The following is an 83460-nucleotide window of genomic DNA, read 5'->3' as shown; positions in this document are numbered from 1 at the left end:
CGGATCAGGGCTCGCAGCTGTTTGAGCGAAGCGAGTTCTGCGAGACCCCGCGAAACGCGAGCACCGCAGGTTGCCCGCAGCGAAGCGGAGGGTCGCAGACAGTGGGGTCGCCTTTCTTTTGCCTACTTTTCTTTGGCGAAGCAAAGAAAAGTAGGTCGCCTGCCGGGGCGAGTCCCGGCCTCGGAAAACAAGCGCCCAGGAGCACAAGCAACATGCTGAGCCCAGGCACCCCCCGCCCCTTAGGCGCAACCCCGTCACAGCAAGGCGTCAACTTCGCAATCGCAGCGCCAACAGCAAGCAAAGTAGAACTCTGCCTCTTCGACAGCACAGGCCAGAACGAACAACAGCGCCTACCGCTCCCAGAGTGCACCGACGGGATCTGGCACGGCCTGCTTCCCAACGCAAGAGCCGGCCTGATCTACGGCTACCGAGTCCACGGCCTGTGGGCACCCCATGAGGGGAAACGCTTCAACCCCGCCAAGCTCCTCCTCGACCCCTACGCCCGAGAAATCCTCGGCCACTACAACGGCAGCGACCTCTTCCTGGGCCACGCCCCCACAGACCCCACCCAACGCGACCACAGAGACAACGGCTCGATCGCCCTCAAGGCCCGCGTCACAGCACCCACCAATACCCCAAGAACAACAGGCCAAGCCCACACCCCCCCCACAGACCGCGTCCTCTACGAACTCCACATCCGCAGCCTCACCCACCAGCACCCAGGCGTTCCCGAACCGCTCAGAGGCACCTACGCAGGCCTCGCAGAACCCGCCCTCCTCGACCACCTGCAACGCCTGGGCATCACCACCCTCAGCCTCATGCCCGTGCAGCACCGTGCCGACGAACAGCGCCTGCTCGCCAAAGGCCTGACCAACCACTGGGGCTACAACACCATCGGCTGGTTCGCCCCCGAGGTGCGCTTCTGGAGCGGCCGCCCCGGCACCACACCCGCCAGCGAGTTCCGCGCCATGGCCGATGCGGTGCATGCGCGCGGCATGGAGCTGGTGATCGACGTGGTCTACAACCACAGCGCCGAAAGCGACGAGCTCGGCCCCACGCTCTCGCTGCGCGGCATCGACAACGCCCTGTACTACCACCTGCGCCCCGACGACCGCGCCCTGTACGAGAACTGGGCCGGCACCGGCAACTGCCTGAACCTCGGCGAGCCACGCGTGCTGCAGCTGGTGATGGACAGCCTGCGCTTCTGGGCCTGCGAGATGGGCGTCGACGGCTTCCGCTTCGACCTCGCCCCGGTGCTGGGCCGCGACGCGCAGCGCGGCTTCGAGGCGCGCGCGCCCTTCTTCGCGGCGATGGCGCAAGACCCGGTGCTGTCGCGCACGCTGCGCATCGCCGAGCCCTGGGACCTCGGCCCCGGCGGCTACCGGCTCGGCGAGTTCCCGCCCGGCTGGCTCGAATGGAACGACCGCTTCCGCGACACGCAACGCGGCTTCTGGCTGCGCCAGGGGCGCGAGGGCGCCGCCGGCCTGGGCGACTTCGCGCACCGCTTCACGGCCTCCAGCGCGAGCTTCGCGCACGATGGCCGCGCACCGACCGCGAGCGTCAACTTCATCACCGCGCACGACGGCTTCACGCTGCGCGACCTCGTGAGCTACGAGTCGCGCCACAACCTCGCCAACGGCGAAGACAACCGCGACGGCCATGCCCACAACCTGAGCACCCACTGCGGCGTCGAAGGCCCGAGCGACGACCCCGCCGTGCGCACGATGCGCGCGCGCCTGCAGCGCACGCTGCTCGCCACGCTGCTGCTGTCCCAGGGCACGCCGATGCTGCTGGCCGGCGACGAGCTCGGCCACAGCCAGGGCGGCAACAACAACGCCTACTGCCAGGACAACGAGACCACCTGGCTCGGCTGGATCGGCCTGTCTGATCCGTCCAGCGAACGCGCCCGGCTGACTGCGTTCGTCGCGCGGCTCACCGCCCTGCGGCGCGAAGCGCCGGCGCTGCGCAGCGCGCGCTGGTGGCCGGCCGAACCTCCTGTCGACGCCCTACCGGGCCTGCGCTGGCTGCGCCCCGACGGCCAGCCGATGGCACCGGCCGACTGGCACGCAGGCACGGCCCTTGCGATCCTGTTCGGAGATGCCGAAGGCGCCTGGCTGGTGCTGGTGAATGCGGGCCCGGGCCCCGTCGCCTTCACGCTGCCGAATGGCGACTGGCGCTGCTGCCTTGCGACCGATGCCGAAGACCCCGACGCCCTGCGCGCCGCGCCCCGCCTGCTGGGCCGCGCGGTGGAGGTGCCGGTTTCGAGCCTCTGGCTTGCAAGAACGTAGGAGCCAAGCCCACGGCGCAGTGCCAGACTCGGTGCGGACACTCTGACGACGACGAACTCAACAAGCGAACGAACGAACGGAGACACAGATGGACAAGCTCAACACCCAGGGCGCACAAGCCCCGCAGGCGCCCCTGCAGGCCCATCAACTGGTCCGCCGCACCATCGCGCTGGTGCTGGCCGGCGGCCGGGGCTCCCGCCTCAAGCAGCTCACCGACCGGCGCGCCAAGCCGGCCGTGTACTTCGGCGGCAAGTTCCGCATCATCGACTTCGCGCTGTCCAACTGCCTGAACTCCGGCATCCGGCGCATGGCGGTGGTCACGCAGTACAAGTCGCACTCGCTCATGCGCCACCTGCAGCGCGGCTGGAGCTTCTTGCGCGCCGAGCTCAACGAGATGGTCGACGTGCTGCCCGCGCAGCAGCGCATGGGCGACGAGCACTGGTACCGCGGCACGGCCGACGCGGTGTTCCAGAACCTGGACATCATCAGCACCCGCTCCACGCCGCACGACTACGTGGTGGTGCTGGCCGGCGACCACATCTACAAGATGGACTACTCCATCATGCTCAAGGACCACGCCGAGCGCGGCCTGGGCTGCACGGTCGGCTGCATCGAGGTGCCGCGCCACGAGGCCACGGCCTTCGGCGTGATGGCAGTGGACGACGGCCGCCAGATCACCAGCTTCCTCGAGAAGCCCGCCGACCCGCCCGCCATGCCCGGCCACCCCGACCTGGCGCTGGCCAGCATGGGCATCTACATCTTCGACTCGGCCTACCTGTACCGGTTGCTCGAGGAAGACAACGCCAACCCCGACTCGAGCCACGACTTCGGCAAGGACATCATCCCGCGCGCCGTGGCCGAGGGCCGCGCGCTGGCGCATCCGTTCAGCATGTCCTGCGTCACGCGCGCCTCGCGCGGGCCCGACGCCAAGGCCTACTGGCGCGACGTGGGCACGATTGATGCATTCTGGGCTGCCAACCTCGACCTGGCCTCGATCACCCCGGAGCTCGACATCTATGACACGGACTGGCCCATCTGGACCTACCAGCGGCAGCTGCCGCCGGCCAAGTTCGTGCTCGACCGCGAGGGCAAGCACGGCATGACGGTCAACACCATCGTCTCGGGCGGCTGCATCGTTTCGGGCTCGAAGATCAGCAGCGCGGTGCTGTTCTCGGGCGTGCGCATCCACTCCTTCTGCGAGATCAACGAAGCTGTGCTGCTGCCCGACGTGGAAGTGGGCCGCGGCTGCCGGCTGAACCGCGTGGTGATCGACCGCGGCTGCGTGATCCCCGACGACACGGTCATCGGCGAAGACGCCGAAGCCGATGCCGCGCGCTTCGAGCGCACGGAAACGGGCGTGGTGCTGGTCACGCGCGAAATGCTGCGCCGGCTGGCGCCCGACCCTGTTCCCACGGCCGCTTCCTGATCCACACCATGCGCATCCTCCAGGTCAGCGCCGAGCTGTTTCCCCTCCTGAAGACCGGCGGCCTGGCGGACATCGCCGGCGCCCTGCCCTTGGCGCTCATGGCCGCGGGGCAGGAGGCGCGCGCACTGCTGCCGGGCTTTCCCGCCATCGTGGCCGGCGTGCGCGACCTGGTGCCGGTGGCCGAGTTCACCGCGCCCTGGGGCGAGCGCTTCGGCTTGCGCGCCGGGCACGTCACCATCGCCGGCGCGCCGCCGATTCCCACCTACGTGATCGACGCGCCCGCGCTGTACGACCGGCCCGGCAACCCCTACGAAGACACCACGCGCCAGCCCTACGGCGACAACCACCGGCGCTTCGCGCTGCTGGGCTGGGCGGCTGCGCAGCTCGCGCAGGGGCTCGACCCCGGCTGGCGGCCCGACATCGTGCACGCGCACGACTGGCACGCGGCGCTCGCGCCCGCCTACCTGGCCTTCGCGCGGCGCGCGGGCGGCCCGCGCACGGGCAGCGTGTTCACGGTGCACAACCTGGCCTACCAGGGCGTGTTCGCGCCCTGGCACTTCGCCGAGCTCGGCCTGCCGGCGCCGGCCTTCCACATGAACGGGCTGGAGTACCACGGCCAGATCTCCTTCATGAAGGGTGGCCTCTACTTCGCCGACCAGCTCACCACCGTGAGCCCCACCTACGCCCTCGAGATCCAGACGCCCGAGCAGGGCTGCGGCCTCGACGGCCTGCTGCGCCAGCGCAGCAACGTGCTCAGCGGCATCCTCAACGCGGTCGACGACCAGGTCTGGAACCCGTCCACCGACGCCGCGCTGGCGCAGGGCTACCAGGCGCCCGAGGGCCGCCACATGGCCGGCAAGGCGCGTTGCAAGTCGGTGCTGCAGCGCCAGCTGGGGCTGGCCGAGCGCCCCGACGCGCCGCTGTTCATCGTGGTGAGCCGGCTCACCGAGCAGAAGGGCCTGCACCTCGTGCTCGGCGGCCTCGACACGCTGCTCGCGCAGGGCGGCCAGCTCGCGCTGCTGGGCAGCGGCGAAGGCTGGCTCGAAGAAGCCTTCCGCCAGCGCGCGGCGGCGGCGCCCGCCTCGGTAAGCGTCACCATCGGCTACGACGAGACACTGGCGCACCAGCTCTTCGGCGCGGGCGACGTGACGATCGTGCCCTCGCTGTTCGAGCCCTGCGGCCTCACGCAGATGTACGGCCTGAAGTACGGCAGCCTGCCGTTGGTGCGCCGCGTGGGCGGGCTGGCCGACACCGTCGTCGACTGCACGCTGGAAGACATGGCCAGCGGCGCCGCCACCGGCTTCGTGTTCGAGCGCTTCGAGGACGCCGACTACGACCGCGCCTTGCGCCGCGCCTTCGCGCTGTACGAGCGCGCCCCCGACTGGCGCCGCGTGCGCGGCAACGCCATGCGGCGCCCGGCCGACTGGGGCACGGCGGCGGCGCAGTACATCGATGTGTACCAACGGGCGCTGGCCTGAAGCCCCCGCCCCACACCCCACCACCCACTCCGGGAACGCCCCCCATGACGATCAAGGACTTCGCCTACGACCACCCCGACCGCGACGTTGCCGCCTTCAAGCGCGCGGTGGCCAACAAGCTGATCTACGCCGTCGGCAAGGACCCCGTGGCCGCCAGCCCCGATGACTGGCTGCACGCCACCGCGCTGGCCGTGCGCGACCAGCTCGTCGAGCGCTGGATGACGACCACGCGCGCCAACTACGCGCAGGACCTCAAGCGCGTGTACTACCTCTCGATGGAGTTCCTCATCGGGCGCACCTTCACCAACGCGCTGCTCGCCGTCGACCTGTACGGCACCGTGCGCGAGGCGCTGGCCGACTTCGGTGTCGACATGGCGGCGCTGGCCGAGCGCGAGCCCGATGCGGCGCTCGGCAACGGCGGCCTGGGCCGGCTCGCGGCCTGCTTTCTCGATTCGATGGCCACGCTCGGCGTGCCCGGCATGGGCTACGGCATCCGCTACGAGTACGGCATGTTCCGCCAGCGCATCGTCGACGGCCAGCAGGTCGAAACGCCCGACTACTGGCTCACGCGCGGCAACCCGTGGGAGTTCCAGCGGCCCGAGGTGAACTACCGCGTGCGCTTCGGCGGCCATGTGCAAAAGCGCGAAGGCAAGAACGCGCCCTACGGCGCGGCCGACTGGGTCGACACGCACGACGTGCTGGCCGTGGCCTACGACACCATCATTCCCGGCTACGGCACGCAGGCCACCAACACCTTGCGGCTGTGGTCGGCGCGCGCCACCGAGGAGATCGACCTGTCGGCCTTCAACCGCGGCAACTACATGGCGGCGGTGGAGAGCAAGAACCACTCCGAGAACGTCTCGCGCGTGCTCTACCCCGACGACTCCACGCCCTCGGGCCGCGAGCTGCGGCTGCACCAGGAGTACTTCTTCTGCAGCGCCAGCGTGCAGGACCTGCTGCGCCGCTACCTGCGCAACCACACGAGCTTCGAGCAGCTGTCCGAAAAAGTCAGCATCCACCTGAACGACACGCACCCGGTGCTGGCCGTGCCCGAGCTCATGCGCCTGCTGCTCGACGAGCACGGCCTGGCGTGGGACGCGGCCTGGGCGCACACGCAGAAGGTGTTCAGCTACAGCAACCACACGCTGATGCACGAGGCCCTGGAAACCTGGCCGGTCGAGATGCTGGGCCGCATCCTGCCGCGCCACCTGCAGATCCTGTACGACATCAACGCGAAGTTCCTGGCCGCCGTGACGCAGACGCACGGCCAGGACGTCGAGCTGGTGCGCCGCCTCTCGCTGATCGACGAGACCGGCGAGCGCCGCGTGCGCATGGCCTACGTGGCGGTGCTCGCGAGCCATTCGGTGAACGGCGTGTCGGGGCTGCACTCGGAGCTGATGAAGCAGTCGATCTTTGCCGACTTTGCGAAGATCTTTCCCGAGCGCTTCAACAACAAGACCAACGGCGTCACGCCGCGCCGCTGGCTCGCACAGGCCAACCCGCCGCTGGCCGCGCTGCTCGACCAGCGCATCGGCAAAGGCTGGCGGCGCGACCTGTCGCAGCTCGAAGCATTGCGCCCGATGGTCGCGCAGCCCGCCTTCGTGCGCGCCTTTCGCCATGCCAAGCGCGAGAACAAGCTGCGACTGGCCAACTGGGTCGGCGAGCACCTGAAGCTCGACCTGGACACCGACGCGATGTTCGACGTGCAGGTCAAGCGCATCCACGAGTACAAGCGGCAGCTGCTCAACGTGCTGCACGTCGTCGCGCGGTATCACCGCATCCTCGATGCGCAGGCCAGCGGCGCGCCGGTCGACATCGTGCCGCGCGTGGTCGTGTTCGCGGGCAAGGCGGCGTCGGCCTATGCGATGGCCAAGCAGGTGATCCGGCTCATCAACGACGTGGCGGCCACCGTGAACGCCGACGCGCGCGTGGGCAAGCTGCTGAAGGTGGTGTTCCTGCCGAACTACAGCGTGAGCCTGGCCGAGATCATCATGCCGGCGGCGGACCTGTCGGAGCAGATCTCCACCGCGGGCACGGAAGCTTCAGGCACCGGCAACATGAAGTTCGCGCTCAACGGCGCGCTCACCATCGGCACGCTCGACGGCGCCAATGTCGAGATGCGCGAGAACGTCGGCCCCGAGAACATCTTCATCTTCGGCCACACCACGCCCGAGGTGGCCGACATCCGCGCCCGCGGCTACCAGCCGCGCGAGATCTACGAGGAGAACGCCGAACTCAAGCGCGTGCTCGATGCCATTCGCGACGGCGCGTTCTCGCCGGGCGAGCCGGCGCGCTACCAGGGCATCTACGACGCGCTCGTGAACTGGGGCGACCACTACCTGCTGCTGGCCGACTACGCGAGCTACGTGGCCAAGCAGGCCGAGGTCGATGCGCTGTACCGCGACGCGGAGGCGTGGACGCGCATGGCGATCCTCAACGTGGCGGGAATGGGGGCGTTCTCGTCAGACCGGACGATCGCGGAGTACGCGCATGAAATCTGGCACACGAAGCCGGTTGTGCTGAGCTGAGCCGGACTTTCGATACTTCTCCCTCCCCTTCCGGGGGAGGGTTGGGGTGGGGGCACGACAGCGGTCGATGAACGGCTGCTGTGAATCGGATGCCGCTGTGCCCCCATCCCAACCTTCCCCCAAAGGGGGAAGGAGCAAAACCACTCAGCGCGGTTTTGCGGGCGCCGCTTCGGCCTCGGTCACGAACCCGATCCGACTCAACCCCGCCTTGTTCGCGATGCCCATGAGCGCCACCACCTTGCCGTAGGGCACGGTCTGGTCGGCGCGCAATTGCACCTCGGTGTCCTTGCTGTCGGCGGCGGCCTTTTCGAGCTGGGCGGTCAGCTCTTCATCGGTCACGGGCTTGTCGTTCAGGAAGACCTTGCCCGACGCATCGACCGACAGGCTCACGAACTTCGGCGTGTCGTTGGGCTGACCCGCGTCGGTCTGCGGCAGGTCGAGCTTGATCGAGCTCGCCATCAGCGGCGCGGTGATGATGAAGATCACCAGCAGCACCAGCATCACGTCGACCAGCGGCGTGACGTTGATGTCGGACAGCGGACGTTGCCCGCCCGCGCCCATGGCCCGCCCGCCGCCTGCGGCGCTGCTGCCCAGTGAGGTGCGTCCGAAGGCCATGGTGTGCGTGGCGCTTTAAACGGGCATCGGCCGCGCGGGCGGCGGTGCGGCGGGTGCTGGCGCTTCGCCGAAGCTGCCGAGCAGGTCGTGCGCGAAGCCTTCGAGCTCGGCCTCGACGCGGCCCACGACACGACCGAACACGTTGTAGGCCAGCACGGCCGGAATGGCGACCGCGAGGCCGAAGGCCGTCATGACGAGCGCCTCGCCGACCGGCCCGGCCACCTTGTCGATGGTGAAGCCGCCGGTCTGGCCCGCGATGCCCGCGAGGGCGCCATAGATGCCCCAGACGGTGCCGAGCAGGCCGACAAAGGGCGCGGTGGCGCCCACGGTGGCCAGCAGGATCTGCCCGGCCTGCAGGCGCCGCAGCGCGCCGTGCAGCGCACCGCGCAGCACGCGCGTGAGGCGCTGGTTGCGGTCGACCGTGGCGCCCAATGTGCCGCCAGGGGCCTCGGTGGCGGCCTGGCGCAATGCGGCCACGGCGGGGCGCACGAGTTCGGCGCGGTCGAAGGCCTGCAGCTTCTGCTCGGCCTCGACCAGGGTGGCCGACTGCCAGAAGGCCGCGATGCTGCGCAGCACGTCGCGCGTGCCGCCGCGCAGCAGCCAGGCTTTCCAGAGGATCACGACCCAGCTGGCGATCGACATCGCGAGCAGCAGCGCGGCCACCGAACGGCTGACGCCGTCACCGTGGGTCAGCAGTTCGAGCACGCTCATTCGCGTCCTTGGTTGTGGTCCGCGTGCTTAGCGCAGACCCAGCACGTCGAACATGTCGAACAGGCCGCTGCGCTGGCCGCTCAGGAAGCGCACCGCACGCAGCGCGCCCTGCGCGTAGGTCACGCGGCTGGACGACTTGTGGGAGATCTCGATGCGCTCGCCGATGCCCGCGAACAGCACGGTGTGGTCGCCCACGATGTCGCCGCCGCGGATGGTGGCGAAGCCGATGGTCGACGGGTCGCGCTCGCCCGTGATGCCTTCGCGGCCGTAGACGGCGCAGTCCTTGAGGTCGCGGCCCAGCGCGTCGGCGATCACTTCGCCCATCTTGAGCGCGGTGCCCGAGGGCGCGTCGACCTTGAAGCGGTGGTGGGCCTCGACGATCTCGATGTCGTAGCCGGTGGCCATCGCGCGGGCGGCCATGTCGAGCAGCTTGAGCGTGACGTTGACGCCCACGCTCATGTTGGGCGCCATCATGATGGCGATGTCTTTCGCGATCTCGGCGATCTCGGCCTTCTGCGCATCGCTGAAGCCGGTGGTGCCGATCACGGCCTGCACGCCCAGCTCGCGGCACACGGCCAGGTGCGCCATCGTGCCTTCGGGGCGGGTGAAGTCGATCATCACCTGGGCGTCCTGCAGGCCGGTGCGCAGGTCGGCCACGATGGGCACGCCGCTGGTGAAGCCCAGGAAGGCCGCGGCATCGGCGCCGAGTGCGGCGCTGCCTGCAATGTCGAGCGCGCCGGCCAGGCGGCAGTCGGGCGCGTTGCGCACGGCTTCGATGAGCATGTGGCCCATGCGGCCCGAGGCGCCGGCGATCGCCACCCGGCGCAGCGCGGGAGCGGAGGAAGAAGAATCGGAGGTGGGGGTGGTGGTCGGTTCAGTCACGGGGATTCGGTCGTTGAAAAGTCCCTACGGGAGCCATGGACACCGACGAAAGCCACCCCACCGGTCCGGCGGGCACCGCCCGCAGGAGGGGTGGCCGCCGCCGGAGCCCGTGCCGCGCACGCTCAGCGCGCGGCTTCGAGCGGGGGGTAGGCGGCCGGCAGCGCGGGCATGGGGGCTGCCGGGGTGCCGGTGGTGTCGGCTTTCTTGTCGGCCTTGGGCGCGAATTTCTTGAGCTCGTCTTCGGTGGCCTCGAGCTGCGGCACCTTGCCGCTCTTGCGGCGGGTGTCGAGCGTGGCGACGAATTCTTCTTCGCTGGGCATTTCGTCGCCCTCGAAGCGGTCCATGAGTTCGCCGTTGAAGAACACGGTCAGGCGGCGCTCCTGCGGATCGACGCCCTGGCGGCGGATCGTGAAGACGTAGTCCCAGCGGTTGGCGTGGAAGACGTCGTTCAGCAGCGAGGTGCCGAGGATCTCGCGCACCTGTTGGCGCGACATGCCGGGCTTGAGTGCCGCGACCTGTTCCTTCGACACGAAATTGCCCTGCACCACTTCGACTTTGTAGGGGGTGACGGCAGACAGCGCGCCACGCGTGCGTTCGCTGAAACCGCTGCAGGCACCGAGGGCGAGCGTCGCCGCAATGGCAGCAACCAGCAACCAGGGCCGGCGTTGGAGGATGGCAGGCATGGGAGAAGAGGGGGTAGCGATATGATCGAACATTGTAGCGGTCGAGCCTGAAGGCCCGGCCTCAGCCCAGGGCGCAGGAACCATCATGGCCAACATCGACGAACTCAAGAACACCGGCCTCAAGGCCACCTTGCCGCGGCTGAAGATCCTCGAGATCTTCCAGACCGGCAGCCAGCGGCACATGACCGCGGAAGACGTCTTCCGCGTGCTGCTCAACGAACACTCCGACATCGGCCTGGCCACCGTGTACCGCGTGCTGACGCAGTTCGAGCAGGCCGGCATCCTGGAGCGCAGCCACTTCGAAAGCGGCAAGGCGGTCTACGAACTGAACGAAGGCACGCACCACGACCACCTGATCTGCACCTCGTGCGGCAAGGTCGAGGAGTTCTACGACGCCGAGATCGAGCGGCGCCAGCAGATGATCGCCAAGGACAAGGGCTGGATCCTGCAGGACCACGCCATGTCGCTGTACGGCCTGTGCGGCGATTGCGTCAAGAAGCGCTGACGCTGAAGACCTGCTGAAGCAGAAAGCGGCCCTTCACTTCGAAGGGCTTTTTTCTTTGCTCAGTCCGGGTCGCGCCCGCTCTCCATCGCCTTGTGGTGGCGCGCCACGAAATCGGCATAGGTGTCGATGCCGCGCAGCTGCAGGATCGAATTGCGCACCGCGGCTTCCACCAGCACGGCGATGTTGCGCCCGGCCACCACCTGGATGATGACCTTGCGCACCGGGATGCCCAGCACGTCCTGCGTGAGCGGCGCCGAGGGCATGCGCTCGTAGTCGCGCTCGAAGCTGTCGCGCCGCACGAGGTGCACGATGAGCTTCAGCCGCATCTTCCGGCGCACGGCCGTCTCGCCGAAGATCGCGCGGATGTCCAGCAGGCCGATGCCGCGCACCTCCAACAGGTTCAGCAGCAGGTCGGGGCAGCGGCCCTCGATGGTGTTCTGGTTGATGCGGTACAGGTCGACCGCGTCGTCGGCCACGAGGCCGTTGCCGCGCGAGATCAGCTCCAGGCCCAGCTCGCTCTTGCCCAGGCCCGATTCGCCCGTGATCATCACGCCCATGCCCAGGATGTCCATGAACACGCCGTGCATCGAAGTGCGCTCGGCGAAGTGCTTGGACAGGTAGGCGCGCAGCAGGTCGATCACGAAGGCCGACGATTCGCGCGTGGCAAAGAGCGGCAGCTGGGCGCGCTCGCAGATCGACAGCAGCTCGTCGGGCGCGGCCTGGCCGTCGGCCAGCACCAGCATCGGCGGCTCCAGCGTGACGATGCGGCCGATGCGGCGCACGCAGTCTTCCTTGCTGCCGCGCGTGAGGTAGGCCACCTCTCGCGCGCCGAGGATCTGCACGCGGTACGGGTGGATGTAGTTCAGGTACCCGACCAGGTCGGCGGCCGACTGTGCACGGCTGATGACATCGGGGTCGAACTGGCGCTCCGAGGCGCCCAGCCCCGCGAGCCATTCCCAGCGGAGCGACCCGCGGAACTCCTCGAACATGGCATCGGCGCTGATGACGGTCGGCTTCATGCGTGCGGCGGCCGGCGCGGGACGCCGGCATTCTGGTCAGGATGGAGGGAGAGAAAAGCGTCGCCGCAGCTTATCAGCAGCGGCCCGCCCGGCGCGTGCGCTCAGGCGACCTGGGTCGATTGCCAGCCGGCGATGAGGCCGTGCAGTGCGGCGGCATCGGTGCTGGACTTGATCTGCTCGCGCAGGCCGGCGTCGCTCAGCAGCTCGGCAATTTCAGACAGGATTTCGAGGTGCTTCTGCGTGGCCGCTTCGGGCACCAGCAGGAAGATCAGCAGCGCCACGGGCTGCTCGTCGGGAGCGTCGAAGCCGATGGGGTTCGCCAGCTGGAACACCGCGGCCATCGGCGCCTTGAGGCCCTTGATGCGGCCATGCGGAATGGCCACCCCGTGGCCCAGACCGGTGGAGCCGAGGCGCTCGCGCGCGAACAGGCTGTCGGTGATGAGGGCACGGCCCAGGCCGTGAAGGCTCTCGAACAGCAAGCCGGCTTCTTCGAAAGCACGTTTCTTGCTGGTGGCGTCAACGCTCACGAGCACTTGAGCGGGCGGCAGGATGGACGCGAGGCGATTCATGGTGGGGTCAGAGCGGGGGCGATTATGCACCTCATCGGTAAAAACCCCCAGTCCCTCTAATTACTTTCGTCTACATGTGTTGCCGAGAGGCGTCGCTTCCTCTGGGGGGCCTTGCAAAGCCCCACCAATGTGGTCGGACAAACAAAAGGCCGCCCGAAGGCGGCCTGAGATGCGGGGCGCGGGGCCCGGCGTTTACATCACGCGCTTGGGCGCCACGTGATGGTGGTCCTGCAGGCGATCCTTGTGGCGGACCACCTGGCGGTCGAGCTTGTCGACCAGCTCATCGACCGCGGCGTACAGATCAGCGTGGCTCGATTCCGCGAACATGTCATTGCCCTTGACGTGAATGTTGCACTCCGCCCTTTGGCGGCGTTCCTTTTCCTTCTGCTTTTCCACCGTGAGGATCACCTTGACATCGACCACCTGGTCGAAATGTCGCGTGATCCGGTCCAGCTTGCTCGTGACGTAGGTGCGCAAGGCAGGTGTGACGTCGAGGTGATGACCGCTGATCGTCAAATTCATGAATGACCTCCTGAGAATTGACGGTTGGGGAAATGACCGCGCTCCGGGATGAAGCGTGGCCGGCGAAACAGGTTTGGGGGAGAACGGGAGAAGAGGAAGAGAGAGGTGAGAAAGGGGGCGGTCGGATTCACTATGCCCAAGCTGTCACGGTATTGCAATACCGGGGCTTGCCCGAGTGACGGGCCGGTGTATTGCATGCCCTAATCCGCTATTGATTCCATAGCTGCCCCCGTGCAGTGGCATGCCCTTGCGGCACATTGGAAGCAAGTGTTTCCACGCGCCGCGCGCAGTGACCCTCCCGCCCGCAGGGCCGGCCCATTCAGCGCCAGGCGGCGCGCATGCGGTTGCGCAGGTCGATCACCGCGGCCGGCGGCGGCACCGCGGGCGGCAGCACCGGCGGCGGTGGCCAGGTCTGCAGCTCGAAGCCCGCGAGGTCGGACTCCGTGATGAAGCGGGTGCGGTTGGCGTACAGGTGCCGGTCGCCGCGCGCCGCCTGCTGCGTGATGTGGAAGCGCTGCGGCATCACCAGGTGCAGGTGGTCGCGGGCCCGCGTCATCGCCACGTAGAGCAGGCGCCGCTCTTCTTCCAGTTCGTGCGCGCCCTGCGCCACATCGGCCGGCATGCAGCCGTCGACCACGTTGATGACGTGCACCGAATTCCACTCCTGGCCCTTGGCCGAATGGATGGTCGACAGGATCAGGTAGTCCTCGTCGAGCGACGGCGGACCGGGCCGGTCGCTGGTGGCTTCAGGCGGATCGAGCGTGAGCTCGGTGAGAAAGCGCTCGCGCGAGCCATAGCCGGCCGCCAGCCGCGCCAGCTGTTCGACATCGGCACGGCGCACGCCCGAGGTGTCTTCGTACAGCCGCTCCAGGTGCGGCTGGTACCACTGCATGGCCACCTCCACGTCGGCCGGCCACTGCAGCGACGGCGCGCGCAAGGCGGCGTAGGCCTGGGCAAAGTCGGCCCACTGTTCGCGCGCGGCCGACGGCGGCACGAAGTCCCTCACCGCAGCGGCCGGGTCGGCCGCCTGGTCCATCGCGTCGAGCAGGCGCGTGCCGGTGGCCGGGCCCACGCCCGGAATGATCTGCGTGACCCGGAAGCCCGCCATGCGCCCGCGCGGGTTCTGCGCGAAGCGCAGCACCGCGAGCAGGTCCTTCACATGCGAGGCCTCGAGGAACTTGAGCCCGCCGAACTTCACGAACGGGATGTTGCGCCGCGCCAGCTCCAGCTCGAGCGCCGCGCTGTGCGACGAGGTGCGAAACAGCACCGCCTGCGACTTCAGCGCCAGCCCGCCCTCGCGGTGCGCCAGGATCTTGTCGGCCACCCAGCACGCCTGCCCGGCCTCGTCGGGCACGAGCACCAGCACCGGCTTGCCGGCCGAGGGCTTGTCGGTCCACAGCGTCTTGGCATGCCGCTCGGCGGCCTGCGCGATGACGCGGTTCGACACGTCGAGGATCGGCTGCGTCGAGCGGTAGTTGCGCTCCAGCGTGACGACGCGCGCCTCTTGCGAAAACTGCGAGGGAAAGTCGAGGATGTTGCGCACCGTGGCGCCGCGGAACGAATAGATCGACTGCGCGTCGTCGCCCACCACCGTCACGCCGCGCCCGTCGGGCTTCATCGCGCGCAGGATCTCGGCCTGCAGCAGGTTGGTGTCCTGGTACTCGTCGACCAGCACGTGGTCGAAGCGCGCGCCGACGTGCGCGGCCAGCGCGGGCTCGGCGACCATCTCGGCCCAGTAGAGCAAGAGGTCGTCGTAGTCGAGCACGTTCTGCTGCTGCTTGGCCTCGACGTAGGCGCCGAAGAGCGCCTTGAGCTGCGCCTCCCACTCGGCGCACCAGGGAAAGCTGTCTTTCAGCACGGTGGCCAGCGGCGCGCGCGTGTTCACGCAGCGCGAGTAGATCGACAGGCAGGTGCCCTTGCGCGGAAAGCGGTTGACCGTGGACGACAGGCCCAGTTCGTGCCGCACCAGCCCCATGAGGTCTTCGGCGTCGCCGCGGTCGTGGATGGTGAAGTTCTCGTCCAGCCCGATCTGCGCGGCGTACTCGCGCAGCAGCCGCGCGCCGATGCCGTGGAAGGTGCCGGCCCACGGCAACGCCGGCGGGCGCTCCGACTTCAGGCCCAGCACGCGCGCCAGCACCTGGCCCGCGCGGCGCTCCATTTCCTGCGCGGCGCGGCGCGAGAAGGTGAGCAGCAGCAGGCGCTGCGGATCGACGCCACCCGCGATCAGGTGCGCCACGCGGTGCGCCAGCGTGCTGGTCTTGCCCGAGCCCGCGCCGGCGATCACGAGCAGCGGCCGGTGGTCGGCGCCGACCGCCGCGCCCACGCCGTGCTCGACCGCTGCGCGCTGGTCGTCGTTGAGCGCGGCGAGCGCCGCGGCCAGGCGCTCGGCTTGCGTCTTCGGGGGGGTGGAAAGAACGGGGGACGCAGGGGTCTGCATGGGCACGACTTTACTGTATGTCCGTCCAGTCCACGCGCCTTGCGCCCCTGTGGCCGGTGACATAATCGCGCCTCGCTGCAACCGGAGACTCCCCATGGAAACCGCCCCGTCTCGGCAGCTTTCAACTCCCATCCGACGCCGCGCATGATGTACTGACGCCGGGTCCGCGGGAATTGAAAGCGCCCCTCCCTCGCCCATCGTTCAGTCATCCCCGGGAGTGAGCCCATGCTCAACATCTTTACGCTCGCCAACGGCCGCCTCGTCCAGGAAGAGATCGAGTCGCTCGAAGAGCTCTCCAAGTTCCAGCCGATCTGGGTCGACCTCGAGTCGCCCACGCTCGAGGAAAAGCGCTGGATCAAGCAGTACTACGGCCTCTCGATTCCCGAAGACGCGATGGACGAGGACATCGAGGAATCGGCCCGCTTCTACGAGGAAGACAACGGCGAGCTGCACATCCGTTCCGACTTCCTGATCGACGACGACGAAGACCCGCGCACGGTGCGCGTCGCCTTCATCCTGAACCAGCACAACACCGACCTGCGCAGCCGCGGCGTGCTGTTCTCGATCCACGACGAAGACGTGCCCGTGTTCCGCCTGCTGCGCATGCGCGCACGCCGCGCGCCGGGGCTGATCGAAGACGCAAAAGAAGTGATGCTCAAGCTCTTCGACGCCGACGCCGAATACTCGGCCGACACGCTGGAGAACATCTACGACGAGCTCGAGGTGGCGGGCAAGAAGGTGCTCTCGGGCAACGTCAGCGACGAGCTGGCCGGCGAGGTGCTCGGCGCCATCGCGCGGCAGGAAGACTTGAACGGCCGCATCCGCCGCAACGTGATGGACACGCGCCGCGCCGTGAGCTTCATGATGCGCAGCAAGATGCTCAACGCCGAGCAGTTCGAAGAGGCGCGGCAGATCCTGCGCGACATCGAATCGCTGGACAACCACACGGCCTTCCTGTTCGACAAGATCAACTTCCTGATGGATGCGACCGTTGGTTTCATCAACATCAACCAGAACAAGACCATCAAGATCTTCTCGGTGGCCAGCGTCGCGCTGCTGCCGCCCACGCTGATCGCGAGCATCTACGGCATGAACTTCAAGTTCATGCCCGAGCTCGACTGGGCCATGGGCTACCCCTACGCCATCGCGCTGATGGCGGCCAGCGCGCTGGTGCCGATGTGGTACTTCCGTCGGCGCGGCTGGCTCAAGTAACGCCGCGCATCGGGTGCTAGAGTGGCTGCCGACAGGCAGCTGACCTGGAGGGCCCCGTGCGCAGACTTCGTTTCCTCACCAACCGCCACCGCGCGCCGTCGACGAACACCGCGCTCGGACTGCTGCTGGCCTTCAACGCCGGTGCCATCAATGCGGGCGGCTTCCTCGTGCTGCACATGTACACCTCGCACATGACCGGCTTCGCCTCGCAGCTGGCGGACGGCATGGTGCTGGGCAACCTCACGCTGCTGCTGAACGCGCTGGGCGCCATCCTCGCGTTCGTGAGCGGCGCCGCGGTCTGCGCGGTGCTGGTGAACTGGGCGCGGCAGCACCGGCTGCATGGCGTGTACGCGCTGCCGCTGCTGCTGGAGGCCGCGCTGATGTTCCCGTTCGGGCTCGCCGGCGCCATCACGCTGACCTGGGCCACGCCGTTCGCGGTGCCGCTCACGGTGCTGCTGCTGTCGTTCATCATGGGGCTGCAGAACGCCGTGGCGTCGAAGACCTCGGGCGGCAGCACGCGCACCACCCACATGACCGGCAACATCACCGACGTGGGGATCGAGCTGGGCAAGATGCTGTACTGGAACCGGCGCGCGCCGTCCACGCCGCTGCCGGTGCGCCACGACCGCAGCCGGCTGCGCCGCTGCGGCGGGCTGGTCGCCATGTTCGTGCTCGGCGGCGCCGTGGGCGCGCTGGGCTTCAAGCACGTGGGCTTCATCTGCGTCGTGCCGCTGGCCGCGCTGCTGCTGGCGCTGTCGATCCCGCCGCTGCTGCGCGACCTGCCGCAGCTGCGCCGGCTCGCGCCGTAGGCGGGTTCTTCAGGCCGCGTCGCGCGGCAGGGAGGCGAGCCAGGCGTCGACGAGCGCCAGGCTGTAGCGGCTCGCCACCTCCGCCACGAAGCGCGTGAAGTCGCCGTGCGCGGCATCGTCGGCGCGGTCCGAGATGGTCCGCAGCGCCGCGAAGGGCACGCCGTAGTCGTGGCAGGCCTGCGCCATCGCAGCGCCTTCCATCTCGACGGCGAGTGCGTCGGGCAGCGAACGCTGCAGGGCGCCACACTCCGCGGTGGTCGACACGAAGCGGTCGCCGCTGATCAGCAGGCCGCGATGCACCTTCGGCGACCACAGACGGAACTCGTCGACCGCCTTCTGCCCCACCAGGCTCACCGGATCGCGCAGCGTGCTTTCGGCCACCGCCGCCAGCGCATCGCCGATGGCCGCATCGGCCGCGAAACGCGAACGCCCCATCAGCGGCACCTCGTACTTCGGAAAGATCGGCGAGGCGTCCATGTCGTGCTGCAGCAGCTCGGTCGCCACGACCACGTCGCCGACGTTCACGCCCGGCGCCAGTCCGCCCGCCACGCCCGTGAACACGATCGCCCGCACGCCGAAGCGCTCGAGCAGCACCGTGGCCGTGACCGCCGCCGCGACCTTGCCGATGCGCGACAGCACCGCGACCACGGGCTGGCCCTGCAGGTGGCCGACCCAGAAGTCGCGGCCGGCCACGCGCACGCGCTGCTCGTCGGGCATGCGCGCGAGGAGCGCGCTCAGCTCCTCGTGCATGGCCGCGACGATGGCGATGGGCGTGGACAACACAACAGAACTCAAAACAAGACTTTCTCTATTCCAGGAACACCGCGGAACCGGCTTTGCCGGGCCGCAGGTGTTGCCCCCTGCAAGGGGGTTGGCGTAGCGACACGAAGTGCGCGAAGCCTGGGGGTTTACTTGATATCCACGCCGTAGAAGGTATGGCGGCCGAAAGGACTGAGCTTGAAGTCGACCACTTCCTTGCGCACCGGCTTCAGCTGCACCGCGTGCGCGATGGTGAACCACGGCGCCTGCTCCTTGAAGATGACCTGCGCCTTCTTGTAGAGCGCATCGCGCTCCGATTGCTTGGTCGCGCTCTTGGCCTTCACCACGAGGTCTTCATACGGCTGGTAGCAGAACTTCGAGATGTTGCTGCCGCTGGCCGACTTGGCCGAGGCGCAGCCCAGCAGGGTGTACATGAAGTTGTCCGGGTCGCCGTTGTCGCCGGTCCAGCCCAGCATGCCCATCTGGTGCTCGCCGGCCTGCAGGCGCTTGCGGTACTCGCCCCACTCGAAGCTCTTGATCTCGGCCTTGACGTTGATCTTGGCCAGGTCGGCCTGCATCAGCTCTGCGATGCGCTTGGCGTTCGGGTTGTAGGGGCGCTGCACCGGCATGGCCCACAGGTCGGTGCTGAAGCCGTCGGGGAAACCGGCCTGCGCCAGCAGCTTCTTGGCGGCTTCGGGATCGTACGGGTCGTCCTTCACGGCATCGTTGTAGGACCACAGGGTCGGCGGAATCGGGTTCTTCGCCGCCACGCCGGTCGTGAGGTACACGCCGTCGATGATGGCCTTCTTGTTGATCGCCATGTTGATGGCCTTGCGCACGCGCACGTCGTCGAAGGGCTTCTTCGTCGTGTTGTACGAGAGGTAGCCCACGTTCAGGCCGGGCTGCTCCAGCACCTGCACGTTCGGGTCCTTGCGGATCGCGTCGAGGTCGGCCGGGTTCGGGTACGGCATGACATGGCACTCGCCCTTTTGCAGCTTGGCCCAGCGCACCGAGGCATCGGGCGTGATCGCGAACACGAGGTCGTCGATCTTGGCCTTGCCGCCCCAGTACTGCGGGAAGGCCTTGAAGCGGATGATCGCGTCCTTCTGGTACTGCACGAGGTAGAACGGGCCGGTGCCGACCGGGTCCTGGTCGACCTTCTCGGGCGTGCCGGCCTTCAGCATCGCGATGGCGTATTCCTTCGACTGGATGCCCGCGTACTGCATCGCCAGGTTGGCCAGGAACGGCGCCTCGGCCTGGTTGAGCGTGATCTTCACCGTGTGGTCGTCGATGCGGTCCACGGACTTCAGCAGCTTGGGCATGCCCATGTCGTTGAAGTAGGAGTGGTTCTGGCTCGTGACCTTGAAGAAGGGGTCGCTCTCCTTCCACTGGCGCTCGAGCATGAAGATGAAGTCGTCGGCGTTGAAGTCGCGCGTGGGCTTGAAGCTCTTGCTCGTGGTGTGCCACTTCACGCCCTTGCGCAGGTGGAAGGTGTACACGGTGCCGTCGGCCGAGATGTCCCATTTTTCGGCCAGGCCCGGCATGACCTTGGTGCCGCCGCGCTCGAACTCGACGATGGTGTTGTAGACCTGCGTGGTCACGTCGAACGATGTGCCGGTGGTGTTCATGCCCGGATAGAAGTTTTCCGGGCTTCCTTCGGAGCAGTACACCAACGTCTTGGCTGACACGGCGCCGCAGGCCAGGGTAAGGGCCGTGAGCGCTGCCGGTGCCAGAAGCGCCAGCTTTTGTGAGCGGCGCGAAACGGAGGGCTGGGTCTTCATGGGGACTCCTCGAGACAGGGTTGAAAAAATCGCCACTCCACTCTTCAGGACGCGGCGAGCACGGGACCATCGGCGCGCACGGGCGGCGCGCCATCGAGAAACTGCTCGGCGTAGTGGCAGGCCACCAGCCGTTCGTCGAGCGCGCGCAGCGCGGGGCGCTCCTCGCGGCAGCGCGGCTGCACATGCGGGCAACGCGTGCTGAAGACGCAGCCCGAAGGCGGGTCCAGCGGCGACGGCAGCTCGCCCTTGAGCACGATGCGCTGGCTGCTCAGGCCCGGCGTCGAAGCCAGCAGCGCCTGCGTGTAGGGATGCAGCGGCCGCGCGAAGATGCGCGACTTGGGGCCCTGCTCCACCGCGTGGCCCAGGTACATCACGAGCACATCGTGCGCGATGTGGCGCACCACGCCCAGGTCGTGCGAGATGAAGAGGTAGGCCAGGCCCAACTCGGCCTGCAGGTCGGCCAGCAGGTTCAGCACCTGCGCCTGGATCGACACGTCGAGCGCCGACACCGGCTCGTCGGCCACCAGCAGGCGCGGCGACAGCATGAGCGCGCGCGCGATGGCGATGCGCTGGCGCTGGCCGCCGGAGAACATGTGCGGGTAGCGGTTGGCGTACTCGGGACGCAGGCCGACGCGGGCCAGCATCTCGCGCGCTTTCTCGGCACGCTCCGGCTTGCTCAGCGTGGTGTTGATGGCCAGCGGGTCTTCGAGCACCGCCGAAATTTTCTTGCGCGGGTTGAGCGAGCCGTACGGGTTCTGGAACACCAGCTGCACGGCCTGGCGCAGCTCGCGCCTGCGTTCATGCGGCGGGCTCACCGCATCGGCGCCGATCAGCGTCAGCTGTCCGGCCGTGGGTTTCTCGATCAGCGCGACCATGCGCGCAAGCGTCGACTTGCCGCAGCCCGATTCGCCCACCACCGCGAGCGTGCGCCCGCGTTCGAGGCGGAACGAGATGTCGCCCACGGCGCGCAGCTGCGCCGGCGCGCGGAACAGCCCGCGCCGCACGGCGTAGGTGCGCTGCAGGTTGCGCGCCTCGGCGACGATCTCCGGGGGCGATGCGTCGCTCATGGCAGCACCTCCGCAATCGCGGCGCGCGGTGGGTCTTGCGCAATGGCGTCTGCGCGCCCCGGCTCGCCGAGCGGAAAGTGGCAACGCACCTCGGCGCCCTGCCACGCACGCAGCGCCGGTCGCACCTGGCAGGCGCGCTCGGTGACGTAGCCGCAGCGCGGCGCGAACAGGCAGCCCGCGGGCCGGTCGTGCACGCCGGGCACCACGCCGCTGATGGTCGCGAGCCGGCCTTCGGGCGCGGCGCGCTCGGGCAGCGCCGCGAGCAGCGCCTCGGTGTAGGGATGCTGCGGCGATGCGAACAAACGATCGACGCGCTGGTGCTCCATCACCTGCCCCGCGTACATCACGGCGATGCGCTGCGCCATCTCGCTGACCACGCCCATGTTGTGCGTGATGAGCACGAGCGCCATGCCGCGCTCCTTCTGCAGGTCGCGCAGCAGGTCGAGGATCTGCGCCTGGATGGTCACGTCGAGCGCGGTGGTCGGCTCGTCGGCGATCAACAGGCGCGGGTTGCAGGCGATGGCCATGGCGATCATCACGCGCTGGTTCATGCCGCCCGAGAGCTGGTGCGGGTAGCTGCCCAGGCGCGACGACGCGGCGGGAATGCCGACCTGTTCGAGCAGCTCGGTGGCGCGCTTCTTCGCTTCGCGCTTGTCGAGCTTCAGGTGCAGGCGCAGCGTTTCCATCAGCTGGAAGCCGATGGTGAAGCAGGGATTGAGGCTGGTGGTCGGCTCCTGGAAGATCATCGCGACCTCCTTGCCGACCAGCGCGCGGCGGGCCTTGTCGGAAATGCCGAGCAAGTCCTTGCCCGCAAAACGCATGTGGTCGGCGCGCACACGGCCCGGAAAGCCGACGAGGCCCATGAGCGCCATCATCGTGACGCTCTTGCCCGAGCCCGATTCGCCGACGATGCCGAGCACTTCGCCTTCTTCGAGCGTGAGGCTCACGCCGTCAACCGCATGCAGCACGCCACCCTGTGTAGGGAATTCGACGTGCAAGTCCTTGATGTCAAGCAAAGGCATCTGTTCTTTCCTTTGCGTCAGCGCTTGAGCTTCGGGTCGAGCGCATCGCGCAGCCCGTCGCCCAGCAGGTTGAAGGCCAGCACGGCCGCAAGGATGGCGAGCCCCGGGAAGGTCACGACCCACCACGCGCGCAGCACGAACTCGCGCGCATCGGCCAGCATCGTGCCCCACTCGGGCGACGGCGGCTGTGCACCCAGGCCCAGGAAACCGAGCGCGGCGGCGTCGAGGATGGCGGTCGAGATGCCCAGCGAAGCTTGCACGATCAGCGGCGCGGCGCAGTTGGGCAGCACCTCGCGGAACATGAGGCGCAAGGTGCCGGCGCCGCTCACGCGCGCGGCGGTCACGTAGTCGCGCGAGACCTCGGCGATGACGGCGGCGCGCGTGATGCGCACGTAGTGCGGCAGCACCACGATGGCCACCGCGAGCATCGCGTTGACCAGCCCCGGCCCGAGGATGGCCACGATCACGATGGCGAGCAGCAGGCTCGGCAGCGTGAGCACGATGTCCATCAGCCGCATGATCGCGATCTCGAGCGCGCCGCGGAAAAAACCCGCAATCAGCCCGAGCACCACGCCCACCACCACCGACAGCGCCACCACCGCGACGCCGATCGACAGCGACAGCCGCGCGCCGTGCATGAGGCGCGACAGGATGTCGCGTCCGATGGCGTCGGTGCCGAGCAGGTAGCTGAACGAACCGCCCTCCTGCCAGGCCGGCGGCTTGAGGAAGGCGGCGCTGTTGGTCTCGTTCGGCGCGTGCGGTGCGATCCACGGCGCGAACAGCGCGACGAGCAGCAGCACGACGATGGTGACAAGGCCGATGACAGCGCCTCGGTTGGCCGAGAAAGCGGTCCAGAACTCGCGCCAGGGACCGGGTGGGGCCGCGGCCTTGGCGCCTGCGGGCACGGTGTGTGTCGTTGCCATGGGGTCAGCGCCGGATGCGCGGGTTGATGACGCCGTACGCCACGTCGACCAGCAGGTTCACCAGCATCACGATGCCGCCCAGCAGCAGCATGCCGCCCTGCAGCACCGGGTAGTCGCGCCGGCCGATGGCCTCGATGAGCCACTTGCCGACGCCGGGCCAGGAGAAGATGGTCTCGGTCAGGATCGCGCCGGTGAAGAGCACGCCGACCTGCAGGCCGATCACCGTGACGACCGGGATCAGCGCGTTGCGCAGCGCATGCAGGCCCACCACGCGAAAACGCGACAGGCCCTTGGCGCGCGCGGTGCGGATGTAGTCCTCTCCCAGCACCTCGAGCATGGCCGAGCGCGTCATGCGCGCGATCACGGCCAGCGGCACGGTGCCCAGCACGATGGCCGGAAGAATGAGGTGGTGCAGCGCCGACCAGAAGGCCTCGGTCTCGCCGGCACGCAGCGCGTCGATCAGCAAAAAGCCGGTCTGCGGCTCGACGAAGTACTGCACCGAGATGCGGCCCGACACCGGCGTCCAGCCCAGCTGCACCGAAAAGAACAGGATCAGCAGCAGGCCCCACCAGAAGATCGGCATCGAGTAGCCGGTGAGCGACGTGGCCATCACGCCATGGTCGAAGATGGAGTTGCGCCGCACCGCCGCGAGGATGCCGGCCGGCAGCCCGAGCAGCAGCGCGAAGAGAATCGCGCACACGCCGAGCTCGACGGTGGCCGGAAAGAGCGCTAGGAACTCGCTCATCACCGTGTCCTGCGTGATGAGCGACTTGCCCAGGTCGCCGTGCAGCACGCGGCCGATGTAGATGCCGTATTGCACGAGCAGGGGCTTGTCCAGGCCCATGGCGGTGCGCAGCTCGGCGTGGCGCGCGGGGTCGATCCCGCGCTCGCCGGCCATCGTCTCGATGGGATCACCCGGCACCAGCCGGATGAGAAAGAAGGCCAGCAGCGTCATGCCGATGAAAGTCGGCACGAGCAAACCTAAACGAACGTAAATGAATCTGAGCATCGACCCGCGAATATGCAAGATCGATGCCCCGGCCCCACCCGGGCGGAACCCTTACTACTTCTTGCTATCCCGCAGTTCGCGCCGCAGGATCTTGCCCACCGGGGTCTTGGGCATGTCGGTGCGGAACTCGATCACGCGCGGCTGCTTGTAGCCCGTGAGGTTGGCGCGGCAGTACTCGCGCACCTGCGCTTCGGTGAGTGCCGGGTCCTTCTTGACGATGACGAGCTTCACGGCCTCGCCGGTCTTCTCGTCGGGCACGCCCACCGCGGCGCATTCGAGCACGCCGGGCAGCATCGCCACCACGTCCTCGATCTCGTTCGGGTACACGTTGAAGCCCGACACCAGGATCATGTCCTTCTTGCGGTCGACCACCTTGAAGTAGCCGCGCTCGTCGACCACGCCGATGTCGCCGCTCTTGAAGTAGCCGTCGGGCGTCATGACCTTGGCGGTCTCGTCGGGGCGCTGCCAGTAGCCGGCCATGACCTGCGGACCCTTGATGGCGATCTCGCCGCGCTCGCCGGTGGGCACTTCGTTGCCGTCGTCGTCGAGCAGCTTGAGCCAGGTGCTCGGCAGCGGCAGGCCGATGGTGCCGGTGTAGGCCGTGCTGTTGGTCGGGTTGCAGGTGGTCGAGGGCGAGGTTTCCGAGAGGCCGTAGCCCTCGCAGATGGGGCAGCCGGTTTTCTCGAGCCAGAGCTTGGCCACCGCGGCCTGCACCGCCATGCCGCCGCCGACCGAGACCTTGAGGTTCTTCCAGTTGACGGTGTTGAAGTCGGGGTGGTTCGCCAGCCCGTTGAACAGCGTGTTGACGGCCGGGAAGCTGTGGATGGTGTGCTTCGACAGTTCCTTGAGCACGCCCGGAATGTCGCGCGGGTTCGGGATCAGGATCAGCTTGCCGCCCGTGCGCATGCTCAGCATCATGCCGACCGTGAACGCGAAGATGTGATACAGCGGCAGCGCGCACACGCTGGTGGGCTGCTCGTTGGCCGGCACCTTGGCCATGACGGGCTCGTTCCAGGCTTCGGACTGCAGCACGTTGGCGATCACGTTGCGATGCAGCAGCACCGCGCCCTTGGACACGCCGGTGGTGCCGCCGGTGTACTGCAGCACGGCCACGTCGTCGGGACCGGTGGCCACGGGCTTGAGCTTGCCGCTTGCGCCCTTGTCGAGCGCGTCGTTGAAGCGCACGGCGCCCGGCAGGCTGAAGTGCGGCACCAGCTTCTTGACGTTGCGCACCACGTAGTTGACCAGCGCGCCCTTCAGGAAGCCGAGCCGGTCGCCCATGGAGGCCAGCACGATGTGCTTGATCGGCGTGGCCGCGATGCACTGCTGCAGCGTGGTGCCGAAATTCTCCATGATGATGATCGCCTTGGCGCCCGAGTCCTTGAGCTGGTGCTCGAGTTCGCGCGGCGTGTACAGCGGGTTCACGTTCACCAGGATCAGGCCCGCGCGCAGGATGGCCGCCACCGCGATCGGGTACTGCGGGCAGTTGGGCATCATCGCGGCGACACGGTCGCCCTTCACGAGGCCCAGGCCCTGCAGGTAGGCCGCGAAGGCCTTGCTGAGCTTGTCGGTCTCGCCGTAGCTCACGTCCTTGCCCATGAAGCTGTAGGCCGTGCGGTCGGCGTACTTGGTGAAGCTCTCCTCCATGAGCGCCACCAGCGACGGGTACTGCGAAGCGTCGATGTCGGCGGGCACGCCTTGCGGGTAGCTGCTGAGCCAGGGGCGTTCGGTCATGGATGTGTCTCCTCGGAGTCGGATGAGTTTTTAAAACGAAAACGGCGCACGTGAGGCGCCGCGACGATCAGGCCCGCATCGCGGGCACGGACCTTCGGCCTATTCGATGGCCTTGCCCATATCTTCCACTACTTTTTTCGCATCGCCAAAGACCATCATGGTCTTGTCCATGTAGAAGAGCTCGTTGTCCAGGCCGGCATAACCCGCGGCCATGGAGCGCTTGTTCACGATGACGGTCTTGGCCTTGTAGGCTTCCAGGATCGGCATGCCATAGATCGGCGTGCCCTTGGTGAGCGCGGCCGGGTTCACCACGTCGTTGGCACCCAGGATGATCGCCACGTCGGCCTGCGCGAACTCGCCATTGATGTCTTCCATCTCGAACACCTGGTCGTAGGGCACCTCGGCCTCGGCCAGCAGCACGTTCATGTGGCCCGGCATGCGGCCGGCCACGGGGTGAATGGCGTACTTCACCTTGACGCCCTTGTGCGTGAGCTTCTCGGCCAGTTCGTTCACGGCGTGCTGGGCGCGCGCCACCGCCAGGCCGTAGCCCGGCACGATGATCACCGTCTCGGCGTTGGACAGCATGTAGGCCGCGTCGTCGGCGCTGCCGCTCTTCACGGGGCGCTGTTCCTTCGCGCCGTCGGTGGCCGTGGCCGCCTCGCCGCCGAAGCCGCCCAGGATCACGTTGAAGAACGAGCGGTTCATGGCCTTGCACATGATGTAGCTCAGGATCGCACCCGAAGAGCCCACCAGCGAACCGGCCACGATCAGCATTGCGTTGTTCAGGCTGAAGCCGATGCCGGCCGCCGCCCAGCCCGAGTAGCTGTTGAGCATCGACACCACCACCGGCATGTCGGCGCCGCCGATCGGGATGATGATGAGCACGCCCATCACGAAGGCCAGCGCCAGCATCGCGAAGAACGCCGGCCAGCTTTCGGTGGCCACGAACACCAGGCCCAGTGCGATGGTCGCCAGGCCCAGCACCAGGTTCAGCATGTGCTGGCCCGAGAACTGCACCGGCGCGCCCTGGAACAGGCGGAACTTGTACTTGCCCGAGAGCTTGCCGAAGGCGATGACCGAGCCGCTGAAGGTGATGGCGCCGATGGCCGCACCCAGGAACAGCTCAAGCCGGTTGCCGTAAGGAATGGCGTAACGCACGAAGCCCTCGAAGAGCACCGCGCCGTCGGGCGTGCGCGCACCGACGACCGCCGCCACGGGCGCGGCGGTGATGCCGAAGGCCCAGGGCTCGGCCACCGCGGCCACGCCGATGAACACCGCGGCCAGGCCGATCATGCTGTGCATGAAGGCGACCAGCTCGGGCATCTTGGTCATCTCGACCTTGTTGGCCATGAAGGCGCCCAGGCCGCCACCGACCACGACGGCGGCCAGCACCCAGGCGATGCCGGTGGTGAAGTCGACGTTGAGGGCGCGCGCCTGCGCGTGGACCAGCGCGATGGTGGTCAGCACGGCGATCGCCATGCCGGTCATGCCGAAGACGTTGCCGCGGATCGAGGTGGTGGGATGCGAGAGGCCCTTCAGGGCCTGGATGAAGCAGACGCTGGCAACGAGGTACAGCAGCGTGACGAGGTTCATGCTCACTTGGCGGCTCCCTCTGCAGCCTTGGGGGCAGCCTTCTTGTCCTTCTTCTTGAACATCTCGAGCATCCGGCGCGTGACCAGGAAGCCGCCGAAGACGTTCACTGCAGCCAGCGCCACGGCGAGCACGCCCATGGTCTTGCCCAGCGGGGTGGTGGTGAGCGCGGCGGCCAGCATGGCGCCCACGATCACGATGGCCGAGATGGCGTTGGTCACGGCCATGAGCGGCGTGTGCAGCGCGGGCGTGACGGTCCAGACCACGTGGTAGCCGACGTAGATGGCCAGCACGAAGATGGTCAGGTTGATGACGGTGTGCGAAACGATTTCCATGGTGTTGTGTTCTCCTCGTTCGGTCTTGCGTGCTCTGTCAGAGCTTCTTGACTTCGTTGATGCGGTTGGCATCGCCAAGCAGCACCACCTTCGGCTTGTAGTCGGCGGCTTCGGCCTCGGTCATGGGGGCGTAGGTGCAGATGATGAGCAGGTCGCCCACATGCGCCTTGCGCGCCGCCGCGCCGTTGAGCGAGATGGCGCCCGAACCGCGCGCCGCCTTGATGATGTAGGTCGAGAAGCGCTCGCCGTTGTTGACGTTGTACAGCTCGATCTTTTCGTACTCGCGCATGTCGGCCGCGTCGAGCAGGTCTTCGTCGATGCCGCACGAGCCTTCGTAGTGCAGGTCGGCTTCGGTCACGGTGGCGCGATGCAGCTTCGCGCGGAGCATGGTGCGATTCATGGAAGGCAACCTGCTCTTCTTACTTGCGCGTGACCTGGCCGTCCTGCGTGACGCGGCAGGCGGCGACGATGTCGTCCTCGAGGTCGATCTTCAGCGCGCCTTCCTTCGTCACGACGAGCTTGAGGAAGTCGAGCACGTTGCGCGCATACAGCGCCGACGCGTCGGCCGCCACCAGCGCCGCGAGGTTGGTTTCGCCGACGATGGTCACGCCATGCTTGACCACGGTCTTGTCGGCCTCCGACAGCGGGCAGTTGCCGCCGATGCCGTCGGCGCCCTTGCCGGCCGCGATGTCGACGATCACCGAGCCCGGCTTCATCGACTTGACCATGTCCTCGGGGATGAGGGTGGGCGCGGCGCGGCCCGGAATGAGCGCGGTGCTGATGACCACGTCGGCCAGCGCCACGCGCTTGGCGACCTCGATCTGCTGGCGCGCGAGCCAGCTCGGGGGCATCGGCTTGGCGTAGCCGCCGACACCGACCGCGGCCTCTTTCTCTTCATCGGTGTCGTAGGACACCTCGATGAACTTGCCGCCCAGCGACTCGATCTGTTCCTTGACGCTCGGACGCACGTCCGAGGCCTCGATCACGGCGCCCAGGCGCTTGGCCGTGGCAATGGCCTGCAGGCCGGCCACGCCGACGCCCAGGATGACGACGCGCGCGGCCTTCACGGTGCCCGCGGCGGTCATGAGCATGGGGAAGAAGCGCTGGTACTTGTCGGCCGCGATCATCACGGCCTTGTAGCCGGCGATGTTGGCCTGCGAGCTGAGCACGTCCATGCTCTGGGCGCGCGTGGTGCGCGGCGCGGCTTCGAGCGCGAAGCCCGTGACGCCCGCGGCGGCCAGGCGCTGCAGGCCGGCCGCGTCGAAAGGATTGAGCATGCCAATGACGACCGCGCCGGCCTTCAACTGCGCCGCCTCGGCGTCGCTGGGCGTGCGCACCTTGAGCACCATGTCGGCGGAGAGCGCCCCGGCCGCATCGGTGATCTCGGCGCCTGCCGTCTGGTACGCCGCGTCGGTGACGCTGGCTGCAATGCCGGCACCGGCCTGCACACGCACGGTATGCCCGGAGGCCACCAGTTTCTTCACCGTTTCGGGTGTAACGGCCACTCGGGTTTCGCCAGCCGCTGTCTCGGCAGGCACGCCTATCAACATAGAGTTCTCCTCAGGGGGAAGGGGCAGCACGGATTGCGGGCAGAGCTTACAGCAAGATTACAAGCGTTCACTGTCGCCAAGATGCTGCATGCACATTGCCTTCCAGCGCCCATCCGCATTGATTCTTTAGCTATTCAATTGATAGCAAATTGCACGTCGATGCGATTCCCCAGGGCGCGCGGACGCCATGGGTTGAAACCCTCATGCCACCCGAACGAGCCGCAGGAACGGAATGCAATCAATTGAATTCAATTGCCATCAATTAGCGATTGAATCACATGGATCAAATCAATTTAAGTGAATTAATGGCAATTCGCATCAAAATCCCTGACGCAGATAGATACACTTCGATTCATATTGCGGACACATAGAGGTCCGCACAGGGCGGAACAAGGGAATGGAATGCGAATCGCAGTACTCGACACTGAGCCGGACCAACTTCAGTTGATCCACCAAACCATGGCGAGCCTCGGCCACGAGTGCCATACCTACGGCGGCGGCAAGGCGCTGCTCCATGCCATGCGCCGAGAGACCTTCGACCTGTTGGTCCTCGACTGGCGCCTGCCAGACATGAAGGGCCCCGACGTGGTCCGCACGATCCGCCAGGACTACAAGAGCCGCATGCCGATCCTGTTCGTGACCGAACACCGCGACGACAGCGACATGGTCGAAGGCCTCAACGTCGGCGCCGACGACTTCATGGCCAAGCCGCTGCGTCCGATCGAGTTCGAGGCCCGCATCAACGCCCTGCTGCGTCGCTCCTACCCCGCGCGGCACGAGCCCGAGCTGGTGTTCGGCCCGTACCACTTCTTTCCGCCCTCGCGCACCATCCGGGTCCACGGCAAGCTGGTCGAGCTGAAGAACCGCGAATACGAACTCGCGCTCTTCCTGTTCCAGAACCTGGGGCGCCTGCTCTCGCGCGAGCACCTGCACGAGGCGGTCTGGGGGCTGGGGGTCGAGGCGCTGTCGCGTTCGCTCGACACCCACGTGTCACGCCTGCGCACCAAGCTCGAGCTGCGCCCGTCGAACGGTTTCCTGCTGCTGGCGGTCTACGGCCTCGGCTACCGGCTGGAAACCATCGAAGTGGACACGCGGGTAGTCACGCCGCTGCGCTGAAGCGCCCTGGCCGCGGCGCCTGTCGTGCAACGATCGGCTGTTAGCCGATAGACTCGCGCCCACGATGCCCACACGCTGGAAACCCAATGTCACCGTGGCCGCGGTGATCGAGCAAGACGGCCGCTTCCTGCTCGTCGAAGAGCAGACCGACGACGGCCTGAAGCTCAACAACCCCGCCGGCCACCTCGACCCCGGCGAGTCGCCCGAGGACGGCTGCATCCGCGAGACGCTCGAGGAAACGGCCCACGCCTTCACGCCGACCGCGCTGCTCGGCGTGTACATGGCGCGCTCGGCCGAGCAGCCCGACGTGACCTACATGCGCTTTGCCTTCACCGGCGAACTGGGCGCGCGCGAAGAAGGTCGTGCGCTCGACGAAGGCATCGTGCGCACGCTGTGGATGAGCGTGGACGAGATCCGCGCCAGCGTGGCCCGCCACCGCAGCCCGCTGCTGCTGCGCTGCATCGAGGACTACCTCGCCGGCAAGCGCCACCCACTCGCGCTGATCCACACCGAAGACAGCGTGCGGCAGCCCCGCTGAGGCCTGTTCAGACGATGACGCCGCCCCCGAGGCAGCGCTCGCCGTCGTACAGCACGGCCGACTGCCCCGGCGTGACCGCCCATTGCGGCGCACCGAAGCGCAGGCTGAAGGCGCCGTTGGCGCCCTCGGACAGTTCGCAGGCCGCATCGGCCTGCCGGTAGCGGGCCTTCGAACCGTAGGCGCCCGCGGTGGGCGCCTCGCCGGCAACCCAGCTCGCGTCGTCCGCCTTCAGTTCGGACGACAGCAGCCACGGATGGTCGTGGCCCTGCACCACCCATAGCGTGTTCTTCTCGACGTCCTTGCGCGCGACGAACCAGGGCGAATGGTCGCCCGCGCCGCGCTGGGCGCCCTTCTCCTTCACGCCGCCGATGCCCAGCCCCTGGCGCTGGCCCAGCGTGTAGAAGCTCAGGCCCTGGTGCTCGCCGAGCTTGCGGCCGCGGTCGTCCTTGATCGGGCCCGGCTCTTTCGAGATGTAGCGATTCAGGAAGTCGCGGAACGGCCGCTCGCCGATGAAGCAGATGCCGGTCGAGTCCTTCTTCTTCGCGTTGGGCAGGCCGATTTCTTCCGCGATGCGGCGCACCTCGGTCTTGTGCAGCTCGCCGACCGGGAACAGCGTCTTGGACAGCTGCGCCTGGTTCAGGCGGTGCAGGAAGTAGCTCTGGTCCTTCGAGTTGTCGAGCCCCTTGAGCAGCTCGTGCCGGCCCGTGGCCTCGTTCAGGCGCACGCGCGCGTAGTGGCCGGTGGCGATCTTCTCGGCGCCCAACCGCATGGCGTGGTCGAGAAAGGCCTTGAACTTGATCTCGGCGTTGCACAGCACGTCGGGGTTGGGCGTGCGGCCGGCCTTGTACTCGCGCAGGAACTCGGCGAACACGCGGTCCTTGTAGTCGGCGGCGAAATTGACGTGCTCGATCTCGATGCCCAGCACGTCGGCCACGCTGGCGGCGTCCACGAAGTCGATGTTCGACGAGCAGTACTCGCTGTCGTCGTCGTCTTCCCAGTTCTTCATGAAGATGCCGACCACCTCGTGCCCCTGCTGCTTGAGCAGGTGCGCGGTGACCGCGGAGTCCACCCCGCCGCTCAGCCCGACCACGATCCGTTGTTTTGCCATAAGCCCGCCATTGTCCCAGCCCGGCGACAGGGGCATCCGGCGTGTGGGAAATCGGGAAAACCCGTGTCGCCGGCTTGTCAGCCGCCACTCCACGATGCGAAAGGCCGGCGCTACAGTGCCCCGAAACACAGCGGAGACACACGCATGGCGACCCCTTCCCTCTCTGGCGACCCCACCCCCTGGACGCGCAACTACCCACCCGGCATGCGCTGGGACGCCGACCTGCCGGTCAAGCCGGTGCAGCAGATGCTCGACGAAGCGGTCGCGCGCTGGCCCGACCACTCGGCCGTGGAGTTCATGGGCCAGGTCCTCACCTACGCCCAACTCGGCGCAGCGGTCGACCGCGCCGCCAAGGGCCTGCAGGACCTGGGCGTGAAGCCGGGCGTGCATGTCGGCCTGTACCTGCCGAACACGCCGCACTACCCGATCGCCTTCTTCGCCGTGCTCAAGGCCGGCGGCACGGTGGTGAACTACTCGCCGCTGGACGCCGAGCGCGTGCTGGCCCACAAGATCGAGGACAGCCGCACCGACATCCTCGTCACGCTCGATCTCGTGAACCTCTACCCGCTGATGGCGCGCCTGCTCGACAGCTCGCGCCTGAAGACGCTGGTGGTCGGCAGCCTCGGCGACTACGGCGCGGCGGGCGACAAGGTGCAGGCCCAGCTGCAGGCCGCCGGCCAGATCGCACCGGTGCCCGTCGACGACCGGCACGTGCGCTTCACCGACCTGCTCAAGAGCGAAGGCACGCACCAGACCTACCCGCTGGGCGACCTGGCCGAAGAGATCGTCGTGCTGCAGTACACCGGCGGCACCACTGGCCTGCCCAAGGGCGCGATGCTCACGCACGCCAACCTCACGTCGGCCTCGGCGCAGTACTACGAATCGACGCGCGGCGAGCCGCCGATCCTCGACGAAGGCAAGGAACGCTTCCTGGTCGTGCTGCCGCTGTTCCACATCTTCGCGCTGAGCGCCGCGATGCTGCTGGGCGTGCGCCTGGGCGCGGCGCTGGTGCTGCACACGCGCTTCGATGTCGACGCGGTGATGAACGAACTCGCGGCCAGCCGGATCAGCGTGTTCCCCGGCGTGCCGACGATGTACACCGCCATCCTTTCGCACCCCAAGGCCAAGGAGATGGACCTGCGCTCGCTGAAGTTCTGCGGCTCGGGCGGCGCGCCGCTGCCGGTGGAGGTGGAGCAGCGCTTCTTCGAACTCACCGGCTGCCACCTCAACGAAGGCTGGGGCATGACCGAGACCTCGCCCGTGGGCACCTTCACGCCCGCGCGCGGCGTGCGCAAGGCCGGCTCGTGCGGCATGCCGCTGCCGCGCGTGCGCATCAAGCTCGTGAGCCTGGACGACCCGACGAAGGACGTGACCGCGTTCGGCGAACCCGGCGAGCTGTGCGTGCAGGGCCCGAACGTCATGAAGGGCTACTGGAACAACCCGAAGGCCACCGCCGAGTCGATGACGGCCGACGGCTATTTCCGCAGCGGCGACGTCGCGAAGATGGACGCCGACGGCTACCTGTACATCGTCGACCGCACCAAGGACATGCTGCTGTGCGGCGGCTACAACGTGTACCCGCGCGTGCTCGAGGAGGCGGTGTACGAACACCCGTCGGTGGCCGAGGTCTGCGTGATCGGCGTGCCCGACGAGTACCGCGGCCAGTCGCCGAAGGCCTTCGTGAAACTGAAGGACGGCGCGGACGACCTCACGCTCGACGCGCTCAAGGCCTTCCTGAAGAACCGCCTGGGCAAGCACGAGATGATCGGCGCGCTCGAGATCCGCGCCGAGCTGCCCAAGACCGCCGTGGGCAAGCTCTCGAAGAAGGACCTCGTGGACGAGGAAGCCCGCAAGCGGGCCTAGGCTTTACGACTTCTTCTGACCGAAGGCCTCGGCGAGCAACTCGTAGGAGCGCAGCCGGGCGGCGTGGTCGAACACCTGCGAGGTGATCATGAGTTCGTCGGCGCCGGTGCGCGCCACGAACGCTTCCACGCCCTGCTTCACGGTCTCGACCGAGCCCACCGCCGAGCACGACAGCACCGAGTCGAGCAGCGCGTTCTCGGCCGGGCCGACCTTCTGGCGGTAGTTCTCCACCGGCGGCGGCAGGCGACCCGGACGGCCGCTGCGCAGGTTCACGAAGGCCTGCTGCCACGAGGTGGCGCGGAACTCGGCCTCGGCGTCGGTGTCGGCCGCGAACACGTTGAAGCCCAGCATCACGTACGGTTTCTGCAGCTGCGCCGAAGGCTTGAAGGTCTCGCGGTAGATCTGGATGGCCTGCATGATCTGCTGCGGCGCGAAGTGCGAGGCAAAGGCATACGGCAGGCCCAGGTGCGCCGCCAGCTGCGCGCCGAAGGTGCTCGAGCCGAGAATCCACACCGGCACCTCGAGCCCCGCGCCGGGCACGGCGCGCACGGCCTGCTGCGGGTTCTTCGACATGAAGTCCATGAGCTCCATCACGTCCTGCGGGAACTGGTCGGCGTCCGACTCCAGGTTGCGCCGCAGGGCGCGCGCGGTGCGCTGGTCGGAGCCGGGCGCGCGGCCCAGGCCCAGGTCGATGCGTCCCGGGTACAGCGACTCCAGCGTGCCGAACTGCTCGGCGATCACCAGCGGCGAGTGGTTGGGCAGCATCACGCCGCCGGCGCCGATGCGGATGGTGGAGGTGCCCGCGCCCACGTGCGACAGCAGCACGGCCGTGGCCGCGCTCGCGATGCCCGGCATGCCGTGGTGCTCGGCCAGCCAGTAGCGCGTGTAGCCCAGCTTCTCGCCGTGCTGCGCCAGCGACAGCGAGTTGCGGAACGACTGCGCGGCATCGCTGCCTTCGGTGATCGGGGAAAGGTCGAGGATCGAAAGCGGAATCATGGCGCGATCATGGCGCGAACCGCCCGATGCCGTCACGCGCGGGGCTATTCGGTTTGGTATAGCGTCGCGACGCTCGCGAAATCGCGCCCGTGCTGCGTCACGTGAACCTGGAAGGGCACGCTCTCGCCCGGCCCAATGGCCGGCAGGTTCTCGATCAGCTTGAAGCCGGTCAGCTGGTCGTTGCGGTCGCGCAGGCTCACCCACAGGCGCACCTTGGCCGCGATGGCCGTGCCGGGGTTCTTCACCGTGCCCGTGACCTCCACGCTCTTGTAGGTGAAGCGCTGGCTGAAGTTGAGCAGCACGCTGCCGGTGCCGGCCTGGGTGCCCGTCACCTGCACCTCCAGCGGCTTGCGCGGGCCGGGCAGTGCGGCGCGGCGCATCGGCTTCCACTCGACGCGGGTCTGCGTGATGCGGTCCACGGCCTTGGGCTCCAGCAGGACCGGAAAGCGCTCGCCCGGGTACAGATAGGCCAGCGCGTCGAGGCGCGTGGTGCCGTCGGCCGTGCTGCCGCCGAAGCGCGAGATCACGGCGCCGGGCGCAATGGCGATGGCGTCGGCGCTGCGGTTCACCAGCTCGGTCATGAACAGCGGCCGCTGGATCGTGCTGCGCCCCGCCACCAGCGGCAGCAGTTCGAGCTGCCGCGGGTCGAAGCGCTCGCTGTCGTCGGCCAGCAGGTCTTCGGTGCCCAGCCGCAGGTCGGGGTGGAAGGCCTCCGGCGCGCCGGCCGTGCGGATCACGCGGTCGGCGCTCAGCACCGTGGTGCGCGCGCCCGAGGGCGTGACCGTGCGGTAGCCGATGCGGTAGTCCCAGGCCGCGATGGCGGCGCCGCGGCCGAAGCGGCTGAGGTCGACATCGATCGCCGTGCGTGCGCCGGGCGCCAGCTCGGACCCCGGCGCATGGCCGCGACCGACGCCGATCACCTGGCCCGCGTCGTCGTACAGCGTGACCAGTGCCTCGATGCTGCCGAACGCCGGTGCGCCGGCGGCGCCCGCATGCACGAGGCGCCCGACCAGGCGCACGCGCTCGCCCTGCTGCACCAGCCGCACGCGCGAGAACGCCAGGCGCGGCCCTTCGGCGGCGCTGCGCGGTTCGGACAGCTTCTCGACCGTCACGTCCTGCCGCGTGACGTTCTGGCCCGAGGGCAGGTCGACCAGCACGGGCGCGGACTCGCCCGGCATCAGCACGTCGATCGGCAGGGATTCGCTGCGCTCGTTCAGCCGCGTGTCGCCGTCGTGGAACACCACCTTCAGGCCGGGGCGTTCGAGCGGCCGGCCGGTCTCGTTGCGCGCCAGCACCAAGAGCTTCGGCCGCTCGCCGACCAGCGCCTGGCGCGGCTCGGACAGCTTCAGGCCGTCGGTCGCGATGGTGCGCTCGACCATCGCGCGCGCCACCGAAGGCGCCTCGCTGCGTTGGCCCGAACCGAACAGCAGCATCGCGACCTGGACGGCCACCGCCACGCCGAGAAAGCCGATCACGACGAAGCCGATCGTGCGCACCATCTGCTTCTGGCGCAGCGCCTGTTCGGCGGCGATCTGCTGGCCGGCGTGGTGCTTGACCTGCTGCAGCACGCGCTCCAGGCGGTCGGACACGTCGTCTTCCACCAGCGATATCGAGCCGCAGTGCGCGCAGGTGTATTCGTTCAGGCCGGTGCGACGCAGCGCGCTGCTGCCGCACTCGCCGCATTTGAGGGTCTGCAGATCGATGCTCATGTGTTTTCTTTTTTTGTCTTACCAGCCGAACGCGTCGACGATGCTTTCGGCCGCCGCGGCACTGCCCAGCAGCGGCACGAGGCGCTCGACCAGGCGCGCGCGATGCACCGGGTCGACCTCGCAGTCGTCCTCGTCGGTGAAGATGGCGTCGCCCGCTTCGTCCCACACCTGGCCGATGGTGCCCAGGCAGGCGGCCATCTCGAAGATGTCGGCGAAGAGCGGTTCGTCTTCCTCCCAGGCGCCGGTGCCGTGCATCGCGAACTGGATCGCGCCGGTGCGCAGGTCGAAGATGAACGGATCGGCGCCCTGGTCGGCCACCACCAGCCAATGGTCGGGCCAGTCGGCGATGCGCTCGCCGGTGATGCCATGCCAGCGGTAGCCGGCCTGCAGCTGCCACAGGCGCGAGAGCGCGGGAATGCTGAACGGGTTGCCGGTGGTCGGCACCGTGAGGCCCGCGTAGCCCACGCGCTCGTTGACCCACTCGCCGAGCGGGCCGACCTGTTCGTAGAAGGTGACGAGGGCGGCGGGCAAGGCCAGCTCGCCGCGCCAATGCTCGGCGGCGGATTGCGGCGCCAGCGCGCCATGGGAAGCCAGGGCCGCGCGGGCCTGTTCGATCGATGCCACGGGGGTTGTTCTCCGTTCAGGTCAGGCGGACGGCCTGCTGCAATGCGGTGCGCAGTGCGTCGATGTCGCCGGGTGCGACCTCGTGCACGCCCGGCACGCCGGCCAGGCCGCAGGCCGTCGATGCCACCACGGGCACGCCGGCCGCCACGGCGCGCAGCAATGCGCGCGGTGCGTGCTCGACGTGCGCGGGCAGCACGACGACGCTCGCACCGGCCAGCACGTCGCCTTGCCAGTTCATGTGTTCAATGGGTTCGATGCCCTGCCAGAGCTGCGCGTCGTCCGAGGGCGAGCCCAGCACGCGCAGGCGGCACGGCCAGCCTTGCAGCGCGGCCGCGAGTTCGCGCGCGCCCTTGCGCGCCAGCGCGCTGGCGGCGAACACGACGAGCGGTGGTTCTTCGCGCTTGCTGTGCGCGGCCTTCACCTGCGGCAGCGCCCAGTCGATCCGCTGCAGCGTGGCCTGCGGCGCGTACTGTGTCATGGCCTGCGCCACCCCGGCATGCGGCGTGACGACGACCGCCGCGCGCGCGAGCGCCAGCGCCTCGTCGCGCACCAGCGATGCATCGGCGCGGAAGTCGCGCAAGGTGGCGTCGCCGGGCCAGCGCTGCGAGGCGGCATCGAGCTGCTTTTCAATGTCGGCCATCGGCAGTGCGCTGGCCAGCACGGTGATGCGGCGCCCGTCGAGCGCGCCGAGGCGCTGCAGGTGCGGCAGCAGCGATTGCTCGACCACCAGGTGCGTGTGCGCAGGCGCCAGCCGCGCGGCGAAGCCCTGCGCGAGCCAGCGCTGGCCGTCGATCAGGCTGGCCTGGCGCCGGCCCGCCTGCCGTGCCCAGAGCCGCTGCCAGACGGCACGGCGCAAGCTCGCGGCCCATGCGGTGGTCGCCGCTTCGTTCGTCGCAGGCTCGCGATGCCAGCCGGCAGCAGGCACGCGCCAGAACGCGAGCCGCAGCGGCACGGGCTGCATGCGCTGCGCCTGCGGATGGGCCTCGCGCAGGTGGCGTGCGAACTCCGGCGTCCAGCCATCGACGAGCACGGCGGTGCGCCCTTCGGCACCGACATCGACCGGCGGACGGTGGCGAAAGCACGCCGTCTGGTCGCAGCTCAGGCAGCCGCGCGCCAGCGGCAGCGCGGTGGATGCATCGTCGCTCGTGCGCCGCAGCGTGACGGGCTCGACCGACACCGCCAGCGGCGTGCGCGCGCGGATGCGCACCACGAGTTCGGTATCGGTCAGCGCCACTTCGAGCCGCCAGGCGTGCCGGGCGCGCAGCTTGACGTCGACGTAGTTCCAGAACACCGTCGCATCGACGGCGTCGCCGGCTGGCGTGTCGGCCTGCTCGATGCGTGCCGTGTGACCGTGGCGCTCGACCAGCTCGAAGCCCGCGCGCACGGCCACCGTGGCCAGGGCGTTCGACAGCTGGCACAGCCCGCCGGCCAGCGTCGGCACCACGCAGCCGCCGCGCACCTCGCGCCCGACCACGAAGCCGCGCCCGGCGCCCGGTCGCCCCAGCTGGCGCCAGAAGCTCAGCACTTCGCCGGCCGGCACCTCGATGGCATCGAAGGCCGGCCGCGCCACGCGCAGGTTGTGCACCTTGCCGGCGACCAAGGGGAATTCGTCGGCCCGGCCGTCGGACCACAAGGGGGTTCGGTGCTGCGCAAGCACCGGCGCATCGGCCAGTGCGTGTTGGCCTGTGGGCCAGCGCCGGGCCGAGGGCCGCAGGGTTTCGCGCAGGGCGTGGGCCGTGGCGAGCAGCCGCGAGCGCAGCCAGAAGTCGATCGCGTCGATGCGGCGCGGCGGCTGCCAGGCCTGCGCACTCACGCGGCGGGGCCTCGCTTGCGCCATTGGCCGAGGTCGGCTTCGATGCGCTCGTTGATGCTGCCGCTCCATTGCGCGCCGAAGCCGGCGTCGCGCAGCAGCTCGACGATGCGGCGGCCGACCACGACGGTGTTGGCTTCGCGCTGCGCGATCTCGGGGATCATGCCGCCGCTGAAGGCGAGGAACAGGCGGCCGTTGCGCACGGCGCCGTCCAGGTCCTGTGCGTGATAGAAGCAGCAGCCGCGGATGCCGGACTCGAGCCGGCCCGCCGCACGCCACTGCTCGCGCACGTCGTCGTGCCCGTCGGACAGCGTGTTGCCGGCGCGGTGCAGGGCGATGATCTTTTCGCTGCGCAGCTGCGCGAACACGGCCTCGAGCCGGTCGTACTCGGTCTGCGCGGGCCACTGCGCCTCGGCGGCGCGCTTGGCGGCGCAGGCGCGCGTGGTTTCGGCCTTGATCCAGGCGCGGTCCTCGGGCGTGAGCTCATCCGGATCGAGGTACTCGTCGGTGATCATCCAGCCGATGTCGGCATCGGCGTGGAAGCCGCTCCACACCAGGTCGTGGATGCGTCCGCGCGTGTCTTCGGGGTCGAGAGTGAGGGCCATGCGTAGTGGGTCGTCGCTTGGTCGGCGACGGATGTGCTTTCATTTTTTCGCGGTCGGAACGACGCTCGATTCTCGCGTGTCCGCACCACGGCGATGCGTTAATGCGAAAGCATGCGCTCTGGCGGCCGTCCCTCCCGCGCCCAAATCATGAGGGATGCGCAAGGCCAAGGCAATGTGACTTTCGGCCAAGAATTCACGGTCATGGCCCATGAAAAAAGCCGGCCCTGCGTTGGCAGGGCCGGCTTTCATGAAGACCTGGAACGTTCGCCGATCCCGTCGGCGAAGCGTTCGGACCGCTTACAGCGGCAGTGCGTCGCCGTGGGCGGCAGCGCGGGCTGCGGCGCGAACCGCAGCGCGGTCGACGGTGCTGGCGACGATCGGGGCCACGCCCGACGAAGCGCCTTCGGCGTACGGGTCGGCGCTGTGTGCGGCGGCGACAGCGTCGGCACGCACGGCGGCGCGGCTGGCGGTCGACACGATCACTTGCGCGGGGCCTGCATTGGCGCCGGTGGCGTAGGGGTTGGCGCTGTGCGCGGCCACGACGGCTTGGGCGGCAACGTCAGCGCGGCTGGCGGCCGAGGTCAGTTGATGCACGCCTTCATAGCTTTCGGCATGGGCGGCGCCGGCAACGGCCATCAGGGCAACAGCAACGGCGGAGAGGATCTTCGAGGCGGTCATTTGGATTTCTTCCTTCTTCAATTCAGTTCAAGTTCTTGCTTCGGATGTCGAACCGGTCTTGGGTGGGTCACCGCCCCTCTGTTCTTTTTCGGAGGGCGGCCACCTCGCTCGGGGCCCTGTTCACCCAGATCAGCTTTGAGGGCTGGTCCGTGAGATGAATTGTGCGCCTCGATCTAGGTAAAAACCCGTAGCAAAACGAACCGCGGTGTTCACGGATTCGAAACAATTGAAGGGCAGTGGACGATGCTCAGGCGTTCGCGACCGCACTGCCAAAGAGCGCCAACGCCGGGGCGATCCGCTCGGCGGGCGTGTTGCCGAAGCCGAAGACGAAGCCGGTGCGGACCTGCTCGCTCAGGCAGTAGGCGGAGATCGCGGGCACGTCGATGCGGTGCGCCAGCAGCGCCTGGGAGACCGCCGCATCGTCGATCGGCGTGCGCGAGATGGCCGACAGGTGCAGCCCCGAGCCGGTGGTCGACAGCTCGAAATCGCGCCCCACCAGCGTCCTGAAGCAGTGCTCCATGAGCTGCGCGCGTTCACGATAGCGCACGCCCATGCGCCGGATGTGGGCCGCCAGCTGCCCGCTCGCCATGAAGTCGGCCACCACGCCCTGGGTCGGCATGGAGGCCTTGAACGAGAAGATCTGCGTGGCGCAGGCAAAAGCGTCCGCCAGGTCGGGCGGGACCACCAGGTAGGCCAGGTTGAGCGCGGGCGAGATGGAACGGTTGAAGTTCCCGATGTAGATGACCCGCCCCCCGTGGTCCAGCGCCGCCAGCGGAGGCAGCGGCCTGCCCCGGAAATGGAAGGCGTTGTTGAAGTCGTACTCGATCACCCAGGCATTGCGCTCGTGCGCCCACTGCAGGAGCGAGAGGCGCCGCTCCAGCGGCATCGTGCTGCCGAAGGGGAACTGGTTGGTGGGCGACGCCACGATCAGCCGCGCGTCGGGCGCATGGCTGTCGAACCGGCTGCTGTCCAGGCCCTGCAGGTCGATGGGCACGGGCACCAGGTCCGCACCGAAGCCCATCAAGGCGGCAAGCCGAGTGATGTAGCCCGGGTCTTCCACGATGATGCGATCGCCGTGGTCGGTCAGCACCTGGCCGGCCAGCACGAAGCCCTGCGTCGTGCCGTCGACCACGAGCACCTGGTCCGGCAGGCAGGAAATGCCATGCGCCTCGCCCACATAGTCCGCGATCTGCTGACGTAGTTCGGGCAGCCCCATCGGCGAGCCGTAGCCCAGCTCCGCGGCCGGCGCCGAGCGCCAGTACTGCGACGAGACCTTGGCGAACTGCTCGAACGGCAGCTGGTCGAGTGCGGGCACGGTCGGGCTGAGGTCGAACGTGGCATTGCGCTCGGGCGGCAGCGCCAGTTCGGACATCGCCTGCGCGCGCCGCGAGATGTGCCGGGGCGCCGGCGCGGCGACAGGGGCGTTCGACGGCGCCCCGGCCGGCGCGCTGCGCTCCTCGGGCAGCACGGCAGCAATGTAGGTGCCCGCCCCCACGCGGCCGCTGACATAGCCCTCGGCCAGCAGCCGTTCGTAGACCAGGACCACGGTGTTGCGCGACACGCCGAGTTCCGCGGCCAGCTGGCGGGTGGGCGGCAGCCGCGCGTTCTTGGAGATCCGGCCCTGCACGATGGCCTGGCGGATCTGCTCGAACACCTGGACGTGCAGCGGATCGGAGCCGCTGCGGTCCAGCGAGAGCGAACTCCAGGTCGGGTAATTGAAGTGCCGCGGCATACGAAATCTCCATGCCGCCCGTGCCGGACAGGGCTGCGGCGGCCTTCGAATATACGGCCCGGTCGCTCGCGCTAGGCGCCCGCAAGCATGCGCAGGACCTCCTCGTGGCGGCGAGGGTTGCCCGATGCGACCAGCCGATTGCCGGAGTAGATCGTGAGCGGGCGCCCCTCCCAATCGGTGATGACGCCGCCGGCGCCCTCGATCACCGGCACCAGCGCGCAGTAGTCGACCTCGCGGTGGCGGCCGCAGTCGATGCCGATGTCGATCGTTCCGTTGGCGATGCAGCCATACGCATAGCAGCTCGATCCGTACACGCACCATTTGGCGGCGCTGCGCAGCGTCTCGAACGCCTCGCGCTCACGCGGCCCGAAGGGCTCCGGGTTGCTGCACGACACCAGCGCGTCGGCCAGCGACGGGCACTCGCGGCTGCGGATGCGCTGGCCATTGAAGGTGGACGGCTGGCCCTGCGCCCCGGCCCATCGGTCGTTGGTGATGGGGTGGTCGATCACGCCGATGATCGGCGTGCCGTGGCGCGCCAGCGAAATCAGCGTCCCGTAGATGGGAATGCCCGTGATGAAGGCCTTGGTGCCGTCGATCGGGTCGAGCACCCAGACGTACTCGGCATCGAGGTCCTGGCCCTCGAACTCCTCGCCGAGGATGCCGTGCGAGGGATAGCGGTGGCGGATCAGCGTGCGCAGCGTCTGCTCGACATGCTTGTCCACGACGGTGACGGGGCTGTCGTCCTCCTTGGACTCGAAGCCCCTGCGGCTGTACAGGTTCTCGCGCAGGATGGCGCCGCTGGCGTCGGCCAGCCCATGGGCGAAGGCGAGGAATTCGGCCATCGCCGACTCTGGAACGGAAGAAGTGGACACGCGGTCTCCTGGATCAAGTGGGCATGGGCCCGGTGCCGTGCTGCGCCGGCAAGTGGCGAAGATGGCGAGACATGCGGTGCTCCAGCCGCCGCACCAGGTGGTTGGCGGCGAACGCGAAGGCAAGGTAGATCAACCCGGCCGCAATGAAGATCTCGTAGGGGGCGAAGGTGCGCGCCACCAGGGTGTTGGCCACGCCTGTCAGCTCCGAGAGCGTGATGGCGCTGGCCAGCGAGGTGCGCTTGATCGTCTTGATCACCTCGTTGCCGTAGGCCGGCAGCGCCAGCAGCATCGCCCGCGGCAGGATGACGTGGCGGTACAGCGCACCGAAAGAAAGCCCGAACGCCTGGCCGGCCTCGACCTCCCCGTGCGGCACTGCCTGGATCGCCCCGCGGAAGATGTGCACGGCGTAGGCCGTCGTGTTCAGCACGAAGGTGATGACGGCGCACCAGTACGGCTTGCGCAGGTAGGGCCAGGCCCAGCTGTCGCGCACCGCATCGATCTGGGCAATGCCGTAGTACACGATGAAGATCTGCACCAGCAGCGGCGTTCCCCGGAAGACCTGCGAGAACACCTCGACGGGCCAGCGCAGCCACCAGGCCTTCTGGACGCGCACGATGGCCAGCGGCACCGCCAGCAGCGTCGCGAGCACCATCGTGATCGCGAAGAGCTCCAGCGTGAGCAGCGCGCCCTGCCAGAGCACCGGAAGGCTCTCGACAATGAGTTCGACATCCATGGTCAGGCCGTCCTTTCACCGCGGGCACCGCGGCGCTCGAGCTGATGCAGCACGAGCGAACTCAGCACGGTCAGCGTGAGGTAGATGGCGCCTGCACTGAGGTAGAAGAACAGGGCGCGGCGCGTGTCGCTGGTGGCCAGTTCGGAGGCCTTCATCAGCTCGCTCAGCCCCACGATGGAGATCAGCGAGGTGTCCTTGAGCGTCGAGATCCAGATGTTGCCCAGGCCCGGCAGCGCCAGCCGCAGCATCTGCGGGCACTGGATCACGAAGAAGATCTGCAGGGTGCCCATGCCCACGGCCATGCCGGCCTCCACCTGCCCGCGGGGAATGGCCGTGAGCGCGCCGCGGAACACCTCCGAGGCGTAGCCGCCGAAGATCAGGGCCAGTGCGAACACCCCCGCCGGATACGGCGGAATCTCGACCATGCCCGGGTCGTGCCTGACCAGCGCGAGCAGCCGGCTCAAGACCACCGTGCTGCCGAAGTACACCATCAGGATCAGCAGCAGTTGCGGGATGCCCCGTATCGCCGTGATGTAGGCCTCGGCCAGCCAGCGCACCGCCTTGAAGCGGGACAGGCAGGCCGCCGCGCCCAGCAGCCCCAACGCGATGCCGAACACCGACGACACCAGCGCCACCTCCACGGTCGTCCAGGCGCCCTGCGCGATGGTCGGCCCCCAGCCGTTGAACATGTCCATGGTGTCGTCAGCAATCGGTGAGCGGATTCGGTGGCGCGACGGCGTCAGTGCCAGACCGTGGGCAGCACACTGAAGCTCCAGTACTTCTGGTTGATCGCCTTGAAGGTCCCGTCGGCAAACATGCCCTTGAGCGCCGCGTTGATCTCGTCGCGCAGCGCCGTGGCCCCCTTGGGCAAACCGACGGCCACGCCTTCGCCCAGGTACTTGGGCGCCTCGATCTCGGGGCTGACGAACTCGTAGTTGCGCCCTTCCGGCTTCTCCAGGAAGTCGGTGCGAACCTTCATGGGACTCACGAGCATGAGGTCGATGCGGCCGGCCACGAGGTCCAGCAGCATGTTCTCGGCCGAGTCGTAGCGCGTGATCTCGACGCCGGAGAACTCGCCCGCAAGGTAGCTGTCGTTCGTGGTGGCCCGCTGCACGCCCACCACCTTGCCCTTGAGCGCGCCTGCGTTGGGCGTGTTGTCGGGCCTCATCGGGAGCAGCCCCCCGTTCTTGCGGCCCACGAAGCGCGCCGTCGAGGCCCGGTAGGGAACGGAGAAGTCGATGCTCTTCTTGCGCGCCTCGGTGATCGACAGGCTCGACGTGACGACGTCGATCTTCCTGGAAAGCAGCGCGGGAATCAGGCCATCGAACCCCAGGCAGACGAACTGCACGTTGGCGTTCATCCGCCGCCCGATCTCACGGGCGATGTCGATCTCGAAGCCCTTCAGCTCGCCCGACGCATCGCGGTAGTTGAAGGGCGGATAGGTGCACTGCACCCCGGCCTTGATCTCGCGGCCCATGGCGGCGACGGAGCACGCGGCCAGCAGGCCTGCGAACAACCATTTCTTCATTTCGTCTCCAGTTCTTGGTTCGTGATGTCGTGGCTACAGAACGCTGTCGAGGAACTTGCGGCAGCGCTCGCTGCGCGGATTGCCGAACACGTCGGCAGGCGCCCCGCGTTCCTCGATCTTTCCCTTGTGCAGGAACGCGACCTCGGTCGAGACCTCGCGTGCGAACGCCATCTCGTGGGTGACCATCACCATGGTGCGCCCCTCCTCGGCCAGCAGGCGGATCACCTTCAGCACCTCGCCCACGAGCTCGGGGTCGAGGGCGGACGTGGGCTCGTCGAACAGCAGCAGCTTGGGCTCCATGGCCAGCGCGCGGGCGATCGCGCAGCGCTGCTGCTGGCCGCCCGAGATGTGGGCCGGATAGTGCCGCAGCCGGTCACCGAGCCCGACCTTCGCCAGCAGCGCTTCGGCCCGTTCCGTCGCTTCGCGGCGCGACAGCCCCAGCACCTTCATGGGCGGCATGGCCACGTTCTCCAGCACGGTCATGTGGCTCCACAGGTTGAAGTTCTGGAACACCATGCCGATGCCCGCGCGCAACCGGTTCACCTGGCTCTTGCTGGCGGGGCTCGCCTGCCCTGCCGGCGACCGGCGCATGCGGATCTCCTCGCCATCGATGGCGACGGTGCCGGCATCGGGCACCTCGAGCAGGTTGAGGCAACGCAGGAAGGTGCTCTTGCCCGAGCCGCTGGCGCCGATCAGCGTGACCACGTCGTGCTCGTGGGCGCACAGGTCGATGCCGCGCAGCACGTCCAGCGCGCCGAAGCGTTTCTCGATGCCGGTGGCAGACACGATCTGCCTGCCCTGTTGTCGTTGGGGGTCGCTCAAGTGAGTTCCTTTTGAACGGTGCTGGCGCTTCGCCTAGAAGGTCCCGGGATAGGCCCCGCCGTCGAGCAGCAGATTCTGTGCGTTGATGTAGCCGGCATGGGCGCTGCACAGGAAGGCGCAGGCACGGCCGAACTCCATCGGATCGCCGAAGCGCGCGGCCGGGCTGCGGCCCTGCCATTCGGTCTGCTCGGCCTCGAACGAGCGCCCCGACCCGGCCGCGGCAGCCTCCACCGTGGCACGCAGGCGGTCGGTGGCGAACGAGCCGGGCAGCAGGTTGTTGATGGTGACGTTGCGATGCGCCGTGCGCCGCGCCAGGCCCGCCACGAAGCCGGTGAGTCCGCTGCGCGCGCCGTTGGACAGGCCCAGGATGTCGATGGGCGCCTTCACCGAGGACGAGGTGATGTTGATGATGCGGCCGAAGCCGCGATCCATCATGCCGTCCACCGTCGCCTTGATCAGCTCGATGGGCGTCAGCATGTTGGCGTTGAGTGCCACCATCCAGTCGTCGCACGTCCATTGGCGGAAGTCGCCCGGCTTGGGGCCTGCGGCATTGGTCACCAGGATGTCCGGCGCGGGGCAGGCCTCGAGAACGAGCGCCCGCCCCTGCACCGTCGTGACGTCGGCGGCCACCGTGCGCACGTGCACGCCGGTGGCCTCGCGAATTTCGTCGGCGGTGGCCTCGAGCGCCTGCGCGCCGCGCGCCACGATAGTGAGCGATGCGCCGTCTTCCGCCAGCGCGAACGCGCACGCCCGGCCCAGCCCCTTGCTCGCGGCGCAGACCAGCGCCGTCTTGCCCTTGATACCCAGATCCATGGCGACCTCTTGCTTCAGATGAAGTTCGCGGCGACCGTGCCGAAGCGGTCGAACGAGGAATGCACCCGCATGCCCTGCGAGGCGCGGTACTGCCGCGTGAAGGAGCCGGACATCACCTGCATCCCTGCCTCGAGGGCCAGGCCGAATTCGGCCAGCTTGTTTGCCAGCCACAGCACCGAGAGCAGCCCGCCGCCCTGCATGACCGCCGAGCCGGAGGCCGTCTCGCTGACGGCGCCGTCGACCTGCACCGTCACGCTGGCGCCGGCCAGGTCGCGGTTGTCGGCCGTCAGCGGCACGGCCGCCCCCGTCACATACGCCTTCTGCTGCGCGTTGTCCGCCATGGCCAGCGCCAGGTTGCCGGCGAACGGACCGCGGACCTCCACGATCTCCAGGGCCGGCGCCGCATGCGTCACGGCGGCAGCGACCTCCTCCAGGCTCACGCCGGGTCCGCGCAGCGTCTTGCCGATGGTCAGGCACAGCTCGTTCTCGAAGCCGGGCGCGATCAGATCGGAAAAGCGATAGGCCTGGCCGCTCGCATGGCGGCCGCTTTCCAGCAGATAGCCGAAGCAGGGCTCGTGCACCTGCTGCTGCACGCGCATGGCCTCGGCGGTGAGGCCGACCTTCCAGCCCGTCTGCCGCTCGCCCCTGGCCAGGCGCTCGTGCAACAAGGCCAGCTGCACCTCGTAGCCCTGCTGCAGGGAAAACTTCCCGGCCCATTCCGACGGCATGTGGCGTCCGTCCTCCATGGCTTGCCAAAGGGCGCCCGCAATGTCTTGGGTGTTCATCGCATCCTCATCGTGTGGTTGGGTGGTGTTCCAGGTAGGCGGCCAGGCGGCGAACGCCGTCGTCCAGGCGCGGCGTGCCGCTGGCATAGCACCAGCGCAGGTAGCCTTCGCCCTCGGGGCCGAAGGCCACGCCGGGCGCCAGCCCCAGCCCGGCCTCGGCCACGAGCTGCTTGCAGAACGCGAGGCTGTCCGTCACGCCTTCGACACGGAAGAAGGTGTACATCGCGCCCCGCGCGGGCGCGGCGAGCTCGACCCCCGGCACGCTCCCCAGGCGCGCCGCCAGGTGGTCCCTGCCCTGGCGCAACCGCTCGACGGTGCGGGCAATGGCATCTTCCCCGCGCGACAGGGCGACCACCCCCGCCGCCTGGACGAAGGGCGGCGCGCAGGTGCTGCTGTACTCGATCAGCTTGCCGATGTCGCCCAGCATCGCGGGCGGCACGACGATCCAGCCCAGGCGCCATCCGGTCATGCGCCAGGCCTTGGAGAAGGAATTGCAGCTGATGACCCGGTCCTCGGGCGTCGCGATGTCCAGGAAGGACGGCGCGCACGGCGCATCGAAGCTGATGCGCTGGTAGACATCGTCGCTGACGATCCAGATGCCCAGGCGCCGGCAGTGCGCGAGGATGACTTCCTGCGACTCGCGCGAAAGGGTCCAGCCCGTCGGGTTGTTGGGCGCGTTCAGCAGCAGCGCGCGGGTGCCCGGCCGAAGCGCTTCCAGAAGGCGCTGCTCGTCGAGCACCCAGCCCGCCGCGGTGAACTGCAATGCGACGGTCTCCACGTGCGCGCCCAGCACCTTGGGCATCTCGACCAGGTTGGGCCACAACGGCGTCACGGCCACGACGCGGTCGCCTGGGTTCAGCAGCGCCTGCAGGGCCAGCATCAGCGCATGCGTGCCCGAACTCGTCACCGCCACCCGTTCGACGCCGATCGGGCCATGCCAGCGCGACAGGTAGCGGGCGATCTCCTCGCGCAACGCGGGCTCGCCCAGCGTCTGGACGTAGAAGGTGCGCCTGTTCTCGAGGGCGGCGATCGCAGCGCCGCAGATCTCGTCCGGCGTCTCCTCGTCGGGCTCGCCGAACCAGAAAGGCAGGATGTCCTTGCGGTCCATGCCCGCATTGGCGACCTCGCGGATCTTCGAGGACCGCAGGGCCTGGACTTCGGCGCGTGCGACGGTCGATGGCGGGCAGTGGGAGGCGGCGCTCTGCATGTCGTGCTTGTCTCGGTGTTCTATGGCCTGCATGCTCCGACGCCGCACGGTGCGGGACAAGGACCAATTCCGTGCGCCGAAGCGGACCAATCGCGGCGAATCGGCCGGCAGCGATGCGCTGCTGAACGGCGCTATTTGGCAGAACGGCCGGAGCCAATGGGTTGATTGCCGCCGGGAATTGCCCCTCTGAACACAGTCATTGCCGTCGAAAAGGGGCTCACGTCAAACGCTTCCCCTGCGCTCAACGGCCAGACGAACAAAGAGGCTGCATTTCCTCGGCAAAACAGCACTTTCCCGGGCACGACCGCCCATGGAGAGAATTCGAAATAAAAAGGGCAAAAAAAAGGCCTGCCTTCGAAAAGGCAGGCCTTCATTGAAAAGCTCGAGGAGCCGGTTTCAGAACGGAATGTCGTCGTCCATGTCGTCGAAGCCCGACGACGACTTGGCCGGCGCCTGGCGCGGCGCCGGTGCCGGGGCACGCGGTGCTGCAGCTGCGGGCGCACGCGGGGCGTAGCCGCCACCGCCGCCACCACCACCTTGCGAGTAACCACCGCCGCCCCCGCCTTGCGAGTAGCCGCCGTCGTCGTCGCTCGGACCCGACGGGCCGCCCTGGCCCTGGCGGCTGCCCAGCATCTGCATCTGGTCGGCGCGGATTTCGGTGGTGTACTTTTCGATGCCGTCCTTGTCGGTCCATTTGCGCGTGCGCAGCGAGCCTTCGACATACACCTGCGAGCCCTTGCGCAGGTACTGGCCGGCGATTTCGGCCAGGCGGCCGTTGAACACGATGCGGTGCCATTCGGTGGCTTCACGCATCTCACCGCTTTGCTTGTCTTTCCAGCGATCGGTGGTGGCCACGGTGACGTTTGCGACCTGATCGCCGCTCGGGAAGGTCCGCATTTCGGGGTCGCGCCCCAGGTTGCCGACGACGATGACTTTATTGACCGATGCCATATGCACTGCCCCTGATAAGTAGATGAAGGAGGAGGTTGAGAGGAACCCTCCATTCTGCCTGAGCCGAAATCGGCCCGGCGCCGGCCGGCCCGGGCGGGGGCGTCCGCCGCCGTCCATCCCCTGGTCATGACAGGCGGGGCAAGCCCCTCTATCATGTCCGGTTGCCCTCGGACGACCGCACCCCTTGAATTCACCCACCCCTGAAGACACCCCGGAACGCGACGCCTACCTTGGCGCGCTGCTCGCCCAGCAGCGCATCAGCATCCGCGGCGCGCGCACCCACAACCTGAAGAACGTCGATCTCGACATCCCGCGCAACAAGCTGGTGGTGATCACCGGCCTGTCGGGCTCGGGCAAGTCGAGCCTGGCGTTCGACACGCTGTATGCCGAAGGGCAGCGGCGCTACGTGGAAAGCCTCTCGGCCTATGCGCGGCAGTTCCTGCAGCTCATGGACAAGCCCGACGTCGATGTGATCGAGGGCCTGTCGCCCGCCATCAGCATCGAGCAGAAGGCCACCAGCCACAACCCGCGCTCCACCGTGGGCACGGTGACCGAGATCCACGACTACCTGCGCCTCTTGTACGCCCGCGCCGGCACGCCCTTCTGCCCCGACCACCACCTGCCGCTGCAGGCGCAGACGGTCTCGCAGATGGTCGACGCCACGCTGGCGCTGCCCGACGAGCCCCGGCTGATGATCCTGGCGCCCGTCGCGCGCGAGAAGAAAGGCGAGTTCCTCGAGCTCTTCACCGAGATGCAGGCGGCCGGCTACGTGCGCTTTCGCGTCGACGGGCAAACCTACGAATACAACGACCTGCCCAAGCTCAAGAAGACCGAGAAGCACGACATCGACGTGGTCATCGACCGCCTGCGCGCGCGCCCCGACATGCAGCAGCGCCTGGCCGAGAGCTTCGAGGCCGCGCTGCGCCTGGCCGAGGGCCGCGCCATTGCGCTGGAGCTGGGCGCCGAGGGAGCGCCCGACAAGGAACACCTGTTCAACGCCAAGTTCGCCTGCCCGATCTGCCACTACTCGCTGTCGGAGCTCGAGCCGCGCCTGTTCTCGTTCAACTCGCCCGTGGGCGCCTGCCCCAGCTGCGACGGCCTGGGCCACCGCGAGGTGTTCGACCCGGTGCGCGTGGTGGCGTTTCCGTCGCTGTCGATCGCCAGCGGCGCAATCAAGGGCTGGGACCGCCGCAACGGCTACTACTTCAGCATGGTCGAGAGCGTCGCCAAGCACTACAAGTTCGACGTCGACGCGCCCTTCGAATCGCTGCCGGCCTCGGTGCAGCAGACGCTGCTGCACGGCTCGGGCGGTGAAGAGATCAAGTTCAACTACACCATGGAGTCGGGCAACTTCGCGGGCAAGAAGCTCACGAAGAAGCACCCCTTCGAGGGGATCATCCCGAACATGACGCGGCGCTACCGCGAGACCGACTCGGTGATGGTGCGCGAAGACCTCGCGCGCTTTCGCAACCAGCAGCCCTGCCCCGACTGCGGCGGCTCGCGGCTGCGGCGCGAGGCGCGCAACGTGTTCCTGGTGGACGACGCCGGGCATGTGGGCGCGAACGGCGGCGAGCCGCCGCGCATGGCCATCTTCGAGCTGAGCCACCTCACGCTGCGCGACGCCTACGCCTGGTTCAGCACGCTCAAGCTGCGCGGTGCCAAGGCCGACATCGCCGACAAGGTGGTGCGCGAGATCGGCCTGCGCCTCAAGTTCCTGAACGACGTGGGCCTCAACTACCTGAGCCTGGACCGCAGCGCCGAAACGCTCTCGGGCGGCGAGGCGCAGCGCATTCGCCTCGCGTCGCAGATCGGCTCGGGCCTCACGGGCGTGATGTACGTGCTCGACGAACCCAGCATCGGCCTGCACCAGCGCGACAACGACCGCCTCATCGGCACGCTCAAGCATCTGCGCGACATCGGCAACAGCGTGATCGTGGTCGAGCACGACGAGGACATGATCCACGCCGCCGACCACGTGATCGACATGGGCCCCGGCGCCGGCGTGCACGGCGGGCGCGTGATGGCCCAGGGCACGTATGCCCAGGTGTCGGCCAACCCCGAGTCGCTCACCGGCCAGTACCTCTCGGGCGTGAAGAAGATCGAGGTGCCCAAGCACCGCACCGCGTGGCTGCCGGCCGTGAAGAAGCCGGCCTTCAACGAAGGCAAGAAGCCCTCGCGCTTTCCGCAGAGCCCCGCGGCCGAACGCCGCGCCGCGCGCGAGGCCGCGCACCTGGCCTCGCAGACCGACCTGCAGGAGATCCGCGTGGTCGGCGCCACCGGCAACAACCTGAAGAACGTGAGCGTCGCGTTCCCCGTGGGCCTGCTGACCTGCGTGACCGGCGTCTCGGGCTCGGGCAAGTCGACGCTGGTGAACGACACGCTCTACACCGCCGTGGCGCGCACGCTGTACCGCGCGCACGAAGAGCCGGCCGCGCACGAGTCGGTGGAAGGCATCGAGTACTTCGACAAGGTCATCAACGTCGACCAGTCGCCCATCGGCCGCACGCCGCGCAGCAACCCGGCCACCTACACGGGCCTGTTCACGCCGATCCGCGAGCTGATGGCCGAGACCAACACCGCGCGCGAGCGCGGCTACGGCCCGGGCCGCTTCAGCTTCAACGTGGCCGGTGGCCGCTGCGAGGCCTGCCAGGGCGACGGCGTGGTGAAGGTCGAGATGCACTTCCTGCCCGACGTCTACGTGCCCTGCGAGGTCTGCCACGGCCAGCGCTACAACCGCGAGACGCTCGAGGTCCAGTACAAGGGCCGGAACATCGCGCAGATCCTCGAGATGACGGTCGAGACCGCGCACGAGTTCCTGAAAGCCGTGCCGACCATCGAACGCAAGCTGCGCACGCTGCTCGACGTGGGCCTGAGCTACATCAAGCTCGGCCAGTCGGCCACCACGCTGTCGGGCGGCGAGGCGCAGCGCGTGAAGCTGGCGCTCGAGTTGAGCAAGCGCGACACGGGCCGCACGCTCTACATCCTCGATGAGCCGACCACCGGCCTGCACTTCGCGGACATCGAGCTGCTGCTCAAGGTGCTGCACCAGCTGCGCGACGCGGGCAACACCATCGTCGTGATCGAGCACAACCTGGACGTCATCAAGACGGCGGACTGGCTCATCGACATGGGCCCCGAGGGCGGCGCCGGCGGCGGCACGGTGGTGGGCGAAGGCACGCCGGAAGACATCGCGGCGAACGAGGCGAGCCACACGGGCCGCTACCTCAAGCGCCTGCTGTAGCCGCGCCGCCAGCACGAATGCGCGGGCCGCGCCACAATCGCGGCCCATGCCTTCCTTCACGCCGCGCCAGTTCGTTCTTCTCGTCCTCCTCACCCTCGCGTGGGGCTTCAACTGGCCGGTGATGAAGCTCGGCGTGGCCGACTACCCGCCACTGGCCTTCCGCGCGATTTCGATCTGGCTGGGCGTGCCCGTGCTGGCGATCGCGCTGGTGGTGATGAAGGTGCCGTTCCGCGTGCCGCGCAGCGCGTGGCCCGAGCTGGTGTGGCTGGGCGCGACCAACATGTTCGTCTGGCACGCCTGCATCATCCTCGCGGTGAAGGCGCTCTCAGGCGGGCGCGCCGCGATCCTGGGCTACACGATGCCGGTGTTCTCCGCGGTCATCGGCGCGCTGCTGTTCTCGGCCGTGCTCACGCGCCGCGCATGGACCGGCGTGGGCGCCTGCGCCATCGGCGTCGGGCTGCTGCTGTGGCACGAGCTCACCGACTTCGCCGGCCGCCCCGGCTACGTGGCACTGGCGCTGGTGGCCGCCGCCACCTGGGCGCTGGGCACGCAGCTGCTGCGACACACGCGCATCGGGCTGCCCACGCTCACGCTCTCGTTCTGGATGACGGCCATGACGGCCGTGGTGATGACGGTGCTCTCATTGCTGTTCGAGCGCGACCAGTGGCGCTCGCCGGGCGCCGTGACCTGGGGATCGATCGCCTACAACGCGGTGCTGATCTTCGGCTTCGCGCACGCGGCCTGGTTCTACCTGGCGCGCGGCCTGCCGCCGGTGGCCTCGACCCTGAGCGTGATGTTCATCCCCGTGCTCGGCGTGTTCAGCGGCGCCGTGTGGCTCGGCGAGGTCGTGCACTGGCAGGACTGGGTGGCGGTGGCGCTGATGATGGTCGCCATCGCCTCGGTGCTCTTGCCTTCGCGCAGCAGCAGCAACGCGAAGGCCTGAGCTCAGGTCGTCGTCTGCACGTGCAGGCGGCTGGTCTTGCAGCGGTGCAGCGCGCGGTAGTGCTCCAGCGGCCGGCCGTTGGCGCCGTAGGCGATCGACTCGATGCGCAGCAGCGGCTCGGGCTGCGGCAGGTCGAGCAGGCGGCAGGTCTCGGCGTCGGGCAGCACGGCATCGATCCAGCGTTCGGCACGCACCAGCCGCACGCCGTACTGGCGGCGCAGCACGTCGTACAGCGAGCGGTCGTCCAGCCGCGTGCGGTGCAGGCCCGGCGCCAGGTCGGCCGGCACGGCCGTCTCGACCAAGAGGCGCAGTTCGCCGTCGACGCTGCGCAGGCGCTTGAGGCCGACCACCTGCGCGTCTTCGGTGAGGCCGAGCGCGGCGGCTTCCTGCGCGGTGGCGGCGCGCAGTTCCTGCACGAGGATCTGCGTGCGCACCGAGCGGCCCTTGCGCTCCATCTCGTCGGAGAAGCCCAGCACGGTGGAGACGAAGTCTTCGTCGCGCTCGCGCGCCGACACGAAGGCACCGCGGCCCTTGATCTTGTAGATGAGGTTGTTGCGCACCAGGTCGGCCAGCGCCTCGCGCACCACGATGCGCGAGATGCCGAACTGCTCGCCCAGCTCGGCCTCGGACGGCAGCTTGGCGCCGATGGGCAGCACGCCCTGCAGGATCTGCAGCCGGATGGCGTCGCGGAACTGCGCCCACAGCGGCGATTCGGAGTTGCGGTCGAGCGAGGTCGTCGACACGGTGTCGGGGGCGGTGGAAAGGGTCACGTTAGGTCGGGCCGAGGACGGGGCTGGCCATCAATGATGCATCGAAAGCGGAAGGTGCCGGCTCGTGGGCCGCCACCGGCTGCAGGCGCACGCCGTGCCGTTCGCGCAGTGCGGCGGCGCAGGCGCTGAGTTCCTGGTGCGCGCGGGCCGCATCCCAGCCGAGGGCTTCGGCGGCCACGCCAGCGATCTCGGCGAGCGCGTCGTCGGTGACCAGCCCGCGGATGGCCAGCAGCGTGCGGCGGATCACGAGGTCGTCCAGGTGCACGACGCCGGTCTCCATGCACAGGTACGAGAGTTCGGCCGCCGAGTACTCGGGCGCGTGGCGCAGCGGCGTGTCGCCCGAGGCTGCGAGGCGCTGCGCCAGCGGCAGCGCCTTCGAGCCGTAGCGGCGCAGCAGGCCCAGCGCGCGCGCGCGGCCCAGGCCTGAGCCGGCCGTCATCTTGTCGATGAAGCGTTCGGTGGCGGCCGCGTCGGCCGGCAGCTCGGCGCCGCCGCCGATGGGCAGCGACTCGGTCGAGGCGGTGCGCGAGCGGCCCAGGTGGCGCAGCACGTGGTCGGTGGCCTCTTCGGCCAGGGCGCGGAAAGTGGTCCACTTGCCGCCCACGAGGCCGACGATGGGCACGTCGCGCGTGGCGCTCGGCGGGTCGACCACCACCGAGTGGTCGCGCGAGATCTGGCCCGGCTTGTCGGCGTCGGAGCGCGCCAGGGGGCGCACGCCGACGTAGGTGTAGATCACGTGCTGGCGATCGAAGGCCATGTTGGGGAACACCTCGCGCAGCACGTCGATGAGGTAGTCGATCTCGGCCGGCTCGGTGACGATCTGGTCGGGGTCTTCCACCGGAATGTCGGTGGAGCCCACCAGCACGCGGTCGAGAAACGGATAGACGATGCACACGCGCCCGTCCACCGCCTCGAAGTAGGCCATGCGGCCTTCGAGCGCGTCGCGCAGCGCCGGGTGGTCGAGCACGAGGTGCGAGCCCTTGGTGCCCATCACGCGCGGGCCGGCACCGCCGAGCACGGCCGCGCTGCGGTCGAGCCAGGCGCCGGTGGCGTTCACCACGGTGTCGGCCGTGACGCGCACCAGCGCGCCGGTGATCTCGTCGCGCAGCGTGAGGATGTTGCCCGCGCAGCCCGTCACGCGGCAGTAGTTGGCGGCGGCCGAGCGCGGCTGGTCGCGGCAGGCGTCGCCGATGAGCTCGAGGATCAGCCACTCGGGATGGCTGATCCAGGCATCGAAGAAGGTCGCGGTCCAGCGGATGGCGGCGCGGAACAGGCGGCGGTCGTTGGTCGGCACGCGGCTGATGCGGTGGCCCGGCATCACGCGCTGGCGCCGGCCCAGCAGGTCGTACAGGCGCAGGCCCGCGGCCACGGCCAGCAGGCCGCGCGTGCGCTGCGGCGGCGTGCGGCCGAAGAACTTGAGCGCGCTGCTCAGCAGCCCGCCGAAGAAGCTCGACAGCGGCACCACGGTCTTCAGCGGCTGCACCAGGTGCGGCGCGTTGCGCAGCAGCAGGTTGCGCTCGCGCGTGGCCTCGGCCACCAGCGAGAAGCTGCCGTTTTCCAGGTAGCGCAGGCCACCGTGGATCATGCGCGAGGGCGCGCTGCTGGCGCCGGCGCCGAAGTCGCCCTTGTCGACGATGAGGCAATCGACGCGCTGCAGCGACAGGTCGCGGAACACGCCCACGCCGTTGATGCCGGCGCCGACGATCACCGTCGAAAAGTGGCGGCCCTCCAGCGAGGCTGGGCGGACAAAAGGCAGCTGCCACGCGCTCATGACGCACCGCCCGCGAGATGGTTGAAGACAGGAGACATGCGATCGATCAGTTCGTTGAATTCGGCGTTGAAATCGGCATGGGCCCGCGCGTCGCGCGCGTCGGGTTCGATGAGTTCGCAGGGCGCGCGCAGCGGGCTGGCGGGGCCCGCGTCGTCGAGGTCCTGCGACATCGCGGCATAGAGAGCAGCGCCGCGCGCGCCGGTTTCGTCGTCGGCGCAGCGCTCGACCGGGTGGCCCAGCAGCGCCGCGAGCAGGCGCACCAGGCGCGCATCGCTGGCGCCGCCGCCCAGCACGCTGGAGGCCGACACCGGCAGGCCCTGCGACGCCAGGCGCGCGGTGTGGCGCGCATGCAGCGCCGCCACGGCATCGACCACGGCGCGCGCCATGTCGGCCGGCGTGTGGTGGCTCTTGAGCCCGACGAAGCCGGCCGTGATGCCGCCCCCGCCGTTGATGAAGGGCAAAAAGCGCAGCCCGTTCGCCCCGAGCGGCACACCCATGGCCAGGTCGACCACGGCGCGCGCATCGGGCAGGCCGAGCGCGCCGGCCAGCCACGCGATGTTGGCCATCGACGAGGGGCTGTTCTCCATGTACAGGCGCTCGCGCGTGCGGCCGAAGTTGACGAGCGCGGCGACCTCGGGCTGCGGCGCGATCACCGGGCCGATGACCGCATTGACGCACCACGTGCCCAGCACCGACACGGCGCGGCCCCGGTCTTCGGCGCCGATGGCGGTCATCGAGGCGAGCAGGTCGATGGCGCCCATCGCCACCGGAATGCCCGCGGGCAAGCCGCACAGCGCCGCTTCGGCCGCGCGCAGCCGGCCCATGGTCTGGCCGCTGGGCACCAGCGGACCGAAGGCGCGCGGCCCGAGGCCGTCGATGCCCGCGACCTCGAAGGCCAGGGGCGACCAGTCGCCGGTGGCCAGCGAGAGCAGGCCGGCGGTGCTGGCGTCGCTCGCGTCGGTGGCGATCTCGCCGGTCAGCAAAAAGCCGAGGTAGTCCTTGGCGAACAGCAGACGGTGCAGTTCGCCGCGCTGCACCGCGTCGGCGCCGAGCAGCTCGGCCGCGATCACCGTGGGCTGGCCGGGCCAGGGGCGGCAGCCGACGTCGGCGAACAGCCGGTCGCCGTGGCGTGCCGAGAGGGCGAGTGCGCGCGCATCGGCGCGCTGGTCGGTGGAGGCGACGGCGCGGCCGCCGACGAGTTCGTGCTGTGCATCGAGGGCGTACAGGCCCGCGCCGTGGCCGGTGCAGCCGATGGCGCCCACGTCCGCGGCGCGCGGGCCGAGCTGGCGCGCCACGTCGCCGAGCACCTGGGTCAGCCCCGCGCGGATCGCCGCCGCGCCCACCTCGCACCCGCCGCCGGGCAGCCGCGCATGCCGCAGGGGCAGGCGCGACACGGCCAGGCTACGCCCGCTCCCCGCGTCCAGGGCCAGCGCCTTCAGGCTGCTCGAGCCCATGTCGATGCCGATCAGTATTTTGGTCTTCATGTCATAACAGCTTCGGCGGAAAAAAAGACTGTCACCAGTAGCGTTTCCCCTAGTTATCGGGTGAAACGGCCCGCCATTACATTCTAGCCTGTCATAACAACTGTCGTGACACCACGGTCCACAGGTCTGCCACGCAATGGCAGGCCGAAAGCTCTGCCAGTCAACGTGAGGAGACAAAGAATGAGGCGTAATTTCCTGAAGTCCGCAGCCGCCGCCGGTATCGGCCTGGCCGGTGCGAGCGCATTTGCGCAGCAGCAGTCCGCAGCCCCTGCGGCAGGTGCCGGCCTGCGCGGCAATGCCAGCGACGTCTACGTGATGAACGTGATGGTCTCGGGCGTCGAGTACTGGTTCCCGGTCTACGAAATGATGAAGCAGCTCGGCCGCACGCTGGGCGTTCGCACCCGCTACACCGGCACGCCGGAGTACGACGTGAACAAGCAGCTCGCTTCGTTCGAGCAGGAACTGGCGCGCAAGCCCGCCGGCATCCTGCTGCACCCGATGAACCCCGACCCGTTCATCGAACCCATCAACCGCGCCGCCGCGATGGGCATCCCGGTCGTGACCTTCGCGGCCGACTCTCCCAACTCCAAGCGCACCTCGTTCATCACTTCCGACAACGACCGCGAAGGCAACCAGGCCGCCGACGCGATCGCCGCGTCGCTGAACGGCAAGGGCGAGTACGCCGTGCTCGAGAACCCGGGCCAGGACAACCACGACCGCCGCATCGCCGCCTTCATCAACCGCATGAAGGCCAAGCACCCCGGCATGAAGCTGGTCGGCCGCGCCGCCAGCAACCAGGACCCGAACAAAGCCTACCAGGCCGTGCTGAGCCTGGCGCAGGCCAACCCGAACCTGGGCGCGCTGTTCATGCCCGAAGCCAACTCGGCGCTCGGCGCGGCGCAAGCCAAGGTCGAGACCAAGAAGAACATCAAGGTGATGTGCTGCGACGTCAACGCCAAGATCCTGGACATGATCAAGTCGGGCGACGTGTTCGGTGCCATCAACCCGAACCAGGGCATGCAGGGCTACATGGGCATGATGATGCTGTTCCTGGCCAAGAACCCCGGCCTCATCGACCCGATGAACGACGCCAAGCGCAACGGCACCAACCCGATGGCCGTGCCCTTCCTGGACAACGGCCTGGCCGTGGTCAGCAAGGCCAACGCCGACGACTTCTACTGGGACAAGTACCTCGCCCGCCGTGGCACCAAGGGAATCGGCGAGTGAGCACCCCTGCCGCATTGCTTGAACTGCGCGGCATCGCGAAGCGCTTCGGCGCTTCGCGCGCGCTCTCGGGCGTGGACTTCTCGCTGCAGGCCGGCGAGATCCACGCCCTGTGCGGCGAGAACGGCGCGGGGAAGTCGACGCTGATGAACATCATCGACGGCATCCACCAGCCCGACGAAGGCGAGATCGTGCTGTGCGGCCAGAAGGTCGTCATCGACGGCCCCGCCCACGCCATGCGCCTGGGCATCGGCCTGGTGCACCAGGAAATCGCCCTGTGCGCCGACGCCACCGTGGCCGAGAACATCTTCATGCCGGAAATCAACGCCGGCAAGCAGGCGTGGATGAACTTCTCCGCGCTGAACACGCGCGCCGCGACAGTGCTGGCGCGCCTGGGCCAGGACATCGACCCGGCCGCGCTGGTGCGCGACCTGAGCATTTCGAGCCAGCAGCTGGTGGAGATCGCCAAGGCGCTCACGCTGGACTGCAAGGTGCTCATCCTCGACGAGCCCACCGCCGCCCTCACCGACAACGAATCGGCCGCGCTCTTCCGGGTGCTGCACGACCTCAAGGCGCAGGGCATCGGCATCATCTACATCAGCCATCGCATGGCCGAGATCTTCACGCACTGCGACCGCGCCACCGTGCTGCGCGACGGGCGCAACGTGCACAGTGGCCCGCTCGAAGGCATGACGCCCGACGAGCTGGTGCGCCGCATGGTCGGGCGCGACCTGGGCAACTACTACCCGCCCAAGCAATCCGCCGCTGCCGCCGATGCGAACGCCGGCCCCGTGCTCGAAGTCGACGGCATCGCCGACGACGAGCGCGTGCACGGCATCTCCTTCACGCTGCAACGCGGCGAGATCCTCGGCATCGCCGGGCTCATGGGCGCCGGGCGCAGCGAGCTGGCCGAGACCGTGTGCGGCCTGCGCCCCGCGCGGCGCGGCGCCGTGCGCCTGAACGGCAAGACGCTGGCCATCCGCAAGTACAGCGATGCACTGCGCGAAGGCATCGCCTACCTCAGCGAAGACCGCAAGGCGGCCGGCGTGTTCCTCGACCTGCCGATCGCGCAGAACATCTCGTCGATGGCACTGCGCCGCGTGAGCTCGGCCCTGGGCCTGCTGCAGCGCGCCACCGAGCACCGGCTCGCGGTGCAGCTGGGCGCCAAGCTCAACCTGAAGTCGGACGGCGTGGCGATCGAGGTGTCGAGCCTGTCGGGCGGCAACCAGCAGAAGGTGGCGATCGCCAAGCTGCTGGCCACGCAACCCGCGGTGCTGCTGATGGACGAGCCCACGCGCGGCGTGGACGTGGGCGCGAAATCCGAGATCCACCACATCCTGCGCGACCTGGCCGACCAGGGCGTGGGCGTGGTGGTGATCTCTTCCGAACTGCCCGAGATCATCGGCCTGTGCGACCGCGCACTGGTGATCCGCGAAGGGCGATTGGCGGGCGAACTGGCCCATGACGAGATGACGGAGGAAGCCCTGCTGCGGCTGGCCTCCGGACTTTGCGAACCCGAAGAGGCAATGGCATGAACTTTCCGACCAGAATCGACGCAGGCGCCGCGGCCACGGCCGGCTCCCTGCAACCCCGCCGAACAGGAGACCCCGTGAAGCAGGCCAACAAGCTCACGAGCATGCGCGAGGCCGGGCTGGTGCTGATCATCGTGGCGCTGTGCGTTGCGATGAGCTTCGCATCGCCCTACTTCCTCACCTGGGACAACGTGCGCGCGATGCTGCTGTCCTTCTCCATCGAAGGCATCGTGGTGGTGGGCATGACCATCCTGCTCATCGTCGGCGGCATCGACCTGTCGGTGGGCTCGGTGGTGTGCTTCGCGATGGTGGTGACCGGCAAGCTCTTTCTCATGGGCATGGACCCGTGGCTCGCGAGCCTGGTGGCCATCGGCGCGAGCGGCCTCATCGGCGCCATGATCGGCGGCTGTGTCACGCGCATCGGGCTGAACCACTTCATCGCCTCGCTGGCCTTCATGGTGATCGTGCGCGGCCTGTGCCTGGCGCTCACGCAGGGCACGCCGCAGTCGCTGTTCTCGCTGCCGGCCGAGTTCAAGTTCATCGGCCAGGGCACGCTGTTCGGCGTGCCGGCCGTGATCCTGATCTTCCTGGCCATCGTGATCGTGAGCGACTTCGTGCTGCGCCGCTCCACCCTGCTGCGCCGCGTGTTCTACACCGGCAGCAACGAGAAGGCCGCGCTGTACGCCGGCATCCGCGTGGGCCGCGTGAAGTTCTGGGTCACGGTGCTGTGCTCCGCCTCGGCGGGCCTGGCCGGCGTGATCTACACGGCGCGCTTCGGCGCCGCCACGCCGACCTTCGGCATGGGCATGGAACTCAACGTGATTGCCGCGGCCGTGATCGGCGGCGCCAGCCTCAAGGGCGGCTCGGGCACCGTGCTCGGCGCCGTGCTCGGCCTGGCCCTGCTGTCGGTGGTGACCAGCTCGCTGATCCTGCTCGACGTGTCGCCTTACTGGCAGGACGTGATCAAGGGCCTGATCCTGCTCGCGGCCGTGACCATCGACCACATCCTGAACACGAGAAAGACCAAGCGATGAGCAGCGCAACCCCAATGAAGAAAACCACCCTCGGCCCCTCGGGCATCGAATGCTCGGCCATCGGCCTGGGCACCTGGGCCATGGGCGGATGGATGTGGGGCGGCGGCGACAACGCCGCTGCCGTGATCGCCATCCAGGCCTCGCTCGATGCGGGCGTGACCCTGATCGACACCGCACCGGCCTACGGCCTGGGCCGCTCCGAGAGCATCGTCGGCACCGCGCTCAAGGGCCGCCGCCACGAGGCCGTGATCGCCACCAAGTGCGGCCTGGTGTGGCACACGCAGCAGGGCACGCACTTCTTCGAGGAAGACGGCCACCCGGTGTACCGCTACCTCGGACGCGACTCGATCTTCCATGAATGCGAAGAGAGCCTGAAGCGCCTGCAGACCGACTACATCGACCTGTACATCACGCACTGGCAGGACCACACCACGCCCGTGGCCGAGACCATGGACGCGCTGCTGGCGCTCAAGAAGCAGGGAAAGATCCGCGCCATCGGCGTGAGCAACGCGACGCCCGAGATTCTTTCGGAGTACCTGAAGCACGGCCCGGTCGATGCAGCGCAGGAGCTCTACAGCCTCATCGACCGCGGCATCGAGACCACGCTCGCGCCGCTGTGCGCCGAGCACAACGTGGCGGTGCTGGGCTACTCGTCGCTGGCGCTGGGCCTGCTGGCCGGGCCCATCGACCCCGCGCGCGAGTTCAAGGGCGACGACCAGCGCGCCGCCAACCCGCGCTTCAGCGAGGCCAACCGCGCCAAGCTCAAGGCCTTCTTCGACACGCTGGAGCCGCTGCGCACGCACCTGGGCTGCTCGTTCGGCCAGATGATGATCGCGTGGACCGTGGCCCGCGGCACCGTCTCGGTGGCGCTGTGCGGTGCACGCGTGCGCCAGCAGGCCATTGAAAACGCCGGCGCCGGCGCGGTCGTGCTCGACAGCGAAGCCCTGCAGCTGATCGACGCCGCGGCCAAGCGCCACCTGGACGCGCTCGCCTGAGCGCGCGCCCTTTCTTCCTTTTTCCTCAACACGGAGTTCTTCCTTCATGTCGAAAGACAAGACCGCGCGGCTCAACCGCCTGCTGCACAACGGCCGCTGCCTGGACATCGCCCTGGACCACGGCGTGTGCAACGAACCCACCTTCCTGGACGGCCTGGAGGACATGCCCGGCGTGATCGACAAGCTCGTGGCCGCCAAGCCCGACGCGATCCAGCTGAACTACGGGCAGTCCGACCTGCTGCAGGACCGGCCCGGGCGCGATCGCCCCGCGCTGGTGATGCGCCTGGACATGGGCAACCCCTACAACGCCGTGCACCACCGCGTGATGTGGGCCGTGCTGCAGAACCAGGACGACCCGGTGCTGCCCGCCGTGCAGCGGGACGCGGCCTGCGTGGTCGTCAACCTGTTCATGCTGCCCGACGAGCCCGACCTGTTCCGCCAGTGCGTGCAGAACATCGCCCGCGTGCGCGCCGACTGCGACCGCTACGGCATGCCGCTCATGATCGAGCCGCTGGTGATGCAGGCCCCCACCGCCACCAGCCGCTACATGGTGGACGGCGACGCCGAGAAGATCGTCACGCTCACGCGCCTGGCGCGCGAGATGGGCGCCGACATCGTCAAGGCCGACCCCACCACCGACGCCACCGACTTCCACCGCGTGGTGCAGGCCGCGCGCTGCCCCGTGCTCGTGCGCGGCGGCGGGCGCGAAGACCTGCAGCAGGTGTTCGCGCGTTCGCGCGTGCTCCTGGACCAGGGCGCGGTCGGCATGGTGTACGGCCGCAACGTCTACCAACACGCCAACCCCTCGGCGGTGGTGAGCGCACTGATGGCCATGATCCACGACGGTGCCAGCGCCGAAGCGGCCTGGGCTATCTACGAATCGGGCGGCGTGAAATAAGAGCGCCCAGGCGCCGGTGCCTTCCACGCGGAAGGCGCCGGCGCCAACCAGCGGGAGAGCAAGACAGAAGAAGAGGAAGTGGACGGCGGACAACGCATGCGTTGCCCGCCGGGGGCGCGCCTGCGCGTGCGCTTTCCCTGCAAGCGACCGAGTGACTCGAGAGAACCAAGGACAAGAGGGTTCCCTGCGAACTTCAAACAACCTGGAGGCGACGATGAAGATCCGGTATTTCCTGATGGCGTTCCTGGTGCCGTGCGTCACATTGCTGACGCATGCGGCAATCACCGGGGTCAGTCCGATGACGACCCTCAACAAGATGGCCACGGCGGCTGCCGCTGTCGTGGCCGACCCGCTCCCGCTGCAGGGGCCGGGCCTGGGCAACCTCACCTACACCTCGGCGGAACTGTTCAAGCCGGTGTCGATGATCACCAGCGCCGCGCACCCGCTCGACCCGGCGCACAGCAGTGCCTACGAGTCGCGTGAGGTGCCCGCCACGTACCCGGGCCGCAAGGACTACGGCATGAACGCCGGCATCATGGTCAACGGCTACTTCCTCACCTCCTTCGCGCCGGACAGCGGCCTCGGCCCGGGCGGCTTCCTGCTGTACGACGTGTCGAACCCGCGCCAGATCAAGCTCGTCAAGAAGATCTACGAGCCCGATGACGCCACCGGCGGCCGCACCAAGGAGTTCCGCGAGACGCACTCCTTCGGCACCGCGAAGATCGGCGGCAAGACCTACGTCGTGCTGCCCAGCATCAACGGCGTGGAGTTCTGGGACTTCACCGACATCAACGACATCAAGCAGGTGAAGAAGCTGGCGCTGCCCGGCGTGAGCGGCGGCGACTACGAGAACGTGGCCTGGCAGCTGTGGTGGCAGGCGCCCTACCTGTACGTGGCCTCGGCGGGCCGCGGCATCTTCATCGTCGACGCGACGGACCCCGCGAACGCGGTGGTCGCCAACCGCGGCGCCGGCAAGCCCAACCCGGTGCCCACCGGCGAGCTGGGCGGCTTCCGCATCGGCCCGATCTTCACCATGGGCAACCACATGGTGCTGACCGCGATGGAAAGCAACGGCGGTTTCGCGAGCCTGGACATCTCCGACCCGCTCAACCCCAAGGTGCTCGATTCCATCGCCGGCGCCACGCCGTTCTACTACGCGACCTGCTTCGACGGCCGCAACGTGCACGCGTCGGCACGCGGCAGCGGCGCCAAGATGTACAGCTACGACCTGAGCGACCGCTCCCGCTTCGTGGCCGAGGACAACCGGCTCGTCATCGACGAGCAGCTGTACTGCGCCACGCAGGACAACTACGTCATCCAGGGCGCGCAGACGCGCATCCACAAGGTGGACGTGAGCAACCCGCTCAACCACGTGGAGGTGGGCCGCGGCAGCATCCTGCGCGAGGACGACCCGAACTTCTCGCACTCGGACAACGGCCAGGTCGCGATGTTCGGCAACCTCGTCTTCGTGGGCAACGACCACGGCTCGGGCAGCGGCTTCGTCGTGCACTCGGTCGAGCCCGACACCACCAAGCCCGAAGTGAAGCAGGTCTCGCCCGTGAACGGTGCCAAGCAGCAGGCCCTCAGCTCGCGCATCGGCCTGGGCATGACCGACAACATCCTGCCCGAGAGCGTGAACAGCAACACCTTCATCGTGCGCCCGGTGGGCGGCAACACGCTGGCGGGCACCTACAGCGTGCAGCTGGGCATCGTCAACTTCCACCCCGCGCAGCCGCTGCAGCCGGGCACGAGCTATGAAGTGTTCCTGCCGGCCAACGGCGTGAAGGACTATGCGGGCAACGCCATCGGCGCCGACTACCGCTCCACCTTCAACACCGGCAACGCCAGCGACATCAACCTGATGCACCACTGGCCGCTGACGGGCAACCTGGGCGACCAGATCGGCGCCAACAACGGCACCCCCGCCACCGGCGACGCGTTCGAGAGCATCGGCCTGAACTTCGCGAACCGCACCGCCGGCGTGCCGCTGAAGAACGACACCGTGGCCAGCGCGCTGGGCGGCACCGCCACGCTGAGCTTCTACATGAAGACCACGCAGGCCGGCGGCGCCAACTCCTGGACCGCGCCCGGCATCTTCGGTCGCGACCAGTCGGGCGGCACCGACGACGTGTTCTGGGGCTGGCTGGACACCGGCGGGCGCATCAAGCTCTCGGTGGGCAACGACGGCGGCACCACCTCCACCGCGGCCGTGAACGACGGCAACTGGCACCACGTGGTGCTCACGCGCGACGCGGCCTCGGGCGCGCAGGCGGTGTACGTCGACGGCGTGAAGACCACGTCGACCGGGCCGACCGGCACCAAGGGCCTGTCGACCAAGTTCCAGGTCATGGGGCAGATCCAGGGCAACACCGCGCTCTTCAAGGGCACGCTGGCCGAGGTGCGCGTGTACGGCCGCGTGCTCGGCCAGGCCGAGGTGGACACGCTGCGCGGCCAGGCCCTCATCGGCGACCCGGGCCTGGGCGGCGGGCCCAAGCTGGTCAACGGCCAGCTGAGCTTCAACCCCGCGACGCTCGGCGCCAGCGGCGTGCAGTTCCGCTGGAACTTCGGCAACGGCACGCAGACGGCGTTCTCGAACCAGCCCAACGCCAGCTACACCTACACCACCCCGGGCCACTACACGGTGACCCTGACGGTGAAGGACAGCAGCGGCCGCGAGACCTACTACACCTACAACGTGACCGTCATCGCGCCGGTCACCGCGACCGCGCCCACGCACACGACCAACATCGCGGGCGATGCGAGCCGGGTGTACTCGGTGAACCCCGACAGCGGCACGGTGGCCGCCATCGACGCGCAGACCCTCGCCAAGCTGTGGGAAGTGCGCGTGGGTGACGAGGCCAAGACGCTGGCCGTGGGCCCCGACGGCCGCATCTGGGTCGCGGTGCAGGGCGAGGACAAGCTGGTGGCGCTCAACGCCGCCGACGGTTCGCAGTCGGTGTCGGTGCCGCTGGCCTACGGCAGCGGCCCGTACGGCGTGGCCTTCACGCCCAACGGCGCCAAGGGCCTGCTCACGCTGGAAAGCAAGTCGGTGCTCATGAGCTTCGACCCCAGCAACGGCGCCACCACCGGTGCGATGGCGCTCGAGGGCGGCGTGCGCGGCATCGCCGTGAGCGCCGACTCGCAGGTGGCCTACGTCACGCGCTTCAAGTCGAAGATGACGGGCGGCCAGCTGCACAAGGTGAACCTGCAGACGCTGACCGCGCTGCAGACCATCGCGCTGCCGGTGGACACCACGACCGTCGACACCGAGAGCCGCGCGCGCGGCGTGGCCAACTACCTGAGCCAGGTGGTGATCTCGCCCGACGGCTCGCGCGCCGTGCTGCCTTCGAAGAAGGACAACATCGTGCGCGGCCGCTTCCGCGACGGCAAGGACCTGCCGCACGACCAGACGGTGCGCTCCATCCTGTCGCAGGTGAACCTGCAAAGCGCCGCCGAGGTGTTCTCCGAGCAGATCGACTTCGACGACCGCGCCCCCGCGCGCGCCGCGCTGTATTCGCCCGCCGGCGACTACCTGTTCGTGGCGCAGATGGAAGGCAACCGCGTCGCCATCGTCGACAGCTACACCCGCGCGATTCGCGGCGAGATCAACGCCAGCAGCGCCCCGCACGGCCTGTACCTGGATGCGGCGCGCAAGCGGTTGTTCGTGAACAACTTCCTGGCGCGCTCGGTGTCGGTGCACGACGTGGCGCAGGTGCTGTCGGCCGAGACCAGCGCGGCGATCTTCCTGCAGAACGTGGCCACCGTGGCGCAGGAGCCGATGGCCGCCGCGGCGCTGCGCGGCAAGCAGGTGTTCTACAACGCGGCCGACCGGCGCATGAGCAAGGACAACTACATGTCTTGCGCCAGCTGCCACGCGGACGGCGGCGACGACGGCATGGTGTGGGACTTCACCCAGCGCGGCGAAGGCCTGCGCCGCACCATCAGCCTGCAGGGGCGGCGCGGCACCAGCCACGGCAAGCTGCACTGGACGGCCAACTTCGACGAGGTGCAGGACTTCGAGAACGACATCCGCAACGAGTTCGGCGGCACCGGCTTCCTGAGCAACGCCGACTGGGCCGCCACGCAGGCCCCGCTGGGCGCCCCGAAGGCCGGCAAGAACGCGCAGCTGGACGACCTGGCCGTGTACCTGGGTTCGCTCAACAAGTACATGCGCAGCCCGGCGCGCGCCGCGGACGGCAGCCTGAGCGTGGACGCGGTGCGCGGACAGACCGTGTTCAACACGGCCCAGTGCGCCACCTGCCACACGGGCGCCACCTTCCGCGACGGCCTGCGGCACGACGTGGGCACCATCCAGGCCTCGTCGGGCAAGGGCAGCAACCAGCCGCTGGCGGGCGTGGGCTTCGACACGCCGACCCTGTCGGGCACCTGGAACACCACCGCGTTCTTCCACAACGGCCAGGCGGCCACGCTGCAGGACCTGCTCGCGGGCGGCCACGGCAACGCCTCCAGCCTGCCGGCGAACGACGTGGTGGCGCTGCGCGAGTACGTGCGCTCGCAGGACACCGCCCCGGCGGTGGTCACGCGGCTGCGCTCCGACCTCAACCCGACGATGTGCGTGAACATCAAGGGCGCCTCGACCACCAGCGGCGCGACGGCGGTGCAATGGCCGTGCGGCAACGCGGGCAACGAGAAGTTCACCATGACGCCCGTCACCGGCGGCTACGTGCAGTTCATCGCCGAGCACAGCGGCCTGTGCCTGGCGCAGAACGGCACGGCGACCACGAACGCGGCCGTGGTGCAGGTGGCCTGCTCGGCGGGCAACACGGCGCAGTGGAGCCTGGTGGGCGGCACGGTGCGCAACCGCGCCTCGGGCTCCTGCCTGGACGTGCCGAACGGCTCGACCACGCAGGACACGGCGCTGATCACCTGGACCTGCAACGGCGGGAACAACCAGAACTGGACACAGCTGCCGTAAGCACCCCGCTTCGCGCCTGACCCCAGGCCGGCCGTTTCGACGGCCGGCCTTTTTTTCGTCTGGCGCATGACCTCCCGCGTCATGGATTCGATGCACCCGTTCTGGAACAGTGGGTCCATCGATTCATCAACCACCAGGAGAAAAAACCATGACCGGCTTCAACATCCTCCCGCTCGCCGTCGCCCTGCTGATCGGCATTGCCGCACTGGGTTCGTGCATCGGCATCGCGCTGGTGGGCCAGAAGTTTCTCGAAGGCACGACGCGCCAGCCCGAGCTGGTCGACACGCTGCAGACCAAGTTCTTCCTGGTCGCCGGCGTGACCGACGGGGCCTTCATCATCGCAACCGGCATCGGCCTCTGGTTCGCCACCGCAAGTCCGTTCGGTTGACGTTTGCGTAACCTTTCGCGAGGGTCCGGTGCGGCGAAGGCGACACGGTTCACTGGCACCATTCGTGCTAGTACCGTTGACACCGAATTGTTTACGGCTAAAGTATTTAACTATCAACAGTTCAGTTGTCTCAACCCTTCCCTAGCCGGAGAACCCGATGCGCCCCACGTTCCTGAAATCGCCCGCGCTGCCGCGCACCCTGCTCTCGCTGCTGCTGTGCGGCGCCGCCCTCGGGGCCTCGGTGTCGGCCGTGGCCGCGCCGGTCAAGGTGGGTTTGGCCCTTGACATCTCGGGGCCTTTCGCGGCTTTGGGTGCCGAGGCGCGTGACGGCTTCGCGCTGGGCATCAAGCAGCTGAACGGCAAGCTCGGCGGGCAGGACGTGGAGTTCGTGCAGGCCGACATGGCCGGCAGCCCCGACCAGGCCAAGCAGCTGGTCGACCGCATGATCCAGCGCGACAAGATCGACATCTTCAGCGGCCCCATCGGCTCCAACGTGGCGCTGGCCGTGGGTCCGACGCTGTTCAACGCCAAGGTGCCCTACCTGTCGGCCAACGCCGGCCCGAGCCAGTTCGCCGGCGCGCAGTGCAGCCCCTATTTCTTCGGCACCGCCTACCAGAACGACCAGTTCCACGAGGCCGCCGGCAAGTTCGCACAAGACCGTGCGTTCAAGAAGATCGTGCTGATCGCCCCCAACTACCCGGCCGGCAAGGATGCCCTGGGCGGCTTCAAGCGCCAGTTCAAGGGCCAGGTGGCCGACGAGCTGTACACCAAGCTGGGCCAGATCGACTACGCCGCCGAGCTCGCGCAGCTGCGCGCGGCCAAGCCCGACTCGATCTACTTCTTCCTGCCCGGCGCGATGGGCATCAACTTCATCAAGCAATTCGTGGGCGCGGGCCTGTCGAAGGACATCACGCTCGTCACCAGCGGCTTCTCGGCCGACGAGGACGTGATCGGCGCCGTGGGCGAGCCCATGCTCGGCCTGTTCAACACCTCGCACTGGGCGCACGACCTGGACAACGCCGCCAACAAGGCCTTCGTGGCCGCCTTCCGCAAGGAATACAACGGCCGCTACCCGTCGGTGTACGCCGCGCAGGCCTATGACGCGATCCTCGCGATGGACGCCGCCGTGAAGCAATCGGGCGGCAACGCGCAGAACCGCGACGCCGTGGTCGCCGCCCTGAAGAAGGCCAACTACGCCTCGACGCGCGGCACCTTCAAGTACGCCAACAACCACTTCCCCATCGAGAACTTCTACCTGCGCGTGATCGGCAAGGACGCGCAAGGCAAGGTGACGAACAAGCTGATCAACACCGTGCTGACCAACTATGGCGACAGCTACGCCAGCAAGTGCTCCATGAAATAAATAGGCTCTCCCCCAGCCTTCGCGCACTTCGTGTCGCTTCGCCAACCCCCTTCCGGGGGCAACACCTGAGGCCCGGCAAAGCCGGTTCCTCGGTGTTTCCCGAAATGAATACGGGCACTCCTTGGATGCTATGAGCGGAATTCTTGTCCTCGAGCAATTGCTCAACGGCATCGGCTACGGCCTGATGCTCTTTCTTCTGGCGGCGGGCCTCACGCTGGTGTTCGGCATCATGGACGTGCTGAACCTGGCGCACGGCTCGCTGTTCATGGCCGGCGCCTATGTGGCGGCCGAGGCGCACACGCGCACCGGCTCGTTCGCCGCCGCCATCGTGGTCGCGGTGCTCGTCACCGTGGTCGTGGCGCTGCTCATCGAGGTGCTGCTGATGCGCCGCCTCTACAAGCGCGACCACCTGGCGCAGGTGCTCGCCACCTTCGGCGTGATCCTGGTGGCCGACGACATCGTCAAGATGATCTGGGGCCCCTCGCCCGTGATGGCACCCACGCCGGCCGCGCTCTCGGGCCCGGTCGAGCTGATGGACGGCCTGCCCTACCCCTCGTACCGCCTCGTGATCCTCGCGGGCGGCGTGCTGATGGCGCTGGCGCTGTACGTGCTCGTGAACCACACGCGCATCGGCATGCGGGTGCGCGCAGGCGCGTCCGACCGGCCGATGGCCGAGCTGATGGGCGTGCGCGTGGGCCGCATCTTCAACGGCGTGTTCCTGCTCGGCGCGGCGCTGGCCGCGCTGGCCGGCGCGCTCATGGGCCCGATCGTCGCGGTGCAGGTGGGCATGGGCGAAGCCATCCTGATCCCGGCGCTGGTGGTGCTGGTGATCGGCGGCATCGGCTCGGTGCGCGGTGCCTTCGTGGCCGCGCTGCTGGTCGGCGTGGTCGACACCATCGGCCGCGCCTTCGTGCCGATGCTGCTGCGCGCCACGCTGCCGCCCGCCACGGCGGCCGACCTGGGGCCGCTGTTCGCCGAGGTCGCGATGTACGCGCTCATGGTCGTCGTATTGATCTTCCGGCCCTCCGGCCTCTTTTCGGCCCGCGCATGAAACCCTCGTCACGCACCTTCGGCCTCGGGCTGCTCCTCGTGGCGCTCGCGGCCTTTCCGCTGGTCGCGCCGCTGTTCGGGCTCGACTTCTACATCGGCTTCGTGCGGCGCGTGCTCATCGTCGCGCTGGCCGCCGCGAGCCTGAACTTCATCCTCGGCTTTGGCGGCATGGTGGCGCTCGGGCATGCGGGCTTCATCGGCATGGGCGCCTACACGGTGGTGGCGCTCAGCGACGCCGGCGTGATGTCGGCCTGGATCCTGTGGCCGCTGGCCGCGCTGGTGGCCGGCCTGGTGGCCGCGCTGATCGGCACGGTGGCGCTGCGCACGCGCGGCGTGTACTTCATCATGACCACGCTGGCCTTTGCGCAGATGCTGTACTTCGTCGTCGTGTCGCTGCGCAAGTACGGCGGCGACGACGGCTACACGCTGATGTCGCGCCCCACGCTGCTGCCGGGCCTGGACCTGGGCAACGAATCGACCTTCTACTGGGTGGTGCTCGTGGTGGTGGCGCTCGCGCTGGGGTGGCTGCACCGCGCCACGCAGGCGCGCTTCGGCCATGCGCTGATGGGCATCCGCGACAACGAGACGCGCATGCGCGCGCTGGGCTACCCGGTGTTCCGGCTGCAGCTCGTGGCCTTTGCCATCGCGGGCGCGATCGCCGGGCTGGCCGGCGCGCTGCTGGCCGGCGGCAACGGCTTCGTGAGCCCCGCGACCATGCACTGGACGCAGTCGGCCACGCTGGTGGTGATGGTCGTCATCGGCGGCCTGGGCCGCAGCTGGGGCGGGCCGGTGGGCGCCGTGGTCTGGCTGGTGCTCGAGGAAGCGCTCAAGCAGCACACCGAGCACTGGCACATGCCGCTGGGCCTGCTGCTGATCGCCGTCGCCCTCTGGGCCCCGCGCGGCCTGGCCGCACTGTCCACGAAACGCCGCACGGCTGCTGCCGCCGCCGCCGTCACGCCGCAAGGCGCCGCAGGGAGCGCCAAGCCATGAGCCTGTTCAGAATCGAAGGGTTGGTCAAGCGCTTCGGCGGCCTGCTGGCGACCGACCATGTGAACCTCACGGTGGAGCGCGGCGAGGTGCATGCGCTCATCGGTCCCAACGGCGCGGGCAAGACCACGCTGGTGAACCTCATCACCGGCCTGCTGGAGGCCGACGCGGGCCGGCTGATGCTCGACGGGCAGGACATCACGGCCTACAAGGACCACCAGCGCGTGGCCGCCGGCATGTCGCGCTGCTTCCAGGTGACGCGCGTGTTCGCCAAGGAAACGGTGCACGACAACCTGATGCTCGCGGCGCAGGCCCATGCGGGCAGCAGCCTGCGTTTTCTCGCGCCGCGCGCCAACGAACGCGACCTCGTCGACCGCGCCGTCGCACTGGCCGACCGCGTGGGCCTGGGCAGCGAGCGCCACCGCATCGCGGGCACGCTGCCGCACGGCGCACAGCGCGCGCTCGACGTGGCGCTGGCGCTGGCCGCCGAACCCAAGCTGCTGCTGCTCGACGAGCCGATGGCCGGCATGGGCCCCGACGAGTCGGCGCGCATGGTCGATCTGATCGAATCGCTGCGCGAATCGATGGCCATCCTGCTCATCGAGCACGACATGGACGCCGTGTTCCGCCTCGCCAACCGGCTCACGGTGCTGGTGCAGGGCAAGGTGCTGATGAGCGGCACGGCCGACGAAGTGCGGGGTCATCCCGACGTACAGGCCGTGTACCTCGGCACCGAAGCGGAAGGACACGCATGAGCACGACGACCACGACATCCACCCTGCTCGAGGCCACCGCCATCGAAGCCGGCTACGGCGCCAGCCAGGTGCTGTTCGGCATCGACGTGCGCGTGGGCCCCGGCGAGGTCATGGCGCTGCTGGGCCGCAACGGCATGGGCAAGAGCACGCTGCTGAAGGTGCTGACCGGCACGATCGCGCCGATGCGCGGCGGCGTGCAGTTCTGCGGCGCGGCCATCGGCGGCCACCGGCCCGACGCCATCGCGCGGCGCGGCATGGCCATCGTGCCCGAGGGGCGCCATGTGTTCCCCAACCTCAGCGTGGACGAGCACCTGCGCGCCTTCGCGCGGCCCCGGCCCGGCAGCGCGCCGCGCTGGACCGTGGAGGCGCTGTACAAGCTCTTTCCGCGCCTGTCGGAGCGCAAGGCCAACGCGGGCAACCAGCTCTCGGGTGGCGAGCAACAGATGCTGGCCATTGCGCGCGCGCTGTCGACGCACCCGCGCCTGCTGATCCTCGACGAAGCCACCGAAGGCCTGGCGCCGGTGATCCGCGAGGAGATCTGGCACTGCATCGCCACGCTCAAGTCCGAAGGCGAGGCGATCCTCGTGGTCGACAAGTACGTGCAGCGCCTGCTGCCGCTGGCCGACCGCCACGTGATCCTCGAACGCGGGCGCGTGGTGTGGCAGGGCGACTCGGCCGCGCTCGACGCCGACCGGTCGCTGTGGACGCGCTACCTGGGCGTGTGAGCCGGCGTTCGTCCGTTCGCCGCTAGCGCGGACGGCACGCCAGGAAGTTGGCCCACGTCACGTCGTCGCGGCCGATCCACTGGCTGTCCCATTGCAGGTCAAGGCCCGCCGCCGCCAGCGCGTCGGCGAACGCCTCTTTCGGCCAGTACACGGTCTGGTAGTCGCCGAGGGTCTCGCCTTCGCCGATGCGCATGGCCGCGAGGAAGGCCCCGCCGGGCACGAGTGCGTCGAACACCTTGCGCAGCACCGGCGCGATCTGCGCGCGATCGACATGGATCAGCACGCACATCGCCAGGATCGCGTCGTAGGGCCCGCCCAGCGCATTCGTGACGACATTGAGCAGCTCGCCCTTCTTGCCGCGCTCGGCCTGCAGGTCGAGAAACGCCTGGACCGCATCGGTGCGCCTCACGACGCCGCCCAGGGATTCGACCAAATCGGCGTCCTGCCCCGACCCGGAACCGATCTCGAGCACGGTGCCGCCGGCGGGCACGCGCTGCATCATGCGGCGCACCGCGTCCTCGATCTCGGGCGGCCGGTGGCCCGCCACGATCGCGTTGTAGTCGCGCGCGGACGCTTCATAGGACGCAAGGGTGCGGTCCATGTGCTGGCGCACCGGGGTGGGGGCGGTCATGGGCGCCTTTGCCGGGTTCAGACCGAGCGCGTGATGCCGCCGTCCACGCGCAGGTTCTGCCCCGTGATGTAGCCCGCGCCCTCGGAGGCCAGGAAGCCGATGGTGGCGGCGATCTCGGCGCTGCGGCCGTAGCGGCCCATGGGGATGCGCTCGCGGAATACTTCTTTCTCGGGCAGGCTGTCGATGAAGCCGGGCAGCACGTTGTTCATGCGCACGTTGTGCTTGGCGTACTGGTCGGCGAAGAGCTTGGTGAAGGCCGCGAGGCCGGCGCGGAACACGCCCGAGGTCGGGAACACGGGGTCGGGCTCGAAGGCGGCGAAGGTCGAGATGTTGATGATCGCGCCGCCGCCCTGCTTCACCATGTGCGGTGTCACAAGGCGCGCGGGGCGCACGGCGCTCAGGAAGTAGACGTCCATGCCGCGATGCCAGTCGTCGTCGCTGATCTCCAGGATCGGCGCGCGCGGGCCGTGGCCGGCGCTGTTCACGAGCACGTCGATGCGGCCCCATTCGGCCATGACCTGGTCCACGAGGCGCTGGATGTCGTCGTTCGACTGGTTGGAGCCGGTGACGCCGAGGCCGCCGAGTTCCTGCGCCAGCGCCTCGCCCTTGCCCGACGAGGACAGGATGGCCACGCGAAAGCCGTCGTCCGCGAGCTTGCGCGCCGCGGCGGCGCCCATGCCGCTGCCGCCGGCGGTGACGATGGCTACTTTTTGGGGGGTGTCTGAAGGCATGCGGGCTCCTTGGGTTCGTTCAATCGAAACCCGCATTGTGGCGAGGGCGCCATGGGTGGGGGCGCGTGCTTTGTGGGGGTTGCGTCCAGGGCGCGTGCACAGGCCACCGGGTACTTCCCTCCGCGAATGTCCCCCGGGCTTCGCCCTGAACAGCAGATCAGGCCGTCGGCAACGTGGCCTGCATCGACGGCCGATGGTTGAACGCGGCGAACCACTTCGCGCTGTTCGGCGCCTGCGCGCGCCAGTCCACCGAAGGAAAGCGGAAGTCCATGTAACCCAGCGCACAACCGAAGGCGATGGTGCCGATGTCGACGCGATCGCCGAACGACGGCGACGCCGCTTCCAGCCATTCGAGGCCGGTGCGCACCTTGTCGAGCTGGCCGTCGGTCCAGTCGCTCCAGCGCAGCGCCTCGGGGCGCAGCATGGTCTCGTAGCGCGCGAGCAGTGCGGCGCCGGTCATGCCGTCGGCCAGCGACAGCTCGGTCAGGCGCGCCCAGCGCGCGGGCCCGGTGGCCGGGAACAGGCTGCCGCCGTGTGTCGTGTCGAGGTACTCGCAGATCACACGGCTGTCGAACAGCGCCTGGCCGTCGTCGGTGAGGAAGGTCGGCACCTGGCCCAGCGGGTTGGTCGGCAGGATGCGGGCGTCGCGCTTCACCGGGCCGGCGGCGCTGGGCAGCTTCTCGATGCGGTCGGCCACGCCCAGCTCGTGGGCCACGACCATGCACTTGCGCACGAAGGGAGACGCGGGAGAGAAGAAGATCTTCATGGCCGGAGTGAGCGAGTAGGTGTTGAAAAAAGAGGCAGGCCGTTCAGCCCGTGATCGGCGTGCGCGGCGATCCCGGCTTGCGGATGCGCAGCATGCCCTCTTGCGCCGCCGAGGCCACGAGGCGGCCGTCGCGCGTGTAGAGGCTGCCGCGGCACAGGCCGCGCGCACCGCCGGCGCTGGGCGAGTCGACCACGTAGAGCAGCCAGTCGTCGAAGCGGAAATCGCGGTGGAACCACATCGCGTGGTCCAGGCTGGCGGGGCGCACCTGGCCGCTCATGAAGCTCAGGCCGTGCGGCAGCATCGCGGCGCGCAGCAGGCCGTGGTCGGAGGCGTAGGCCAGCAGCGCGCGGTGCACCGTCGGGTCGTCGGGCAGCGGCGCGATGGCGCGCATCCAGATGGCGCTCTGGTTCTCGGTGGGGCGCACCTCGGGCCGCAGCAGGTCTTCGGGGTCGACGCGCCGGTACTCGATGCCGTGCGGCTGGATGGCCTTGGAGCGCCAGGGTTCGGGCAGGCGGTCGCCGAGCGCGATGCGCTGGTCGAGCTCGCTGGTCAGGCCCTCGGGGCCTTCGACGGCGGGCATGGGGAACTGGTGCTCGACGCCCTCGTCCACGGTCTGGAACGAGGCCGACATCTCGAAAATGATGCGGTCCTGCTGGCGCGCCACCACATGGCGCGTGGTGAAGCTGCGGCCGTCGCGCACGCGGTCGACGCTGTACTCGATGGGCGCGTGCTCGCCGGGCAGCAGGAAGTAGGCGTGCATCGAATGCACCGGGCGCTCGGCGCCGACCGTGAGGCTGGCGGCCCTGAGCGACTGGCCGAGCACCTGGCCGCCGAAGACGGCGGGCGTGCCGATGTCCTCGCTCTGGGCCAGGAAGCGGTCGCCGCCCAGCGGTTCGAGCTGCATGAGGGCGACGAGGTCGGCAACGAGGCGGGCGGCAAGGACGGGTTCGGGGGTCATCGGGGGGAGATTTCTGGGCTAAAAAAGCAGCCCTCGACGATAGCAAAGGCCGGGCCCGCGCGCTGTCGCGGCCCGGTCAGCGGCCCCCGGCGGGCCTACTTGAAGAAGCAGATGTCCAGCATCAGGCGCAGGCTGCAGCCGTAGTCGGTGCCGCCGTCCACGACGCGCACCGGCACGCCGCCCAGCAGCGTCGACCCGTCGGCGGCGTACGCCAGCGGCGAGGGCGCCGCCTTGGTGAACGGGCCGCTCAGCGTTTCCTGCTCGACGTACGGAAGGTACTGGCGGCGGGAAAAGTCGATCTTGTCGGCCGACTTCAGCGCCACCGCCGCGTAGCGCGTGCCGTAGACCGTGCCGAAGTAGCGCAGCATCGGCCCGGTGCGGTCGCCGTACTTCACGTCGGCCTTCGCGAAGCCGGTCTGGATGAGAAAGCTGCGGTCCTCGGGCGTGAGGTCGGCGTCCAGGGCCATCAGCACGTACTGGCCTTCGAAGCTCTGGTTGCGCGCCACCTTCAGTTCGCCGATGAGCGCGGGCGTGACCTTGGTGCGGCCGTCCCAGCGCAGCAGCGCGGCCACGGACGGGTCGCCGTCGAACACGTAGTGGTAGTTCTCGCCGACGATGGCGACCTTGCGGCCGTCCTTGGCCGCCACGAAGCTCAGCACGCGGTCCTTGCCGTGGACGGGGTCGCCCTCGGGGGTGCTGGCGCAGCCCGCCTGCAGCAGGCCGAAGGCGGCGCAGGCCAGCGCCAGGAAGAAGCGACGCGCGGGGGTCGACAGCGAAGAAGAAAGAGGCACGGTGTGTCCGGGGTTCGAGTTCATCCAGCCCCGGACTCTAGCGCCGCGCCGCGCTCAGAAGGTGTGAATGAATCCGGCGTGGCCGAGCAGCCTGCCCAGGCGCGCCCCCTCAAGGCGCAAAGCGCAGCCATAGCCGGGCTATGGCGAGCATTTGCAACGCAGAGGGGGCGTGTCTGGGCGGGATGAGCGGGCATGGCGGATTCGTTCACACCTTCTCAATGGTCCAGGTCGACGCCGTCGGCCGCCAGCTTTTTCTGCAGCGCCGCCACGTCGATCGCCGCGAAGCGCCCGCTGCCCAGCGAGGCCGCCGCCGTGCCCGCCGCCTGCCCCATCACAAAGCAGCCGCCGCTGGCGCGCGCGGCCGACTGGCCCTCGTGCGTCATCGAGGCGCAGCGCCCGGCCACCAGCAGGTTGTCGAGCGTCTGCGGCACCAGCATGCGCCACGGCAGGTGGTTGTAGGCGTTGGCTTCGTCGCGCGGGAAGGCCCACTCGATGCGGCCGTCGGCGTGCATTTCCATCGGCCAGGCATTCAGGCCGATGGTGTCGTCGAAGGTGGCCGAGCCGAGGATGTCCTCGCGGCCCAGCGCATACAGGCCCTGGATGCGCCGCGTCTCGCGGATGCCGATCTGCGGCGCGATCTCCACGATGGCCGACGGCGCGAAGCCCGGCACCTCGGCCTGCAGGAACTTGAAGTACGCGGCGATCTGGCGCCGGCCTTCGAGCTCGCCGTCGCTGAGCTCGCGCGCATCGACGCCGTTCATCGCGCGGCCTTCGGCGTTGCGGATCTGCGTGACGTTGGCGCGCCACTCGCGCGGGTCCTTGTTGGGCCGCAGGATCGCGCCCTCGCGCGGAAAGCTGTACTTGCCCGGATGCTGCTGCTCGGCGCGCGCCATGAAGCCGTTGATGGCCGAGAACTCGCCCACCGCTTCCAGCGCGGCCGGCGCGTCGACCTGGCCGATGCGGAACATGGTGGTCGGGAACAGCCCGCTGCCGTGGCCGTCGCCCACTTCGAAGGGCACGCCCGCGAAGGCCGCCACGTCGGCGTCGCCGCTGGCGTCGATGAAGGCGTTGGCGCGGATCGCCTGGCGGCCCGATTTGGTTTCGACCACCAGCGCGGCAATGCGCGCGCCGTCGTGCAGCACGGCCGCGGCATACGCGTGGAACAGCATCTGCACGCCGGCCGCTTCGAGCAGCTGGTCGGCGGCCAGCTTGTAGGCCGAGGTGTCGTACGAGCGCACGCAGATGCGCCCGCCCATGCCGTTCTGCGGCGCGTTCATGCCGTTGAAGCCAGCGATGCGGTCGATGAGGTCGTCAACCACGCCGCGCACCAACTGCGTCATCTCGCCGCGGCGCTTGCCGTACAGGCCCGCGAAGTTGGTCACGCCGCCCGCGGTGCCCATGCCGCCGAGAAAACCGTAGCGCTCCACCAGCAGCGTGCGCGCACCGTGGCGCGCGGCGCTCACGGCAGCGGCAATGCCGGCGGGGCCGCCGCCGACCACGACCACGTCGAAGTCGCCGAACACCGGCAGCGCGCGCGCCGGTTCGGTCAGGGTGTGTGGTTGCTGCGTCGTCGCCGTCATCACTGCAGCTTGATCCCGCGCGTGGAAATGATCTTGCTCATGATCGCCGCCTCTTCCTTCACGCGCGTGCGCATGCCGTCGGGCGAGGTGCCCACGGCCTGCCAGCCTTGCTCGAAGAGCTTGCGGCGCACGTCGGGGTCTTTCATGACGATCTCGATCTCGCGGCTGATGCGCGCCTGCGCGGGCTTCGACAGGCTGGCCGGGCCGAGCAGCGCCACCCACACCTCGAGGTTGAAGTCTTTCACGCCGGCATCGGCCAGCGGGGCGATCTCGGGCACCAGCGCGCTGCGCCCACCCGTGAGGCCCACGGCCTTGAGCTTGCCGGCGCGGATCTGCGGCATGGCCACGCCCGGCGGGATCAGGCCCATCTGCACCTGGTCGCCCAGCATGCCGGTGACGACCTGCGGGTTGCCCTGGTAGGGCACGTGCTCGGGCTTGAAGCCGTTCACGCGGCTCTTGAGCAGTTCCATGCCCAGGTGGCCGACCGAGCCCACGCCCACCGAGCCGTAGTTCCACTTGTCGCCGGCCTGGCGTGCGGCGTCGAAGAAGGCGGTGCCCGAGGGCAGGCTGTTCTGCGCCACGAGCACCAGCGGCGCGGTGGCGATGAGCGAGAGGTAGGTGAAGTCTTTCGCCGGGTCGTACGGCAGCTTGGGGTACAGCATCTTCGACGACGTGAGGTTGCCGTTGATGACGATGCCCAGCGTGTGGTCGTCGGTGGCCTTGGCCACCTGGTCGGCCGCGATGTTGCCCGAGGCGCCGGCCTTGTTGTCCACCACGACCGGTTGGCCCAGCGCGCGGGACAGCGGCTCGGCGATGGTGCGCGCGGCGATGTCGGGCGTGGAGCCGCCCGGGAAACCCACCAGCAGGCGGATCGGCTTGGTCGGCCACGCGGGGGTGTCGGCGCTGGCGGACAGCGGCAGCGCCGCGGTGGCGGCCAGGCCGCAGGCGATCAGGAGGGCTCTCTTGGTGGCTTGCATGGAAAAAGACAGTTAAAAGGTAAACAAAAATGCAAAGAGAGCCAGCTTAACTGGCGCGCCGAGCCCTGGGCAAGGCGCCCCCTCGTCAGTCGAGGCTGATGTTGCCCCGGCGCACCAGCTCCCCGTACACCTTCGACTTGGCCTCGGCGTTGCGCTCGATCTCCTCGGGCGACCAGGCCAGCGGCTCGAAGGCGAAGGTGTCGAAGCGGGCACGGATGTCGGGGTCGGCGATGACCTTGGCCACGTCGGCGTTGATCTTGGCCTTGACGGCCGCCGACACGCCCTTGGGCGCCAGCAACGACACGAAGGAATTGACTTCCAGCGAGGCCGGGCCGCCGGCCTCGGCCATGGTGGGCACGTCGGGCATCTGCGGGATGCGCTTGGGCGCGGCCACGGCGATGTAGCGCAGCTTGCCGGCCTTGTAGATGCCCTGGCTCGACGGGATGCTCGCGAAGGCCCACGGCACCTCGCCGGTGCCCACGTTGGAATACAGCTGCGACACCTCGCGGTACGGCGCGTGCCGCATGCGGATGCCCGTGAGCGCCTCGAGCTGCTGCGCGCCCAGGTGGCCCGGGCTGCCGACGCCCCACGAGCCGTAGACGATGCCTTCGGGGTTGGCCTTGGCGGCGGCAATCAGGTCGCCCATGGTCTTCCACTTCGACTCGGTGGCCACGGCCACGAAGAAGGGCGTGCGGAACAGCGAGGCGACCGGGTCGAAGTGCTGCAAGGTCACGAAGTTGCGCGACTTGTACAGGTGCGGCAGCGCGGCGATGTGCTCGCTGTCCAGCTGCAGCAGCGTGTAGCCGTCGGGCGCGGCGCGGCGCGCCTGGTCGATGGCGATGAAGCCGCCGCCGCCGGGCCGGTTGTCGACCACCACGCGCTGGTTCCACAGGCGCGAGAGCTTGTCGGACACGAGACGCAGCACCGCGTCGGGGCCGCTGCCGGCCGCGAACGGGGTGATCAGCGTCACCGGCTTGCTCGGGTAGTCGCTGCCCTGCGCCCAGGCGCCGGAGGCGGCGGTCAGGGCCAGGACGGCGGTCGTCAGCAATACGCGCGGAAAGTTCATGGGTTGTCTCCTGGGCCTTCGGCCTCGTTGGTGGGGATCGGGTGAAAGAACCGTGTCAGCGCGGCGCGGGCGCCTCGCCCAGGCAGTGCTCGGGTCGCCAGGCGTACAGCCATTCGACCGCATCGTAGAAGCGTTCGGGCGTGCGCCCGGTCCACAGGCTGTTGCGCACGAGGCGCTCCACGCCCTGGGCGTGGTACAGCCGCCCCATCTCGCGCACCGACAGCACGACGCGCGCGCAGCGTGCGATGCGGGCCTGTTCGTAGCGCTGGAAGGCGGCGGCCATGTCGAAGTCGCAGGCCTTCACGGCCTCGCCGAGCGTCACGGCGTCTTCGAGCGCCATGCAGGCGCCCTGCGCGAGGTACTGCATCATGGGATGCGCCGCGTCGCCCAGCAGCGTGGCCGGGCCGTCGCTCCAGCGCTCGACGGGGTCGCGGTCGGCGGTGCTCCAGCGGCGCCACGAGGTCGGGCGGTCGAGCAGCTGGCGCGGGCGCGCATGCACGCCTTCGAAGTACGACAGCACCTCTTCTTTGCTGCCGTCGGTGACGCCCCACTCTTCTTCTTCGCGGCTGTGGAAGGTGACGACCAGGTTGTACTGCTCGCCGTGGCGCAGCGGGTAGTGCACGAGGTGGCAGTTCGGGCCGGCCCAGACCACGGGCGCGTTCCATTGCAGGTCGGCGGGCATGTCGGCCGCGGGCACCACGGCGCGGTAGACCACGTGGCCCGACACGCGCGGCGCGTCGCCGATGAGCTTGGCGCGCACCACCGACTTCACGCCGTCGCAGCCGACGATGGCGTCGGCCTGGAAACGGCGGCCGTCGCGCGTGACAGCCGTGACGCCGTGCGCCCCGATGTCGATCGCCTCGACCTGCGCCGAGGTGTGGAAGCGGATCAGCGGATGCTGCTTCACGGCTTCGTGGATCGCGCCGTGCAGATCGGCGCGGTGGCTCACGGCGTACGGATTGCCGAAGCGCGCGCGGAAGGCCTCGCCGACGGGCACCGAGGCCACTTCGCTGCAGTCGACCGCGTCCATCATCACGAGCCGGTCGGTGAACACCGAGCTGCGGCGCACGGCCTCGCCCACGCCCAGCGCGTCGAGCGCCGCGAAGGCGTTCGGGCCGAGCTGCAGGCCGGCGCCGATCTCGCCGATGACGGCGCTCTGTTCGAGCAGGTCGATGGCCACGCCCAGGCGTGCGAGCGCGAGCGCGGCGGCCATGCCGCCGATGCCGCCGCCGACGAGCAGCACGGAGGGAGGATGCTTCGAGAGGGTCATGCGCGGGCCAGGAAACTCAGTCGATGCGCACGGTGAGCGACGGCAGGCGCTCGATGCTGACCTTGATCGTCTGGCCCGGCTTCACCGCACCCACGCCTTCGGGCGTGCCCGTGAAGATCAGGTCGCCGGGCTGCAGCGCGAACAGCGTCGAGAGGTTGGCGATGACTTCGTTCACCGACCAGATCAGGTGCGTGATGTCGCTGTTCTGGCGCACCTGGCCGTCGACCTCGAGCGTGATGGCGCCGGCGTTGATCTCGCCCACGTCGGCCAGCGTGCGCAGCGGCGCGATGGGGGCCGAGAAGTCGAAGGCCTTGCCGATCTCCCAGGGGCGGCCGGCTTCGCGCATCTTCATCTGCAGGTCGCGGCGCGTCATGTCCAGGCCCACGGCATAGCTGTGGATGTGGCTGGCGGCCTGGTCGACCGGGATGTCCTTGCCGCCCTTGCCGATGGCGACCACCAGCTCGGCTTCGTAGTGGTAGTTGCTCGTGAGCGGCGGATAGGGAATGGCTGCGGTGGCGCCTTCGGCCACGGGCACGACCGAGGCGTCGTCGTTGGGCTTGCAGAAGAAGAACGGCGGTTCGCGGTCGGGGTCGAAGCCCATCTCGCGCGCATGCGCCGCGTAGTTGCGGCCGACGCAGTAGACGCGGCGC

At 68.7% G+C, this 83460-nt stretch carries 73 protein-coding genes (1 of these 73 running past the window's edge); 24 read left to right on the top strand and 49 right to left on the bottom strand.

Annotated elements, in window-relative coordinates; translation table 11 throughout:
• Positions 1–212 precede the first annotated feature (212 nt).
• From glgX to AC3WQM_RS25565, 4 genes are all read left to right on the top strand, one after another.
• On the top strand, positions 213–2288 hold the full coding sequence (glgX, locus tag AC3WQM_RS25580) for a glycogen debranching protein GlgX (protein ID WP_492682635.1): 2076 nt from the start codon (positions 213–215) through the stop codon (positions 2286–2288).
• Between the two features lie 88 nt (positions 2289–2376).
• The gene (gene glgC, locus AC3WQM_RS25575; RefSeq protein WP_492682633.1) at positions 2377–3714 is read left to right on the top strand and encodes a glucose-1-phosphate adenylyltransferase; all 1338 of its coding nucleotides are present in this window, start codon (positions 2377–2379) and stop codon (positions 3712–3714) included.
• A gap of 8 nt (positions 3715–3722) precedes the next feature.
• Positions 3723–5192 carry a glycogen synthase GlgA gene (glgA, locus tag AC3WQM_RS25570; protein ID WP_492682631.1) on the top strand — a complete coding sequence of 490 codons (1470 nt, stop codon included), beginning with the start codon at positions 3723–3725 and terminating at the stop codon, positions 5190–5192.
• Positions 5193–5236: 44 nt separating this feature from the next.
• Complete coding sequence (locus AC3WQM_RS25565; RefSeq protein WP_492682629.1) at positions 5237–7720, top strand: glycogen/starch/alpha-glucan phosphorylase; 2484 nt, start codon at positions 5237–5239, stop codon at positions 7718–7720.
• Positions 7721–7864: 144 nt separating this feature from the next.
• On the opposite strand, the gene AC3WQM_RS25560 is transcribed toward AC3WQM_RS25565, so the two are convergent.
• The 4 genes from AC3WQM_RS25560 to AC3WQM_RS25545 all read right to left on the bottom strand — a co-directional run bounded on the left by AC3WQM_RS25560 (position 7865) and on the right by AC3WQM_RS25545 (position 10611).
• Positions 7865–8335: an ExbD/TolR family protein gene (locus AC3WQM_RS25560; RefSeq protein WP_099794719.1), complete on the bottom strand. Its 471-nt coding sequence runs from the start codon at positions 8333–8335 to the stop codon at positions 7865–7867.
• 15 nt (positions 8336–8350) lie between these two features.
• Positions 8351–9046 carry a MotA/TolQ/ExbB proton channel family protein gene (locus tag AC3WQM_RS25555; protein ID WP_095743304.1) on the bottom strand — a complete coding sequence of 232 codons (696 nt, stop codon included), beginning with the start codon at positions 9044–9046 and terminating at the stop codon, positions 8351–8353.
• 27 nt (positions 9047–9073) lie between these two features.
• The gene (gene dapB, locus AC3WQM_RS25550) at positions 9074–9874 is read right to left on the bottom strand and encodes a 4-hydroxy-tetrahydrodipicolinate reductase (protein ID WP_095747406.1); all 801 of its coding nucleotides are present in this window, start codon (positions 9872–9874) and stop codon (positions 9074–9076) included.
• 176 nt (positions 9875–10050) lie between these two features.
• A complete protein-coding gene (locus tag AC3WQM_RS25545; protein ID WP_354345456.1) occupies positions 10051–10611 on the bottom strand; it encodes an outer membrane protein assembly factor BamE in 561 nt (186 codons plus the stop codon).
• An 85-nt stretch (positions 10612–10696) separates the two neighbouring features.
• Here AC3WQM_RS25545 and fur point away from each other — a divergent pair, with 85 nt between their 5' ends.
• On the top strand, positions 10697–11116 hold the full coding sequence (gene fur, locus AC3WQM_RS25540) for a ferric iron uptake transcriptional regulator (protein WP_056584276.1): 420 nt from the start codon (positions 10697–10699) through the stop codon (positions 11114–11116).
• Between the two features lie 59 nt (positions 11117–11175).
• On the opposite strand, the gene hprK is transcribed toward fur, so the two are convergent.
• From hprK to AC3WQM_RS25520, 4 genes are all read right to left on the bottom strand, one after another.
• Positions 11176–12135 carry an HPr(Ser) kinase/phosphatase gene (hprK, locus tag AC3WQM_RS25535; protein ID WP_062481041.1) on the bottom strand — a complete coding sequence of 320 codons (960 nt, stop codon included), beginning with the start codon at positions 12133–12135 and terminating at the stop codon, positions 11176–11178.
• A 101-nt stretch (positions 12136–12236) separates the two neighbouring features.
• A complete protein-coding gene (locus tag AC3WQM_RS25530; RefSeq protein WP_042581318.1) occupies positions 12237–12704 on the bottom strand; it encodes a PTS sugar transporter subunit IIA in 468 nt (155 codons plus the stop codon).
• A gap of 192 nt (positions 12705–12896) precedes the next feature.
• On the bottom strand, positions 12897–13226 hold the full coding sequence (gene hpf / locus AC3WQM_RS25525) for a ribosome hibernation-promoting factor, HPF/YfiA family (RefSeq protein WP_013538898.1): 330 nt from the start codon (positions 13224–13226) through the stop codon (positions 12897–12899).
• A 319-nt stretch (positions 13227–13545) separates the two neighbouring features.
• Positions 13546–15663 carry an ATP-dependent helicase gene (locus AC3WQM_RS25520; RefSeq protein WP_492682627.1) on the bottom strand — a complete coding sequence of 706 codons (2118 nt, stop codon included), beginning with the start codon at positions 15661–15663 and terminating at the stop codon, positions 13546–13548.
• Positions 15664–15888: 225 nt separating this feature from the next.
• On the opposite strand from AC3WQM_RS25520, the gene corA reads away from it, so the two are divergent.
• Both corA and AC3WQM_RS25510 read left to right on the top strand, forming a co-directional pair.
• Positions 15889–16875 (top strand): magnesium/cobalt transporter CorA, encoded by a 987-nt coding sequence (corA, locus tag AC3WQM_RS25515; protein WP_056584267.1) that lies wholly within the window; start codon positions 15889–15891, stop codon positions 16873–16875.
• Positions 16876–16931: 56 nt separating this feature from the next.
• Entirely contained in the window at positions 16932–17684 is a 753-nt protein-coding gene (locus AC3WQM_RS25510) for a YoaK family protein (RefSeq protein WP_062481040.1), read from the top strand.
• A gap of 9 nt (positions 17685–17693) precedes the next feature.
• Here AC3WQM_RS25510 and AC3WQM_RS25505 read toward each other — a convergent pair whose 3' ends face one another.
• The 11 genes from AC3WQM_RS25505 to AC3WQM_RS25455 form a co-directional block, all read right to left on the bottom strand.
• Positions 17694–18464: a 5'-methylthioadenosine/adenosylhomocysteine nucleosidase gene (locus tag AC3WQM_RS25505; RefSeq protein ID WP_492682625.1), complete on the bottom strand. Its 771-nt coding sequence runs from the start codon at positions 18462–18464 to the stop codon at positions 17694–17696.
• Between the two features lie 128 nt (positions 18465–18592).
• On the bottom strand, positions 18593–20224 hold the full coding sequence (locus AC3WQM_RS25500) for an ABC transporter substrate-binding protein (RefSeq protein WP_489060062.1): 1632 nt from the start codon (positions 20222–20224) through the stop codon (positions 18593–18595).
• 44 nt (positions 20225–20268) lie between these two features.
• Positions 20269–21291 carry a peptide ABC transporter ATP-binding protein gene (locus tag AC3WQM_RS25495; protein ID WP_492682623.1) on the bottom strand — a complete coding sequence of 341 codons (1023 nt, stop codon included), beginning with the start codon at positions 21289–21291 and terminating at the stop codon, positions 20269–20271.
• Positions 21288–22313, bottom strand: coding sequence for an ABC transporter ATP-binding protein (locus AC3WQM_RS25490; RefSeq protein WP_489060065.1), 1026 nt, complete (start codon positions 22311–22313; stop codon positions 21288–21290). The genes AC3WQM_RS25495 and AC3WQM_RS25490 overlap by 4 nt, the downstream gene beginning before the upstream one ends.
• A gap of 17 nt (positions 22314–22330) precedes the next feature.
• Entirely contained in the window at positions 22331–23236 is a 906-nt protein-coding gene (locus tag AC3WQM_RS25485; protein WP_492682621.1) for an ABC transporter permease subunit, read from the bottom strand.
• 4 nt (positions 23237–23240) lie between these two features.
• Positions 23241–24245, bottom strand: a complete 1005-nt coding sequence (locus AC3WQM_RS25480) for an ABC transporter permease subunit (protein WP_492682619.1) — start codon at positions 24243–24245, stop codon at positions 23241–23243.
• Between the two features lie 54 nt (positions 24246–24299).
• Complete coding sequence (locus AC3WQM_RS25475; RefSeq protein ID WP_489060070.1) at positions 24300–25979, bottom strand: long-chain-fatty-acid--CoA ligase; 1680 nt, start codon at positions 25977–25979, stop codon at positions 24300–24302.
• 99 nt (positions 25980–26078) lie between these two features.
• Positions 26079–27578 (bottom strand): NAD(P)(+) transhydrogenase (Re/Si-specific) subunit beta, encoded by a 1500-nt coding sequence (locus AC3WQM_RS25470; RefSeq protein ID WP_489060071.1) that lies wholly within the window; start codon positions 27576–27578, stop codon positions 26079–26081.
• Entirely contained in the window at positions 27575–27904 is a 330-nt protein-coding gene (locus AC3WQM_RS25465; RefSeq protein ID WP_062481510.1) for an NAD(P) transhydrogenase subunit alpha part 2, read from the bottom strand. The genes AC3WQM_RS25470 and AC3WQM_RS25465 overlap by 4 nt, the downstream gene beginning before the upstream one ends.
• Positions 27905–27941: 37 nt before the next feature.
• On the bottom strand, positions 27942–28304 hold the full coding sequence (panD, locus tag AC3WQM_RS25460) for an aspartate 1-decarboxylase (RefSeq protein ID WP_062481508.1): 363 nt from the start codon (positions 28302–28304) through the stop codon (positions 27942–27944).
• 19 nt (positions 28305–28323) lie between these two features.
• Entirely contained in the window at positions 28324–29454 is a 1131-nt protein-coding gene (locus AC3WQM_RS25455) for a Re/Si-specific NAD(P)(+) transhydrogenase subunit alpha (RefSeq protein WP_492682617.1), read from the bottom strand.
• A 402-nt stretch (positions 29455–29856) separates the two neighbouring features.
• On the opposite strand from AC3WQM_RS25455, the gene AC3WQM_RS25450 reads away from it, so the two are divergent.
• Positions 29857–30570 (top strand): response regulator transcription factor, encoded by a 714-nt coding sequence (locus tag AC3WQM_RS25450; protein ID WP_492682615.1) that lies wholly within the window; start codon positions 29857–29859, stop codon positions 30568–30570.
• Positions 30571–30634: 64 nt separating this feature from the next.
• The gene (locus tag AC3WQM_RS25445; protein WP_095743294.1) at positions 30635–31108 is read left to right on the top strand and encodes an NUDIX hydrolase; all 474 of its coding nucleotides are present in this window, start codon (positions 30635–30637) and stop codon (positions 31106–31108) included.
• A 7-nt stretch (positions 31109–31115) separates the two neighbouring features.
• On the opposite strand, the gene mnmA is transcribed toward AC3WQM_RS25445, so the two are convergent.
• Positions 31116–32216: a tRNA 2-thiouridine(34) synthase MnmA gene (gene mnmA, locus AC3WQM_RS25440; protein ID WP_095743293.1), complete on the bottom strand. Its 1101-nt coding sequence runs from the start codon at positions 32214–32216 to the stop codon at positions 31116–31118.
• A gap of 144 nt (positions 32217–32360) precedes the next feature.
• Between mnmA and AC3WQM_RS25435 the strand changes: the two genes are divergently transcribed.
• Entirely contained in the window at positions 32361–34079 is a 1719-nt protein-coding gene (locus AC3WQM_RS25435) for a long-chain-fatty-acid--CoA ligase (protein WP_492682613.1), read from the top strand.
• A gap of 3 nt (positions 34080–34082) precedes the next feature.
• On the opposite strand, the gene AC3WQM_RS25430 is transcribed toward AC3WQM_RS25435, so the two are convergent.
• The 16 genes from AC3WQM_RS25430 to ssb all read right to left on the bottom strand — a co-directional run bounded on the left by AC3WQM_RS25430 (position 34083) and on the right by ssb (position 49944).
• The gene (locus tag AC3WQM_RS25430) at positions 34083–35075 is read right to left on the bottom strand and encodes an LLM class flavin-dependent oxidoreductase (protein ID WP_492682611.1); all 993 of its coding nucleotides are present in this window, start codon (positions 35073–35075) and stop codon (positions 34083–34085) included.
• 44 nt (positions 35076–35119) lie between these two features.
• Positions 35120–36784 carry an FxLYD domain-containing protein gene (locus tag AC3WQM_RS25425; RefSeq protein ID WP_492682609.1) on the bottom strand — a complete coding sequence of 555 codons (1665 nt, stop codon included), beginning with the start codon at positions 36782–36784 and terminating at the stop codon, positions 35120–35122.
• 18 nt (positions 36785–36802) lie between these two features.
• On the bottom strand, positions 36803–37408 hold the full coding sequence (locus AC3WQM_RS25420; protein WP_492682607.1) for a hypothetical protein: 606 nt from the start codon (positions 37406–37408) through the stop codon (positions 36803–36805).
• A 16-nt stretch (positions 37409–37424) separates the two neighbouring features.
• Complete coding sequence (locus AC3WQM_RS25415; protein WP_492682605.1) at positions 37425–39221, bottom strand: VanW family protein; 1797 nt, start codon at positions 39219–39221, stop codon at positions 37425–37427.
• Positions 39218–39823 (bottom strand): DUF6891 domain-containing protein, encoded by a 606-nt coding sequence (locus tag AC3WQM_RS25410; RefSeq protein ID WP_390347156.1) that lies wholly within the window; start codon positions 39821–39823, stop codon positions 39218–39220. The genes AC3WQM_RS25415 and AC3WQM_RS25410 overlap by 4 nt, the downstream gene beginning before the upstream one ends.
• Positions 39824–40120: 297 nt before the next feature.
• Positions 40121–40501 (bottom strand): hypothetical protein, encoded by a 381-nt coding sequence (locus AC3WQM_RS25405; protein WP_062480474.1) that lies wholly within the window; start codon positions 40499–40501, stop codon positions 40121–40123.
• A gap of 247 nt (positions 40502–40748) precedes the next feature.
• Positions 40749–42233 (bottom strand): MocR-like pyridoxine biosynthesis transcription factor PdxR, encoded by a 1485-nt coding sequence (pdxR, locus tag AC3WQM_RS25400; RefSeq protein WP_062480472.1) that lies wholly within the window; start codon positions 42231–42233, stop codon positions 40749–40751.
• A gap of 71 nt (positions 42234–42304) precedes the next feature.
• Positions 42305–43105, bottom strand: a complete 801-nt coding sequence (locus AC3WQM_RS25395; RefSeq protein ID WP_206167823.1) for an inositol monophosphatase family protein — start codon at positions 43103–43105, stop codon at positions 42305–42307.
• A gap of 13 nt (positions 43106–43118) precedes the next feature.
• Entirely contained in the window at positions 43119–43838 is a 720-nt protein-coding gene (locus AC3WQM_RS25390; protein ID WP_062480468.1) for an ABC transporter permease, read from the bottom strand.
• A gap of 2 nt (positions 43839–43840) precedes the next feature.
• Complete coding sequence (locus AC3WQM_RS25385) at positions 43841–44533, bottom strand: ABC transporter permease (protein ID WP_492682603.1); 693 nt, start codon at positions 44531–44533, stop codon at positions 43841–43843.
• A gap of 44 nt (positions 44534–44577) precedes the next feature.
• Positions 44578–45366 carry a transporter substrate-binding domain-containing protein gene (locus tag AC3WQM_RS25380; protein WP_492682601.1) on the bottom strand — a complete coding sequence of 263 codons (789 nt, stop codon included), beginning with the start codon at positions 45364–45366 and terminating at the stop codon, positions 44578–44580.
• Positions 45367–45399: 33 nt separating this feature from the next.
• The gene (locus AC3WQM_RS25375; protein WP_390347160.1) at positions 45400–46188 is read right to left on the bottom strand and encodes an ABC transporter ATP-binding protein; all 789 of its coding nucleotides are present in this window, start codon (positions 46186–46188) and stop codon (positions 45400–45402) included.
• A gap of 33 nt (positions 46189–46221) precedes the next feature.
• Positions 46222–47001: an SDR family oxidoreductase gene (locus AC3WQM_RS25370; protein WP_492682599.1), complete on the bottom strand. Its 780-nt coding sequence runs from the start codon at positions 46999–47001 to the stop codon at positions 46222–46224.
• A 14-nt stretch (positions 47002–47015) separates the two neighbouring features.
• Positions 47016–47786 (bottom strand): 2-keto-4-pentenoate hydratase, encoded by a 771-nt coding sequence (locus tag AC3WQM_RS25365; protein ID WP_492682597.1) that lies wholly within the window; start codon positions 47784–47786, stop codon positions 47016–47018.
• 7 nt (positions 47787–47793) lie between these two features.
• On the bottom strand, positions 47794–48993 hold the full coding sequence (locus tag AC3WQM_RS25360; RefSeq protein WP_492682595.1) for a pyridoxal phosphate-dependent aminotransferase: 1200 nt from the start codon (positions 48991–48993) through the stop codon (positions 47794–47796).
• Positions 48994–49389: 396 nt separating this feature from the next.
• On the bottom strand, positions 49390–49944 hold the full coding sequence (gene ssb / locus AC3WQM_RS25355) for a single-stranded DNA-binding protein (protein ID WP_492682593.1): 555 nt from the start codon (positions 49942–49944) through the stop codon (positions 49390–49392).
• A gap of 184 nt (positions 49945–50128) precedes the next feature.
• On the opposite strand from ssb, the gene uvrA reads away from it, so the two are divergent.
• Positions 50129–53185 carry an excinuclease ABC subunit UvrA gene (gene uvrA, locus AC3WQM_RS25350; protein WP_492682591.1) on the top strand — a complete coding sequence of 1019 codons (3057 nt, stop codon included), beginning with the start codon at positions 50129–50131 and terminating at the stop codon, positions 53183–53185.
• A 46-nt stretch (positions 53186–53231) separates the two neighbouring features.
• A complete protein-coding gene (locus AC3WQM_RS25345; RefSeq protein ID WP_062480450.1) occupies positions 53232–54128 on the top strand; it encodes a DMT family transporter in 897 nt (298 codons plus the stop codon).
• 2 nt (positions 54129–54130) lie between these two features.
• Here AC3WQM_RS25345 and AC3WQM_RS25340 read toward each other — a convergent pair whose 3' ends face one another.
• Genes AC3WQM_RS25340 through AC3WQM_RS25330 form a run of 3 tightly spaced genes read right to left on the bottom strand, consistent with a single transcriptional unit; the run spans position 54131 to position 58153 of the window.
• Positions 54131–54898: a GntR family transcriptional regulator gene (locus tag AC3WQM_RS25340; protein WP_172438465.1), complete on the bottom strand. Its 768-nt coding sequence runs from the start codon at positions 54896–54898 to the stop codon at positions 54131–54133.
• 1 nt (position 54899) lies between these two features.
• Positions 54900–56669 carry a glycerol-3-phosphate dehydrogenase/oxidase gene (locus tag AC3WQM_RS25335; RefSeq protein ID WP_159273567.1) on the bottom strand — a complete coding sequence of 590 codons (1770 nt, stop codon included), beginning with the start codon at positions 56667–56669 and terminating at the stop codon, positions 54900–54902.
• Entirely contained in the window at positions 56666–58153 is a 1488-nt protein-coding gene (locus AC3WQM_RS25330) for an FGGY family carbohydrate kinase (protein WP_492682589.1), read from the bottom strand. The genes AC3WQM_RS25335 and AC3WQM_RS25330 overlap by 4 nt, the downstream gene beginning before the upstream one ends.
• A 180-nt stretch (positions 58154–58333) precedes the next feature.
• Between AC3WQM_RS25330 and AC3WQM_RS25325 the strand changes: the two genes are divergently transcribed.
• The 12 genes from AC3WQM_RS25325 to AC3WQM_RS25270 all read left to right on the top strand — a co-directional run bounded on the left by AC3WQM_RS25325 (position 58334) and on the right by AC3WQM_RS25270 (position 74040).
• Positions 58334–59380, top strand: a complete 1047-nt coding sequence (locus AC3WQM_RS25325; protein WP_492682587.1) for a substrate-binding domain-containing protein — start codon at positions 58334–58336, stop codon at positions 59378–59380.
• Positions 59377–60912: a sugar ABC transporter ATP-binding protein gene (locus AC3WQM_RS25320; RefSeq protein WP_492682585.1), complete on the top strand. Its 1536-nt coding sequence runs from the start codon at positions 59377–59379 to the stop codon at positions 60910–60912. Before AC3WQM_RS25325 ends, AC3WQM_RS25320 begins: the two co-directional genes overlap by 4 nt.
• Positions 60909–61943 (top strand): ABC transporter permease, encoded by a 1035-nt coding sequence (locus tag AC3WQM_RS25315; protein ID WP_492682583.1) that lies wholly within the window; start codon positions 60909–60911, stop codon positions 61941–61943. The genes AC3WQM_RS25320 and AC3WQM_RS25315 overlap by 4 nt, the downstream gene beginning before the upstream one ends.
• Before the next feature lie 14 nt (positions 61944–61957).
• Positions 61958–62938 carry an aldo/keto reductase gene (locus tag AC3WQM_RS25310; protein WP_492682581.1) on the top strand — a complete coding sequence of 327 codons (981 nt, stop codon included), beginning with the start codon at positions 61958–61960 and terminating at the stop codon, positions 62936–62938.
• 46 nt (positions 62939–62984) lie between these two features.
• A complete protein-coding gene (locus AC3WQM_RS25305; protein WP_095950695.1) occupies positions 62985–63836 on the top strand; it encodes a class I fructose-bisphosphate aldolase in 852 nt (283 codons plus the stop codon).
• Positions 63837–64050: 214 nt separating this feature from the next.
• Positions 64051–68772: an Ig-like domain-containing protein gene (locus AC3WQM_RS25300; RefSeq protein WP_492682579.1), complete on the top strand. Its 4722-nt coding sequence runs from the start codon at positions 64051–64053 to the stop codon at positions 68770–68772.
• Between the two features lie 148 nt (positions 68773–68920).
• Positions 68921–69160 (top strand): F0F1 ATP synthase subunit C, encoded by a 240-nt coding sequence (gene atpE / locus AC3WQM_RS25295; RefSeq protein ID WP_062476044.1) that lies wholly within the window; start codon positions 68921–68923, stop codon positions 69158–69160.
• Between the two features lie 157 nt (positions 69161–69317).
• Positions 69318–70523 (top strand): ABC transporter substrate-binding protein, encoded by a 1206-nt coding sequence (locus AC3WQM_RS25290; protein WP_492682577.1) that lies wholly within the window; start codon positions 69318–69320, stop codon positions 70521–70523.
• Positions 70524–70653: 130 nt separating this feature from the next.
• Positions 70654–71574: a branched-chain amino acid ABC transporter permease gene (locus AC3WQM_RS25285; protein WP_139704271.1), complete on the top strand. Its 921-nt coding sequence runs from the start codon at positions 70654–70656 to the stop codon at positions 71572–71574.
• Entirely contained in the window at positions 71571–72563 is a 993-nt protein-coding gene (locus tag AC3WQM_RS25280; RefSeq protein ID WP_492682575.1) for a branched-chain amino acid ABC transporter permease, read from the top strand. The genes AC3WQM_RS25285 and AC3WQM_RS25280 overlap by 4 nt, the downstream gene beginning before the upstream one ends.
• Positions 72560–73315 (top strand): ABC transporter ATP-binding protein, encoded by a 756-nt coding sequence (locus AC3WQM_RS25275; protein WP_492682573.1) that lies wholly within the window; start codon positions 72560–72562, stop codon positions 73313–73315. Before AC3WQM_RS25280 ends, AC3WQM_RS25275 begins: the two co-directional genes overlap by 4 nt.
• The gene (locus AC3WQM_RS25270; protein ID WP_492682571.1) at positions 73312–74040 is read left to right on the top strand and encodes an ABC transporter ATP-binding protein; all 729 of its coding nucleotides are present in this window, start codon (positions 73312–73314) and stop codon (positions 74038–74040) included. The genes AC3WQM_RS25275 and AC3WQM_RS25270 overlap by 4 nt, the downstream gene beginning before the upstream one ends.
• A 22-nt stretch (positions 74041–74062) precedes the next feature.
• Here the strand turns inward: AC3WQM_RS25270 and AC3WQM_RS25265 are convergent, their stop codons facing one another.
• The 10 genes from AC3WQM_RS25265 to AC3WQM_RS25220 all read right to left on the bottom strand — a co-directional run.
• Complete coding sequence (locus AC3WQM_RS25265; RefSeq protein ID WP_492682569.1) at positions 74063–74671, bottom strand: class I SAM-dependent methyltransferase; 609 nt, start codon at positions 74669–74671, stop codon at positions 74063–74065.
• A gap of 17 nt (positions 74672–74688) precedes the next feature.
• Entirely contained in the window at positions 74689–75402 is a 714-nt protein-coding gene (locus tag AC3WQM_RS25260) for an SDR family oxidoreductase (protein ID WP_492682567.1), read from the bottom strand.
• 157 nt (positions 75403–75559) lie between these two features.
• The gene (locus AC3WQM_RS25255; RefSeq protein ID WP_492682565.1) at positions 75560–76168 is read right to left on the bottom strand and encodes a glutathione S-transferase; all 609 of its coding nucleotides are present in this window, start codon (positions 76166–76168) and stop codon (positions 75560–75562) included.
• Between the two features lie 43 nt (positions 76169–76211).
• Positions 76212–77126, bottom strand: coding sequence for an acyl-CoA thioesterase (locus tag AC3WQM_RS25250; protein ID WP_489060131.1), 915 nt, complete (start codon positions 77124–77126; stop codon positions 76212–76214).
• A 95-nt stretch (positions 77127–77221) separates the two neighbouring features.
• Positions 77222–77917: a hypothetical protein gene (locus AC3WQM_RS25245; protein ID WP_492682563.1), complete on the bottom strand. Its 696-nt coding sequence runs from the start codon at positions 77915–77917 to the stop codon at positions 77222–77224.
• A gap of 215 nt (positions 77918–78132) precedes the next feature.
• Positions 78133–79497, bottom strand: coding sequence for an FAD-dependent oxidoreductase (locus AC3WQM_RS25240; protein ID WP_492682561.1), 1365 nt, complete (start codon positions 79495–79497; stop codon positions 78133–78135).
• Positions 79497–80474, bottom strand: a complete 978-nt coding sequence (locus AC3WQM_RS25235) for a Bug family tripartite tricarboxylate transporter substrate binding protein (RefSeq protein ID WP_095950706.1) — start codon at positions 80472–80474, stop codon at positions 79497–79499. The genes AC3WQM_RS25240 and AC3WQM_RS25235 overlap by 1 nt, the downstream gene beginning before the upstream one ends.
• An 85-nt stretch (positions 80475–80559) precedes the next feature.
• Positions 80560–81540, bottom strand: coding sequence for a Bug family tripartite tricarboxylate transporter substrate binding protein (locus AC3WQM_RS25230; RefSeq protein WP_492682559.1), 981 nt, complete (start codon positions 81538–81540; stop codon positions 80560–80562).
• A 55-nt stretch (positions 81541–81595) separates the two neighbouring features.
• Entirely contained in the window at positions 81596–82810 is a 1215-nt protein-coding gene (locus tag AC3WQM_RS25225) for a 3-hydroxybenzoate 6-monooxygenase (RefSeq protein ID WP_492682557.1), read from the bottom strand.
• A gap of 16 nt (positions 82811–82826) precedes the next feature.
• Positions 82827–83460 carry the 3' portion of a fumarylacetoacetate hydrolase family protein gene (locus tag AC3WQM_RS25220; RefSeq protein WP_056584092.1) on the bottom strand. It continues 71 nt past the right edge of the window, so only the last 634 of its 705 coding nucleotides appear in the window; its start codon lies off the right edge, out of view; it ends in the stop codon at positions 82827–82829.

Source organism: Variovorax sp. FW301-JW7, from assembly GCF_058788795.1.
Note: the sequence above shows the minus strand (reverse complement) of the source record. Positions and strands in the feature narration are given on the sequence as shown.

What these genes read in the sequence shown, in the direction of transcription:
- glgX (WP_492682635.1), top strand. Translation starts at nt 213, where the DNA reads ATGCTGAGCCCAGGCACCCCCCGCCCCTTAGGCGCAACCCCGTCACAG.
- glgC (WP_492682633.1), top strand. Translation starts at nt 2,377, where the DNA reads ATGGACAAGCTCAACACCCAGGGCGCACAAGCCCCGCAGGCGCCCCTG.
- glgA (WP_492682631.1), top strand. Translation starts at nt 3,723, where the DNA reads ATGCGCATCCTCCAGGTCAGCGCCGAGCTGTTTCCCCTCCTGAAGACC.
- AC3WQM_RS25565 (WP_492682629.1), top strand. Translation starts at nt 5,237, where the DNA reads ATGACGATCAAGGACTTCGCCTACGACCACCCCGACCGCGACGTTGCC.
- AC3WQM_RS25560 (WP_099794719.1), bottom strand. Translation starts at nt 8,335, where the DNA reads ATGGCCTTCGGACGCACCTCACTGGGCAGCAGCGCCGCAGGCGGCGGG.
- AC3WQM_RS25555 (WP_095743304.1), bottom strand. Translation starts at nt 9,046, where the DNA reads ATGAGCGTGCTCGAACTGCTGACCCACGGTGACGGCGTCAGCCGTTCG.
- AC3WQM_RS25545 (WP_354345456.1), bottom strand. Translation starts at nt 10,611, where the DNA reads ATGCCTGCCATCCTCCAACGCCGGCCCTGGTTGCTGGTTGCTGCCATT.
- fur (WP_056584276.1), top strand. Translation starts at nt 10,697, where the DNA reads ATGGCCAACATCGACGAACTCAAGAACACCGGCCTCAAGGCCACCTTG.
- hprK (WP_062481041.1), bottom strand. Translation starts at nt 12,135, where the DNA reads ATGAAGCCGACCGTCATCAGCGCCGATGCCATGTTCGAGGAGTTCCGC.
- AC3WQM_RS25530 (WP_042581318.1), bottom strand. Translation starts at nt 12,704, where the DNA reads ATGAATCGCCTCGCGTCCATCCTGCCGCCCGCTCAAGTGCTCGTGAGC.
- hpf (WP_013538898.1), bottom strand. Translation starts at nt 13,226, where the DNA reads ATGAATTTGACGATCAGCGGTCATCACCTCGACGTCACACCTGCCTTG.
- AC3WQM_RS25520 (WP_492682627.1), bottom strand. Translation starts at nt 15,663, where the DNA reads ATGCAGACCCCTGCGTCCCCCGTTCTTTCCACCCCCCCGAAGACGCAA.
- corA (WP_056584267.1), top strand. Translation starts at nt 15,889, where the DNA reads ATGCTCAACATCTTTACGCTCGCCAACGGCCGCCTCGTCCAGGAAGAG.
- AC3WQM_RS25500 (WP_489060062.1), bottom strand. Translation starts at nt 20,224, where the DNA reads ATGAAGACCCAGCCCTCCGTTTCGCGCCGCTCACAAAAGCTGGCGCTT.
- AC3WQM_RS25495 (WP_492682623.1), bottom strand. Translation starts at nt 21,291, where the DNA reads ATGAGCGACGCATCGCCCCCGGAGATCGTCGCCGAGGCGCGCAACCTG.
- AC3WQM_RS25490 (WP_489060065.1), bottom strand. Translation starts at nt 22,313, where the DNA reads ATGCCTTTGCTTGACATCAAGGACTTGCACGTCGAATTCCCTACACAG.
- AC3WQM_RS25485 (WP_492682621.1), bottom strand. Translation starts at nt 23,236, where the DNA reads ATGGCAACGACACACACCGTGCCCGCAGGCGCCAAGGCCGCGGCCCCA.
- AC3WQM_RS25480 (WP_492682619.1), bottom strand. Translation starts at nt 24,245, where the DNA reads ATGCTCAGATTCATTTACGTTCGTTTAGGTTTGCTCGTGCCGACTTTC.
- AC3WQM_RS25475 (WP_489060070.1), bottom strand. Translation starts at nt 25,979, where the DNA reads ATGACCGAACGCCCCTGGCTCAGCAGCTACCCGCAAGGCGTGCCCGCC.
- AC3WQM_RS25465 (WP_062481510.1), bottom strand. Translation starts at nt 27,904, where the DNA reads ATGGAAATCGTTTCGCACACCGTCATCAACCTGACCATCTTCGTGCTG.
- panD (WP_062481508.1), bottom strand. Translation starts at nt 28,304, where the DNA reads ATGAATCGCACCATGCTCCGCGCGAAGCTGCATCGCGCCACCGTGACC.
- AC3WQM_RS25455 (WP_492682617.1), bottom strand. Translation starts at nt 29,454, where the DNA reads ATGTTGATAGGCGTGCCTGCCGAGACAGCGGCTGGCGAAACCCGAGTG.
- AC3WQM_RS25450 (WP_492682615.1), top strand. Translation starts at nt 29,857, where the DNA reads ATGCGAATCGCAGTACTCGACACTGAGCCGGACCAACTTCAGTTGATC.
- AC3WQM_RS25445 (WP_095743294.1), top strand. Translation starts at nt 30,635, where the DNA reads ATGCCCACACGCTGGAAACCCAATGTCACCGTGGCCGCGGTGATCGAG.
- mnmA (WP_095743293.1), bottom strand. Translation starts at nt 32,216, where the DNA reads ATGGCAAAACAACGGATCGTGGTCGGGCTGAGCGGCGGGGTGGACTCC.
- AC3WQM_RS25435 (WP_492682613.1), top strand. Translation starts at nt 32,361, where the DNA reads ATGGCGACCCCTTCCCTCTCTGGCGACCCCACCCCCTGGACGCGCAAC.
- AC3WQM_RS25430 (WP_492682611.1), bottom strand. Translation starts at nt 35,075, where the DNA reads ATGATTCCGCTTTCGATCCTCGACCTTTCCCCGATCACCGAAGGCAGC.
- AC3WQM_RS25425 (WP_492682609.1), bottom strand. Translation starts at nt 36,784, where the DNA reads ATGAGCATCGATCTGCAGACCCTCAAATGCGGCGAGTGCGGCAGCAGC.
- AC3WQM_RS25410 (WP_390347156.1), bottom strand. Translation starts at nt 39,823, where the DNA reads ATGGCCCTCACTCTCGACCCCGAAGACACGCGCGGACGCATCCACGAC.
- AC3WQM_RS25405 (WP_062480474.1), bottom strand. Translation starts at nt 40,501, where the DNA reads ATGACCGCCTCGAAGATCCTCTCCGCCGTTGCTGTTGCCCTGATGGCC.
- pdxR (WP_062480472.1), bottom strand. Translation starts at nt 42,233, where the DNA reads ATGCCGCGGCACTTCAATTACCCGACCTGGAGTTCGCTCTCGCTGGAC.
- AC3WQM_RS25390 (WP_062480468.1), bottom strand. Translation starts at nt 43,838, where the DNA reads ATGGATGTCGAACTCATTGTCGAGAGCCTTCCGGTGCTCTGGCAGGGC.
- AC3WQM_RS25385 (WP_492682603.1), bottom strand. Translation starts at nt 44,533, where the DNA reads ATGGACATGTTCAACGGCTGGGGGCCGACCATCGCGCAGGGCGCCTGG.
- AC3WQM_RS25380 (WP_492682601.1), bottom strand. Translation starts at nt 45,366, where the DNA reads ATGAAGAAATGGTTGTTCGCAGGCCTGCTGGCCGCGTGCTCCGTCGCC.
- AC3WQM_RS25370 (WP_492682599.1), bottom strand. Translation starts at nt 47,001, where the DNA reads ATGGATCTGGGTATCAAGGGCAAGACGGCGCTGGTCTGCGCCGCGAGC.
- AC3WQM_RS25365 (WP_492682597.1), bottom strand. Translation starts at nt 47,786, where the DNA reads ATGAACACCCAAGACATTGCGGGCGCCCTTTGGCAAGCCATGGAGGAC.
- AC3WQM_RS25360 (WP_492682595.1), bottom strand. Translation starts at nt 48,993, where the DNA reads ATGCAGAGCGCCGCCTCCCACTGCCCGCCATCGACCGTCGCACGCGCC.
- ssb (WP_492682593.1), bottom strand. Translation starts at nt 49,944, where the DNA reads ATGGCATCGGTCAATAAAGTCATCGTCGTCGGCAACCTGGGGCGCGAC.
- AC3WQM_RS25345 (WP_062480450.1), top strand. Translation starts at nt 53,232, where the DNA reads ATGCCTTCCTTCACGCCGCGCCAGTTCGTTCTTCTCGTCCTCCTCACC.
- AC3WQM_RS25335 (WP_159273567.1), bottom strand. Translation starts at nt 56,669, where the DNA reads ATGAGCGCGTGGCAGCTGCCTTTTGTCCGCCCAGCCTCGCTGGAGGGC.
- AC3WQM_RS25330 (WP_492682589.1), bottom strand. Translation starts at nt 58,153, where the DNA reads ATGAAGACCAAAATACTGATCGGCATCGACATGGGCTCGAGCAGCCTG.
- AC3WQM_RS25325 (WP_492682587.1), top strand. Translation starts at nt 58,334, where the DNA reads ATGAGGCGTAATTTCCTGAAGTCCGCAGCCGCCGCCGGTATCGGCCTG.
- AC3WQM_RS25315 (WP_492682583.1), top strand. Translation starts at nt 60,909, where the DNA reads ATGAACTTTCCGACCAGAATCGACGCAGGCGCCGCGGCCACGGCCGGC.
- AC3WQM_RS25310 (WP_492682581.1), top strand. Translation starts at nt 61,958, where the DNA reads ATGAAGAAAACCACCCTCGGCCCCTCGGGCATCGAATGCTCGGCCATC.
- AC3WQM_RS25305 (WP_095950695.1), top strand. Translation starts at nt 62,985, where the DNA reads ATGTCGAAAGACAAGACCGCGCGGCTCAACCGCCTGCTGCACAACGGC.
- AC3WQM_RS25300 (WP_492682579.1), top strand. Translation starts at nt 64,051, where the DNA reads ATGAAGATCCGGTATTTCCTGATGGCGTTCCTGGTGCCGTGCGTCACA.
- atpE (WP_062476044.1), top strand. Translation starts at nt 68,921, where the DNA reads ATGACCGGCTTCAACATCCTCCCGCTCGCCGTCGCCCTGCTGATCGGC.
- AC3WQM_RS25290 (WP_492682577.1), top strand. Translation starts at nt 69,318, where the DNA reads ATGCGCCCCACGTTCCTGAAATCGCCCGCGCTGCCGCGCACCCTGCTC.
- AC3WQM_RS25285 (WP_139704271.1), top strand. Translation starts at nt 70,654, where the DNA reads ATGAGCGGAATTCTTGTCCTCGAGCAATTGCTCAACGGCATCGGCTAC.
- AC3WQM_RS25280 (WP_492682575.1), top strand. Translation starts at nt 71,571, where the DNA reads ATGAAACCCTCGTCACGCACCTTCGGCCTCGGGCTGCTCCTCGTGGCG.
- AC3WQM_RS25275 (WP_492682573.1), top strand. Translation starts at nt 72,560, where the DNA reads ATGAGCCTGTTCAGAATCGAAGGGTTGGTCAAGCGCTTCGGCGGCCTG.
- AC3WQM_RS25270 (WP_492682571.1), top strand. Translation starts at nt 73,312, where the DNA reads ATGAGCACGACGACCACGACATCCACCCTGCTCGAGGCCACCGCCATC.
- AC3WQM_RS25265 (WP_492682569.1), bottom strand. Translation starts at nt 74,671, where the DNA reads ATGACCGCCCCCACCCCGGTGCGCCAGCACATGGACCGCACCCTTGCG.
- AC3WQM_RS25260 (WP_492682567.1), bottom strand. Translation starts at nt 75,402, where the DNA reads ATGCCTTCAGACACCCCCCAAAAAGTAGCCATCGTCACCGCCGGCGGC.
- AC3WQM_RS25255 (WP_492682565.1), bottom strand. Translation starts at nt 76,168, where the DNA reads ATGAAGATCTTCTTCTCTCCCGCGTCTCCCTTCGTGCGCAAGTGCATG.
- AC3WQM_RS25250 (WP_489060131.1), bottom strand. Translation starts at nt 77,126, where the DNA reads ATGACCCCCGAACCCGTCCTTGCCGCCCGCCTCGTTGCCGACCTCGTC.
- AC3WQM_RS25240 (WP_492682561.1), bottom strand. Translation starts at nt 79,497, where the DNA reads ATGACGGCGACGACGCAGCAACCACACACCCTGACCGAACCGGCGCGC.
- AC3WQM_RS25235 (WP_095950706.1), bottom strand. Translation starts at nt 80,474, where the DNA reads ATGCAAGCCACCAAGAGAGCCCTCCTGATCGCCTGCGGCCTGGCCGCC.
- AC3WQM_RS25230 (WP_492682559.1), bottom strand. Translation starts at nt 81,540, where the DNA reads ATGAACTTTCCGCGCGTATTGCTGACGACCGCCGTCCTGGCCCTGACC.
- AC3WQM_RS25225 (WP_492682557.1), bottom strand. Translation starts at nt 82,810, where the DNA reads ATGACCCTCTCGAAGCATCCTCCCTCCGTGCTGCTCGTCGGCGGCGGC.